111 protein-coding genes and 1 tRNA gene (2 of these 112 cut by a window edge) are annotated in these 115,343 nt (G+C 50.2%); 68 read left to right on the plus strand and 44 right to left on the minus strand.

What is annotated here, in order from left to right:
* Positions 1-25, minus strand: the beginning of a protein-coding gene (locus tag NEV57_RS05585) for a YceI family protein (RefSeq protein ID WP_257657313.1). Its footprint begins 659 nt before the window's first position; the window shows 25 of its 684 coding nt (coding positions 1-25); it begins with the start codon at positions 23-25; the stop codon falls past the left edge of the window.
* 140 nt (positions 26-165) lie between these two features.
* Here NEV57_RS05585 and NEV57_RS05590 point away from each other — a divergent pair, with 140 nt between their 5' ends.
* Entirely contained in the window at positions 166-483 is a 318-nt protein-coding gene (locus NEV57_RS05590; RefSeq protein WP_257657314.1) for a hypothetical protein, read from the plus strand.
* 26 nt (positions 484-509) lie between these two features.
* Here NEV57_RS05590 and NEV57_RS05595 read toward each other — a convergent pair whose 3' ends face one another.
* On the minus strand, positions 510-1,079 hold the full coding sequence (locus NEV57_RS05595; RefSeq protein ID WP_257657315.1) for a PhnA domain-containing protein: 570 nt from the start codon (positions 1,077-1,079) through the stop codon (positions 510-512).
* Between the two features lie 324 nt (positions 1,080-1,403).
* On the opposite strand from NEV57_RS05595, the gene NEV57_RS05600 reads away from it, so the two are divergent.
* Both NEV57_RS05600 and NEV57_RS05605 read left to right on the plus strand, forming a co-directional pair.
* Positions 1,404-3,803 carry an ABC transporter permease gene (locus NEV57_RS05600; protein ID WP_257657316.1) on the plus strand — a complete coding sequence of 800 codons (2,400 nt, stop codon included), beginning with the start codon at positions 1,404-1,406 and terminating at the stop codon, positions 3,801-3,803.
* Positions 3,804-3,898: 95 nt separating this feature from the next.
* Positions 3,899-4,564, plus strand: coding sequence for an ABC transporter ATP-binding protein (locus NEV57_RS05605; RefSeq protein ID WP_257657317.1), 666 nt, complete (start codon positions 3,899-3,901; stop codon positions 4,562-4,564).
* Here the strand turns inward: NEV57_RS05605 and NEV57_RS05610 are convergent.
* Positions 4,557-5,639: an NHL repeat-containing protein gene (locus NEV57_RS05610; RefSeq protein ID WP_257657318.1), complete on the minus strand. Its 1,083-nt coding sequence runs from the start codon at positions 5,637-5,639 to the stop codon at positions 4,557-4,559. The genes NEV57_RS05605 and NEV57_RS05610 overlap by 8 nt on opposite strands.
* Positions 5,640-5,862: 223 nt before the next feature.
* Between NEV57_RS05610 and NEV57_RS05615 the strand changes: the two genes are divergently transcribed.
* From NEV57_RS05615 to NEV57_RS05660, 10 genes are all read left to right on the plus strand, one after another.
* Entirely contained in the window at positions 5,863-6,519 is a 657-nt protein-coding gene (locus NEV57_RS05615; RefSeq protein ID WP_257657319.1) for an epoxyqueuosine reductase QueH, read from the plus strand.
* A 180-nt stretch (positions 6,520-6,699) separates the two neighbouring features.
* The gene (locus NEV57_RS05620) at positions 6,700-7,242 is read left to right on the plus strand and encodes a YceD family protein (RefSeq protein WP_257657320.1); all 543 of its coding nucleotides are present in this window, start codon (positions 6,700-6,702) and stop codon (positions 7,240-7,242) included.
* Between the two features lie 13 nt (positions 7,243-7,255).
* A complete protein-coding gene (rpmF, locus tag NEV57_RS05625; RefSeq protein WP_257657321.1) occupies positions 7,256-7,447 on the plus strand; it encodes a 50S ribosomal protein L32 in 192 nt (63 codons plus the stop codon).
* A 102-nt stretch (positions 7,448-7,549) separates the two neighbouring features.
* The gene (plsX, locus tag NEV57_RS05630; protein WP_257657322.1) at positions 7,550-8,488 is read left to right on the plus strand and encodes a phosphate acyltransferase PlsX; all 939 of its coding nucleotides are present in this window, start codon (positions 7,550-7,552) and stop codon (positions 8,486-8,488) included.
* Positions 8,489-8,492: 4 nt separating this feature from the next.
* On the plus strand, positions 8,493-9,488 hold the full coding sequence (locus NEV57_RS05635; RefSeq protein WP_257657323.1) for a beta-ketoacyl-ACP synthase III: 996 nt from the start codon (positions 8,493-8,495) through the stop codon (positions 9,486-9,488).
* A gap of 126 nt (positions 9,489-9,614) precedes the next feature.
* Positions 9,615-10,091 carry an acetyl-CoA carboxylase biotin carboxyl carrier protein gene (gene accB, locus NEV57_RS05640; RefSeq protein WP_257657324.1) on the plus strand — a complete coding sequence of 159 codons (477 nt, stop codon included), beginning with the start codon at positions 9,615-9,617 and terminating at the stop codon, positions 10,089-10,091.
* Positions 10,092-10,162: 71 nt separating this feature from the next.
* Entirely contained in the window at positions 10,163-11,503 is a 1,341-nt protein-coding gene (gene accC / locus NEV57_RS05645) for an acetyl-CoA carboxylase biotin carboxylase subunit (protein ID WP_257657325.1), read from the plus strand.
* Between the two features lie 40 nt (positions 11,504-11,543).
* A complete protein-coding gene (gene tatC, locus NEV57_RS05650) occupies positions 11,544-12,428 on the plus strand; it encodes a twin-arginine translocase subunit TatC (protein WP_257657326.1) in 885 nt (294 codons plus the stop codon).
* A gap of 10 nt (positions 12,429-12,438) precedes the next feature.
* On the plus strand, positions 12,439-12,879 hold the full coding sequence (gene rpiB / locus NEV57_RS05655) for a ribose 5-phosphate isomerase B (RefSeq protein WP_307876395.1): 441 nt from the start codon (positions 12,439-12,441) through the stop codon (positions 12,877-12,879).
* Between the two features lie 36 nt (positions 12,880-12,915).
* Positions 12,916-14,484 (plus strand): M28 family peptidase, encoded by a 1,569-nt coding sequence (locus NEV57_RS05660; protein WP_257657327.1) that lies wholly within the window; start codon positions 12,916-12,918, stop codon positions 14,482-14,484.
* 1 nt (position 14,485) lies between these two features.
* Here NEV57_RS05660 and NEV57_RS05665 read toward each other — a convergent pair whose 3' ends face one another.
* A complete protein-coding gene (locus NEV57_RS05665; RefSeq protein WP_257657328.1) occupies positions 14,486-15,733 on the minus strand; it encodes a DUF819 family protein in 1,248 nt (415 codons plus the stop codon).
* A gap of 110 nt (positions 15,734-15,843) precedes the next feature.
* On the opposite strand from NEV57_RS05665, the gene NEV57_RS05670 reads away from it, so the two are divergent.
* The 3 genes from NEV57_RS05670 to NEV57_RS05680 all read left to right on the plus strand — a co-directional run bounded on the left by NEV57_RS05670 (position 15,844) and on the right by NEV57_RS05680 (position 18,612).
* The gene (locus NEV57_RS05670) at positions 15,844-17,073 is read left to right on the plus strand and encodes an FG-GAP repeat domain-containing protein (RefSeq protein ID WP_257657329.1); all 1,230 of its coding nucleotides are present in this window, start codon (positions 15,844-15,846) and stop codon (positions 17,071-17,073) included.
* A 171-nt stretch (positions 17,074-17,244) separates the two neighbouring features.
* The gene (gene trhO / locus NEV57_RS05675) at positions 17,245-18,225 is read left to right on the plus strand and encodes an oxygen-dependent tRNA uridine(34) hydroxylase TrhO (RefSeq protein WP_257657330.1); all 981 of its coding nucleotides are present in this window, start codon (positions 17,245-17,247) and stop codon (positions 18,223-18,225) included.
* Positions 18,226-18,240: 15 nt separating this feature from the next.
* A complete protein-coding gene (locus tag NEV57_RS05680) occupies positions 18,241-18,612 on the plus strand; it encodes a DMT family protein (RefSeq protein ID WP_257657331.1) in 372 nt (123 codons plus the stop codon).
* Here NEV57_RS05680 and trmB read toward each other — a convergent pair.
* Positions 18,575-19,273 (minus strand): tRNA (guanosine(46)-N7)-methyltransferase TrmB, encoded by a 699-nt coding sequence (gene trmB, locus NEV57_RS05685; protein ID WP_257657332.1) that lies wholly within the window; start codon positions 19,271-19,273, stop codon positions 18,575-18,577. The genes NEV57_RS05680 and trmB overlap by 38 nt on opposite strands.
* A gap of 125 nt (positions 19,274-19,398) precedes the next feature.
* Here trmB and NEV57_RS05690 point away from each other — a divergent pair, with 125 nt between their 5' ends.
* Positions 19,399-20,334, plus strand: a complete 936-nt coding sequence (locus tag NEV57_RS05690) for a GDP-L-fucose synthase family protein (protein ID WP_257657333.1) — start codon at positions 19,399-19,401, stop codon at positions 20,332-20,334.
* Here NEV57_RS05690 and NEV57_RS05695 read toward each other — a convergent pair.
* The 3 genes from NEV57_RS05695 to NEV57_RS05705 form a co-directional block, all read right to left on the minus strand.
* Positions 20,328-20,795 carry a hypothetical protein gene (locus NEV57_RS05695; protein ID WP_257657334.1) on the minus strand — a complete coding sequence of 156 codons (468 nt, stop codon included), beginning with the start codon at positions 20,793-20,795 and terminating at the stop codon, positions 20,328-20,330. The genes NEV57_RS05690 and NEV57_RS05695 overlap by 7 nt on opposite strands.
* On the minus strand, positions 20,773-21,159 hold the full coding sequence (locus NEV57_RS05700; protein ID WP_257657335.1) for a phage holin family protein: 387 nt from the start codon (positions 21,157-21,159) through the stop codon (positions 20,773-20,775). Before NEV57_RS05700 ends, NEV57_RS05695 begins: the two co-directional genes overlap by 23 nt.
* 144 nt (positions 21,160-21,303) lie before the next feature.
* Positions 21,304-21,573, minus strand: coding sequence for a YtxH domain-containing protein (locus tag NEV57_RS05705; RefSeq protein ID WP_257657336.1), 270 nt, complete (start codon positions 21,571-21,573; stop codon positions 21,304-21,306).
* A gap of 352 nt (positions 21,574-21,925) precedes the next feature.
* On the opposite strand from NEV57_RS05705, the gene NEV57_RS05710 reads away from it, so the two are divergent.
* A complete protein-coding gene (locus NEV57_RS05710) occupies positions 21,926-23,113 on the plus strand; it encodes a glycosyltransferase family 4 protein (protein WP_257657337.1) in 1,188 nt (395 codons plus the stop codon).
* An 89-nt stretch (positions 23,114-23,202) separates the two neighbouring features.
* Entirely contained in the window at positions 23,203-24,741 is a 1,539-nt protein-coding gene (locus tag NEV57_RS05715) for a YifB family Mg chelatase-like AAA ATPase (RefSeq protein WP_257657338.1), read from the plus strand.
* A gap of 3 nt (positions 24,742-24,744) precedes the next feature.
* Here the strand turns inward: NEV57_RS05715 and NEV57_RS05720 are convergent, their stop codons facing one another.
* From NEV57_RS05720 to rsfS, 6 genes are all read right to left on the minus strand, one after another.
* Complete coding sequence (locus NEV57_RS05720; RefSeq protein ID WP_257657339.1) at positions 24,745-26,412, minus strand: sodium/sugar symporter; 1,668 nt, start codon at positions 26,410-26,412, stop codon at positions 24,745-24,747.
* Between the two features lie 148 nt (positions 26,413-26,560).
* Positions 26,561-27,184, minus strand: a complete 624-nt coding sequence (locus tag NEV57_RS05725) for a rhomboid family intramembrane serine protease (RefSeq protein ID WP_257657340.1) — start codon at positions 27,182-27,184, stop codon at positions 26,561-26,563.
* A gap of 43 nt (positions 27,185-27,227) precedes the next feature.
* Entirely contained in the window at positions 27,228-28,298 is a 1,071-nt protein-coding gene (locus tag NEV57_RS05730) for a PA0069 family radical SAM protein (RefSeq protein ID WP_257657341.1), read from the minus strand.
* 53 nt (positions 28,299-28,351) lie between these two features.
* The gene (locus tag NEV57_RS05735; RefSeq protein ID WP_372340060.1) at positions 28,352-28,999 is read right to left on the minus strand and encodes a LutC/YkgG family protein; all 648 of its coding nucleotides are present in this window, start codon (positions 28,997-28,999) and stop codon (positions 28,352-28,354) included.
* Between the two features lie 33 nt (positions 29,000-29,032).
* A complete protein-coding gene (gene ftsH / locus NEV57_RS05740) occupies positions 29,033-31,150 on the minus strand; it encodes an ATP-dependent zinc metalloprotease FtsH (RefSeq protein ID WP_372340061.1) in 2,118 nt (705 codons plus the stop codon).
* Between the two features lie 30 nt (positions 31,151-31,180).
* Positions 31,181-31,555, minus strand: coding sequence for a ribosome silencing factor (rsfS, locus tag NEV57_RS05745; protein ID WP_257657342.1), 375 nt, complete (start codon positions 31,553-31,555; stop codon positions 31,181-31,183).
* A gap of 66 nt (positions 31,556-31,621) precedes the next feature.
* Here rsfS and NEV57_RS05750 point away from each other — a divergent pair, with 66 nt between their 5' ends.
* From NEV57_RS05750 to pfkA, 4 genes are all read left to right on the plus strand, one after another.
* Complete coding sequence (locus NEV57_RS05750; protein ID WP_257657343.1) at positions 31,622-32,374, plus strand: biotin--[acetyl-CoA-carboxylase] ligase; 753 nt, start codon at positions 31,622-31,624, stop codon at positions 32,372-32,374.
* A gap of 123 nt (positions 32,375-32,497) precedes the next feature.
* The gene (locus tag NEV57_RS05755; RefSeq protein WP_257657344.1) at positions 32,498-32,947 is read left to right on the plus strand and encodes a protein-disulfide reductase DsbD N-terminal domain-containing protein; all 450 of its coding nucleotides are present in this window, start codon (positions 32,498-32,500) and stop codon (positions 32,945-32,947) included.
* 12 nt (positions 32,948-32,959) lie between these two features.
* A complete protein-coding gene (locus NEV57_RS05760) occupies positions 32,960-34,627 on the plus strand; it encodes a protein-disulfide reductase DsbD family protein (RefSeq protein WP_257657345.1) in 1,668 nt (555 codons plus the stop codon).
* A gap of 20 nt (positions 34,628-34,647) precedes the next feature.
* On the plus strand, positions 34,648-35,625 hold the full coding sequence (gene pfkA / locus NEV57_RS05765) for a 6-phosphofructokinase (RefSeq protein ID WP_257657346.1): 978 nt from the start codon (positions 34,648-34,650) through the stop codon (positions 35,623-35,625).
* Between the two features lie 15 nt (positions 35,626-35,640).
* Here the strand turns inward: pfkA and NEV57_RS05770 are convergent, their stop codons facing one another.
* The 4 genes from NEV57_RS05770 to NEV57_RS05785 form a co-directional block, all read right to left on the minus strand.
* The gene (locus NEV57_RS05770) at positions 35,641-36,756 is read right to left on the minus strand and encodes a TlpA disulfide reductase family protein (RefSeq protein ID WP_257657347.1); all 1,116 of its coding nucleotides are present in this window, start codon (positions 36,754-36,756) and stop codon (positions 35,641-35,643) included.
* A gap of 146 nt (positions 36,757-36,902) precedes the next feature.
* The gene (locus tag NEV57_RS05775) at positions 36,903-37,682 is read right to left on the minus strand and encodes a TPM domain-containing protein (protein ID WP_372340063.1); all 780 of its coding nucleotides are present in this window, start codon (positions 37,680-37,682) and stop codon (positions 36,903-36,905) included.
* Positions 37,683-37,710: 28 nt separating this feature from the next.
* Positions 37,711-38,160 (minus strand): TPM domain-containing protein, encoded by a 450-nt coding sequence (locus NEV57_RS05780; protein WP_257657349.1) that lies wholly within the window; start codon positions 38,158-38,160, stop codon positions 37,711-37,713.
* Between the two features lie 13 nt (positions 38,161-38,173).
* Positions 38,174-38,752 (minus strand): LemA family protein, encoded by a 579-nt coding sequence (locus NEV57_RS05785; RefSeq protein ID WP_257657350.1) that lies wholly within the window; start codon positions 38,750-38,752, stop codon positions 38,174-38,176.
* Positions 38,753-38,852: 100 nt separating this feature from the next.
* Here NEV57_RS05785 and NEV57_RS05790 point away from each other — a divergent pair, with 100 nt between their 5' ends.
* On the plus strand, positions 38,853-40,394 hold the full coding sequence (locus NEV57_RS05790; RefSeq protein WP_257657351.1) for an NAD(P)/FAD-dependent oxidoreductase: 1,542 nt from the start codon (positions 38,853-38,855) through the stop codon (positions 40,392-40,394).
* Between the two features lie 18 nt (positions 40,395-40,412).
* Here NEV57_RS05790 and sufD read toward each other — a convergent pair whose 3' ends face one another.
* The 3 genes from sufD to sufB form a co-directional block, all read right to left on the minus strand.
* The gene (gene sufD / locus NEV57_RS05795) at positions 40,413-41,711 is read right to left on the minus strand and encodes a Fe-S cluster assembly protein SufD (RefSeq protein WP_257657352.1); all 1,299 of its coding nucleotides are present in this window, start codon (positions 41,709-41,711) and stop codon (positions 40,413-40,415) included.
* Between the two features lie 43 nt (positions 41,712-41,754).
* Positions 41,755-42,519, minus strand: coding sequence for a Fe-S cluster assembly ATPase SufC (sufC, locus tag NEV57_RS05800; RefSeq protein ID WP_257657353.1), 765 nt, complete (start codon positions 42,517-42,519; stop codon positions 41,755-41,757).
* A 62-nt stretch (positions 42,520-42,581) separates the two neighbouring features.
* Positions 42,582-44,033, minus strand: coding sequence for a Fe-S cluster assembly protein SufB (gene sufB, locus NEV57_RS05805; RefSeq protein ID WP_257657354.1), 1,452 nt, complete (start codon positions 44,031-44,033; stop codon positions 42,582-42,584).
* Between the two features lie 319 nt (positions 44,034-44,352).
* On the opposite strand from sufB, the gene NEV57_RS05810 reads away from it, so the two are divergent.
* Positions 44,353-44,823, plus strand: coding sequence for an Lrp/AsnC family transcriptional regulator (locus tag NEV57_RS05810; RefSeq protein ID WP_257657355.1), 471 nt, complete (start codon positions 44,353-44,355; stop codon positions 44,821-44,823).
* Here NEV57_RS05810 and ung read toward each other — a convergent pair whose 3' ends face one another.
* Positions 44,824-45,495 carry a uracil-DNA glycosylase gene (gene ung / locus NEV57_RS05815; RefSeq protein ID WP_257657356.1) on the minus strand — a complete coding sequence of 224 codons (672 nt, stop codon included), beginning with the start codon at positions 45,493-45,495 and terminating at the stop codon, positions 44,824-44,826. It lies immediately after the preceding gene.
* Between the two features lie 165 nt (positions 45,496-45,660).
* On the opposite strand from ung, the gene NEV57_RS05820 reads away from it, so the two are divergent.
* Complete coding sequence (locus NEV57_RS05820; RefSeq protein WP_257657357.1) at positions 45,661-46,197, plus strand: DUF2892 domain-containing protein; 537 nt, start codon at positions 45,661-45,663, stop codon at positions 46,195-46,197.
* A 1-nt stretch (position 46,198) separates the two neighbouring features.
* Here NEV57_RS05820 and NEV57_RS05825 read toward each other — a convergent pair whose 3' ends face one another.
* Positions 46,199-46,681: a hypothetical protein gene (locus NEV57_RS05825; RefSeq protein ID WP_257657358.1), complete on the minus strand. Its 483-nt coding sequence runs from the start codon at positions 46,679-46,681 to the stop codon at positions 46,199-46,201.
* Positions 46,682-46,690: 9 nt separating this feature from the next.
* Positions 46,691-47,164 (minus strand): DUF4293 domain-containing protein, encoded by a 474-nt coding sequence (locus NEV57_RS05830; protein WP_257657359.1) that lies wholly within the window; start codon positions 47,162-47,164, stop codon positions 46,691-46,693.
* A 72-nt stretch (positions 47,165-47,236) separates the two neighbouring features.
* Here NEV57_RS05830 and truA point away from each other — a divergent pair, with 72 nt between their 5' ends.
* Entirely contained in the window at positions 47,237-48,004 is a 768-nt protein-coding gene (gene truA / locus NEV57_RS05835) for a tRNA pseudouridine(38-40) synthase TruA (protein ID WP_257657360.1), read from the plus strand.
* 121 nt (positions 48,005-48,125) lie between these two features.
* Complete coding sequence (locus tag NEV57_RS05840; RefSeq protein ID WP_372340064.1) at positions 48,126-49,832, plus strand: ABC transporter ATP-binding protein; 1,707 nt, start codon at positions 48,126-48,128, stop codon at positions 49,830-49,832.
* On the opposite strand, the gene NEV57_RS05845 is transcribed toward NEV57_RS05840, so the two are convergent.
* The gene (locus tag NEV57_RS05845) at positions 49,829-50,956 is read right to left on the minus strand and encodes a serine hydrolase domain-containing protein (RefSeq protein ID WP_257657362.1); all 1,128 of its coding nucleotides are present in this window, start codon (positions 50,954-50,956) and stop codon (positions 49,829-49,831) included. The genes NEV57_RS05840 and NEV57_RS05845 overlap by 4 nt on opposite strands.
* A gap of 349 nt (positions 50,957-51,305) precedes the next feature.
* Here NEV57_RS05845 and NEV57_RS05850 point away from each other — a divergent pair, with 349 nt between their 5' ends.
* Complete coding sequence (locus NEV57_RS05850; protein ID WP_257657363.1) at positions 51,306-52,394, plus strand: DUF4407 domain-containing protein; 1,089 nt, start codon at positions 51,306-51,308, stop codon at positions 52,392-52,394.
* Between the two features lie 10 nt (positions 52,395-52,404).
* Here NEV57_RS05850 and NEV57_RS05855 read toward each other — a convergent pair whose 3' ends face one another.
* The 6 genes from NEV57_RS05855 to porX form a co-directional block, all read right to left on the minus strand.
* Positions 52,405-53,457, minus strand: coding sequence for an ABC transporter ATP-binding protein (locus tag NEV57_RS05855; RefSeq protein ID WP_257657364.1), 1,053 nt, complete (start codon positions 53,455-53,457; stop codon positions 52,405-52,407).
* 101 nt (positions 53,458-53,558) lie between these two features.
* The gene (locus NEV57_RS05860) at positions 53,559-54,455 is read right to left on the minus strand and encodes an outer membrane beta-barrel protein (RefSeq protein ID WP_257657365.1); all 897 of its coding nucleotides are present in this window, start codon (positions 54,453-54,455) and stop codon (positions 53,559-53,561) included.
* A gap of 22 nt (positions 54,456-54,477) precedes the next feature.
* Positions 54,478-55,194, minus strand: coding sequence for a hypothetical protein (locus NEV57_RS05865; RefSeq protein WP_257657366.1), 717 nt, complete (start codon positions 55,192-55,194; stop codon positions 54,478-54,480).
* 31 nt (positions 55,195-55,225) lie between these two features.
* On the minus strand, positions 55,226-55,777 hold the full coding sequence (locus NEV57_RS05870; protein ID WP_257657367.1) for an RNA polymerase sigma factor: 552 nt from the start codon (positions 55,775-55,777) through the stop codon (positions 55,226-55,228).
* Positions 55,778-55,889: 112 nt separating this feature from the next.
* A complete protein-coding gene (tsaE, locus tag NEV57_RS05875; protein ID WP_257657368.1) occupies positions 55,890-56,306 on the minus strand; it encodes a tRNA (adenosine(37)-N6)-threonylcarbamoyltransferase complex ATPase subunit type 1 TsaE in 417 nt (138 codons plus the stop codon).
* Positions 56,307-56,327: 21 nt separating this feature from the next.
* The gene (gene porX, locus NEV57_RS05880) at positions 56,328-57,881 is read right to left on the minus strand and encodes a T9SS response regulator signal transducer PorX (RefSeq protein ID WP_257657369.1); all 1,554 of its coding nucleotides are present in this window, start codon (positions 57,879-57,881) and stop codon (positions 56,328-56,330) included.
* A 189-nt stretch (positions 57,882-58,070) separates the two neighbouring features.
* Here porX and NEV57_RS05885 point away from each other — a divergent pair, with 189 nt between their 5' ends.
* The 7 genes from NEV57_RS05885 (at position 58,071) to NEV57_RS05915 (ending at position 64,683) form a co-directional block, all read left to right on the plus strand.
* On the plus strand, positions 58,071-59,300 hold the full coding sequence (locus tag NEV57_RS05885) for an HD domain-containing protein (RefSeq protein WP_372340065.1): 1,230 nt from the start codon (positions 58,071-58,073) through the stop codon (positions 59,298-59,300).
* Positions 59,301-59,366: 66 nt separating this feature from the next.
* Positions 59,367-60,407: a UDP-3-O-(3-hydroxymyristoyl)glucosamine N-acyltransferase gene (gene lpxD, locus NEV57_RS05890; protein ID WP_257657371.1), complete on the plus strand. Its 1,041-nt coding sequence runs from the start codon at positions 59,367-59,369 to the stop codon at positions 60,405-60,407.
* 39 nt (positions 60,408-60,446) lie between these two features.
* Positions 60,447-61,856 (plus strand): bifunctional UDP-3-O-[3-hydroxymyristoyl] N-acetylglucosamine deacetylase/3-hydroxyacyl-ACP dehydratase, encoded by a 1,410-nt coding sequence (locus NEV57_RS05895; protein ID WP_257657372.1) that lies wholly within the window; start codon positions 60,447-60,449, stop codon positions 61,854-61,856.
* A complete protein-coding gene (gene lpxA, locus NEV57_RS05900) occupies positions 61,853-62,647 on the plus strand; it encodes an acyl-ACP--UDP-N-acetylglucosamine O-acyltransferase (RefSeq protein WP_257657373.1) in 795 nt (264 codons plus the stop codon). Before NEV57_RS05895 ends, lpxA begins: the two co-directional genes overlap by 4 nt.
* A 27-nt stretch (positions 62,648-62,674) precedes the next feature.
* Positions 62,675-63,298, plus strand: coding sequence for an ABC transporter ATP-binding protein (locus NEV57_RS05905; protein WP_257657374.1), 624 nt, complete (start codon positions 62,675-62,677; stop codon positions 63,296-63,298).
* Between the two features lie 99 nt (positions 63,299-63,397).
* Positions 63,398-63,958, plus strand: a complete 561-nt coding sequence (efp, locus tag NEV57_RS05910; RefSeq protein WP_257657375.1) for an elongation factor P — start codon at positions 63,398-63,400, stop codon at positions 63,956-63,958.
* Between the two features lie 113 nt (positions 63,959-64,071).
* On the plus strand, positions 64,072-64,683 hold the full coding sequence (locus NEV57_RS05915; protein WP_257657376.1) for a 5-formyltetrahydrofolate cyclo-ligase: 612 nt from the start codon (positions 64,072-64,074) through the stop codon (positions 64,681-64,683).
* Here NEV57_RS05915 and NEV57_RS05920 read toward each other — a convergent pair.
* Both NEV57_RS05920 and NEV57_RS05925 read right to left on the minus strand, forming a co-directional pair.
* Complete coding sequence (locus NEV57_RS05920) at positions 64,661-65,950, minus strand: HAD-IB family phosphatase (RefSeq protein WP_257657377.1); 1,290 nt, start codon at positions 65,948-65,950, stop codon at positions 64,661-64,663. The two genes, NEV57_RS05915 and NEV57_RS05920, sit on opposite strands and share 23 nt — an antisense overlap.
* Positions 65,951-65,966: 16 nt before the next feature.
* Positions 65,967-66,950, minus strand: coding sequence for an NAD-dependent epimerase/dehydratase family protein (locus tag NEV57_RS05925; RefSeq protein WP_257657378.1), 984 nt, complete (start codon positions 66,948-66,950; stop codon positions 65,967-65,969).
* Between the two features lie 119 nt (positions 66,951-67,069).
* On the opposite strand from NEV57_RS05925, the gene NEV57_RS05930 reads away from it, so the two are divergent.
* The 11 genes from NEV57_RS05930 (at position 67,070) to NEV57_RS05980 (ending at position 86,359) form a co-directional block, all read left to right on the plus strand.
* A complete protein-coding gene (locus tag NEV57_RS05930) occupies positions 67,070-68,254 on the plus strand; it encodes a formimidoylglutamase (RefSeq protein ID WP_257657379.1) in 1,185 nt (394 codons plus the stop codon).
* Positions 68,255-68,270: 16 nt separating this feature from the next.
* Entirely contained in the window at positions 68,271-69,632 is a 1,362-nt protein-coding gene (locus tag NEV57_RS05935) for a DNA recombination protein RmuC (protein WP_257657380.1), read from the plus strand.
* Between the two features lie 85 nt (positions 69,633-69,717).
* The gene (gene dacB / locus NEV57_RS05940) at positions 69,718-71,142 is read left to right on the plus strand and encodes a D-alanyl-D-alanine carboxypeptidase/D-alanyl-D-alanine endopeptidase (RefSeq protein ID WP_257657381.1); all 1,425 of its coding nucleotides are present in this window, start codon (positions 69,718-69,720) and stop codon (positions 71,140-71,142) included.
* A 120-nt stretch (positions 71,143-71,262) separates the two neighbouring features.
* Positions 71,263-73,542 carry an NADP-dependent malic enzyme gene (locus NEV57_RS05945; RefSeq protein ID WP_257657382.1) on the plus strand — a complete coding sequence of 760 codons (2,280 nt, stop codon included), beginning with the start codon at positions 71,263-71,265 and terminating at the stop codon, positions 73,540-73,542.
* A gap of 14 nt (positions 73,543-73,556) precedes the next feature.
* The gene (ruvA, locus tag NEV57_RS05950; protein ID WP_257657383.1) at positions 73,557-74,138 is read left to right on the plus strand and encodes a Holliday junction branch migration protein RuvA; all 582 of its coding nucleotides are present in this window, start codon (positions 73,557-73,559) and stop codon (positions 74,136-74,138) included.
* Positions 74,139-74,186: 48 nt separating this feature from the next.
* Positions 74,187-81,221 carry a T9SS outer membrane translocon Sov/SprA gene (gene sov / locus NEV57_RS05955; RefSeq protein WP_257657384.1) on the plus strand — a complete coding sequence of 2,345 codons (7,035 nt, stop codon included), beginning with the start codon at positions 74,187-74,189 and terminating at the stop codon, positions 81,219-81,221.
* 60 nt (positions 81,222-81,281) lie between these two features.
* Complete coding sequence (panD, locus tag NEV57_RS05960) at positions 81,282-81,629, plus strand: aspartate 1-decarboxylase (RefSeq protein ID WP_257657385.1); 348 nt, start codon at positions 81,282-81,284, stop codon at positions 81,627-81,629.
* Between the two features lie 128 nt (positions 81,630-81,757).
* Positions 81,758-84,154: a TonB-dependent receptor gene (locus NEV57_RS05965; protein ID WP_257657386.1), complete on the plus strand. Its 2,397-nt coding sequence runs from the start codon at positions 81,758-81,760 to the stop codon at positions 84,152-84,154.
* A gap of 93 nt (positions 84,155-84,247) precedes the next feature.
* A complete protein-coding gene (locus NEV57_RS05970) occupies positions 84,248-84,655 on the plus strand; it encodes a thioredoxin family protein (RefSeq protein WP_257657387.1) in 408 nt (135 codons plus the stop codon).
* Positions 84,656-84,816: 161 nt separating this feature from the next.
* Positions 84,817-85,398 (plus strand): FKBP-type peptidyl-prolyl cis-trans isomerase, encoded by a 582-nt coding sequence (locus tag NEV57_RS05975; protein WP_257657388.1) that lies wholly within the window; start codon positions 84,817-84,819, stop codon positions 85,396-85,398.
* Positions 85,399-85,438: 40 nt separating this feature from the next.
* Complete coding sequence (locus tag NEV57_RS05980; protein WP_257657389.1) at positions 85,439-86,359, plus strand: FKBP-type peptidyl-prolyl cis-trans isomerase; 921 nt, start codon at positions 85,439-85,441, stop codon at positions 86,357-86,359.
* A gap of 9 nt (positions 86,360-86,368) precedes the next feature.
* On the opposite strand, the gene gldB is transcribed toward NEV57_RS05980, so the two are convergent.
* A complete protein-coding gene (gldB, locus tag NEV57_RS05985) occupies positions 86,369-87,403 on the minus strand; it encodes a gliding motility lipoprotein GldB (protein WP_257657390.1) in 1,035 nt (344 codons plus the stop codon).
* A gap of 77 nt (positions 87,404-87,480) precedes the next feature.
* Here gldB and NEV57_RS05990 point away from each other — a divergent pair, with 77 nt between their 5' ends.
* The 6 genes from NEV57_RS05990 to frr all read left to right on the plus strand — a co-directional run bounded on the left by NEV57_RS05990 (position 87,481) and on the right by frr (position 93,195).
* Positions 87,481-88,140: an outer membrane beta-barrel protein gene (locus NEV57_RS05990; RefSeq protein ID WP_257657391.1), complete on the plus strand. Its 660-nt coding sequence runs from the start codon at positions 87,481-87,483 to the stop codon at positions 88,138-88,140.
* A gap of 19 nt (positions 88,141-88,159) precedes the next feature.
* The gene (locus NEV57_RS05995) at positions 88,160-89,803 is read left to right on the plus strand and encodes an NAD+ synthase (RefSeq protein WP_257657392.1); all 1,644 of its coding nucleotides are present in this window, start codon (positions 88,160-88,162) and stop codon (positions 89,801-89,803) included.
* A gap of 115 nt (positions 89,804-89,918) precedes the next feature.
* The gene (locus tag NEV57_RS06000; RefSeq protein ID WP_257657393.1) at positions 89,919-90,500 is read left to right on the plus strand and encodes a DUF4136 domain-containing protein; all 582 of its coding nucleotides are present in this window, start codon (positions 89,919-89,921) and stop codon (positions 90,498-90,500) included.
* A gap of 165 nt (positions 90,501-90,665) precedes the next feature.
* Entirely contained in the window at positions 90,666-91,802 is a 1,137-nt protein-coding gene (bshA, locus tag NEV57_RS06005; RefSeq protein WP_257657394.1) for an N-acetyl-alpha-D-glucosaminyl L-malate synthase BshA, read from the plus strand.
* 95 nt (positions 91,803-91,897) lie between these two features.
* Complete coding sequence (pyrH, locus tag NEV57_RS06010; RefSeq protein WP_257657395.1) at positions 91,898-92,605, plus strand: UMP kinase; 708 nt, start codon at positions 91,898-91,900, stop codon at positions 92,603-92,605.
* 26 nt (positions 92,606-92,631) lie between these two features.
* The gene (gene frr, locus NEV57_RS06015) at positions 92,632-93,195 is read left to right on the plus strand and encodes a ribosome recycling factor (protein ID WP_257657396.1); all 564 of its coding nucleotides are present in this window, start codon (positions 92,632-92,634) and stop codon (positions 93,193-93,195) included.
* Between the two features lie 7 nt (positions 93,196-93,202).
* On the opposite strand, the gene NEV57_RS06020 is transcribed toward frr, so the two are convergent.
* Complete coding sequence (locus NEV57_RS06020) at positions 93,203-94,414, minus strand: alanine dehydrogenase (protein WP_257657397.1); 1,212 nt, start codon at positions 94,412-94,414, stop codon at positions 93,203-93,205.
* Positions 94,415-94,608: 194 nt separating this feature from the next.
* Between NEV57_RS06020 and NEV57_RS06025 the strand changes: the two genes are divergently transcribed.
* The 5 genes from NEV57_RS06025 (at position 94,609) to ytxJ (ending at position 99,216) form a co-directional block, all read left to right on the plus strand.
* Positions 94,609-96,534 (plus strand): polysaccharide biosynthesis protein, encoded by a 1,926-nt coding sequence (locus NEV57_RS06025; RefSeq protein WP_257657398.1) that lies wholly within the window; start codon positions 94,609-94,611, stop codon positions 96,532-96,534.
* Between the two features lie 70 nt (positions 96,535-96,604).
* Positions 96,605-97,285, plus strand: a complete 681-nt coding sequence (locus NEV57_RS06030; RefSeq protein ID WP_257657399.1) for a tetratricopeptide repeat protein — start codon at positions 96,605-96,607, stop codon at positions 97,283-97,285.
* 59 nt (positions 97,286-97,344) lie between these two features.
* The gene (gene ribH, locus NEV57_RS06035) at positions 97,345-97,857 is read left to right on the plus strand and encodes a 6,7-dimethyl-8-ribityllumazine synthase (protein WP_257657400.1); all 513 of its coding nucleotides are present in this window, start codon (positions 97,345-97,347) and stop codon (positions 97,855-97,857) included.
* A gap of 269 nt (positions 97,858-98,126) precedes the next feature.
* A complete protein-coding gene (locus NEV57_RS06040; RefSeq protein WP_257657401.1) occupies positions 98,127-98,879 on the plus strand; it encodes a hypothetical protein in 753 nt (250 codons plus the stop codon).
* A 4-nt stretch (positions 98,880-98,883) separates the two neighbouring features.
* A complete protein-coding gene (ytxJ, locus tag NEV57_RS06045; RefSeq protein WP_257657402.1) occupies positions 98,884-99,216 on the plus strand; it encodes a bacillithiol system redox-active protein YtxJ in 333 nt (110 codons plus the stop codon).
* A gap of 1 nt (position 99,217) precedes the next feature.
* Here ytxJ and NEV57_RS06050 read toward each other — a convergent pair whose 3' ends face one another.
* The gene (locus NEV57_RS06050; protein ID WP_257657403.1) at positions 99,218-99,625 is read right to left on the minus strand and encodes an RNA-binding S4 domain-containing protein; all 408 of its coding nucleotides are present in this window, start codon (positions 99,623-99,625) and stop codon (positions 99,218-99,220) included.
* Between the two features lie 112 nt (positions 99,626-99,737).
* On the opposite strand from NEV57_RS06050, the gene NEV57_RS06055 reads away from it, so the two are divergent.
* From NEV57_RS06055 to folP, 3 genes are all read left to right on the plus strand, one after another.
* Positions 99,738-100,556: a 2,3,4,5-tetrahydropyridine-2,6-dicarboxylate N-succinyltransferase gene (locus NEV57_RS06055; RefSeq protein ID WP_257657404.1), complete on the plus strand. Its 819-nt coding sequence runs from the start codon at positions 99,738-99,740 to the stop codon at positions 100,554-100,556.
* 88 nt (positions 100,557-100,644) lie between these two features.
* The gene (locus NEV57_RS06060) at positions 100,645-101,223 is read left to right on the plus strand and encodes an L-threonylcarbamoyladenylate synthase (RefSeq protein WP_257657405.1); all 579 of its coding nucleotides are present in this window, start codon (positions 100,645-100,647) and stop codon (positions 101,221-101,223) included.
* 1 nt (position 101,224) lies between these two features.
* On the plus strand, positions 101,225-102,082 hold the full coding sequence (gene folP / locus NEV57_RS06065) for a dihydropteroate synthase (protein ID WP_257657406.1): 858 nt from the start codon (positions 101,225-101,227) through the stop codon (positions 102,080-102,082).
* On the opposite strand, the gene metG is transcribed toward folP, so the two are convergent.
* On the minus strand, positions 102,079-104,154 hold the full coding sequence (metG, locus tag NEV57_RS06070) for a methionine--tRNA ligase (RefSeq protein WP_257657407.1): 2,076 nt from the start codon (positions 104,152-104,154) through the stop codon (positions 102,079-102,081). The genes folP and metG overlap by 4 nt on opposite strands.
* Positions 104,155-104,286: 132 nt before the next feature.
* Between metG and NEV57_RS06075 the strand changes: the two genes are divergently transcribed.
* The 3 genes from NEV57_RS06075 (at position 104,287) to NEV57_RS06085 (ending at position 105,517) form a co-directional block, all read left to right on the plus strand.
* Complete coding sequence (locus NEV57_RS06075) at positions 104,287-104,694, plus strand: DoxX family protein (protein ID WP_257657408.1); 408 nt, start codon at positions 104,287-104,289, stop codon at positions 104,692-104,694.
* A gap of 10 nt (positions 104,695-104,704) precedes the next feature.
* Positions 104,705-105,367, plus strand: coding sequence for a class I SAM-dependent methyltransferase (locus NEV57_RS06080; RefSeq protein WP_257657409.1), 663 nt, complete (start codon positions 104,705-104,707; stop codon positions 105,365-105,367).
* A gap of 78 nt (positions 105,368-105,445) precedes the next feature.
* Positions 105,446-105,517: transfer RNA gene (locus NEV57_RS06085), tRNA-Glu, on the plus strand.
* Between the two features lie 266 nt (positions 105,518-105,783).
* Here the strand turns inward: NEV57_RS06085 and NEV57_RS06090 are convergent.
* A complete protein-coding gene (locus tag NEV57_RS06090) occupies positions 105,784-106,230 on the minus strand; it encodes a hypothetical protein (RefSeq protein WP_257657410.1) in 447 nt (148 codons plus the stop codon).
* Between the two features lie 315 nt (positions 106,231-106,545).
* Between NEV57_RS06090 and NEV57_RS06095 the strand changes: the two genes are divergently transcribed.
* The 4 genes from NEV57_RS06095 to NEV57_RS06110 are packed head-to-tail and all read left to right on the plus strand — an operon-like array spanning position 106,546 to position 108,313.
* Positions 106,546-106,869, plus strand: a complete 324-nt coding sequence (locus NEV57_RS06095) for an ArsR/SmtB family transcription factor (protein ID WP_257657411.1) — start codon at positions 106,546-106,548, stop codon at positions 106,867-106,869.
* A 2-nt stretch (positions 106,870-106,871) separates the two neighbouring features.
* Entirely contained in the window at positions 106,872-107,339 is a 468-nt protein-coding gene (locus tag NEV57_RS06100) for an SRPBCC family protein (protein ID WP_257657412.1), read from the plus strand.
* Between the two features lie 19 nt (positions 107,340-107,358).
* Positions 107,359-107,736, plus strand: a complete 378-nt coding sequence (locus NEV57_RS06105) for a DoxX family protein (protein WP_257657413.1) — start codon at positions 107,359-107,361, stop codon at positions 107,734-107,736.
* 13 nt (positions 107,737-107,749) lie between these two features.
* Positions 107,750-108,313: a DUF4256 domain-containing protein gene (locus NEV57_RS06110; protein WP_257657414.1), complete on the plus strand. Its 564-nt coding sequence runs from the start codon at positions 107,750-107,752 to the stop codon at positions 108,311-108,313.
* A gap of 128 nt (positions 108,314-108,441) precedes the next feature.
* Here the strand turns inward: NEV57_RS06110 and NEV57_RS06115 are convergent, their stop codons facing one another.
* The 6 genes from NEV57_RS06115 to NEV57_RS06140 form a co-directional block, all read right to left on the minus strand.
* Positions 108,442-108,768, minus strand: a complete 327-nt coding sequence (locus tag NEV57_RS06115) for a YegP family protein (protein ID WP_257657415.1) — start codon at positions 108,766-108,768, stop codon at positions 108,442-108,444.
* An 87-nt stretch (positions 108,769-108,855) separates the two neighbouring features.
* Positions 108,856-109,581: a 6-phosphogluconolactonase gene (gene pgl, locus NEV57_RS06120; protein WP_257657416.1), complete on the minus strand. Its 726-nt coding sequence runs from the start codon at positions 109,579-109,581 to the stop codon at positions 108,856-108,858.
* An 11-nt stretch (positions 109,582-109,592) separates the two neighbouring features.
* Positions 109,593-111,095, minus strand: a complete 1,503-nt coding sequence (zwf, locus tag NEV57_RS06125) for a glucose-6-phosphate dehydrogenase (RefSeq protein WP_257657417.1) — start codon at positions 111,093-111,095, stop codon at positions 109,593-109,595.
* A gap of 35 nt (positions 111,096-111,130) precedes the next feature.
* A complete protein-coding gene (gene gnd / locus NEV57_RS06130) occupies positions 111,131-112,543 on the minus strand; it encodes an NADP-dependent phosphogluconate dehydrogenase (protein WP_257657418.1) in 1,413 nt (470 codons plus the stop codon).
* Between the two features lie 38 nt (positions 112,544-112,581).
* Entirely contained in the window at positions 112,582-113,028 is a 447-nt protein-coding gene (locus NEV57_RS06135) for an RpiB/LacA/LacB family sugar-phosphate isomerase (protein ID WP_257657419.1), read from the minus strand.
* A 226-nt stretch (positions 113,029-113,254) separates the two neighbouring features.
* Positions 113,255-115,343 carry the 3' portion of an outer membrane protein assembly factor BamB family protein gene (locus tag NEV57_RS06140; protein ID WP_257657420.1) on the minus strand. It continues 95 nt past the right edge of the window, so only the last 2,089 of its 2,184 coding nucleotides appear in the window; its start codon lies off the right edge, out of view; its stop codon occupies positions 113,255-113,257.

Below are 115,343 nucleotides of genomic sequence, written 5' to 3' on the forward strand. Positions count from 1 at the left end.
AAAGTAATGTGTTAAAATGCTTCATTGTGTTTTCTGATGATTAAAATTTCTGCAAAAATCGGCAATTCAATTTAATTGTTTAAACATCTTTTTGTAATTTTATTAGTCATTTCCACTCACGGTTCTGTTTCATGCCCCCCGGGAAATGTCATCCAGCATATCAGAATGGGAAAATACAAACGTCAGAACCGGCAGACTAAAGGTCACCAGCCTGCCCTTCGGGCAGCCATTGGAAGTCTTTCGGGTAATGTTCGGGAGTTCTTCGAGTCGGCTTCGAGGCGTGTTCGACTGTTGTTCGACCTTGCTTCGGGACTTGTTCGACACGGCTTCGACTCCGCTTCGACCGCGCTTCGGGGCTCTTCGCAGTGCAATCCGTTGCGTTCCGAAGACCTTCGGAAGATTCCCGAAGAGGTCCCGAATAAATCCCGAAGCAGGGTCGAAGCCGTATCGAAGCCTGCTGCACCGGTACCCGAACAGCGTTGAACCGCTATCCTTTTGCGATGCCGCGGTTAATTCTGCCTTTTAAGGTATTTCGTCAAGATCACGATCAGCTGCCCTTCCACCCGTCCTTCCACCTGCTCGGGATTGTCTTCTACCAAACGGATGTTTTTGACTACGGTGCCCAGCTTAGCATTAATGGAGCTGCCTTTCACATCCAGGGTTTTGGTAATCACCACGGAATCGCCGTTTTGCAGCACATTGCCATGGCTGTCTTTATGCACAACTGCTCCGGGCTGCTCGTCGGGATCTCCCCCGGCCTTTGCCCAGGCCAGCGTTTCATCGTCAAGGTAAAGCATATCCAGGTTATCGGCTGCCCAGCTTTCATTGCGTAACCGGTTAAGCATGCGCCATGCCAGTACCTGTATGGCCGGTACTTCGCTCCACATGGTTTCCGACAAAAAATGCCAGTAATGGTCTACCATCGGGGTATTGTTGTCGATCTGCATTCGACACGACTGGCAAATGGCTACTTCATTATCGGAATAACGGTCGGGAAGCACATGATAGGTCGCAATGTCCGCGGCCGACCCGCATAATTCGCATTTCCCACCACTTCTCTCGTTTAATTTCGCATTCATGATACAGGTTCATTTATTTGAGGCGCAAACTTAGATAAATTCGCTTTAAGCAGCAAGACAGGTCGCGTGAGGGTCATGGACACTGTTCCCCAACGGACAACGGGTGTTCGAAAATGAACGCTTATTTTTCACTATAAAAATAAAATACACTCATTATAAGTTATTTATATTTTTGGTGCAGTTCATGTAATCCACTTTCGGTCGATGCAACGGTGCGAATCCGGTGTCGTCTTTTGAAGTGGTTGGCAAAAAAACGGGCTGACTTTACGGGAAGGGCATCACCGAACGGGGCTGACGGCAGGGCTAACATTAAGGGTTTAAAACATGATCAAAACCTATTTCAAAATTGCCTGGAGGAACCTGGCAAAAAACAAAAAGTCGGCTATCATCAATATCGTCGGACTGGCGCTTGGCATGGCGGTCTTCATCCTTATTGCCCTGTGGGTGTGGGATGAATTATCCTTTGACAAATACCACGAAAACTACGACCGCATTGGTCAGGTAGTGCAAACGCAGACGTTCAGCGGTGAGCAGTATCGAAATGTTGCCGTACCGTTTCCTTTGGGTGAAGAACTGAAAACCCAATACGGGGATTATTTCCAATACGTAACCATGGCTTCCTGGCCCGGCGAACATGTGCTCTCACAGGCAGACAAGCTTATTTCGGAACATGGCATTTTCATGGATGCCGAAGCACCCCGGATGCTTTCCTTAGCAATTGTCGAGGGGAGCATCGATGGCCTGGCAAATCCCAACAGCATCATGCTGGCCGAGTCGACTGCTAAAGCGATATTCGGCGATGAAAATCCATTGGAAAAGGTGCTGAAAATCAACCAGCAGCTCAGTGTTACGGTAACAGCTGTTTACCAAGATTTACCTGATAACACTTCATTCGCCAACATCAGGTTTATCGCGCCTTGGGCATTATACGTTACGTCTGAAAGCTGGATTCTTAATCAGCGGTCAAACTGGGATAACAATTCATTCCAGCTCTTTGTCCAATTAAGGAATGGGGTAACCCTCGAAACCGTAAACCGCAGCATCGTCGACGTTAAACGCAATCGTGTTGATGAGGAGCGGAAGAAACTCAATCCCCTGATTGCCATTCAACCGATGAAAGACTGGCATTTGAAAAGCGAAGGGATTATGCGGTATCCCGGTGAGCGGGGCGGCTCCATCAAATACGTCCGGCTATTCAGCGTCATTGGTGTATTTGTGCTGTTGCTGGCCTGCATCAATTTCATGAACCTGAGCACCGCCCGTTCCGAGAAACGGGCAAAAGAGGTGGGTATCCGGAAAACCGTCGGATCGCCCCGGCAGCAATTGATCCTCCAATTTTTAAGTGAATCGGTGTTAACTGCCTGCATGGCTTTTCTATTTGCTATTTTGCTTGTATTCGTGCTACTCCCCTGGTTTAACGGGGTGGCTGGGAAAAAGCTGGAAATTCTCTGGACGAATGGATGGTTCTGGGTGGCCGGCATCGTGTTTTCGCTGTTTACGGGAATCATTGCCGGGAGCTATCCCGCCTTTTATCTCTCGTCGTTTAACCCGCTGACGGTACTCAAGGGCACCTTCCGTATCGGTTGGATGGCGGGGCTACCCCGCAAAATACTGGTAGTGGTTCAGTTTTCGGTGTCCGTGGCCCTCATCATTGGCACCATTGTGGTTTTCCGGCAAATCCAGCACACCAAAGACCGGCCGGTGGGATATAACCGTGACCGGTTGATGATGGTCGAAATGAAAACATCGGATTTCTATGGAAAATTCGATGTCTTACGCAGCCAGCTTAAAGAAAAGGGGGCCATTGAGGAACTGTCGGAATCTTCCAGCCCGATGACTGCCGTCTGGTCTAATCAAGGCGGGTTCACCTGGCCGGGGAAAGATCCGGCACTGCAAACCGATGTTGCAACGATCTGGGTGACACATGAATTCGGGAAAACTGTAGACTGGCAGATCAGGGAAGGACGCGACTTTTCCAGGGAATTCGGCACGGATTCCACAGCCGTGATTATCAACGAGGCTGCAGCAAAATACATGGGTGTTGCAGACCCCGTAGGCATGACCATCACAGCTGGTGATCTGGGCGGTGGGGACTATCATATCATCGGGGTCGTCAATGACCTGATCATGGACTCCCCCTTCCAACCGGTGAAGCAAACCTTCTATTTCATGAATTACGGCATGGTAAATTGGATAAACCTGAAACTCAATGCGCGGAAAAGTACAGCCGAATGCCTCGCACTGATCGAGCAGACGTTCAGGGAAGTAATCCCCAATGCGCCGTTTGAGTACCAGTTTGTGGATGAAGGCTATGCGGCCAAATTCGCACAGGAGGAGCGCATTGGCAAGCTGGCCACGTTCTTTGCCACATTAGCTATCGTGATCAGCTGCCTGGGTATTTTCGGGCTCGCCTCTTTCGTAGCGGAGCAGCGCACCAAGGAAATCGGGATACGGAAGGTCGTAGGGGCCAGTATCTTCCAATTGTGGCGGTTGCTTTCCACAAATTTCGTTATACTCGTACTGATTTCTTGTCTCGTTGCAAGTCCGGTAGCTTATTATTTCCTGGAGGACTGGCTGCAGAATTACGAATACCGGGCGACCATTCCCTGGTGGGTATTTGCCGTCGCCATGGGTGGCGCACTGCTGATCACGATGCTGATTGTCAGCCTGCAGACGATACGCGCAGCGAGAATGAATCCGGTCGAGTCTTTACGCGACGAATAAGCGAATAATGAGATCCTTTACGTGATGAGTAATCTGGGATGGATGACAGACTTCCGATTATCGGATTAAAAATAGCCGATACCAAATAAAACAACATGATCGAATTAAAAAACATCTTCAAATGGTACAAGGTTGGGGGAAACCGGGCCTTCGTACTCAAAGACATTAACCTGCGCATCGCCGCAGGCGAGTTTGTATCTATTATGGGCCCATCGGGTTCTGGCAAATCCACCTTGCTTCACATCCTGGGGCTACTTGACGAGCCCGATGAAGGCGAATATATCTTCCTGGACGAAAATGTGCTCGGCCTAAAGGAAAAGCAGCGATCCGCGCTATATAAACAACACATTGGCTTCGTGTTTCAGGCTTATCACCTCATTGACGAACTCACCGTATACGAAAATATTGAAACGCCATTGATCTATAAAAACTTCAAAAGCAGTGAACGAAAAGCCATCGTGGCTGAAATGCTCGACCGTTTTGGCATCGTGGGTAAAAAGGACCTGTTCCCGACCCAGCTGTCCGGCGGCCAGCAGCAGCTGGTGGGCATTGCCCGGGCACTGGCCATCAAGCCCAAATTACTGCTCGCAGATGAGCCTACCGGCAACCTCAACTCCAAGCAGGGTGAAAGCATTATGGAGCTGTTTAAGCAGCTTAATGAAGAAGACGGGGTAACCATCATTCAGGTGACGCACTCCGAAAAGAATGCCGAATACGGCAACCGGATCATTGAATTACTGGATGGGCAGCTGGTTAGTTAGTTCCGTCAGCTGATCCGTTGGCGGCAGCGCCCTGACCACGGGCATCCAGAAACAGCCCTGCGGGTGTGCGGTTTTGGGAGAATCCGTCGACCACCGCATTGGGTGCCACGTTGCCGCTGTCGTCCAAGTTGAAACGCAGCACGGCCCCATTCCCGCCGGCATCGGCAACATAGATCGATTGTTTACCTTCCCGTGGATCGATGGCCACGTCAACAGGAGAGATCAACCCGGTGCGGGTTCCCCTGAGCACCCGGGTGGGTGTCACTGTTGCCGAAGGTTCTGATAGCAGTGCCTTGGCGTTTTCAATCACATAAATTCCGCCGTCCGTGCCCGATGCACCGTAATCCGCCAAGACCAGCAGGTCAAGTTCCTCGGAAAATGCAATACCCCGGATACTGGCAGAACCTTCCACCGTCAGCGTGGAAAGCGGTGAAAAATCCGCTACGAGGGAGTCTGTCTTCGAAAGATTGCCATACATGGACACGCCTCCGTTCTGGCCGGTGCGGGCTACCAGCAGGCTGTCTTTCCACATGGCAAGGCCCCACGGGCGCATGTCCCCCAGCCGGAATACTTTGCTGGGCCTGGCGTAGCCGTTCCGGTTCAGCGGCTGGAAAAAGGCATAAATCGAGGTCGGATTCACGTTGTTGACAACGTACAGGTACTGCGAGGTGTTATGGTACCAAAGGCCGCGCATGGCCGTCAGCTCCCGAAAGCCGATATTACCCGACCCCTGCGGGATACCTAAGTCGCTCACCGTCATGATGCGAATGATGGTATCCTGCGCCGACGCCTGGAAAACCCGTCCGGCAAAGGGGTTAAAATGCACGCCCCTGCCACCCTTTACACTGGCATCGTAATCGATCGACACCTCCATTTCCGTTGTATCCGCCGGGTCTATGATACTCAGGTTCTTAAACGGCTCCAGCGTTTCGTCGGGTTGGTAATTCTCAAAGGACACATACAGGCGGGATATTGGCCGCTGCGGCAGCACCGGCTCGTCATCGTTGCGCATACATCCGCCGAAAATCGCCAGCACGGTAAGCATCACCAGCAGAAAACCAATCGATTTCTTCATGCAAAGGTATTTTTGCAAACTTAGCCAAACCTCCTTTGATATGCAAGTACCCAAAAACCGCAAATGGGATGATCGGGCGCCATCGTGCAGGGTACAATTTCTCTGTGTTGCCCAAGATGCCGCATGGGAGGCGAAAAGCCTCCTGTACGAATTCACCAAACCCGGAGATTCTACGTTGCAATATTTTCAGTAATATTGCAGGGTGAAACAAGGAAAGATCAAGATGACTGATACCGCATTTACCCGAGAAAAACTGGAGCTGCCCAACGGCGAGAAAAAACTGTTGCTCCACTCCTGCTGTGCCCCCTGTTCCGGCGAAGTAATGGAGGCGCTGATTGCATCGGAAATTGATTTTACCATTTATTTTTACAACCCGAACATCCACCCCCGCAAGGAATACGACCTGCGCAAGGAAGAAAATATCCGGTTTGCCGAAAAATACAACATCCCGTTTGTGGATGCGGACTACGATGCGGATAACTGGTACGCCCGCGCCAAGGGGATGGAACATGAACCTGAACGTGGTGTCCGTTGCACGATGTGCTTTGACATGCGCTTTGAGCGTACGGCACTTTACGCCCATGAAAACGGCTTTCCGGTGATCACCAGTTCGCTTGGGATTTCCCGCTGGAAAAATTTCGACCAGATTAACGATTGCGGATTACGGGCTGCTGCGCATTATCCGGGCATCAGTTACTGGACCTACAACTGGCGCAAAAAGGGAGGTTCCTCACGGATGCTTGACATCAGCAAGCGCGAGAAATTTTACATGCAGGAATATTGCGGATGCGCCTATTCGCTGCGCGACACCAACCATTGGCGGCTCGAAAACGGCCGGGAGCGCATTGAGCTTGGCAAACAATATTACGGGGAAGAATAAAATCCCCGCGGCGTAATAACCGGTTTTGCTTTACGCCGCCGTGCGACAGGGCGTTTATGCACCTGTCGGTGATTCCAACCGGACGAACCGGCTGTCCTTTTACGCAGCGATATACATGCTTTAAAAAAAGTTTTATATCTCCTATTTTATATTTACCTTTGCAGGCTCAATTGTGGGATAGTGAAGTACCTGAAAAAATATCGGATCCCCTTTTCGGGGCTGGCGTTGGGCTCACACGATTTTGAGTTTGACATTGACCGCGCGTTCTTTGATTGTTATGAATACTCGATCGTAAAAGACGGTAATCTCCGGGTACAGGTTAACCTACTCAAACAGGAGAACATGATGGTCCTGCAGTTTCACATCACCGGGACGGTTTCCCTGCAATGTGATGTGTGCCTGGCTGATTTTCCGGCGAAGACCGATATTCAGGAGCGGGTTATCGTTAAATTTACGGACGAGGACCTGTCGGAAAACACGGATGAGATCATCGTGCTTTCCAAACATGAGCATGAACTGGATATTGCGGGGCTGCTGTACGAATTCATCAACGTATCCGTACCGCACTACAGCAAGTGCAGCGAGCAGGGCGACAACATAACATGTGACCCCGAGGCGCTGGCCAAATTGGACGGCCTGGCAACAAATCAAAACCAGGAAGAAGAAACTAGTAAACAAACAGACCCCCGTTGGGAGGCATTGAAGCATATAAAATACAATTAAATAACAATACGAGATGGCACATCCAAAACGTAAGACATCCAAATCACGGAGAGACAAAAGAAGAACACATTATAAAGCGGAACGTCCCAGCTTGACCACTTGTAAGGAGACCGGTGCAGTGCACCTTCCCCATCGTGCATATTTGGTAGATGGTAACCTGTATTACAACGGCAAACTGATTATCGAAAACACCACCAGCGCCTAAGTTGATCTTTCAAAAAATTGAACATCCCATAACGTGTAACTAATTTTTTATGCGTTACTTTGGGGTGTTTTTGCGTATTATTGGATTGAAAAACAATAACGGATGAAGATCGGTTTAGATATATTGGGTGGTGACTTTGCGCCGGAAGCAACAATACAGGGAGCCATCCTGGCATCAAAACAATTAGCCGACGGACAACAGCTCGTGCTCATCGGCGACGAGCAGATTGCTAAACAACACATCGAACAAGCAGGGGGAAATCCTGCTTTTTTTGAATACGTTCATGCGCCCGACCAGATCGGGATGAATGAACACCCTACCAAAGCCATCGCCCAAAAACCAAATTCAAGCATCAGCGTGGGATTCCAGCTGCTCAAAGAGGGTGCGATTGACTCCTTTGCTTCCGCCGGAAATACCGGCGCCATGCTGGTAGGTGCTGTGTTCAGTGTCAAAACCATTCCCGGCGTTCTCCGGCCGGCCATTGCCACGAATGTCCCCAAGATTAAACAGGGGTTCGGTATCCTGCTGGATGTTGGGGCTAATGCCGACTGTAAGCCTGAAATGCTTCCGCAGTTCGGACTGCTGGGCAGCTTGTTTGCCGAGCATGTGTATGGTATCCAGTCGCCTGCCGTAGGATTGCTCAACATCGGCGAAGAAGAGGAAAAGGGGAATATGCTTACACTGGGGGCGTACCCCCTGATGAAAGACAATAAACGCATCAATTTTATTGGTAATGTAGAAAGCCGCGAACTGTTCAGCGATAAAGCCGACGTGGTGGTCTGCGACGGATTTGCGGGCAACGTGGTGCTTAAGCTGGCGGAATCGTTTTATATGCTGACCCGGAAAAAAGGATTCAGTGATTCTTTTTTCGATCGGTTCAATTATGAACAATACGGCGGAAGCCCGGTACTGGGGGTAAATGCTCCTGTTATCATCGGACACGGGATTTCCAGTCCGGAAGCTATCAAAAACATGGTTTTGCTCTCCAAAAACATGATTGAGTCCGAGATTATTGAAAAAATCAAATCCGCTTTCAACTAAAACTATGTCAAAAATTCACGCTGCCATTACGGCTGTAAACGGGTATGTGCCTGACTATATCCTCACCAACCAGGAACTGGAAACCATGGTCGACACCAACGACGAATGGATTACAACCCGTACCGGCATCAAAGAACGCCGGATACTGAAAGGTGAGGGCAAGGCTACATCCGACATGGCGGTACCCGCAGTAAAGGGGTTGCTGGAAAAAAGGGGCATCGGTGCCGAAGAAATTGACCTGATCGTTTTCTGCACCTGTACGCCGGACATGCCCTTTCCTTCGACGGCCAATATCCTGGCTGATAAAATAGGCGCCGTTAATGCCTGGGGATTTGATCTGCAGGCCGCGTGCTCGGGGTTTATTTACGGATTAACCACCGGTGCCCAGTTCATTGAATCGGGCATGCACAAAAAAGTACTCGTGGTGGGTGGCGACAAAATGTCGTCTATCATCAACTATAAGGACCGTACAACCTGCATCATCTTCGGTGACGGGTGCGGTGCAGTGCTGCTGGAACCGAACACCGAAGAACTCGGCGTAATGGACTCCATCCTTAAGAGCGATGGATCGGGCTGCCCCTACCTTAACATCAAAGCCGGCGGGTCTCTCCATCCCGCGTCGCATGAAACGGTCGACGCCGGTATGCACTACGCTTACCAGGAAGGCCGCACGGTATTTAAGTTCGCCGTAACCAACATGGCTGATGTGGCCGCGGAAATCATGGAACGCAACCGCCTTACCGCCGATGACGTCACCTGGCTGGTGCCGCACCAGGCCAATAAGCGCATCATCGATGCAACAGCCGAACGCATGGGACTGGATGAAGACAAAGTGATGGTCAATATCCAGCGTTATGGCAATACCACGGCAGGCACTATACCACTCTGCCTGTGGGAATGGGAAAATCAGCTTAAAAAGGGGGATACCCTCATCCTGGCCGCATTCGGCGGGGGGTTCACCTGGGGAGCGGTTTACCTGAAATGGGCCTACGGAGCCTGACCAGGGTAAACGGGGAGGACCCAATACCTCCCGCAAAGCCCATTGCAATGGAAAATAAATCCGGTATTTATTGTTGAATAACGGATTAGATTAATATTTTTGAGTTATTATCAAACCTGCTGAATAATGAGTATGGACATCAAACAGATTCAAGATCTGATCAAATTTGTCGCCAAGTCAGGCGTCAATGAAGTAGCTATCGAAGAGAAGGATTTCAAGATTACAATAAAAACAAACAAAGAGCCGACGTATGTGACGGCTACCATCCCCACTGCTGCTGCCCTGCCGCAGCAGGTTGCTGCCCCCGTTTCGGAGCCGGCAGCACAGGCAGACAATACCCCGGTAAAGGAAGATCTGTCCAATTACGTTACCATCAAATCACCGATGATCGGCACATTTTACCGTGCAGCCGGACCGGATAAACCGACATTTGCCAATGTTGGCGATGACATCAGCGTAGGTAAAGTCGTTTGCATTATCGAAGCCATGAAGCTCTTCAATGAAATTGAATCGGAAGTTTCCGGAAGAATTGTGAAGGTGCTGGTTGACGACGCCCAGCCGGTGGAATACGATCAGCCGCTGTTTTTGGTTGAACCGAAATAAGGTTACACTTGCTAAAACCATTTTCATAGGACAGGCGCCAAATGGGTCTGTACTGATTTATCGCTAAATACATGTTCAAAAAGATACTAATAGCCAACAGGGGTGAAATTGCATTGCGCATTATCCGCACTTGCCGCGAAATGGGTATCAAAAGCGTAGCCGTATATTCCACGGCCGACCGTGATAGCCTGCATGTGCGCTTCGCCGACGAGGCCGTCTGCATCGGCCCGCCGCCAAGCAAAGACTCTTACCTCAACATACCCAATATTATTTCGGCAGCTGAGCTGACCAATGCCGACGCCATCCACCCGGGCTACGGATTCCTTTCGGAAAATGCCCGTTTCTCATCCATCTGCAACCAATACGGGATCAAATTTATCGGTGCAACTGCCGAACAGATTGAACAGATGGGCGATAAGGCCTCCGCTAAGGAGACCATGAAAAAAGCCGGTGTACCGACCATTCCGGGTTCGGATGGCCTGGTAAAGGATATTGCTGCAGGCATCGCCATCGCTAACGAGATCGGCTACCCCGTGATATTAAAAGCCACGGCAGGCGGCGGCGGACGTGGCATGCGCATCGTGTGGAAAGATGAGGAGTTTGAACCGGCCTGGGATTCTGCCCGGCAGGAAGCGGGCGCCGCTTTCGGCAACGACGGAATTTACCTGGAAAAATTCGTTGAAGACCCCCGGCATATCGAAATACAGGTGGTGGGCGACCAGTACGGAACCGTATGTCACCTGTCGGAACGCGACTGCTCCATCCAGCGGCGACACCAGAAACTGATTGAAGAGGCGCCTTCGCCCTTTATCACACCTGAACTGCGCAAAGCGATGGGCGAAGCCGCTATTAAAGGGGCTAAGGCCGTCAATTACGAAGGTGCGGGCACGATCGAATTTCTGGTAGACAAACACCGCAATTTCTATTTCATGGAAATGAATACCCGTATCCAGGTGGAACACCCGGTTACGGAGGAGGTAATTAATTTCGACCTGATTAAGGAACAGATCAAGGTGGCGGCGGGCATTCCCATCTCGGGTACCAACTACGAGCCCACCATGCACGCCATCGAATGCCGCATCAACGCCGAGGATCCGTTTAACAATTTCCGGCCATCGCCCGGAAAAATCACCAACTTCCATTCGCCCGGCGGTCATGGTGTACGCCTGGATACCCACGCGTATTCCGGATACGTGATTCCGCCTAATTACGATTCCATGATTGCCAAACTGATCTGTGTGGCACAAACCCGCGAGGAGGCGATAAGCACGATGGAACGGGCACTGAGCGAATTTATCATCGAAGGGGTGGAAACCACGATTCCGCTGCACCTGCGGTTGATGCGCGACCCGAATTTCAGAGCCGGCAATTTCACCACCAAATTTATGGAGACCTTTGATTTAAGTGAATAATACCGGATGTATCCGGAAAAAGGCGGGCTAATACGTTATCATGAGTAAATTGTCTGGAAAAAACCTGATCGATACCATTAAGCAGAAGGGCAAGAACCTGGAAGCTGAAATGTCTTTTTTTGACCACCTGGAAGTATTGCGCTGGCACCTGGTCCGCTCGGCCATCGCTGTCATGGTCTTCATGATCCTCGCTTTTGCATTTTATGATTTTATCTTCGACGATATCATCATGGGACCGAAAAGCGGTGATTTCTGGACGTACCGGATGATGTGTAAAATTGCCGAGGTGTTTAATACGCCCGGATTTTGCGTTACGGAAGTGCCGGGCACGATCATCAATACCCAGATGGCCGGACAGTTTATCATGCAGATCAACTCCTCGCTGATTATAGCGCTGGTACTTGGTTTTCCCTACCTGCTGTATGAGGTATGGCTGTTTGTGAAACCTGCCCTCACCGACGTTGAACGCAAGTCTGCCAGTGGTTTCGTGTTTTACGCAACCCTGCTGTTTGTCATCGGTGTACTGTTCGGGTATTATGTCGTTGTACCGCTGGCGGTTAATTTCCTCGCCAACTTCTCCATCAGCGATGACATTTCCAACACCATTACGATTGACAATTACCTGTCGTTTGTGGCTACATTGACACTGGGCTGTGGCATTGTGTTCGAATTGCCGATCATCGTCTTTATCCTGTCGAAAATTGGTATACTTACTCCGCAGTTCATGCGCGCATCCCGGCGGTATGCCGTGGTACTTATCCTGCTGATTGCCGCAATGATTACCCCTACCCCGGATATTATCACCATGCTGACCGTGAGTTTCCCGATGTTTTTACTCTATGAACTGAGTATTGTTGTGGCGACCCGCGTGCATAAACGTAAAATGAAACAAGACCTCGATTTTTACCGGGGTGAAGACAATTAATCCTTCAACGATGACAAAAGTGAAAACCGTGGCTATCGGTGGCGACCATGCGGGTTTTGATTACAAGGCCCAATTGGTACAGCACTTGGAAAAAGCCGGATATACAGTCAGGGATTTTGGTACAGCCAGTGCGGATTCGGTAGATTATCCCGACTTTGCCCACCCGGTGGCAACCGCGGTGGAAACCGGGGCGTCCGAACTGGGTGTGCTGATTTGCGGCAGCGCAAATGGTGTGGCCATTACGGCCAATAAACACCAGGGCATCCGGGCGGCAATCTGCTGGCAGGAAGAGCTCGCTGCACTGGCACGCCAGCACAACGATGCCAATATCGTATGTATTCCGGCCCGGTTTATCGACATCGAATTGGCAAAAGCCATCGTTGACCTGTTTCTGAGCACCGATTTTGAAGGTGGCCGGCATAACAACCGCGTCCGGAAAATATCGTGCTGAGCATAAACGCGATACCCAACAAAATACTGTCAATACATGAAAAGCTTACTGCCTTTACTTTTCCTCATTCCTGCGTGTTACGGATGCATTATGGCGCAGGATCCGGTACAGCAATACGCTGCCGAGATTACCCCGGAAACAGCGAAAGCACACCTTACCACGCTCGCTTCGGCCGCTTTTGAAGGCCGCGGTACAGGCGAGGAGGGTGGCGAGAAAGCGGCCGCTTACCTAGCGGAAGAATTCCGTAAACTCGGACTCACCGGACCGGTATCCGGCTCGTACTACCAGCCTGTTGAGTTAACCAGGAATGTGGCTAAGGGCGAATTACGGATCAACGGAACCGAATTTACCAATGGTAAGGATTTTTACCTGATTGCGCCCGGACCTGAAACGACTGTCAACACCCGGGAGATTGTATTTATTGGCTACGGCATCAGCGATGCGAAGTATGACGACCTTAACGGCGTGGATATTGCAGGTAAGGTGGTGCTGGTCATCAATGACGGCGAACCGATGGATGCGCGTGGCCGTTCCCTCATCACGGGTACTGACGCACCTTCCGAATGGGCTACCTCCCGTACCAAAAGACTCCAGAACGTGCTCTCGAAGCAACCTAAACTGGTATTGGCGGTATCCAATGGGCTCGCCGAGGCGTTGGCGCGTATGGGGGGACAGACCACCCGGCCGCGCATTACGCTGGCAGAAGACCGCACGCAGCAAAACGCGGCCACAACTGCGGTGGCCAACATCAGCCCGGAAATGGCGGATGCTTTATTGCAGCAGGCCCGTACCACCCTGGGTACGTTAACCAAAAAAATTACACGCAGGAAAAAAAGCCAGTCTGCCACCTTCGCGGTAACTGATTTCAGTGCCACGTTCGGGTCGTCCTCCGAACCTTTCACATCTAATAATGTATTGGGCTACCTCGAAGGGACGGACCTGAAGAATGAGTTACTGGTGATCTCCGCGCATTACGACCACGAGGGCAACCAGGACGGCGAGATCTTTTTTGGTGCCGACGACAATGCATCAGGCACGACGGGCGTATTGGAAGTGGCCCGCGCTTTTGCCAAGGCAAAAGCGGAAGGACACGGACCGCGCCGCAGCATCCTCTTTATTGGGTTTACCGCCGAAGAAAAAGGGCTGCTCGGATCCAATTACTACGGACAGCACCCGGTTTTCCCATTGGAAAATACAGTCGTTAACCTCAACATGGACATGATCGGCCGCATAGACGATAAACACCTTCAGGGGAATCATAACTATGTTCATGTTATCGGGGCCGACAAGCTGAGCTCCGAGCTTCATGCCATCAATGAAAAGGCCAATGCGACTTACACGCAAATGGAGCTGGATTACATGTACAACGATCCCCGGGATCCCATGCGGATCTACTATCGCTCGGATCAGTATAATTTTGCCAAGTACGGCATTCCGGTGATTTTCTATTTCAGCGGACTGCATCCCGATTATCATACACCGGCGGATACACCTGATAAGATCAATTTCGAGATGCTGACGAAACGGGCGAAATTAGCCTTCTACACGGCCTGGGAAGTAGCCAACCGCAACAACCGGCTGGTGGTGGATTCCAATAAGCAGTAAATTACGGGGCAATCCATTGCATAAGAATGGCCGACAGGTAACCGCCGTATGTTCCAACGGCATACCCCAGCACGGCCATCAGTACACCTATGGGTACCAGTGCCGGATGAAATGCCCCCGCGGCAACAGATGCCGAAGCAACACCCCCGATATTGCTCATGCTGCCTACCGCAAAGAAAAAGAACGGTGCACGGATAAGCTTTGCCACGACTACCATGATGGCCACATGGAACAGCAGCCAGGTGACACCGACCAAGAAGAGCCCCGGATTGTCCAATACAGCGAAAATGTTGATCTGCATGCCGATCGTGGCAACCAACACGTAGAGAAAGACGGTAGCCAAACGGGAGGCCCCGACCTGCTCCAGCCGGCGGGCTTTGGTAAATGAAAGCCCAATACCCATTAGTGTTGCAAGAAAAATAAGCCAGAAAAAACTGGACGTTAGGCTGAACCGGTCGAGTTGCGGTGCATTTTCAGCAATGTAACTCGCGATCGGTCCCGACAACAGGTGCGAAATCCCTGTCACACCAAAGGCCACCCCCAGCATGATAATGTAATCCTTGACCTCGGGAGTTTTGTCTTCCGTCCCCCGCAGGGTTTCCATTCGCGCGGTCAGCTCTTCTACTTCATTGCCTTCTACTTTAAAATAACGATCGAGCTGTTTATGTTTATCGGCGCCGTAGAGTATCAGCGCCATCCATCCGTACGCCACAAATACATCCACCGCCACGACGGCTGCAAAAATTTCAGGAGGCGGTTCAAAAATACGGAACAGGGCGGCCTGGTTGGCCCCGCCCCCGATCCACGAGCCGGCCAGGGTAGCCAAACCTTTCCATACTTCGCCACCTACAACCTGGGGGGCAAACAGCGAAAAGATCCAGACAGCAAGCGGACCACCCAGGATAATGCCGATCATACCGGCGAAAAAAAGCAGGCCCATTTTTTTGCGGAGCTTCCAGATTTCCCGGAAATTCATATTCAGTGTAAACAATACGAGACATGCCGGCAGTAGGTAGTTCGAGCTCATGTCATATAGCTGCGAATCGCTACCGGATATCACCCCGAACGAGTTGAACAGACCGGGGACAAAATAGCAAAGCAACAGGGGGGGCAGGATCGAATAAAACTTTTTTAACCCCGGGTGGTTACTGTTAGCGGTATAAAAGATAATGGCAAGTATCACCATTAATAATCCAAATATGCCGCCATCCTGTTGAATCCAGGCGGTGTTCGTTACGGTTTCATCCATGGTTTATCAGCTAAATGCATTTGGGTTTATATACCAAAGGTAATAAAAAGGGATAAGTATAAAATTATTTACTTTTGCGTAATAACGGAAACGCACCAATCTCAACAACCATGAAGACAATTCATCTCCGCCAGACAACCGCAAAATGCATGTTTATCATTGCCGCCGCCACGACCTCCCTCTACGGTTGCGCCGTTGCACAGTCCGATGAAACCGCTTACTTCCGCGACGTAACCGCTACCCATGTGCCTGCCGATCCGGACGCCCATGCATTGGATGCTGCATTGGCCGACGTGGATAACGATGGCGACCTGGACGTAATACTGGCATTGGAGGCCGCACCCAACCGCCTGTATATAAACGACGGAAATGGGGTGCTGACTTGGAAAAAGGGAGCTTTCACCGAGGTGTCTCACGATATGGAGCATATCCGGATCGCGGACATGGATAACGACGGTATCCTCGATTGCATCTTCGTTGCGGAGGATGACCAGAACCACGAATACTACCTGGGTAATAGCGACGGCACCTTCCGGGATGTAAGCGACAGGTTGCCTGCCAAAAGCGAAGGAAATGGACTGGATGTGGGCGATGTGGATGGTGATGGCCTGCCCGATATTGTTGTTGGGAATTCAGGGGCGGCTGCCCAGAATTTCCTCTGGATCAACGATCCGGACCGGCCGGGTTATTTCATTGACCGGACGAAAACGCACCTTCCTGCGGTGGAAGACCAGACCCAAAGCATTAAACTGGCCGACCTGGACGGTGACGGCGACCTGGATATGGTGATCGGCAATGAAGTGCCTCCCAACCGGCTGCTGCTCAACGATGGCCAGGGCCGTTTCACCGAGCATGCGGATCAGCTGGACTTACCCACACCTCTGCACACCCGTGAGGTGCTCGTTTTTGATGTCGATAATGATGGCGACCTGGATATTGTATTTGCCAACCTGACCAGCAATGGCGGAGAACGGGACAAGGATCCGCGTACACGGTTGCTCCTTAATGACGGCAATGCCCGTTTCACTGATGTAACCGAATCGCAGCTGCCCAATAATACCTTTTCCACTTACGCGGCTGCACCTTTTGATATTGACCGGGACGGACATCCAGACCTGTTGCTGAGTGCGATGAAAATTCCACCGTTCGAAGCCATGCAGGTACACGCCTACCGTAACGACGGCAAGGGAAATTTCACCGATGTAACCGGCGAAGTAATCCCCGAAACTACCGTGGGAAGAAGCTGGGGGATTGCCGTCGGCGATCTGAATGGTGATGGGCTGCCGGATGTCTTTATAGGCGGCTGGGGCTCCCAGGCCAGGTTGCTGTTGGCTAGGTAATCGCGCTGTACGGCCGTGAAAAACAGTCGGAATTCCCCGGACTGCACTGCCATTGGCCGGACGGAAGCACTTTCGATCCGGATTTTAGTTGATTGTGTATTTTTCTTGATATTCCGTATTTTTGTACCCGATTAAACATTAAACGCCGTTTGCAGCGGTATCAATGAACTGATGAAAAAATACCAGACCCTGCTGTACTATTGCTACAGCCCGATTACCCACGCGGAACAGTTTGCCGCGGATCACCTTTTATTCTGTCAGTCCCTCAATCTGGTCGGCCGGATTATCGTTGCCGATGAAGGACTAAATGGTACGGTCTCCGGTACTCCGGAAGCGTGCCGGACTTACATGGATGCGCTACATGCCGACGAGCGGTTCGCACATACAGACTTCAAGATTGACGAGGTTGACCAGCCGTCATTCATCAAAATGCACTGTCGTTACAAACCGGAGATTGTGCATTCCGGACTACGCGACCCGAAAGTCATTGACCCGAATACGGAAACAGGCAAACACCTGGAGCCTGCCGAATTTATGGAGATGAAAGACCGTGATGACGTGATTGTGCTGGATGTACGCTCCAACTATGAACACCAGGTCGGCCGGTTTAAGAATGCCGTAACACTCGATATCGAAAACTTCCGTGAATTCCCCCAAAAGATCAATGAGCTTGCGCAGTACCGGGATAAAAAAATCCTGACCTACTGCACCGGCGGAATCAAATGTGAAAAGGCCTCCGCACTGCTCCTGAAGGAGGGGTTTAAGGACGTGTACCAGCTGCATGGCGGCATTATCAAATATGGCAAGGAAGCCGGCGGGAAAGACTTTGACGGTAAATGCTATGTTTTTGATAACCGGGTAACCGTGGACGTGAACCACGTTAACCCAAAGGTTATTTCACAATGCCTGAACTGCGGCGCGCAGACCGACCGGATGATTAACTGCGCCAACCCGGAATGCAACGAGCACTTCACCCAATGCGAAGCCTGCGGGTGGAGCATGGAAGGCTGCTGTTCAGATACCTGTACAACGCATCCCAGAAAGCGCCCTTATGATGGTACGGGATATTATGTAAAACTGCCGCAGCCGGTCAATACGGAGAAGCTCAGCAAGCGCAAACAACAGCAGGCAATGCCGTCTTCATCGCTTTAACCACCACGACATACAATGCGCGCGCTCACGGTCATTCTGATGCTATGTGCATCAAACGTGTTTATGACATTGGCCTGGTATGGCCACCTGCGTTTTAAGGACATGGAGTGGGGTAAAAGCCTTGGGCTCTTCGCGATTATTCTCATCAGCTGGGCCATTGCGCTGGTGGAATATTCTTTTCAGGTGCCTGCCAACCGACTGGGCTTCCGCGGAAACGGCGGGCCATTTAGTCTCATGCAGCTCAAAATCGTGCAGGAGGCGCTTTCCATTGGGATTTTTCTGCTATTTGCCCTGCTGTTATTCAAAACGGAACGGATCGCATGGAACCATGCGGTCGCCTTTGCGCTTATTATACTGGCTGTGTTTTTTGCGTTTCTGAAGAAGTGACTTCGTTGCCACCAGCAAAACGCCATTTCAGGTAATTGATGTTTTTGTCGCTGACGAGGTATTTCCTTTCATAATAGGTTTTGATGGCAAGCACCTCATCCACGAAATCGGAACGGTAAAGGTCCGTCGTTTGCACCAGTGGCTCCAGTCCGAGCTCCGTTAATTTTTCCAGCGTATATGCATGCAACCCATCATTGTCTGTTTTAAGGTGCATGTTTGCGCCTGGACGGAGTACCTGCTGGTACCGGGCCAGAAAAGACGGGGCCGTTAGTCGCTTTTTTTCCCTGCTTTGCTGCGGCTGTGGATCGGGGAACGTGATCCAGATTTCGTGCACCTCCCCGCGATCGAAATAGTCGAGCAGTGTTTCGATCTGAATACGGAGAAACGCGACATTGGGAATGTGTTCTTCCAGCGCCGTTTTCGCACCACGCCAGATACGGTTGCCTTTGTAATCAACGCCGATGAAGTTTTTCTCCGGGAACAGCTTTGCCATATTCACCGTATACTCGCCCTTGCCACAGGCCAGTTCGAGTACCAGGGGGTTTGCATTGCCAAAATAACCGGATGCCCACCGGCCCTTTAATTCCCTGCCTTCGTCCAGCTGAAAGACATTGCTAAACGAATTAATTTCTGCAAACTTGCGTAATTTGTCCTTTCCCATAAATATGGCGCAAAAATAGGCTTATATTCCGGCTAAAAAAAGTTTTCCCGCCGACGTCGCCGTGCGCGCTTTTTCGGGTCGTGTATACCGAACAAATTGGCTATTTTTGTATCAAAAGGGTATTTGTGGAAAAAGAGGCTAAAATATACATCGCGGGCCATCGGGGTATGGTGGGCTCGGCTATCCACCGGAAGTTAAGCGGAATGGGGTTCCGCAATTTCGTACTGCGCACCTCTGCGGAACTGGATTTACGCGATCAGCAGGCAGTGGCCGGGTTCTTTGCCACGGAAAAACCGGATTACGTATTCCTTGCAGCGGCCAAAGTGGGTGGCATATGGGCAAATAATACCTACCGGGCTGATTTCCTCTATGAAAACCTGGCAATTCAGAATAATGTCATCCATGAATCGTATGTCCATGGTGTCAAAAAATTACTGTTTCTGGGTTCCAGCTGTATCTATCCCAAGTTCGCTCCCCAGCCAATCCGGGAAGAGTACCTGTTGACCGGGTTACTGGAGCCCACCAATGAGCCGTATGCCATTGCCAAAATTGCCGGCATTAAGCTCTGCCAGGCCTACCACGATCAGTATGGCTGTAATTTTATATCGGTGATGCCTACAAACCTGTATGGCTATCAGGATAATTACCATCCCGAAAACGCGCATGTGCTACCCGCACTGATCCGGCGCTTCCACGAAGCTAAGCGCAGCCATCAACCCAGCGTGACCATCTGGGGTACCGGAACGCCAAAACGGGAATTCCTGTTTTCGGACGACCTGGCAGATGCTTGTGTGTTTTTGATGGAACGTTATGATAGTCCGGAATTGATCAATATCGGGACAGGTGCCGACATCAGTATCCGGGAACTGGCACATATGATACAGGACATTGTAGGGTATTCGGGCGACCTGCTGTTTGACACGTCCAAGCCGGACGGGACGCCCCGCAAATTAATGGATGTGAGTAAATTGCACGAACTCGGATGGTATCATACGGTTGACCTGAAAGCCGGCATCGAGCTGGCTTACGGTGATTTCCTGAAACGGTTTGATGCTCAGTAGGTCTCGCTGTCGGGTGGAATTCCGTAATCAGAGTGCCTGGCCTTACCTTTTTTTCGTTTCGCCGGTTGGATAAAATGCGTTACCTTGTCGATTACCCCCGCCAGCGTATCCCGGTTTAACACACTTGCCGCCTGCTGGGAAAGCAGCGTAACCAATGCCCGTTTAATGAATCCTGCCCTGCGCAGGAAAAAGCGGTTAAGGACTACCGGGAAACCAATCCGGAGCACCCTGGTAATCCAGTCTTCGTCGCCCTTGCGTTTCGCAAAGACACTTTTGGCCAGATCAACCCCCGGTACCCAGGAGATGGCCGACTTAACAAACCGGACAGGGGCTTCAATCTTCTCGTTGAATAGTATGTATTGATCGTTCAGATAGCTTTCCTGCTCCCGGGTTAGTACTTTAAGCCGGTCGATTTCCAGCCGCAGATCCGCCAGGTCCTTAATTTTGCTTTCCTTGCTCATCGTCTTCGGTTATTTCATCATTCCATTTCTGCAGAAAACGCTTAATGGAGAGGTTCATAAATAAGCGCTCCAAGCGGTTTTCAACGAGTGAGACCAATATAATGAGCAGTACGAAAATACCACCGGTGGCCAAAAATCCCAATGAGGAGCTGCCCAGCAGCTCACTCAGGTAGAAACCAAGCGCCAAACTCAGAAAGAAAATGACGAAGATGGCAAAAACTGCTTTAATACCGTCGACGAGTAAGCTGGCGATAAGCCGCGAAGAACGCTCCACCAGCCGAAGCTTGGCCAGCTTAAACCGCGTATCAATGTATTCCTTGCTCTTTTGAAATACACCCTTAATCGAAAACTTTTTATCCTCCATTTGCTTGGGTCAAGGTATTACTGATTCAGATGATGTGAGTTGCTATGCGTTACTTAACCCGCATAGCACACCCATGGAACAGTCCCGAAGGAAACCATCGCTGCCTGCGCCACTCGTGGCATAGGGCCGAGCCCTTTTCTATATTCAGGCGTGCTCTTCCAGCGCTTCCTCAACGGTATGCGCATTTTTGCTCAACTTGGTTTTCACCATCGCCAGCATCTTTTCTTTAAAATCATTCAGGTGATCCATTTGTTCCGCACTGCGTTCCTTCAATGCATCACCGAGATCTTTTAATGAATCATTCAGCTTGTCACGTGTTTCAGATCCCTTGTCAGGTGCAAACAAAATCCCTAGCGCTGCTCCTGCAGCTAATCCGGCCAGCAATGCTGCTACTACTTTCGTGTTATCACTCATAACTTTATTGTGTTTTGAATTGAATACAAGTCGTTTTTTTATGTTTGATCCAGCATGTCCCTTTACCTAAGCACCGCGTCGGTTAACACCTGGCTAGCTGACGGACGGCGTATGGCTTTTAAGACAGCTCCTTGCTAAATATACAAACAAATAAGCAAATCGTTTGCCAAAAAACGAAAAACATCGGCCCGTATCCGCATTTGCCTATGTGCCTGATGCATTTATCATTCGTGGCATAAATATTGCGTACTGACAATATTACAGAAGAGAAATAATTTAAAAGTCCAAAGATGCGGGCATTGTTATTTACCTTATCTTTGTGGCGTAAAACCGTACGATTACACCCTTTTATATGATAGACATTTACTTGGTCATTTTTTCTTTTTTGTTTTCGTGCGTGATCACGTTGTATGCAGTTCCTTCGATGATCAAACTGGCGTATCAGAAGCGCCTGTTTGATGATCCGGCACTTGAGGAGCGAAAAATACACAAGTATCGTACGCCAAATCTGGGAGGAATTGCCGTATTGACGTCTTTCGCTTTTACCGCCTGCCTATGCATCTCCGGCAACCTCTTACCTTATGCCAATTACATTTTTGCATCGGGTCTGCTCATTTTTTTGGTGGGCTTGAAAGACGACCTTGCTGCATTGAATCCCTATAAAAAATTCCTTGCCCAATCCATTACCGCGCTGATTGTTGTCTATTTTGCCGATATCCGGCTGACAAGCTTCTACGGGGTATTTGGCATCCAGGATATTCATCCCGTAATCAGTTACCTGTTTTCCAGTCTGCTCATCGTATTTATCATTAATGCATTTAACCTCATCGATGGTATCAATGGGTTGCTGGGCAGCGTAAGCGTGATTGTGAGCCTGACGTTCGGTTACGTTTTTTTCCGGATGGAAGAGCACGGCCTGGCGCTGCTTGCGATAAGCATGGCAGGTTCTATTTTAGGGTTTTTACGCTACAACGCTGGCCGGGCCCGTATTTTTATGGGGGATGCCGGTGCCTATACCATTGGGTTTATCATCTCTGTGTTGGCGATTCAGTTTATTGAGCTGAACAAAGCGCAGGATGCCGGGCTGACCGGTTCATTTGTACAGTCGGTGCCGGCGGTAGCCATCGCTATCCTCATCATTCCGATATTTGACACCTTGCGGGTGGTCGTGATCCGTCTGTCCCAGGGTAAGTCGCCGTTTATAGCCGACCGCAATCACCTGCATCACCGGCTGCTGGACACCGGCATGAATCATACGCAGGCCACACTGGTACTTTCGGGTTTCAATCTGCTGATTATCGGCTTTGCATTATCTTTCCAGCATATTGGTACCATTGAGTTGCTGTTGTTTATTGGGCTCATGGCACTACTCCTGAATACCATGCTCTGGTTATATGATGTACGGCAGGCCATTATGCAGTCCCAGGCGCAGGCAGCTGACGAAGTAGATAACGAAAAAATCTATCAGTTGCGTGACCACGCGCGTGAAATGACAGAAGGACCCCTGCAGCAATACGAAGAGAAACAGCACCAAAACTAAGCTAGGCGGCGTACAGCCCCGTTTCATTTTCCCCGTCTTTTTCTTTTAGTCTTTTTTCCTTAGCTTTAGGGAAAATATCAGCTAAACCTATGCTTATCAAAACTTATGGGAGTGCCGTACAGGGCATTGAGGCCACTACGGTTTCCGTGGAAGTCCATATTTCCGCGGGAATTAAATATTATATCGTCGGACTACCCGACAACGCCGTTAAGGAAAGTCTACGCAGGATTGAAAGTGCGTTAACTGCATCCGGGTTCCGGATGCCAAGGCAAAAGATTGTCATTAACCTCGCCCCTGCCGATATCCGCAAGGAAGGATCTGCGTACGACCTAGCCATTGCCATCGGTATACTGGCTGCTTCCGGCCAGCTTGTTTCCGATACATTGGCGTCATTCCTCATATTGGGTGAGCTGTCGCTTGACGGCACCATACAACCAATAAGGGGGGCGTTACCCATTGCTATTCAGGCCCGGCAGGACGGGTTCAAGGGTATACTGCTACCGGAGGCTAATGCCCGTGAAGCCGCCGTCGTCAGCGGCTTGGAGGTGTATGGCATGAAAAATATAAAAGCAGTAGCCGACTTCATCGCCGGTGCCAGCCGGCCCGGCCCGCTATCCGTGGATAACGACTCCCTTTTTCTGGAAAAAGCAGATCATTACGACAATGACTTTGCCGATGTCCGAGGCCAGGAGCACATCAAACGGGCATTGGAAATTGCCGCTGCCGGTGGGCATAATGCCGTGCTGATTGGTCCACCCGGATCAGGAAAAACAATGCTTGCCAAACGACTGCCCACTATATTACCCCCGTTAAGTTTTGAAGAAGCGCTGGAGACCACGAAAATACATTCGGTCTCGGGTAAACTTACCAACACTGCAGCGCTGATGACCGTTAGGCCATTCCGTTCGCCGCATCACACCATCAGTGACGTTGCGCTGGTAGGCGGCGGTGCCAATCCGCAGCCTGGGGAAATTTCGTTATCGCACAACGGCGTGCTTTTTCTGGATGAATTACCCGAATTCAGACGGGCCGTACTGGAGGTGCTGCGCCAGCCGCTGGAGTCGCGTCAGATCACGATATCCCGCGCCCGCTTTGCGGTAGTGTATCCGGCAAGTTTCATGTTGATCGCGGCGATGAATCCCTGTCCCTGCGGATTTCATAACCACCCCGAAAAAACGTGCGTATGCCATCCCGGGATAGTGCAGAAATACCTGGGCCGGATATCCGGCCCTTTAATGGACCGTATTGATCTCCATATTGAAGTAACCCCAGTTGATTTCAATGCATTGACCACGCCGCAAAAGACGGAAAAAAGCGCAACGATACGCGAGCGGGTTGTATGTGCACGGAAAATACAGACACGGCGGTTCAGTGCCTATCCCCATATCCATTGCAATGCCCAGATGGGCCCGCGGCTGGTACGTGACATCTGCTCGATTGACAAGGCCGGGCAGGCGTTACTGAAAACAGCTATGGAACGGCTGGGGCTGTCGGCGAGAGCATACGATCGCATACTGAAAGTATCACGCACCATTGCCGACATGGCCGGAAGTGATGGAATAGCGACCGAACACCTGGCTGAAGCCATCCAGCTGCGCAGCCTCGACCGGGAGAACTGGGCAAATTAACAATTACCAGAAAATGGTATAAATGGCAACCAGCAATCCGGCGATGATCAATGAACCGGCGAGAAAGGCCGGGTGTACCTTAAACATACTCCGGTCTACCTGAAGTCCATTCGGCACAACACCCCGTCTGTTTTCCCACACACTGATCAGGTACATACCAATCACGCAGAACACAAAGACAATCCCCATCCGGTCAATAAACGGAATTTCATAAACACCGGACCCGTTGGGTACCGCAAAACCATAAGGATACAAGAAGTCCAGGTTTACCCAGTCCGGGATAAACTTCAGGACCACCGATAGGGCAAAGCCACCTATCGTAGCAAAAAGTGCCGCATTGGAGGTTGTCTTCCGCCAGAAGAACCCAAGAATAAACATGGCAAAGATACCGGGCGATACAAAACCCGTATATTCCTGGATATACTGAAATCCACCCTTTTCAATACCGAGATGCGGGGCAATGATCACAGCCAGCACCATGGTAAATACAATGGTAATCTTTCCAATGTTGACGAGTTTTCGCTCGTCCGCTTCTTTATCAAACAATTTCTTGTAAATATCCAATGAGAAAATCGTGGCTATGCTATTGGATTTTCCGGCCAATGAAGCGACAACCGCAGCAGTAAGTGCTGCAAACGCCAGTCCCTTAAGACCCACAGGGAGCAGGTTGAGTAATACGGGATAAGCTTTGTCGGCGCGGACGACGCCGTTTACCAGCATATCTGCCTGGAAGAACCCTTCGTTGTACAGCACCCATGCCGCGATACCGGGCAACACCACAATAACCGGCATCAGCATCTTCAGAAACGCGGCAAAGAGAATACCGTTCCGCGCCGTCTTCAGGTCGGCACCCAACGCACGCTGGGTAATGTATTGATTACATCCCCAGTAGTTCAGGTTGACAATCCACATACCTCCTATTAATACGGACAGTCCCGGCAAACTGATATAGTGTTCCTGATCTTTGGTGAAAATCATGTCAAAATGTGACGGGGCTTTTTCATACAGCAGGCCCAGCCCTTTCCATATACCCGCCGTTTGATAATGGTCGGCCACCATATCCAAGGCAAGGTAAGTAGTGGCCAGTCCACCAAGGATCAGCACCAGCACCTGTAAGACATCTGTATAACCAATTACCTTCATCCCCCCCAGGGTAATGAATATTGCAAAAATGGCAATCCCGTACATGCATACGTTGAAGTTGATCGCTGAAATGGAAGAAACGGCCAGCGCACCCAGGTAAAGAATGGAAGTCAGGTTAACAACGATATACAAAAGCAGCCAAAACACGGCCATAATGGTACTCACCGTTCCGTTATACCGCTGAGCGAGAAACTGCGGCATGGTATAGATCTTGTTTTTGAGGTAAACAGGGATAAAGAACACGGCCACGATGAGCAGGGTCGCCGCCGCCAGCCACTCATAGGCCGCGATGGCCAGCCCCAGCTTAAACCCGTCGCCACTCATGCCGATAAACTGTTCAGCGGAAATGTTGGACGCGATCAGCGATGCGCCGATGGCCCACCAAGTGAGCGACCCTTCAGCCAGAAAGTAATCTTTTGTATTCAGCGCTTTGGCCTTCTTACGGTAGTAAATCCATAAGCCATATCCTGAAACAACAATAAAATAGGTCAAAAAAACCAGGTAATCTGAAAACGCTAACGTATGCATTGGCAGGCCTTTAAATTGGTTATAACGGACTACTAATGTAACTATTAATTACAAGATTCCAATAGGATGTGGTATGATTTTCCGGCAAATACGGGATCTGACACAGCCGGTCAGGACAGGGAACAAGCGTTAAGCAAACACGATGCGGTTACGCAAATTGTTCGATAAAATGCTGGATAACCCAGGGATAAAAAAGTATGGTAAGTACAATGCCAAAAACAGCACCGTAAAAGTGAGCATCGTGATTGATGCCGTCCCGTGCATTCTTTGAAGCCCAGACACAATAGCCCAGGAACAGGATCCCGAATAACCAGGCAGGCATGGGAATAATCAGGAATACCCCAAGCATCATCTTCGGATCGAACAGGATGAAGCTGAACAGCACCGCGCATATTGCGCCGGAGGCACCCAGGCTGTAGTAGGAAGGGTTATTCCGTTCTTTATACACCGTACCCACGTCGCTCAGCACCAATCCAAGTACATAGATGATCGCAAACTGCAAATGCCCCCAGCTGCTCAGGTTTGCCAATAGGGCCTCCAGTGAAAAACCGAAAAAATAAAAGGTCAGCATATTGAACAGCAGGTGTCCCCAATCGCGGTGAATCAGTCCGCTGGTCAGCAAGGTATGTAACTGTTTCCCCTTGCTTACCGTGTAGGGATGCAGCATAAACCGTTCGTAAAACTGATGATTTGAAAATGTGTAAATGCTGGTGGCGATGGTAAAGGCAAAAATAATGCTGGCCACCGGGGTTCCGATCAGGTATTGTTCCATTAAAACTGCTTAAGCTGTCGAAAATAACAAAAAAATCCGGCTATTAAAAAAGTTCCAGCTGTCGCCCAGTACGGGGCGTAAACAGATCCAGCCGGAGCGGCGGCAAACCCGCATCGGGCATGTAACGGCTCAGGCCAAGCCGGAACAGCTGGTTGATGCTATCGGCTTCCTTGCCTTCACCACGCATCCGGATACCCCACCGGCTGTCGTTGAGCTTTCCGCCGTGACAGGCCGCGATACCGTGAAGCACCTTTTCTGCGCGTTCAGGATAAGCCTTGTGCACCCAGTCCACGAACAGTTCGCCAATCGCACCGTTCAGCCGGACAATGGTATAAGAGGCGGCCCGGGCACCGTGAGCAGCCGCTGCCTCAATAACCGCCGGCATTTCGTTGCTGTTGAGGCCGGGGACGATGGGCGCACACATGAGCATGACCGGTATCCCGGCGTCGCTTAGCTTCCGCATTACAGTAAGCCGTCCCTTGGCAGTGACCGTCCGGGGTTCCATTTTCATCCGCAGTTCTTCATCCAGTGAGTTGAGGGTCACGGCCACCTGAACAAGCTGTAGCCGGGCCAATTCGGCCAACAGGTCGATGTCACGCAACACGAGGCTATTCTTGCTGATGATGGAAACTGGGTGCCTGTAATCCAGCATCACCTCCAGAATGGACCGGGTAATTTTCAGTTTGCGTTCAACCGGCTGGTAACAGTCGGTATTCCCGGAAAGCATGATCACCGACGGCTTGTATCCCTTGGCGTTGAACTGCTTTTCCAACAGGGCCGCGGCGTTCCGCTTGACGATGATCTTCCGCTCGAAATCCAGTCCGGCACTATACCCCCAATATTCATGCGCGTTGCGGGCGTAGCAATAAATACACCCGTGTTCACATCCCTGGTAGGGATTAACGGAATAAGCCATATGCAGGTCCGGACTGTCACTGACGCTGATGATCTTCTTTGGATGTTCCTCGATAAGCTGCGTATCTGAATGCTCCAGGAATTCCTCGTCCAGTCCCTCCATGTGCTCGGCCACATAGCGATTAGCCGCGAATTTGTTATGGGTGTTAATCTGTGCACCCCGGCCTTTAAAATAAGTAGTATTCTGTATGGTGTCCATCACACAAATATACTAATATTTTTAGTATTACAGCATAATGTATCCGCAGCGGATTATCCTTCCAATAGAAACAGGTAGAGGTTTTTTGGGCCGTGTGCCCCCATAACGAGCGTTTTTTCGATATCCGCTGTTCGGCTGGGACCGGTAATCAAGTTGATCATGGAGGGAAGTCGGTCGCCGTATCGTTGCGTTACAAGTGCCAGGCCATCTTTGATGTCCCATACCAGCTGCGAAGTAAACGCAATGACGATATGTATGTGGGGATAGATGCCCAATCGCCGTCCGGCGGCATTTCCGTTACTCACCAGTATACTGCCCGAACGGGCAACGAGTGCTTCGCAGGCCGTGATGCCGGCCTCCGCATCGGCGAAATCCTGGTCGGTAACATAAACAGGGAAATCATAACGGGCAAGCAGTTCCTGGATATGCGGTTCCCAGGCGTACATCTTGCGCAGCTTTTCCTTTTCGGCCAGCAGCACCAGATTCTCAATCAGCTGCAGCTCGTCTTCACAGTACACAAACTGCCCGGCAACCGCTGTAAACTGCCGCGCAAACCGGATATCGATAGACTCTTCATCTTCCGGATACAGGGGTGTTTCCTCAAAGCTGGGGTACGGATGCTCCCGCTTCTGAAGCAACGCCTGCCGGACCTTCTTCAGCATCAGCTCCTTCGATGTGGTATGCTTGGTATTTTTCTGCAAAGCGGTGCTGTTTAAACAACCGTACCGGCAAGACTACTCCACCTTACGGTTGATTTCTTCGTCTTCAGGACTGGTATCGGGCTGCCCGTTTTCGAACGTATCCGAATGATCTTCCACGCCTTCATGGATCATACCCTCGGCAGCCTTGCTCTGGTCAGCTTCGTCGTGGTTTCCATTCACAAACTCATCATACGTCGTACGGTGGTCAAATGGGCGCTTGCCTAGGATTTCCTCCAGATCGGACTGGAAAAGAATTTCCTTTTCCAACAGTTTCTCCGCGAGGGTGATGAGGCCGGCTTGGTTTTCGAGCAACAGTTTTTTGGTCTTTTCGTAAATGTCCGATATAAGTTGCCGCACTTCGTCGTCGATCAGCTGCGCTGTCTTCTCCGAATACGGTTTGTGGAACTGCGTTTCCTGGTTATCGTTGAACGATACGTTCCCTACCCGATGATTCATGCCGTATACGGCAACCATCGCGTAAGCCAGCTTGGTAATCCGTTCCAGGTCGTTCTGCGCTCCGGTGGATATTTTGCCAAATGTAATGTCTTCAGCAACCCGTCCGCCCATGGTCATGCACATTCCATCCACCAGCTGTTCAGTAGTATACAGGAACTGCTCTTTAGGCAGGTATTGTGCATAGCCCAGCGCAGCAACACCACGGGGAACAATGGATACCTTCACCAATGGATCCGCATGTTCAAGGAACCATCCGGCAATCGCATGTCCCGCTTCGTGATAGGCAACGATGCGTTTTTCTTCAGGTGAAATAATCTTATTTTTCTTCTCCAGTCCACCGATTACCCGGTCAATGGCATCCTGGAAGTCCTGCATATCAATTGCCGGCTTATTCCGCCGTGCCGCAATCAGCGCCGCCTCGTTACAGACGTTGGCAATTTCAGCACCTGCAAAACCCGGTGTCTGGGCTGACAGTTTCTTGGCATCCACCTCCGCGGCCAATTTCAGCGGCTTAAGGTGTACCTTAAAGATCTGCTCCCGACCAACAAGATCCGGCTTATCGATGGATATCTGCCGATCGAAACGTCCAGGGCGCAGCAGGGCGGAATCCAGTACATCCGGCCGGTTGGTGGCCGCCATAATGATGATTCCGGAATCCGTACCAAAACCGTCCATTTCCACCAGCAACTGGTTCAGTGTATTTTCCCGTTCATCGTTTCCGCCCATGACACTGTTTTTTCCACGTGCCCGGCCAATTGCATCGATCTCGTCAATAAAAATGATACAGGGTGCCTTGTCCTTTGCCTGACGGAAAAGGTCGCGCACCCGGGATGCGCCAACGCCGACAAACATCTCCACGAAATCCGAACCCGACAGCGAGAAAAATGGCACCTGTGCTTCGCCGGCCACAGCCTTTGCCAGTAACGTTTTCCCGGTACCCGGTGAGCCGACCAGCAGCACGCCTTTGGGTATCTTTCCTCCGAGATTGGTGTATTTTTTCGGATTTTTAAGAAAGTCCACCACTTCCATGACTTCCTGCTTGGCTTCTTCCAGCCCGGCAACGTCGTTGAAGGTAATGGCCACCTGCGATTCCTTGTCAAACAAGGTGGCTTTTGATTTTCCTATATTGAAAATCTGGCCACCGGGACCGCCACCGCCGCCGCCCATACGCCGCATAATAAAAACCCAGAACACAATAATCAGCAATAGGGGAAGCATGATGGAAAAAATCCATCCGGTCCATGCATTTGTCCGGTCCTCCAGTTTAAGGGATACCCGGTCGCTTGGATCCAGGCTCTCCTGTGCGGTACTGAGCTTCCGCTCCAATGCATCATAGGAACCATCGGTAAAATAGTAATTCGGTCCCGAGCTGGGTGCAAGGAGCAAGGAGTTGGGATTAGGCCGTACATCTTCGTATTTGGCATCGGCAAGCCGATCCTTTTTGATGTACACCTCAACAAATACCAGGTCGTTCTGCTTATAAGCCACCAGCCGGTCTACATCGCCCGACTGCAGCATATTCTTCTCAAATTCCTGATAAGTAATTTGCTTGGCCTGTTCGTCACTAAATATATATTGAAGGGCAAAAAAGCCCAAAATCATTGCAATCCACAGCCACATGATATTAAATTTCGGTGGCTTTGGCGTAACCTTCTTCGTGGGTACTCGCTTCATTCTATCAGCTCCGTTCGACATTTCTTTCCTTATCGTTTTCGTTTACTTAGCTTATGCACTTTGATAATACTCCGTTTCAGCATCGCCCCATAGGTCTTCGATGCCGAAGTGTTTGCGTTTTTCAGTTTTGAATATATGGACCACCACGTCTACAAAATCCAGCAGAATCCACTCTCCATGTTCCAACCCTTCTTTTCGCCAGGGTTCCTGTTTTAATACTTTATATACTTCCTCTTCGACGCTCCTCGCCAAAGCATGCACCTGAACAGCAGAATCTGCGTGGCAGATAACGAAATAATCAGCAAGAGAACTATGGATATTCCTCAAATCAAGCCGCGCAATTTCATTTCCCTTCTTTTCCTGCATTCCGTGTATAACAACCTCGGATAAATGGGTAGACAGGCCTGATTTTTTATTTTTTACCATTAAAAATTGTTATAGTTTTGAGCAAAATTACCCACTATATTAACCGTATTGCAAAGTAACACAATTTTGGGATTATTTGTTGGACAAAATGTTATTACCTTACCCTCCGTGGATTCGACAAACGAATACCTCAAGGCTGAACTGTCAAAATCCACGCCAGTTGTCGAAGGGACTGTAATAATGGCAGTCGAGCAGGTTGCGGGCCGCGGGCAGAAAGGGGCTACCTGGCATAGCGAGGCGGGGAAAAACCTGACTTTTAGTGTGCTGTTCAATCCGGTGTTCCTGCATCCCAGCAACCAGTTCCGTTTAACGGTAGCCATTAGCCTGGCACTCGCCCATTGGCTGGAATCTGTATTGCAATACCCTGTTAGCATAAAATGGCCGAACGACAGTTATGTCGACGGACGAAAAATTGCCGGCATTTTAGTGGAAAATATGCTCAAAGGCCAGACATGGAAGTCGGCTATCGTCGGTATCGGCATCAACGTTAACCAAACGGATTTTCCCGTCGGGGCTGCCCGTCGCCCCTGTTCCATCAAACAATTTTTACATAGGGATAGCAATATCCCTGAATTATTGTCCGATCTTTGCAACTACCTGGAACAGGAGTACCTGGCACTAAAAAACGGGGGGCATGAGGCCCAGCTGGCGCAATACAAGCAACGGCTGTACCGGTTGGGGGAGCCCCATCCCTTTCTGATTGACGGCGTACAGGTAACGGGTATGTTGTGCGGCGTAACCGAGACAGGCAAGCTCATGATCGATTTTAACGGCCATGTAGCGGCCTTTGACATTAAAGAGGTGGAATTCGTATTTTAATCTTTAATTCGTAATTTTGCAGCTCCAGTATCGGTTGCCCGGCAATATCAGCCTTGATGCACAGCGCTGCATCCCAAACGTTATGTTCCATTAGTTTGCAAACGATTAATATTGTCCCATATCATGAAAAAATTCCTTTTTGCTTCCGTTATTCTATTATTTGCAGTAAGCGGTGCCACGGCTCAGCTACTGAAACCCGTTAAATGGCAGTTCGGTGCAAAAAAAATAAGCGATACTGAAGCAGTTGTCTTTATGAAGGCCACGATGAATAAGGGCTGGTACATTTATTCACAGCACCTGGGAGATGGTGGCCCTATACCGACATCCTTTGCGTTCACGCCGTCCGGTGCTTATTCACTGATCGGCCAGCCCGCTGAACCTAAGCCTAAGACCAAGCACGAACAGGTGTTTGATATGGATGTGGCTTATTTTGAAAATGAAGTTGTTTTCCAGCAAAAAGTAAAATTGACGAAAGGGGCCACCGCTGTAAAAGGAACCGTGGAGTTTATGGCCTGCAATGCCACGCAGTGTCTGCCGCCGGATGAAGTTGAATTTACAATCGCAGTAAAATAACAGGCTCCCGGCATGAAACGCTTATTCAACCTCCTTATACTGTTAAGCATTGCCATGTCCGTACTGGCCGCGCCGGCAGCATTCGGACAGGCCGACACATTACTCAGTTTCGATGATGTCGAGTTTACGGACGGACAGGATACTGCACCCGCACCGGACACGGCGGTAGCACCGGCAACTGGCATATCGCCTGCGGTAACATCGCCGGCAGTACCGGCAGATGGCGCACCCGATACGCTCTGGGGCATTTTCATCGCAGGGATTATCGGCGGTTTTGCGGCCTTTCTGATGCCCTGTATCTATCCGATGGTACCGCTCACGGTGTCCTTTTTTACCAAACGGAGCGGTTCAAGGTCCAGGGGCATCATCAACGCCCTGTTATATGGGGTCTTTATCATTGTCATTTATGTCGCGCTCGGCATGCTGGTGACACTGTTTTTCGGCGCATCCGCGCTCAACGAGGCGGCCAGCAGCGCCTGGTTCAACCTGATATTCTTTGTCATTATTGTCATTTTCGCGGTTTCTTTCCTGGGTGCATTTGAGATCACCCTGCCTTCGCGCTTTGTCAACAAAATGGACGAGAAATCCAATCGGGGCGGCTTATTGGGTTTATTCTTCATGGCATTCACGCTGGCCCTGGTATCCTTTTCCTGCACCGGCCCTATCATCGGTTATTTATTGGTTGAGGCCGTATCCAAGGGCGCGCTGATGGGCCCGGCGATCGGCATGCTTGGCTTCTCGATCGCATTAGCCATCCCCTTTATGCTATTTGCCTTTTTCCCTTCGTGGCTCAAGGAAATGCCTAAATCAGGCGGATGGCTCAATACCGTGAAAGTGTCACTGGGCTTCCTGGAATTGGCATTGGCTTTTAAATTCCTGTCCAATGTCGACCTCGCCTATCATTGGGGGATACTGGACCGCGAAGTATTCCTGGCCATATGGATCGTGATCTTCGGCTTATTTGGGCTTTACTTGCTGGGTAAATTGCGGTTTTCGCATGACAGCGATATGCCCTTTCTATCCGTTCCGCGTCTTTTTATTGCCATCGCCGTGCTTTCATTTACTGTTTACATGATCCCGGGAATGTGGGGAGCACCGCTCAAGGCGTTAAGTGCCTGGCTGCCGCCGTCGCCTACGCAGGATTTCAATCTCCATCAGGCGATGTATACCACCGGCGGAACCCAGGCGGGCAGTGGCGTTGCCAAAAAATACGCTAACCTGTTCCACGCACCCCACGGTATCGATGCCTTTTACGACTACGACCAGGCATTGGCCCATTCACAACAGGTGAATAAGCCCCTACTGCTCGACTTTACCGGTTGGAGCTGCGTGAATTGCCGGAAAATGGAAGAGTCGGTGTGGCCCGATCCCCGGGTACTGAAACGCCTGAAGGAAGATTTCATATTGGTATCATTATACGTCGATGACCGCACGGAGCTGGCCCCCGAAGAGCAGTATACCTCCGAGTTCAGCGGAAAAAAAATCCGGCGGGTCGGCCAGAAATGGTCGGACTTTCAGGCTGCACGTTTCGGCGCCAACGCACAGCCTTACTATGTGATCGTGGATGGGGAAGGGAATCAATTGGTTCCTGCCCAGGCCTATAATGAAGACATCGAAAATTACATTAATTTTCTGGATAGTGGCCTGGCAGCCTTCCATGGCACCGCCGGGGCAAATTAAACGCTATAACAACGATTGGCATGAGCAACATCAAGAACATCGCAGTATTTACCTCCGGCGGGGATGCCCCCGGCATGAATGCCGCCATACGGGCCGTGGTGCGGGCGGGACTGTATTACAACCTGAACATGTTCGGCATCGGCCGCGGGTACGATGGCATGGTGCATAACGATATCTTTCCGATGGACGCCAAATCGGTGGCCAACATCATCCAACGCGGGGGAACCATCTTAAAAACGGCCAGGAGTGAGGAATTCCGGACGACAGCAGGCCGGAAACAGGCGTATGATAACCTCCGCGCCCGTGGCATTGACGCCCTTGTGGCTATCGGGGGCGACGGCACATTTACCGGTGCCGCTAAATTCATTGAAGAGTTTGACATCCCGGTCATCGGTTTGCCTGGCACCATTGACAACGATCTTGCAGGCACTGATTTTACCATCGGGTACGATACGGCAATCAACACCGTCATCGAAGCGGTCGATAAGATCCGGGACACCGCCGAATCGCACGACCGGGTATTTGTTGTGGAAGTGATGGGCCGCGATTCCGGCTTAATTGCGCTGCGGTCGGGTATCAGCGTTGGTGCGGAGTGCGTGCTTATTCCGGAAATCAAGGTGGATTATGAGGCCATGATGGCCCGACTCGACCGGACCCGTAAAAATAAGGCTTCACGTATTATTATCGTAGCTGAAGGCGATGACGCCGGCGGTGGTTTTGCCGTGGCCGAACGGGTTAAGGCCCGTTTCCCCCACTACGATCTCCGTGTATCCATACTGGGCCATATCCAGCGCGGTGGCAGCCCTACCTGTATGGACCGTGTACTGGCCAGCCGTCTCGGCGTGGCTGCCGTAGAGGGTTTGTTAAACGGCCGTAAAGGAGAAATGGCCGGGCTGATTCACGGACAGGTCGAATTTACCCCGTTCAGCAAGGCCATTAAGCACATCAGTAACATCAACGAAAACCTGATCCGGATTGTGGATATCCTGTCGATTTAATGCGGCAGCCAGCGGTTAGTTTAGCAGCTCCTCCAGTTTTGCATGCAACGCTTCGCCACGTAAGTCTTTGGCAATAATCTTCCCCTCGGGATCCAGCAGGAAATTCGCGGGAATGCCTTTGATGGCATATTGCTGCACGACGTTGGTTTGCCACCATTTCAATTCCGATACATGGGCCCAGTCCTGAAGACCGTCGGTATGGATAGCCTTTAACCAGGCTTCCTTTGCGCCCGGGCGATCCAGCGATACGCCGAATACCGTAAAATTCCGGTCCTTGAACCGCTGGTAGGCAGCCACCACATTCGGGTTTTCGTGCCGGCAGGGCAGGCACCAGCTGGCCCAGAAATCAACCAGTACATATTTGCCCCTGAAGGAGGAAAGTGCAATTTCATTCCCTGCCGTATCGGGTTGGGCAAATTCCGGTGCTACTGCTCCCACACCGACCCGTTCCATACTAGCAACCAATTCCTTGATAACCTGTCCTTTTTCCGTACGTTTAAGCTTAGCCGAAAGCCGTTTAAAACTAGGCACCACCAGTTCATGACCGCCCGGTTTCTCTACATAAACATACAGCAGGTCAAGGCTCAAAGGACTTTTGGGATGCTTCTTGATAAATTGAAAATCAATCGCCTCCTGCTCTTCCATAATCGCCATCATCTGGGCAGAAAGCGCAGCCTGGAATGCGGAATCCTGTTGCTGTTCTCCGGAAGCCGAATTATACTGTCTTCTGACTTCCGTAACCTTCGCTATCAGTGCTGCCAATTGCGCCTGGTAGGTCGTAAAATCCCGGTTTACCCGTCCCCCCTTCACCGTTGCATGGGTCAGTGAGTCAGCCGACGTGATCCGGATGATGCCCCGTTCCAGGTAAATTTCCTTACGGTCCGGCATCGATTCCTCCGTTTCGGGAAGGCTTACCACCAGCGCGCGCGACGGTGCATCCACACTCCCCCGGAATTCGAACAAACCCTCGGGTGATACCGTCGTCGAATCCAGCGCCATACCGGTTGCCGTTTGGTAACTTAAGTACACTTTTTCCGGCCGTGTTCCGATTTTTCCGGTCACCGTAAATTCGTCCTGCGCCATCACACCCAGCGGAACACACGCCAGCGCAATCCATACCCCTTTTTTCATCTGTACAATTTGTTTCTTATCGGTAATGAAGCGTGCCCAAGCTGTTTTACTCCGGTCTTTTCGAGCGACAGGTCGCTGCAGGTTTCATCCATATCCTATTAATTTCTTTCTGCTTTTGGGCGTTCATGTGTGTTACGTCCCTGCCATTACCACCTTCCGCTGGCTCCGCCACCACCAAAACCTCCTCCACCAAAGCCGCCGAAACCACCTCCACCGCCGCCGAAGCCGCCACCACCACCAAAGCCACCGCCGCCGCCACCACGACCCAAGCCGCTCAGCAATGTCCACCACAGCAGGTCCGACGTACCACGGCGATCCATTACGCCGCCACCGCCGCCACCGCGTCCACGGCCTACCAGCGCCATAATAACCACAACTACGATCACCAAAAAAAGCAAGCCGCCGAAGCCACTGCCTTCGGCTGATTTTTTCGGACCCGCTCTGTATTCACCCTTGGTATAGGATATCAGGGCGTCCGTACCGCGGTCGATGCCGGTAAAGTAGTCGCCCTGCCGGAAAGCCGGCTTAATTTCGTTCTCAATAATACGATAGGCAATCGCATCGGGCACAGCGCCTTCTACGCCATACCCCGTCTGGATGGTCATCGCCCGGTCTCCCAGTGCCACCAACAGCAGAATTCCATTATCGTGTTCCCTGCCGCCAATGCCCCATTGTTGTGCCAAACGCACACCATAATCGGCAATATCATACTGGCCGGTCGACTGCATCACCACGACCGCAATCTGGGTCGACGTACTGTCGTCAAAGGCGACCAGTTTCCGTTCCAGCTGCTCGACCTGTGCTGCATTCAGCGTATTGGTGTAGTCGTTGACAAGCCGGTTGGGCTGCGGGGGGAAATCCTGCCCGGACACGGTACCGTATAGGCCCGTAACCAAGATCAGGAAAAGAATAAAATATCGGTACATGTTTCGCTGTCTGCCCATAATCACCTGCCTATTTGCCGTCATAATCATCACCTTTACCGAAAACGACGTCATTGGGCAGTTCGTTAATGTCGTCTTCCATACGCGGGAAAAATTGCTGCAGTTGTTTGCCGGCATGCTTGATGCCATCGATCAGTCCCCGTACCAGATCGTCCTTCCGGAATGCCTGCAACATCAGGTCCCGGGTTTCTTCCCAGAAATCCGCTGGCACTTTCTTATCGATTCCATGGTCACCGATAATCGCAAACTGATGGTCGTCCACCGACATGTAAATCAGCACCCCGTTATGGAGGGCCGTACGGTCCATGCCCAGCCGGCGAAAATACCACACCGCGCGATCCAGCACCTCACCCTTGCAGCGCGGCTCTATCGCCAGGCGGATTTCCCCCGACGTGTGATTCTCCGCCACACTGATGGCATGCACAATCTTTTCCTGCTGCTCTGCTGTAAACAACTCCATTTCAGGTCAACAATTAAAATTGTACCTCGGGGGCCTGTTCCGCTCCCGCTTCCGCGGCAAAATATCCCTTCTGCTTGAAACCAAATAAGCCTGCGGTAATGTTATTCGGAAACCGCCTTACAGAGGAGTTATATTCCTGCGTAGCTTCGTTGAAGGCCCTACGCTCCGTGCTGATCCGGTTTTCCGTGCCTTCCAGCTGTGCCTGTAATTCCATGAAGTTCTGGTTGGCCTTCAGCTCGGGATAGCGCTCAACCGTAACCAGCAGGCGCCCCAGAGATTGCGACAGCGCATCCTGCGACTGCTGAAACTGCTGGATCGCTTCCGGTGTCAGGTTTTCCGGATCAACCGTAACCGATGAAGCCTTTGCCCGGGCTTCAATTACCTGGGTAAGGGTTTCCTGTTCAAAATTAGCAGCTCCCTTAACCGTGTTTACCAGGTTCGGGATCAGGTCTGCCCGCCGTTGGTAGGCATTTTCCACCTGGGCCCATTTGCCCTTTACATTTTCTTCCAGGTTAACGAGTGAGTTGTACCCGCAGGAGCTGAACGACAATGCGGTAAGCACCCCCGCCATCAGGATAAATAATCTTTTCATATTGATTTGATTTAGCATATGTTAATCATACGAATGTACTACTTTGACGGCAAAATCCATACCTTTGTTACGCTTTGGGATAAAAACCTGACACACCAGCATGCAAAAAGAAATCGAACTCGGCATTTCGCCGGATAAAATTGCGGACGAAAGTTACCTTATCCAACAGGCCGCCGCTGTCCTTCAACTTCCCGTTTCCGACATTACTGCCATAAAAATACGCAAACGGTCGATCGATGCCCGTGCGAAGCAGGTGGTCTACCGGATCCGGGTGGTCGTTTTCATTGGCGAACAGCCCGTCCCTGACAGGTTCCATTTTTCATATGCCAATGTTGCAGCTGCCCCGCCGGTGATTATTATCGGTGCGGGTCCGGCCGGCCTTTTTGCTGCACTGCGCTGCATCGCACATGGGTTGCGGCCCATCGTGTTGGAACGCGGCAAAGCAGTGCAGGAGCGCCGCCGGGACCTGGCGCTGCTGAACAAAGAGGGCATCGTAAATCCCAATTCCAACTACTGTTTCGGGGAAGGCGGAGCCGGCACCTATTCCGATGGAAAGCTTTATACCCGGTCGAACAAACGGGGCGATGTGCAGCAGGTGCTGCAGTTCCTGGTTGCCCACGGCGCCCCGTCGGACATCCTGGTGGATGCGCGTCCGCACATTGGAACCAATAAACTGCCCCACATCATCCAGGCCATCCGCCAAACTATTTTGGCGTACGGCGGTGAAATCCGGTTCGACAGCGAGGTCTGCGACATACTGGAACAGGCGGGGCAGGTAGCCGGCGTGGAACTGGTATCCGGCGACCGCTTCGCGGCGCGTCACGTCATCGTCGCCACGGGACACTCCGCCCGGGATATATTCGCGTTGTTCCGCCGGAAAAACTGGCTGGTGGAGGCCAAACCATTTGCGTTGGGTGTGCGCATCGAACATCCGCAGGAAATAATCGACCAGGCGCAGTACCATTGCGACGTACGCGGACCGCACCTTCCGCCAGCTTATTACAATGTAGTGGAACAGGTGGGTTCACGCGGTGTATTCTCCTTCTGCATGTGCCCCGGAGGCATCATCGCGCCATGCGCTACGGGCGCCGGTGAGGTGGTCGTCAACGGCTGGTCACCCTCCCGGCGCAATAACCCGCATGCCAACTCAGGCACCGTGGTGCAGGTTGATTTCGGGGATGTTCCCGATGCCGCGACTAATCCTTTCGCGCTCCTTGAGTTTCAGCAGGCCGTTGAACAACGTGCTTTCCAGGCAGGCGGTGGCAATCTCGTGGCACCTGCCCAGCGGATGGTTGATTTTGTAGCGGGGAAGTTGTCAGCTACATTACCGGAAAACTCCTATAAACCCGGTACGAAAAGCGCACCGCTGGCCGAAGTGCTGCCCGCTTTCGTACACGACGCGCTGCGGAAGGCACTTCCGCTGTTCGGCAAAAAAATGAAGGGTTATTATACCAATGAGGCTTTATTAGTAGGTGTAGAGTCGCGTACATCCTCTCCGGTCCGTATCCCCCGGGATAAGGAAACCCTGCAGCATCCACAGGTAAAAGGACTGTATCCCTGTGGTGAAGGGGCCGGATATGCCGGCGGAATTGTCTCCGCCGCCATTGACGGCATGAATTGTGCCGACCGGATTGCAGGGTAGTTGCCTGACGCCGCGCGGTTAAAGTCCCTCTTCCACGAGGTGCTCCACATACTTTCGCACCATATCGTTGGCAAAGCGGCTCGTCACGTCAAAAGCAAAGGCATGCACCAGTAACACCCGGGCCTGTGCTTCGCTGATTCCCCTCGCCCTCAGGTAAAAAAGTGCTTCGGGGTCAAACTGGCCGATGGTGCAGCCGTGGCTGCATTTTACGTCGTCAGCAAAAATCTCCAGCTGCGGCTTGGTATAAACCGCCGACTGCTCACCGATCAGCATATTGTTGTTTTGCTGGAAGGCATTGGTTTTCTGCGCATCCTCGCGGACAAATATCTTGCCGTTGAATACAGCCGTGGACGTATCCTGCGTAATGTTTTTATACCATTCGTAGCTTTCGCAATGGGGCTTGAGGTGGTCTACGATGGTATGGTTATCCACAAACTGGTTGCCCGCCGTCAATGCAATGCCATAAAGGTGGCTCTCCACTTCACTGGCATCCAGCCGGACATTGATGTTATTCCGGACGAAGGATGCCCCCGGGAAACTGCAGTTATAATTATTATACAGGCTGTGTTTTTCCTGGTATACTTCCGTGTGGTTGAGGTAATTGCCGGATTCACCCGCTACCTGCAGGGCATAGTGCTGCAGTTTGCCGCCCTCGTGTACCACAATTTCACTTACGTGGTTGTTCAGGTACTGCGCTGCACCATCTTCCGTAACCAACGATTCAATGATTTCCATTTCTCCATGCCGGCCAACCACGTACAGGTTGCGTACCTGGGTGAACAACGGGGTCTCCGCTGCAGCCACATGGATGATATGCACCGGTTTATCCAGTACCGCGTTCGGCGCCAGTGAAATAAAGACCCCGGATTTAAACAGCGCCGTATTCAGCGCAACGAAAGGGTTATCCGTCTTATCGGCATATTCCGCAAAATGCTTGGTGAAAGCCAATTCATCCGCCGCTTTTTCCATGGGCAGTACCGTTAGCCCCGCCACCGGTACCGAATCAGACAGCGCTTCACTAAAAACACCGTCTACCAATACAATCCGATAGGCATCCAGCCCCGGAATGGCCGCCAATGCCAGGTCCGCATGCAATGGCTGGTCTGCGCCGGCCAGTGTATATGGCTGATTAAGGAGCGGTTGTGTATTGGTATATTTCCAGTCTTCCCATTTCACCGTAGGGAAACCGGTTTGTTTAAACCGCTCAAAGGCAAGCTTACGCAGTTCACCGAGCGGATGCGGTGCCTGCACCGCGCAGTCCTCCTCATATGCGCGGGTGAGTTGGTTATATAGGGATTCCGTTACTTGTGTAATCATTATTTCTTTCGCTAGTGGCGTTCGATAATACCGTCTTATTTTATTAAACAGCGTTTTCCGCCCCAACAGTTTCTTTAATCCAGTCGTATCCTTTTTCTTCCAGCTCCAATGCCAGTTCCTTGGTGCCGGAACGCACAATACGTCCTTTATACAGCACGTGTACGAAATCCGGAACGATGTATTCCAGCAGCCGCTGGTAGTGGGTAATCACGATGAAGGCATTATCCTTTGAACGCAGGTGATTTACTCCGCTGGCCACGATGCGCAGGGCATCGATATCCAGTCCCGAATCGGTTTCATCAAGAATGGCCAGCTTCGGTTCCAGCATAGCCAGCTGGAAAATTTCATTGCGTTTCTTTTCACCACCCGAGAACCCTTCGTTCAACGACCGGTTAGCCAGCTTGGCATCAAACTCAACCAGCTGCTGTTTTTCCTTTACCATCTTCAGGAAATCCCGGGCTTCCAGCGGCGGTAATCCTTTGTATGCGCGGATTTCGCTCAGCGCGGTCTTCAGAAAGTTGATATTGGATACTCCGGGGATCTCCACCGGATATTGGAAGGCCAGGAATACGCCTTCGCGCGCCCGGTCTTCGGGCGAGAGCTCCAGCAAATCCTTACCGTCCAGCAACACCTCGCCAGCAGTCACTTCGTAGGACTCCCGTCCGGCAAGCACATTCCCGAGCGTACTCTTGCCCGAACCGTTGGGTCCCATAATGGCATGTACCTCTCCCGCCTTTACCTCCAGATTTAAGCCCTTCAGGATTTCCTGACTTTCGACTGCAGCGTGTAAATTATTGATTGTTAACATTCTATTTTGCGTACTATAAATTATTTGCGTTTAATTTCATTCAAATGGAGCCGTCCGGACGCTTATCCGACGCTGCCTTCCAGGGAAATTGCAAGCAGTTTCTGTGCTTCAACAGCAAATTCCATTGGGAGCTGATTAAGCACCTCCTTGGCATACCCGTTGACAATCAGGCCTACAGCTTTCTCCGGATCGATTCCCCGCTGGGTAAGGTAGAACAGCTGGTCCTCCCCGATCTTGGAAGTAGTTGCTTCGTGTTCGAGCGTAGCGGTTCTATTCCGGTTTTCGATATAGGGAAATGTATGTGCACCGCAGCGGTCGCCGATCAGCAGCGAATCACATTGCGTAAAATTACGGGAACCTTCCGCACCGGGACCAATCTTCACCAGTCCGCGGTAGCTGTTGTGGCTGGTACCTGCCGATATGCCCTTTGACACAATCTTGCTGCGGGTATGCTTACCCAGGTGAATCATTTTCGTACCTGTATCCGCAAGTTGCTTGTTACGCGTCAGGGCGACGGAATAAAACTCGCCGACCGAATGATCGCCTTTCAGGATTACGCCCGGATATTTCCAGGTAATCGCCGATCCGGTTTCTACCTGGGTCCAGGAGATCTTGCTGTTATCGCCTTTGCATATGCCGCGCTTGGTCACGAAATTATAAATTCCGCCTTTGCCATCCTTATCGCCCGGATACCAGTTCTGCACGGTCGAATATTTGATTTCGGCATCCTTCAGCGCAATCAGTTCCACGACTGCCGCATGCAGCTGGTTTTCATCCCGCATCGGGGCCGTACACCCCTCCAGGTAGCTGACGTAGGCTCCCTCGTCGGCAATGATCAAAGTCCGCTCAAACTGGCCGGTATTTTCGGCATTAATTCGGAAATAGGTGGAAAGCTCCATCGGGCAGCGCACCCCCTTAGGGATATATACAAACGAGCCATCGGAAAATACGGCCGAGTTCAATGCCGCATAAACATTGTCCGTCTGCGGCACCACGCTGCCAAGGTATTGTTTCACCAGCTCAGGATGCTCCTGTACTGCTTCGCCAAAGGAACAGAAGATAACACCCTGTTCTTTCAGTTTTTCACGGAATGTGGTTTTCACCGACACACTGTCAAACACCGCATCCACGGCAACCACGCCGGCCAGTACTTTCTGTTCATCAAGCGGAATCCCCAGCTTTTCAAAGGTAGAAAGCAATTCGGGGTCTACTTCATCCAGGCTGTTCAGTTTGGGTTTTGCTTTGGGAGCCGCGTAATAGGAAATATCCTGGAAGTCTATTTCCGGGAGCGTGAAATTCTGCCAGGCAGGCATATCCATCTTCATGAAATGGCGCAATGCCTTAAGCCGCCACTCCAGCAACCATTCCGGTTCATTTTTCTTAGCCGAGATTAACCGCACCGTATCTTCACTAAGCCCCTTCGGGGCAATATCCATCTCGATATCGGTTGTAAACCCGTATTTATACTCTTCGAGCGCGAGCTCTTTTAACATTTCATCGTCTTTTGTACTCATAATGCTCCTTCACAAAATGTAAACATCATAACGGCTGGCGGCATCTCCGCTTTAGCCCTGCAAAGTTACGGTTTTGGCCGCAATAAACCTTATCCATGCACTGTTCTTTTCATGTAAAATAGCGAAAATCAAGCAGATTTGCAGTTTCCATCCCGCCGATCCGGTATTTTTACAAATCGGTGATAATGAAAAATTCGCCTGTCGTCCGACGCCGTAGGATCGGGCTACATGACTGCGCAGCAATTCTTCAAAAATTAATTGTATTATTGCCAAATATAATTTGGTATATTGCCCTGTTTAGCATATTAAAAACACAGTTATGCCTTTCCAACCCGATAAAACCGATTTCAAAATCCTGAAATTGCTGCAGGAAAACGGCCGGATCACCAACCTGCAGCTGGCTTCGAGCATCGGCCTCTCGCCTGCTCCCACGCTGGAACGGGTACGCAAACTCGAAAACTCGGGATACATCAAAAGCTATCACGCATTTGTCGACGAAGAGAAGCTCGGACTGGGCATCAAATCATTTATCCAGGTTTCCCTCGACTTCCATACGCATAACGCCATTCCGGAGTTTGTCGCCGCCGTGCAGCACATCAAGGAGGTGACCGAATGCCACCACGTAACGGGTCAGTGCGATTTCATCCTGAAGGTATACGTAAAGGACATCAAGGCTTACGAGGCCGTCATCATGGAAAAAATAAGCAAGATCCCCTACGTGAAAACATTCCAGACGATGATGATCATGTCGACCAGTAAGAAAGAACCCATCGTGCCCATGGAATACTGATCAGACCTGCCAGTCGATCGGCTTCAGTCCATGCGCTTCCAGAAACTGGTTGGCCCTGGAAAAATGCCCGCATCCAAAAAAGCCGTTGTGGGCCGATAACGGCGAGGGGTGTGCGGCGGTCAGGATATGGTGCTTCCGGTAGTCGATTAAGGCCGCCTTATCCTTGGCATACCTCCCCCACAGCAGAAAAACCAATCCTTCGCGACGCGCCGACAATTCGGCAATAGCCTTATCGGTAAACGTTTCCCATCCCTTCCGCTGATGCGATCCGGCGGTATGTGCACGTACCGTCAACGTTGCGTTGAGCAGCAGTACCCCCTGATCGGCCCAGGCCGTCAGGTCGCCATGGTCCGGAATCCGGAAACCCGGAATATCCGTCTGCAGTTCCTTATACATATTCCGCAGGGACGGCGGGATTTCAATGCCGCGGGGCACCGAAAAGGATAGTCCCATGGCCTGCCCGACGTTGTGGTACGGGTCCTGCCCCAGGATCACCACCTTTACCCGATCGAACGGGGTGTGTTCAAATGCGTTAAAAATAAGCCGGTTCGGCGGAAAGACGGCATGCTGCTGCAATTCGGATTTCAAAAACCCTTTAAGTGCCTGCATGTAGGGTTTTTCAAATTCCGGCTCCAGTACGGCCTTCCAGCTGCTTTCTAAGTGAATGCTCATATGCGTTGGCAATATATTCTTTATTTGGCAATACCCGGTTGAAAACAGCCGGTACAAATAAATAAATTTTACAAAATGTAAAGAAAACAGGTTGTAGAAGCGCCCAAATAAACGGATATTTGCCTAATTTTTATTTTGTTGGGTTTACGCAAAGAAATAGATTACATGTCAAATATTGTTCGAATTATCCTCTCTTCACTCCTGCTACTGGGTACCGTGGCCTTATTCATTTATGGCGAGTGGGGCTGGGGAATATTGGGTATCTTCCTTACCCTTATCGCGTTCGTCACCGTTTTTTTCAACGAGAACATGCTTATTGCGCAATTTTACCTGCGCAAAGAAAATATGCCAAAAGCCGCTAAGTGGCTGGGAAACATTACCCAGTATGAAAAACAGCTCATCCGCGCACAGCATGGTTATTACCACCTGCTGCTTGGCCTGCTCGAATCCCAGAAAGCGCCGCTCCAGTCGGAAAAATATTTCAAACGGGCACTGACGCTGGGCCTGCACATGGGACACAACGTTGCCCTGGCGAAATTAAGTCTGGCTGGTATTGCCATGGCCAAACGCAATAAAAGGGAAGCCACCAAATACCTGCAGGAAGCCAAAAAAGCAGACAAGAATAAACTGCTGGCCGACCAGATCAAACTGATGAAAGACCAGATGGGGCTGATGGATAAGCAGCAGATCCGGTACCGGTAGGTCAGTTGCCCAGGTAAACATCCAAAAACCGGCCCACTTCCGCCCGGTCTTCAAATACCACTTTCGTTACCGCTATCCGCTTGGCATCCGGCGCAATGCGTTCCACCGTGACGGTTAACGGAACCGCTGTACGGGGCTGCAGTACGTAGTGCAGGTAATTCTGCCGGTCGGTGAACCGCATGAGTACCTGTCCCAGAGCCATGGTGGAAAAGTAATATGCATTCCGCTGATCGTCGACCAGCTGGGTACCATAAACGTTGATTTTCAGTTCGCGCGGATCGGCTTTAAGGTTGGTCAGTGTAATCTCCACGGTCGCGGTGTGCGTAGCTGAGTCGATCCGGAAGTCCACCACATCGAACTGCACGCTGTCCACCACCACTGTAGTAGAATCCACCGGGTCGGTCGCAGCGTTCCCCGACTGTGCCGCCGCCAGAACGGGCGCCATGCAAAGGATCAGCAGGTATAGTTTGGAGTGCAATTTCATTCCATGGTGTTACCGGAGCCGGTCGGCCGACTTGATTAGTTTTTCGTCCTTACGTACCCCGCCCATGGCCATCAACAGAAAGATCATCGCGATGGGCAGCAGGAAAAAGCCGACGCCGATGTTCCGGGCTGAAAGGAACTGCCGGGCTTCGGTCAACGCCGTACTTGCCGACGAATACAGCCAAAAGCCGAACAGGAGAATCAGCACCAGCTCAAGCACAATCAGCTGCAGCTGCAGCTTGCGCTGTTTATACTGAAAGACAATGTACAAAGGAAAGATACCCAGTACTACGGTGGCTATGGTCTGCAGCAGAAACCATTCCTCACGGATGGCCTGTCCTTCGAATCCACGGTATTTTCCCGTCACCTTCAGCGCCTGGCCCATGCCGGCAAGATCTGCATATTGCAGGTAGGGAAAAAGGAATAACGCAAAAATGGTGGCAGAAGCCAGAAACAACCAAATAGTTTGTATGCGCTGTATCATAAGGACGTAACCTGATTATTGATTAGATAAGGCAAACTTAGAAAAATTGTTTTAAATCCTACCTTTGTTCCTGTGAAAACCTTGCAAACACGGTATTTTATTGAAATTGCTTTTGACGGAGGCGCTTACCATGGCTGGCAGGCGCAGCCCAATGCCCGCACCGTGCAGGAACTGCTTGACGCCGCACTTGGCGTGGTGGTGCGCCAGCCGATCGCAACCACCGGATGTGGCCGTACCGATGCGGGGGTGCATGCCCGCCAGCTGTATGCGCACTTCGACCTGGCTGCAGGTAACGACATACCTGACCCGCAGCGGATGCTGCATAGCCTGAATTCGCTGCTGCCCCCGGATATCGCGGCCAAAAGGCTGATTGCCGTACCGTCGGATGCCCATGCCCGGTTCGACGCGGTAAAACGATCTTATGAATATCACCTTCACTTCGACAAGAACCCCTTTTTACAGGGCCGGTCCTGGCAGGTGCACGGAATTCCCGACGTGGACGCCATGAACAAGGCGGCCGGCTACCTGTTGGATTACCGCGATTTCGCCTGTTTCAGCAAATCCAATACCCAGGTGGCTACCTTTACCTGCAAACTCACCCGCGCCGAATGGCAATGGACACCGGACGGAAGGCTCATTTTTTATATTTCGGCCGACCGGTTCCTCCGCAACATGGTGCGCGCCATAGTGGGCACCCTCCTGGAAATCGGCCGGAAGGAAAAACCCCCTGAACATATGCATACCGTGGTTGCCAGCCGCAACCGCAGCGCAGCGGGCACCTCCGTACCGGCTCACGGCCTGTACCTCACCGAAGTCGTATATCCCTACATCCCCGAATAAGATACGTGAAAAAAATCCGTACTTTTGCACCCTGTCCTTTTGCTGACAGCCAAGAACAAGTAAATTGAGCGAGTCCCAGGTTACCGGTAAAACATACGATGCGCACCTCCTCCGGCGGGTCATGCGCTATGTAAAACCCTATCGGGGTATTTTTATCGGTTCCATCGTGCTCACCCTCGTTATGGCGGCCGTGGCGCCGGCGCTGCCCATGCTGATTGAATATACGCTGGACCGGTTTATCCTTCAGAACGACACCGATGGGCTGCGCATGATGCTGATACTGATGCTGGGACTGCTGCTGCTCCAGACGGTCATCCGCTATTTTCACACGCTGATGACCAATACACTAGGGCAATCGGTCATCCGCGACCTGCGGATTGATGTATTTAACCACATTACCGGGCTCCGGCTCAAATATTTTGACCGCACACCGATCGGGCGGCTGATTACCCGTACAATCTCCGACCTGGAAACCATTGCCAATATCTTTTCAGAAGGACTGCTCCAGATTATCGGCGACGTGCTGCAACTGGTCGTTATCCTCGGCGTGATGTTTTACAGCGACTGGAAACTTACACTTATCGTGTTGATTCCCATGCCGTTGATGATTGGCGCCACATACGTTTTCAAAGAGGCCATGAAATCGGCTTTCCAGGACGTGCGTCAGTGGATTTCCAACTTAAATACCTTTCTCCAGGAACACATTTCCGGCATCAGTATCATTCAGTATTTTGCCCGTGAGGAACAGGAAATGCGGAAATTCAAGGCAACCAATGCCGAACACCGCAATGCACATATCCGGGCCAACTGGTATTTCTCGATTTTCTTCCCGGTCATCGAAATCATCATGGCCATTGCCCTGGGGCTCTTGGTCTGGTACGGTTCAAGGGAAGTGCTGGCCGACCGGCTGTCGCCGGGCGTCATCGTAGCATTCATCATGTATATTAACATGATTTTTCGCCCCATCCGGGAACTCGTCGATAAATTCAATACGCTGCAGATGGGCATGGTCAGTGCCGAGCGCATCTTTGCCGTACTCGACACCGATGAAAAATCAGCCAATGACGGCCGGCAGCAACCCGCCCACGTCCGTGGCGAAATCACGTTCAATAAGGTATGGTTCGCCTACGACGAGCAAAAGTGGGTGCTTAAAGACCTGAATTTCCATATCCGGCCGGGAGAAACACTGGCACTTGTTGGTGCCACCGGTGCCGGAAAATCATCCACCATCAATATACTGAGCCGTTTTTACGAGGTGAATCAGGGTGCTATTCTGCTCGACAACATGGATATCCGCGAATATGAGCTTAATTTCCTGCGCCGCACCATCGCCACCGTTTTGCAGGATGTTTTTCTGTTTGCCGATTCCATTGCGAATAACATCAGCCTGAACAATCCCGACATTACCCGCGAACAGATCATTCAGGCATCCCGCCAGGTGGGTGCACATGATTTTATCCAGCGGCTGCCCGGTGGATACGATTACCAGGTCCAGGAACGCGGGGCTACCCTGTCTTCGGGGCAGGCCCAGCTCATCTCCTTTATCCGGGCGCTGGTGCACGATCCGAAAATCCTGGTGCTCGACGAGGCCACATCAGCGGTAGATACCGAAACCGAAATCCTGATCCAGCAGGCCATCGACACATTGATGAAAGGGCGTACTTCCATTGTGATTGCCCACCGCCTTTCGACCATTCAGAAAGCCGACAAAATTATCGTGCTGGACAAAGGGGAAATGAAAGAAATGGGATCACACCAGGAATTACTCCGCATCGATGGCTATTACAAACGCCTGTACGACCTGCAATTTAATTCCGCGGGAATCTAATAGACTTCATTCAGCCAGCGGAAAAGCGACACGGGCTCGTCGGTCGCCGCCACCTGGGGGTTGATTCCCATAAGCTGTGCCACCCGCTCAAAAATCCCGGCTATTTCCATGTCGTCACGGTTGGTGAATAACGCGATCGTCAATCCGCGGCGCGGGTTCAGGTATACGATGTTGTGGAAGCCGGTACTCTCCCCTGAATGGAACAGGCAGGTAGTCCCATCTTTTTCGCGGCCAATGAACCAACCCATGCTATAGTACACGTTCCCTTTGACAGGTGCTTTTTCGGCTTCCAGTAAATCCTGATAGGCGGATGACGGGAAACTGTCGACCAGCAATGCTTCGGCCCAGCGCAGGTATTCCTGTGCCGACAGGTACACGCCCCCATCGCCCTGGGCAGCACTGGTGAGGCTCTGGTCGGCAAATACAAAACGGTCCCCATCCGGGTGATAACCGTATGCCCGACTGGCGATTTCCACCTGTGGTTCATACACCAGTGCTTCCTCCATGCCCAGTGGCAAAAAGATATGCTGCCTTACAAAATCGGCATAGCGCTGGCCGCTTACTTTCGCAACGATGAGTGACAGCAGGCAGTAACCGGTGTTACTGTACCGGAAGCGGGTACCGGGTGCAAAGTAAGTCTGCTCCTGCCTCCTGATCAGCTGCAGCACATCGGCATCCAGTACCTGTACGGTCTGTGAATCGGGAATTAATGCCTCATAATCCCAGATACCCGACGTGTGGTTCAGCAGCTGCCGGACGGTGATCGCACCCACGCTATCGGAAAGGCCTTCAAAAAATTGCGCCAGCGGAGCTTCCATGGTGAGTTTCCCTGCTTCAGTCAACAGGTAAACGGCCATCGCGGTAAACTGTTTGCTCACCGAGGCCATACGGAAATGCGTATCGGCTTTTATGGCGGTACCCGTTTCCAGGTCGGCCGAGCCGTACCCCCGGCTGAAGACCGGCTCTTCTCCCTCTTTGATCACCAGCACACCTCCGGGTAACCGGTCCGATGGATAATGCTGCCGCATCACGGCATCCAGCTGTTCAGGAAGGGACTGTGCCGCGGCAGACGGCAGCAAAAGGCCCAATGTCACGGCAAGGAATAATAAATGGCGTATCATCATGTATCACACGGTTTATCCAAAGTTACTAATATCCGATAGAAACCAAGTCAATGAACGGCACGGCGATCAGGTATAGGAAAGGGTGAAGACTTCTGGCACATTTCTTCGGAGTGAGTCCATAGTGAGTCCAGGGTGAGTCCGGAATGAGTCCAGAGTGAGTCCAGTTTTTTACGTAAATAGCTGGACCCACCCCGGACTGCTGGCGGGTTCAGCGCGAAGCAGCTACGGCAACGTGGTAAACCTGTCTGTACCGCCGTGGGAACAGCACGTAAACCCAGCCGCTTTATGGCGGCGGATCAACGTAACAATATCGCAGCCGTGCGGTCTAACCGATCAAACCCCTGATGCGATGAAACAGGTAACCCTCTTCTTCTGGTGGTGCAGCGGCGCGCACCGGGAAACGCTGGAACATTATCCCGCCGAACGGCATAAATACGTCGGTATCGGAGCCACCATATTTTTCACCGGCCTTTTTGCGGCATTATCGGGTGGATATGCCCTGTATTTCGTATTCAGTGGCAGCGGGCCTGCGGGCTTATATGCGCTGTTTTTCGGACTGCTGTGGGGGCTGGCCATTTTTAACATGGACCGCTACATCGTTGCCAGCATTAATAAAAATGCTCCGGGAGGCAAGCAGCTGCTGCAGGCTACCCCACGGATACTGCTCGCCATCCTGATTGGCATCGTCATTTCACGGCCGCTCGAACTCAAAATATTCGATAAGGAAATCCGCCAGCAGCTGGCCACCAATTACCTGGACCAGCAACGGGCTACGCTGGATACGCTGAACCTCGCGTTTGACCGCAAATACACCCTGGAACTGGAGCGGCTGGCCGCCCTGCGCAGCGAACGGGATACGCTGGAGGCCGCCATCAAGGCCGGGCACGTGAAGCTGTACCAGGAGACGTTCGGCGATAAAACGCCGGAGACTTCGGGAATTACCGGTTATGGACCATATGCCAAAAGACGGCAGGCCGACCTGGATAAACAGGAACAGTACCTGGACTCGTTACGCACGCGCATCCAACACCAGGAAACATTTATCCGGGAACAAAAACAAGCGGAAGGCCTATCGGATGAGCGGCTGCTTACGGGCGCGCGACTGGACAGCGTGGTCCAGCATGCCGGCTTTGCCGATCGGAATGCGGCGTTAGGCGACCTGAAATACCGTGCCGACGGCAGCGTGAATACCGCCAATTATGCGGCGATCACCTTTATCATGTTACTCTTTGTCTTTTTTGAGTGTCTGCCCGTGCTGGTCAAGCTGATGAGCACACGGGATGCGTATGATGTGTCGCTGCGCGACCGGCAGGCGGTGGACTTTCACCGGTCGGCAAAAAACAGGGATGCCGAAACAGCCGTTATTGACGGGGTTCACGACCTCCGGATAAAAACGGAGATCGAAAAGCAGGCACGGGTACTGTTGGATACGGATTGAATTTTGCCGGTTATCCCAGCGGCTGATACCGCTCGACCCGGAGGTTAACACGCATGCCGGTCCGGTACGTACCGATGTCCCGGTGTATTGCCTGAAGCGTCACGCCATTCCGGCCGAGCGTCAGCTCCTCGTAAAACCCTTTGAAGCGCACTTCCAGCAGTTCAAACGCTCCGGCGGGGTCGGGAGCCGGGATGAGCCACTCCGGATGGATGGCCACCGACGTTCCGGTACGGATGTCCAGCTCCAGGGCTTCGATCGGGTTCAGCACGTTGCTCCGCGCCAGCAAACGGGCGGTGTAGGCATCCGGGGGCTGTTGGTAAAGTGTTAATGGGTTGCCCGCCGCCACCAGTCGCCCGCCACGCAGGATGATCAACTCATCGGCCATGGAAAGTACTTCGGCCGGATCGTGTGACACCAGGATCACCGTAAGGCCGGTATCTGCCACAATGGAACGGATATCGCGTTGCAGGGAGTCCCGGAAGGAGGCGTCCACCTGGTTGAACGGCTCGTCCATCAGCAATACTTCCGGCTCATTAACCAGTGCCCGGGCGATAGCCACCCGCTGCTTTTCTCCGCCACTGAGGTCGGCAACGCGCTGTTTATCCAGGTGCGCGATGCGCAGCTGCCGTAAAATACGTTCGGTTTTTGCCTGTTTTGCGTCCAGATCCGTATTCGGCAGCTGTGAGGCGATATTGTCCCACACATTGGCATAGGTATTCAGGTCGTCAAAGCCCTGCGAGACCATCCGCATGGCCTCATGCCCGGGAATCAGCTTTTCCTGCGGGCCGGGCACTTTCCTTCCCCGGTAGCGGATTTCGCCCTCCTGAAGTTCCAAGAGGCCATAAATCAGTCGCAGCAAGGTACTCTTTCCGCTCCCGCTTTCACCAACAATTGCCGTAATTTTCCCCTCCCCGATTTGAAAAGACAGTCCGCTTACCGCAATAACCGGTTGTTTACCCGAAAACGAGCGGCCGACGTTTTCACCATGGATGAAAGCCAGGCCTTCGCGCGGCACATCAGCAGGAAGGGAACAGGAAGGGGAATTTGTAGCGGGTACAGCCATAAAAAAGCCGCCCCGGCAGGTACCGGGACGGCACAAAATTACGAAAAATGTACCGGATTGCCAGCGACGGTAATTATCAGTCCCTGCCGGCGGGCGCATTGTCAGAACCCAAACATCAACCCGAATGCGAAATTGCGCAGCCCTTCCTGCTGCGGACTGTTTTCAAAGCTATCGTTAATGTAATACTTGGCATAGATGCCGAAAGGGCCTACGCCAACCCGGGCAAATGCGCCGTAGCGGAATTGCGCTAAGTTATAGTCATCCTTAAATTTTTGCTTTCCAAATTCGTCACTTTTAAAGCGTTGGGTGCCCTTCAGCAGGAAACCGCCCTCTGGTCCGACAGCAAATTTCAGTCGGCCCAACCCGTCATAATGACGGCTGCGCCACTCGAACGTGAGCGGCAGCCGGAGGTAGGTGGCTGTCAGCCGGTTCTTCGTATAATTGATTTCGTTACGGTCGACGATATCCCAGGCCAGCGGGGTGGTGTTTTCCCGCAGATCGATGTTCTCACGGAACCGGATATAGGTCCAGTCAAATCCACCGGATAAAAAGATACGGAAGTGGTCGTTGAAGCGGTAACCCACCTGCAACAGGTCGAACCCGAAATTAACCGTCTTTCCGGGCCGGTACCGGAAGTCCCGGTTATTATCGGACAACGTAAAGCTTCCGTTATCCACTAACCTGACCAGCCCGAGATCAATCCGCGACAGGGTAATACCATAAATGGGGCGCGCGTTCCGGGTATCATGAGCTGTTTCCTCCGGTTCATCCGTCTGGAGCCGATATGTCTTTTCCTCGCTTCCAACACGGATTATGCCTTCGTCTTCACCGGGAACCAGAATCCGTACCTTGCGTTTCTCTCCGGTATCCACGTCTTCCACAATGACCGTATCGGCCGAAATCGCACGCTGGCGCTGGCGCTCTGCACGCTGGCCTTCCTGGGCAACGGATGCCAGGGCGATGGTGCATAAAAATAATGTAAGGCTGGTGTATTTCATGTCTGACTGATTTAGTAACGTATTATTTCCTGCTTCGGTTTCGTGCCAGGTTAAATTCGATTTTTATGGAGCCTTCGCTATCGCTGGAAAAGAGCACCGCTTTTTCTTCCCGTCGGTCTACCGTTCCCACTACGAAATTCAGCAGCTGGCTTACGCCGAACGGATTGGAGCGCGGTGCGGATGCCAGCATTTCCGCTGCCGTGTCGTCCAGCACCACCGGGGGCTGCAGGTCGGGCACTTCGGCAATGTCCGATCCGGAACTACCCGTCTCCGGAGTGGCACGGAGCGATGGCGGGGTTGCGGCGGGTGGTAGCTGCACGGCTGGTGTTTGTTTTACGGCCGGTTCGGAAGGGAGCACTTCCTGTATCGGTGCGGTTGCCGCCGGTATTGGCTCCGACCGTACTTTTCGCGGTAATGCCCGTGCTGTCCGGGTACGTCCGGGCATTACCGATGCAGTTTCCCCGGCCGGACGGCTGGCCGCGACGGGACCGGCGGGCTGTGCATGCGTTTCCGCCATTGGTGCCGCTGTTTTCCCCTGCAGGTAAATAACCGGTACCGGACGGCTGGCCCAGTAGGACAGCACGCCCACCAGCAGCACTGCGGCGGCGGCCCACCGCCAGGCAACGGACACGGTACGGCGCCGGACAGGCATCGCAGCCTCATCCGGCGTTTTACGCGCCAGGCCGGCCTCAATCTTATCCCACAGGCCGGCAGAGACGTCCGGGGTAAAATTTTTCATCTTATCCCGGATATGGCGATCAAATGGATTATCATCTGGATTCATATGCTTTTATTTGCTTGATTCGTTCTTTAAGCCAGTTTCTGGCCCTTGATAACTGCGATTTGGACGCCCCCTCGCTGATCTCCAGCAGTTCGGCAATCTCCTTATGCGAATATCCCTCAATGGCATACAGGTTAAATACGGCCCGGTAGCCATCCGGTAACAGCCGGATCATAGCCAGCAGGTCTTCACATGCCAGTGCATCGATCACCGCTGCTTCCTGCGGCGCGTCCGTTACCTCCGACAGCTCCATCACCTGCACAGACCGGCCGTTTTTCCGGTACGTTTCAATTGCGGTGTTAATCATTACCCGGCGGATCCAACCTTCAAATGACCCCTCACCGCGAAAGCTCTCAATCTGGGTAAACACCTTAATAAACCCGGCCTGCAGCACATCTTCGGCCTCGGCAGTGGTTCTCACGTAACGCATACACACACCCAGCATGCCGGAGGCCAACTTGCGATACAGCATTTCCTGGGCTCGGGGGTCGTTTGCTTTACAACCTTCATACAAATGATCTAATGCAACGGTTTGCTCCAATGCTGATGTGTTTATTGCTAAGATGCAATTAATTGGGAAAAGGTTGCATGGAAAGGATATTTTTTAGGCCCGGGCCGCCGCCAGTGGGTCGGTATGGGCTGGGCCGGGTAGTTTAACCCAGGGAAACCGTGCAGGTACGTTTGCCATCCGCGTCCGCATCAATCCGCACAGAAACGGCATCGGGCGGCAACAGGCCAGCTATTTTTTCGGGCCACTCTACAAAACAATAGTTGCCGGAATAAAAATACTCCTCGTAGCCCAGATCGAATGCCTCTTGTTCGGATTTTATGCGGTAAAAATCAAAGTGGTAAACCGGCCCGCGGGGGGTTGTGTATTCATTGACAATGGAGAAGGTAGGACTTGCCGTGGCGTCGGTTACCCCCAGCTGTCCGCAAATGGCTTTAATCAAGGTCGTTTTACCTGTGCCCATCGGACCGTAGAATAGCAATACACGCCGCGTACCGGCTGCGTCCAGCAGCTTCGCAGCCGCATCGGAAAGGGCGCCCAAATGCGCGATTTCGATAACCATGCGACAAAAATACGGTTTTTGCTATTTGGTGGTGTACGTAATGTAGGGAATTATGACCTCTTCGAGCGATATGCCGCCGTGCTGGAATGTCTCATTGAAATAATTGACAAAATGGTTGTAATTATTCGGGTAGACAAAATAGGTATCCTCTTTTGCAAAAATGAAGCTGGAGCTTACGTGCAGTTTAGGCAGCATGGCGTCATGCGGATTCTTGATGTGGAAGACATCCTTAGCAATATAATTCAGGTTTTTCCCCTGTTTATAACGCAGGTTGGTGTTGGTGTTCCGGTCGCCGATTACCTTGCTGGCATGCTTGACCCGGATGGTGCCGTGATCCGTGGTAATGATGACCCGAACCTGTTTCTGTGACAGCCATTTCAGGGCATCCAGCAAAGGTGAATGCTCAAACCACGACAGGGTCAGTGAACGATAGGCTGCTTCATCATTGGCTAATTCGCGGATCATGGCCATGTCCGTGCGGGCATGCGAAAGCATATCCACGAAATTATACACCAGCACATTCAGATCATTTCCCATCAGGTTGCTCAGGTTTTCGGCGAGGTCGCGCCCCTGATCAAGCGTAAGTATCTTATGGTACGCGTGCTTGCACTCCCTGCGGTACAGCCGTTTAATCTGATCGGCCAGAAACTTATCCTCATGCAGGTTTTTGCCTCCCTCATCCTCATCATTCTGCCAGAGGTCCGGAAACCGCTTTTCCATCTCCAGCGGCATCAATCCGCTGAATATGGCATTACGGGCATACTGGGTAGCCGTTGGCAGGATGCTGTAATAGCTATCCTCTTCTTCCAGACGGAAATAATTGGTGATGACTTCGTTAATCACCCGCCATTGATCATACCGCAGGTTGTCTATCAGGAAAAAGAACGTGGGCCTATCCTCCTGAAGACCCGGAAAGACCTTTTTACGGAACAGCTGATCCGACATGACCGGACCGTTTTCGGGTGATGCAATCCACCGGAGGTAGTTCTTTTCCATAAACTTGGAAAACTGCATGTTGGCCTCTGCTTTTTGCAGCGTAAGTACTTCATGCATCCCTGCGTCTTCCAGTTTTTCCAGGGAAAGCTCCCAGTAAACCAATTTTTTATATACGTCTTCCCATTGCCGGAAATCCAGGTTGTCATTGAGGATCATGCCCAGGTTACGGAAATCCTGCTGGTAGGCCATGGAGGTTTTTTCGCTCACCAGCCGTTTGTTTTCCGTCAGTTTCTTGATAGTAAGCAGGATCTGCTTCGGGTTTACCGGCTTAATCAGGTAATCATCTATCTTAAACCCGATCGCCTCCTCCATCAGGTGTTCTTCCTCATTTTTAGTAACCAGTACCATGGGTACGGCCGGATTGATGTTCTTCAGCTCAAACAGCGTTTCCAGGCCGGTGAGGCCGGGCATGTTCTCATCCAGGAAAACCAGGTCGTAAAACCCCTTTTTGAATGCGTCTACGGCATCGTTTCCGTTCGTTACGGTTTTCACGCTGTAGCCTTTTTCATTGAGCAGCATGATGTGCGGCTTCAACAAATCAATCTCATCATCTGCCCAGAGTATATTCGTTTCCTGCATCGTTTTCAGTATCCTTCGCTAATTTTTACTGTTCGTTCGGCAAGCAGTTACTGCTTACCCCTGTCTATTTTCCACGAACATAACGAAAAGTTGACTGATCCAGCGATTTTTAACATTAATTAACAGGCAGGTCTTGTATCTTTGCAGGCAGGTGAAGCCATCAGGGCTATCCTGCAATTGGAACGCGCATTGAATAAGAAAAAAATAATAAACGACCCGGTATATGGATTCATTTCCATTCCCTCTGCTTTTATTTTTGATCTGATCCAACACCCGTATTTTCAGCGGCTGCGTTACATCAAGCAGGTCAGCATGACCCACCTGGTTTATCCGGGCGCTTTACATACCCGGTTCCAGCATGCGCTGGGCGCCATGCACCTGATGGGCCTGGCAATTGAAACGCTGCGAAACAAAGATATCGCGATTACCCCGGAGGAGGAGGAGGCTGTACTGGCCGCCATTTTACTGCACGACATCGGCCATGGCCCTTTTTCCCACTCGCTGGAACATACGCTGGTGGAAGGGGTTTCCCATGAAATGCTGTCGATGCTCATGATGAATGAACTGAACCAGACCTTTGGGGGGCGGCTCGATCTGGCGATCACGATTTTCAACAACAGTTATCCCAAAAAATTTCTTTACCAGTTGGTATCCGGACAGCTTGATATCGACCGGATGGACTACCTGAACCGCGACAGCTTCTTCACGGGTGTTTATGAAGGGGTGATCAGTTTTGACCGGATCATCAAAATGCTGAATGTTGCCGGCAATGAATTGGTGCTCGAACAAAAGGGAATTTATTCAGCCGAAAAATTCCTGATCGCGCGGCGGCTGATGTATTGGCAGGTATACCTGCATAAGACCGTGTTAAGTGCCGAGCAGATGCTCCTTAAAATTCTCCAACGGGCCAAGGAACTGTGTGGAATGGGCATTACCTTATTTGCCTCGCCATCCTTGGAACATTTTTTGTGCAACAGGATTACCCGGGAAAATTTCACTGGGGATGTGTCACATTTGGTACATTTTTCGCGTCTTGATGACACTGATATTTTGTCGGCAATCAAGACGTGGGCATATCACGCAGACGATGTATTGAGCATGCTGTGTACCCGGTTGATCACGAGGGAGCTTTACCATACGGAACTGCATACGACTGCTCCGGCGCGGGAGCAGCTTGCGGATCTGAAACAAAAGGCCGTAACATTTTTTGGAATCGATCCGTCAAAGGCGGATTATTACGTTTGGGTGCAGCCCATTGAGAACAGCGCCTACGAACTGAATGACAGTAATATAAAAATTTTAATGAAGGACGGCAGCATATTGGATATCGCCGAAGCTTCAGATTTAGCTAACCTGGAAACATTATCAAAGAAAGTCCAAAAATTTGCTGTTTCTTTTCCCAAGGAATTATTGCGGTGATTTCCATACAATGGACTGACAACCAGCAATAGTTTGTTTATAGTATTTAAACTTATAAATTTGCAGATGCAATTTTCCGCACATCAAATCGCAACACTCGTAGGCGGGTCCCTGGAAGGAGACCCTAATGTGATGGTGGGACAATTGGCCAAGATTGAGGAGGCGTCAAGTGGCTCTTTATCCTTTTTATCCAATCCGAAATACGAACCCTATCTTTATACCACACAGGCATCGGTCGTGATTGTCAATGCCGACCAGAAACTGGACAGGCCGGTGCAGAGTACGATTATCCGGACCAAGAACGCATATTCCGCGTTTTCCACCCTGCTGGAGGTATACAACAAGATGCGCCTGGAAAAAACAGGAGTGGAGCAGCCTTCTTATATTCATCCCAGCGCGAAAATCGGGAAGAACGTTTACATCGGTGCTTTTGCTTATATTGACAAGGATGCAGTTATCGGCGATAACTGTAAAATATATCCCCACGTTTATGTGGGCGACCATGTGCAGATCGGGAACGACACAACCCTGTTCCCCCGTGTATGCGTTTATTACGACTGTGTCATCGGTGCGCACGTGACTGTACACTCGGGTACGGTGATCGGGAGTGATGGCTTCGGATTTGCCCCGAAAGAAGACGGCACCTATCAGAAAATCAACCAGATTGGCAATGTGCTGATCGAGGATCACGTGGAGGTGGGCGCCAATACGGTAATCGACCGGGCCACCATGGGGTCGACTGTGATTCGCCAGGGTGTAAAACTGGACAACCTGATTCAGATTGCCCACAATGTGGAGGTGGGTAAAAACACGGTCATTGCGGCCCAGTCAGGTATTTCCGGCAGTACAAAGATTGGGGAACGTGCTGTAATCGGCGGACAGGTAGGCGTTGTAGGCCACATCAACATCGCTAACGGGAGCCAGATACAGGCCCAGTCCGGCGTCAACCGGGCTATTGTGGAAGAAGGGAAAAAATGGTCGGGAAGTCCCGCCACACCTTATAACGCACAGATGCGCTCACAGGTAATTTATACCCGCCTGCCGGAATTGGAGCGGCGGCTGGAAGAACTGGAACAATTACTATTAACTAAAGAAGAATCGAAATAAATCTACCTTAATCCCGTTCGGGGATCAGTCATAATGACTATGAATGTAAAACAAAGAACAATTAAGTCTGAAATTACCGTCTCAGGTGTCGGTTTACATACCGGGAAGCCGGTAACCATGACACTGAAACCTGCTCCGGAGCATCACTGGTATAAATTCAGACGCATCGACCTGGAAAACCAACCCACTGTCTTAGTTGACGCTGATCATGTTTCGGACACTTCCCGGGGGACAACGATTTCCCAGAACGGCGCCAGTGTCAGTACCATCGAGCATTTAATGGCTGCGCTGGTGGGGCTGCAGATCGACAACGTGCTGATCGATATCGACGGACCGGAAGTACCGATCATGGACGGCAGCTCGGCTCCATTTGTAAAAGTGCTGGAACAGGCGGGCTACACCGATCAGAATGCCGACCGCGATTATTACGAAATTCCACATAATATCCATCATACCGAATCCGACCGCAAGGTGGAGATGGTTGCCATGCCGCTTGACGGCTACCGTTTTACCTGCATGATTGATTTTAACTCGCCGGTACTGGGGAGCCAGCATGCATCCATCAGTAACATCGACGAGTTTTCTAAGGATATCGCGCTATCCCGCACCTTCTGTTTCCTGCATGAACTGGAAATGCTGTTGAAAAATAACCTGATCAAGGGAGGCGACCTGAATAATGCCATTGTTGTGGTAGACAAAGAGGTAAGCAAGGAAGAACTGCGGAACCTGGCCAAGCTGTTCAACCGTGAGGACATCGACGTGGCGAAAGAAGGCATCCTGGACAACATTGAGCTGCGCTACCAGAATGAGCCGGCCCGACATAAGCTGCTGGATATGATTGGCGACCTTGCCCTGGTGGGGCGGCCGATCAAAGGCCACATCATGGCAGCGAGACCGGGGCACGCGGCGAACGTAGCGTTTGCCAAAAAGATAAAAGCACAGATAAAAAAGGAGAAAGGCCGGAAATATGCGAAGGTCTATAATCCCAATGTACCGCCGTTGTATGACACGATACAGATCATGAAGATCCTGCCGCACAGGCAGCCATTCCTGATGGTGGATAAAATTCTGGAGCTGACAAAGACTCATGTGGTGGGATTAAAGAATGTAACCATGAATGAAGACCTGTTCATGGGACATTTCCCTGGGGCACCCGTTTTTCCGGGCGTGCTGCAAATCGAGGCCATGGCGCAGACCGGCGGGATACTGGTATTGAGCACGGTACCTGATCCGGAGAATTACCTGACGCTGTTTCTCAAAATTGAGAACGCCCGTTTTAAAGCACAGGTCAATCCCGGTGACACCATTATTTTCCGGTGTGACCTGCTGGAGCCCATCCGCCGGGGCATTGCCCAGATGAAGGGCATCGGCATGGTAGGGGAAAAGGTCGTTGTAGAAGCAGAGTTAATGGCACAAATCGTAAAAGTAAAGGATAACCAGGCATCATGATACAGCCACTTGCATATATACACCCACAGGCCAAGATTGCCGGTAATGTGGTTATTGAACCCTTTGTTACGATACATAAGGATGTCGTCATCGAAGACGGCACATGGATCGGCTCCAACGTGACGATCATGGATGGTGCTCGGATCGGAAAGAACTGCCGCATATTTCCCGGAGCAGTCATCTCGGGAATCCCACAGGACCTGAAGTTCGATGGCGAGGACACGACGGTTGAAATCGGAGACAATACCACCATCCGGGAGTGCGTCACGATAAACCGGGGCACGAAGGACAAATGGAAGACTGTCATCGGAAAAAACTGCCTCATCCAGGCATACAGCCATATTGCACACGACTGTATTATTGGCGATAACTGTATTTTCTCAAACAGCAGCACACTGGCCGGACACATCACCGTGGGCGATTATGTGGTACTGGCTGGCCTGGTAGCGGTTCATCAGTTCTGCCACATCGGGTCACACGCGTTCATCGCAGGAGGTTCATTGGTGCGGAAAGATGTGCCGCCGTTTGTTAAGGCTGCGCGGGAGCCGCTTTCCTATGTGGGCATCAACTCCGTTGGCCTCCGGAGACGGGGATTTTCCTCCAGCCAGATCAATGAAATACAGGATATTTACCGGATTCTTTTCGTTAAGAATAACAACCTGACGAAGGCCCTGGATATCATCGAAGCGGAATATAAACCCACAGAGGTCCGCGATGAAATACTGGATTTCATCCGGAATTCCAACCGCGGCGTAATGAAGGGATTCGGTCAGAGCAAGGGTATGCTTTAAGGGATAAGGACTACTAATGCCGGCCACGTGGAGATAGTGCTCGAAGATATGGGTAGACGGTTTAACCGGGAATGGATTTTCCGGCACCTGGACTACCGATTTTCAGCCGGGCAAAGCTATGCCGTACTGGGGCCGAACGGCTCCGGTAAATCTACACTGCTACAGGTCATTGCATCCAGCCTTACCCCTTCTACGGGCCATATCCGGTACGCACTGGACGGATCGGCCATAGCTATCGACCAGGTGTACCGACTCATTGCCATCGCAGCGCCCTACATGGAACTGATTGAAGAGTTTACGCTCGCCGAACTGGTTGCGTTCCATTTTTCATTTAAAAAATACCTTCCGGGATACGACCTCCAGGCAATCATTGAACTGACGGGACTGCAGGCAGCCCGCGATAAAGCGCTGCGCCACTTTTCTTCGGGTATGCGGCAACGGGTAAAACTGGCGCTGGCCTGCTGCTCGGATGTGCCTGTCCTGTTACTGGACGAACCCACATCCAACCTGGACCGTGCAGGGATCGACTGGTACCTGGAGCTGGTCAGGGCAACACAGGAAAACCGGTTGCTGATCGTATGCTCGAACCAGGAACACGAATACCGTTTCTGCACGGAAACCCTTCGGATTACCGATTACAAACAGGCATAACCGACTGTCCGTGGCAGACGTGTTTTTTTGTGATGCATTTGTATCTGGGGACCGAATTCTGTATTTTTGGACAGTTAAGAATTACGAATAGCAATACGTATGGCTAAAGCTTCAGAAGTAAAGACAGGTAATATTTTACGTTTCAATGGTGCACTGGTAAACGTAGAGGAATTTATTCACCGCACGCCCGGCAACCTGCGGGCGTTTTATCAGGCGCGGATGCGCAATGTAAAAACCGGCAAACTCGTTGAATACCGTTTCCGTACGGATGAGGAAGTTGAAATCGCGCGGGTAGAAACCAGCGATTACCAGTATCTGTATGAGGAGGGCGAGACATTTGTGGTGATGGACAATAATACGTTTGAACAATTTAATGTTCCGAAGCATCTTTTCGGTGATTCGGCACGGTTTTTGAAAGAAGGTATGCAGGTGATTGTGGCGCTTGAGAGCGATGAACCGATCATGGCTCAGGCACCCACAACCGTAGAATTGGAAATTACCTATACGGAACCGGCAGTTAAAGGCGACACATCTACCAATGCCTTAAAAAGTGCGACAGTGGAAACGGGAGTGGAGATTAAGGTACCTCTTTTTGTAAATCAGGGAGACAAAGTAAAAGTAGATACACGTACGGGAGATTATATCGAACGGGTGAAATAAAGATATCAAATTTTTAGGTTTAGGTTGATTATTCGGTCTTGGGGCTCCCCGCTCCAAGGCCGATGTTTTTTAGGGGTACTTTATTCGGTATATTCGCACCGGACAACGGGAATATGGACCAGACCAAACATGCTTTACGTCAAGCCTACCGGGAAAAGCGGATCCGGCTTTCTGCCGATGAACTCAACCGGTTAAACGAATCGCTCCTGGAGCAGGTTAAGCAATTCGACATGGTGGGTATCCGCACGATACACCTATTTTTACCCATTAAGGGGAATCACGAACCCGACACATTTGCCATTGCGGATTGGCTGCTGGAACGGTATCCGGGCATCCGGCTGGCCACTACGCAGCACGGGAAGGATATGCAGGCGATGACGCCGGTCATCTGGGATCGCCGGGCGCCGCTAAAGGAGAACCGCTGGAAAATTCCCGAGCCGGAACAGGGGGTGTCCATTCCTGCGGACACTATTGATGCGTTGTTTATACCCCTGCTCGCTTTTGACAAAAATGGAAACCGGGTGGGTTATGGAAAGGGGTTTTACGATCGTTTCCTGGATACCTGCCGGCCGGATGCGCTCCGCATCGGATTATCACTGTTCGACCCGGTGGATGCGATCAGTGACCTGCATACCCACGACATTCCGCTCTCCCATTGCATTACCCCCACCGGACGGTGGGCATTCAGCGGACCGGACACTGCTAATACAGTATCCGGAACTTGATGGTGTGGTCAATCTGCCGCAGCTGTTTAAGTAACTTCCGGTCGTATGCCGTGTCGACATCGGTTACCGCATAACCGATATCGCCCTTGGTCATCAGAAACTGGGCGATGATATTAATCTGATTTTCCGCAAACAGCTGATTGATCTGCGCCATGACGCCGGGTACATTCTGATGAATGTGAAGCAAGCGGTGGGCTTTTTCCACTTTTGGCAGCTGCAGGTTTGGAAAATTACGGCTCATATAGGTATCTCCCCTATTGATAAAATCGGCCATGCGCCGGGGGATAAATTCACTGTTTCGTTTTTTCGCTTTTTTATCATCGAATAGCACAATCCCCTTTTCATTGCAGATTTCCCGGTTTACCTGATCTTTGCTATCGCCCAGGTAGCCCAGTGTTTTCAGCTTATCCGCGCGTGTCAACTGGTCGTCGCTCAGTTTCACGTTACTTCCCAATAGCAGCATCCCGACGTCTTTCACATATTTTTCTTCAAATGTTTCCTTGACACGGATAGAGAAGCCATCCCGTTTGAGGATGTGAGCCGCAATTTCGGGGACATTCCCCACAATCAGGCACAGAATCCGGTTCTTGGGATAAGAAATCGCCCTGGGCAGGTCATTGACATACAGGAATTCGTCAAAACTTGGTGTAATGTGGTCGGCCTTTTCCGACACGCTTTTACGCTCGATATTTTCGGTAAATGCAAAGAAACGTTCAATTAATCCGGATTCCTTTAGCTGAAAGTCCGAATAACCATCACCGATACCGTAAATTTTACCGGGCAGCTGCAGCTGTTTCAATAGCTTCACCTTGCCGCCCTCTTCCGAAAGCGGATTGTTTTCGTCGTAGCCGGTGATGTTTCCCTCCTCGTCAAATGTAAAGGTATTGGCATATACATTTTCCTGCTGGATATGGTACGGCGATACGACGGGAATAATAAACTCCTTAAAGCCGCCGGACACGATGAGTGCGCTTTCGCTGTGTTTTTTAAAGAACTCGCGGTTGCGGAGAAACGACGGAGACACCTTTTTCTTCAATACCGACACCAGTTTCTTAAGGTGGTCGCGGTTGGCCTCCAGTAACCTGATCCTGCCGGCGAGGCTGTCGCGGAAAGACAGCTGGCCATTCATGGCGAGATTTGTCAACCGCTCTATTTCCTCATAGATCAGTTCCCTGGCCGGGTGTTTAGCCAATGAAATCCGGGCCAATTCGTCTAACGCTTCCACCTGTGTAAAGGTGCTATCGAAATCGATGATGTAATAGTTCATCCGTTATTTATGTATGTTATTGTTTTGTTGATAATGCGGTACAGATTTCGCGCAGGGTATCGTCGATGGGACGGAACGTAATGCCGGTCGCCCGACGAACCTTTTCATTGGAAAACTGCCGGATCCGGCTGGCCGACCGGGCAACCTCGCGGGTGAGCGATGGCCGTTTGCCGGTAAACCAGGCCAACCCATGCGCCATCCGCCAGGCCAGGCTCAGCACAAACGGGGTCGCCTTAAAGCGCGGGGCCGGCCGGCCAAGGTAGGTGCTGCACCTTGCCAGCAGTTCCCTGTTGGACATGTTGACGTTGCTTAACAAAAAACGCTCACCGCGGATGGCCCTGTTTTCCATCAGGAGGATCATTGCCTTCGCCACATCCTGAACGTCAATAAGTCCGACATTACCCGTCGCATAAAAATTCAGGCCGTTTTGCAGGTTGGCGAAAAGTGTCCCGGTTGTTCCGTTCCCGCCCGCCCGGGCGGTGGCGCCAATAATCAGTGCGGGATTGACAATGACGGCATCCAGCCCTTCCGCAATGCCCCGCCAGACTTCCTGCTCTGCTTCATATTTCGCGATGGAATAGCCCGATTTACCGTTGTTGTATTCCCAAAGGTCTTTTTCCGTAACCGCCGCACCGGATTTGGACTTGCCCAATGCAGCCACCGAACTTACGTGCAACAGCCGTGCGCCGTGTTCGAGTGCAAGTGTCACGACATGGGCTGTCCCCTCGACATTGATTTTTCGCAGCCGATGGCGATCCGCCGGATGAAAGGAAATAAAAGCCGCGCAGTGATAAACCTCGGTAATCCCTTCAAATGCTTCTTCCAACGCAAAAAAATCATTGATATCAGCCGTAACCCATTGCAGCTGCGGTTGATTTTCCAGGGATACTGGAATTTGGGAAGAATCGCGTTTTGTCGCGCGCACATGAACCCCCGAGTCGATGAGCTGCTGAATTAATGCCGAACCGAGAAAGCCTGTTCCTCCTGTTACTAAAACCACTGTCGATAAACCCTTGGTAAAATAATGCTTCCAAAAGTAAGGTAATAAATGGATATTTGTGGAATATCAGGCCATGATTCTAATTTTTTTGGCGTTTTGACCTACAACACGGAAATACGATGTCCTTATCTGATTTTTTTGCTCCCGTTTCACCCGATAACCTGGCTCCCGAAAACGGCTATTTGAATTCGCAAATCGGAAAAATAATCCGCGCCTATGACCGCGAATTTCCCGACCTTACCGAAGACAAGCCGGACCTCGCACTATTTGGGGTGCTGGACGACCGGATGGCGATCGGCAACGATGGCTGTGCACAGGCTCCGGACGCTGTACGGGAGCACCTTTATCAGCTGTACCAGGGCGATTATAAGCTCCGGATGGCCGACCTGGGGAATATTTTGGCAGGAGAAACGGTAACGGACACCTATGCGGCCGTAAAGACCGTCTGTGCCGAGCTGATCAAATCGAATATCATTCCGGTGATCATCGGCGGCGGACAGGACATTACTTATGCGCAATACCTCGCTTATGAAAAACTGGAGCAGAAGGTGGAAGTTGCGCTGGTGGATTCACGATTCGATCTGGATCAGGAAAATACCGAAAACGCGCCGCTGAATTCGCTGACTTACCTGAACCACATCATCCTGCACCAGCCGGATTACTTGTTTAATTTGAGTAACCTGGCCTATCAGACGTATTTTGTGAGCCAGGAGTCCATAGCCATGTACGACAAGCTGTACTTTAATGCGATGCGGCTCGGCCTCATTGCAGGCAAAGCCGACCAGGTGGAACCCATTGTCCGGGCAGCGGATATGCTGAGTTTTGACATCGGGGCCGTACGGTTTTCGGATGCACCGGGCAATGCCCGGGCAACGGTTAACGGCCTGTTCGGCGATGAGGCCTGTCAGATCTGCCGGTACGCTGGCATGAGCGACAAGCTCACATCCATTGGCTTCTACGAGTGCAATCCGCGACTCGACCGGAGCAGGCAGACCGGAATGCTGGTTTCGCAGATGATCTGGTATTTTATCGACGGATTCTATCACCGGAAGCACGATGTGCCACTGGTACCGAAATCCGCTTACATCACCTACCGTACCACCCTGGATGACGACGCCAGCTATGAACTGGTATTTGTGAAGAGCAAGAAGTCAGACCGGTGGTGGATGCAGGTGCCCTATTCGGGAGTCAAATCCGTTAACGAACGGTACCACCTGGTGCCCTGCCGCTATGAAGACTATCAGTTAGCCGTTGGCGGCGAAATGCCTGACCTTTGGTGGAAGACCCACCAAAAATTAATTTGACGAATAGTTATTTACCATGGAGATTTACCTGATTGCCGTTGCCCTCATTATCCTGATCGTTGCCGTTGTGTTACTGATCAAACGCCCCCGGTATACCGGGGCGTCGGAATTGACGGCATTGCAACAGGAAAAAGAGGTGCTGGTGGTTCAGCTGGCCCGTGCGGAACAACAGGCGGAAAGCCTGGCTGCCGAAAAAGAGCGGATCACGGTCCTGCTCCGGGAAGAGCAGCAACGGCTCATCAATGAGCTGCAGCAGGAACGCGCGCGGTTGGCCGACGCAGAAAAAGCGCTTGAAAACGCCCGGGCGTACTATACCTCGCAACAGGAGAAGCTAAAAGAGCAGAAAGCCGAAATTGAAACCATTAAACAGCAATTCAACACCGAGTTTCAGGTTATTGCCAGTAAAATCCTGGAAGAGAAGACGCAAAAATTTACGGAGACCAACAGCAAGTCCCTTGACCAGATCCTGAATCCGCTCAAGGAAAAAATAAAGACGTTTGAAGAGAAAGTAGAAAAAACCTATCAAACCGAGGCCAGCGAACGGAATACCCTGAAAGGCGTGGTGCAGCAATTGATGGAACAAAGCCTGCGTATTAAGGATGAGGCCAATAACCTGACGCGTGCGCTCCGGGGCGACAGCAAAAAACAGGGCAATTGGGGGGAAGTGATCCTGGAACGGGTACTGGAGCGTTCGGGGTTAGTCAAAGACCGGGAATACCGCCTGCAGGCGTCGCTGATCGATGAAGAGGGCAAGCGCCTGCAACCCGACGCCATCATTGACCTACCTGACGAGAAGCACCTGGTGGTCGATTCCAAAGTGTCGCTAGTTGCCTATGAGCGTTGGGTGAACGCCGACACCGACGAAGACCGGGAGGCATTTGCCAAGCAACACATCCTGTCGATAGAAAATCACGTGAAGGGCCTTTCGGCAAAAAATTATCACGACCTGTACCAGATCAACTCACCGGATTTTGTATTGCTTTTTATGCCCATCGAATCGGCATTCAGCATGTCCATTACGTATAAAGCGGATCTTTTCAGTGACGCGTGGGACCGGAGGGTGGTAATTGTAAGCCCATCTACCCTGTTGGCCACCCTGCGGACGATCGCCAGCATGTGGAAACAGGAGCGGCAAACACGCAACGTGCTGGAGATTGCAAAAGAAGCCGGTGCGCTTTACGATAAGTTCGTGGGCTTTCTGCAGGATATGGATCGCGTGGGAGAGCAATTGAACCGGGCGGTGCGTTCACACGAAGATGCTACCAAGAAATTAGGCAGCGGGCCCGGGAACGTCATTAAAAAGGTAGAAAAGCTAAAGAAGCTGGGAGCCCGCGCAAGCAAGCAGATTGACAGCAACCTGATTGACGACGAGGAATAACATTGTCCTTCCGTTCTTATTTTTTTTGGCTAACTTAGCTGATACAAAACCAGAATATTTCATTAGCTACGTATTTACCAACGCGATGTTCCAAATAAGACAGTTACTACTTGCCAGTATTGCCGTATGTTTCACATCCATTACCCTTGCCCAGTCCCTATCGCAGAAAATCACCACTGCTTTCCACCAATTTGCATCGCATGAAAGCCTGGCATACGGCACCGCTTCGCTGACGGTGATCAACGCCAAGACAAACCAAGTGGTGTTTTCGGCCAATGAAAAGGTTGGCCTCGCCCCGGCTTCCACGCTAAAAACGCTTACCTCGGCCGCTGCGTATTACCTGCTCGGCACCGATTATACCTATGAAACCACACTGGCTTACAGCGGCGAAATTGACCCGCAGGGAAACCTAAAGGGGGATATTATTATCCGCGGCAGCGGCGACCCGTCGCTGGGCAGCGACCGGTTCCCTCAGACTTCGGACCAAACCGTGCTTTCGGGCTGGGTAAAGGCAATACAGCAGGCGGGAATCAGGCACATTGAGGGCGCGGTAATTGTAGACGACTCCCGCTATAACGGCCACACGGCACCGGGCGGATGGACCTGGCAGGACATGGGCAATTACTACGGTGCGGGCGTATCGGCCCTGAACTGGCGGGAGAATGCGGTGGGCGTTAATTTCCGCGCAGGCGGCACCGTGAATGCACCTACCTCCATCGTGAGTACGACAGCTGATATCTCTTACCTGCAGCTGGTTAATGAAACGACCACCGGCGATCGTGGTACAGGCGATCGTGTATATGCTTTTTCCGCACCCTATGCCTCGCGCATTTACCTTCGGGGAACCTATGGCATCGATCTCCGGAAAACCGTCTATCTGTCGTTGCCGGACGGGGCTTATGACGCCGCGTACCAGCTGCACACGGCATTGGCTAACGCAGGGATTGACCAGACCAGTGCACCCACAACGTTTCACCTGCTGAAACTGGCGGGCAGTGAGATCCCGCAGCCGGGTAAGGTGCTGGAAAATTACCGTTCGCCCGCATTACGCGAATTGATTTACTGGTTTAACCAAAAAAGCATTAACCTGTATGGCGAGGCTTTCCTGAAAACCATGGTATACCAGGAAGAAGGCAAGACCGACACCCGTGACGGGGCGGAGATGCTCCGGGATTTCTGGACCAATAAACTAGCTATTGCTCCGGGTGAACTGAAGCTTATGGATGGTAGCGGGCTTTCACCGGAGAACCGGATTACCACACATGCGATGGCACGTATTCTCACCTCGATCCGCACCGCACCCTGGTTCGGGAGTTTTTACGAAAGCTTGCCAACATATAATGGAATGAAGATGAAAAGCGGTACCATAGGCGGTGTACTGGGCTATACCGGTTATCAGACTGCGCCTGACGGCACGCCGCTGGTATTTTCCCTGCTGGTAAACAATTATCAGGGGCCTGCGCAGCCGATGCGTCAGCGCATGTTCCAATTGCTAAATACGTTGAAATGACCCATTTTAGTCGGGGAAAAGGGACCTCGATGGAGACACATGACAATACCAAACAGCTGTTTACCAATCAGAAAAGAATCATAACTTTGCAATGATTTGCTATTAGCCAACACAGTTACCATGAACAAAACAAATCGTAAGCAGGATGCGCTGAATTATCACGCAATGGGCAGACCCGGGAAAATTGCGGTGATACCAACCAAACCGACCCAGTCGCAACGTGACCTTTCCCTGGCTTACTCCCCCGGGGTAGCCGAACCCTGCCTAAAGATAGCCGAGAATAAAGACGACGTATATAAGTACACGGCCAAGGGCAACCTGGTTGCCGTGATCAGCAACGGCACGGCGGTGCTTGGGCTCGGGGATATCGGCCCCGAAGCCGGGAAACCGGTTATGGAAGGCAAAGGACTGCTCTTTAAGATCTTTGCCGACATCGACGTGTTTGACATTGAACTAAACACCAAAGATGTCGACGAATTCGTGCGCACCGTGAAATGCCTGGAGCCCACCTTCGGAGGCATTAACCTGGAAGACATCAAAGCCCCGGAATGTTTCGAAATTGAGCGGAGGTTGAAGGAGGAAATCAACATCCCGGTTATGCACGACGACCAGCATGGGACTGCCATCATTTCAGGGGCCGCCCTGATCAATGCCTGTGCCATGCAGAAAAAGAAGATCGAAAAGGTAAAGATCGTGGTAAACGGCGCCGGTGCAGCCGCCATTTCCTGTACACGCATGTATATTGCGCTTGGTGCACAGAAAGAAAACATCATCATGCTCGACAGTAAGGGGTGCATCCGGAAAAGCCGCACCGACCTGAATAATACGAAAGCGGAATTTGCTACCGACCAATCGGTTGACACGCTGGAAGAAGCGTTAAAAGGTGCGGATGTCTTTATCGGCCTCTCCGTTGCTGACGTCGTTTCTTCCGAAATGCTGAAAAGCATGGCCAAAAATCCGATTGTTTTTGCCATGGCAAACCCCGACCCGGAAATTTCCTATCCCCTGGCGGTAAAGACCCGTAAGGATGTAATCATGGCTACCGGGCGCTCCGATTACCCTAACCAGGTAAACAATGTGCTGGGGTTCCCCTATATTTTCCGCGGTGCGCTTGACGTCCGGGCTACGGCTATTAATGAAGAAATGAAAATCGCGGCGGTAAAGGCCATTGCCGCATTGGCTAAACAACCGGTACCCGAATCCGTAAACCAGGCGTATAACACCAATAACCTGAAATTCGGCCCGGAATACATCATTCCCAAGCCCACGGATCCCCGGTTGATTACGGAAGTTGCTCCCGCTGTGGCAAAAGCGGCGATCGCATCAGGTGTCGCGCGGACGACCATTACTGACTGGGATAAATACACCGAGGAACTGCGCCAGCGGCTCGGGCTGGACGACCGCTTAATGCGCAACCTCAGCGATGCCGCCAAGCGAAACCCCAAACGGGTTGTGTTTGCGGAGGCTGATAATTACAAGACCCTACGTGCCGCGCAGATTGTTAAAGAGGATGGCATTGCCATTCCCATCCTGCTGGGAAACAAACAGAAAATCGGGCGGCTGATCGCAGACAACCTGCTGGACCTGGATGATGTACAGATTATTGATCCATTGGAGGAAGTGACAACCGAACGGTTCCAGCAATACGTGGATTACCTGTACGCCAAGCGGCAGCGCCGTGGCGTTTCTTTATTGGACGCCCGTAAACTAATGCTCGACCGGAATTATTTCGGGGCCTGTATGGTTCAGTTTGACGAGGCAGACACGCTGATCTCCGGCCTGACGAAGAATTACGCGACGACCATCCGGCCGGCGCTGCACGTCATCGGTACACGGCCGGGCAGTAAACTGGCGGGGATGTACATGATGCTCACGCCAAAAGGGCCGGTATTTTTCGGCGACACAACCATCAATGCAAATCCAACAGCCGAGGAGCTGGTAGACATCACCTTGTTGTTGAATGAGGCGGTCAAAAAAATGAATATTGCACCCCGTATCGCCTTACTCTCCTATTCGAACTTCGGTTCCAATGACGGGGAAGTTCCTTTTAAAGTCCGTGATGCAGCAAAAATACTCCGGGAAAAACATCCGGATATTTTAGTGGACGGAGAGATGCAGGCTAACTTTGCTGTGAATGCCGACCTGCTTGCTGCCAATTTTCCATTCAGCACACTGAACGGAAGCCCGGCGAATACGCTTGTATTCCCTAACCTGGAATCGGGTAACATCGCCTATAAACTCCTTCAGGAAATTGGCAACGCAGAGGCTGTAGGACCGATTCTGCTCGGCATGAATAAACCGGTGCATGTATTGCAGCTCGACAGTTCAGTTCGTGAAATTGTAAACATGGTGACCATTGCCGTAGTGGATGTACAATCAAGAGAAACTAATTCACGTTAACGACCCGGGCTGCCATGTATGAATACCTAAGTGGAAAACTGGCTTTTAAAGCACCAACCTACGTAGTCCTGGATGTTGGTGGCGTCGGCTACCATATACACATATCACTGCATACCTTTGCACAGATCAAGGATGCCGAACAATGCAAGCTGTATATCAGCTTCCAGGTCCGCGAAGATGCACATACCCTTTACGGGTTTGCCGAAGAAGGCGAACGCCGCCTGTTTGAACACCTGATTTCCGTATCCGGGATCGGGCCGGGTACCGGAAGGATGATCCTTTCCTCCATCACGCCGGATGAGATCCAATCAGCGATCATTAACGGGAATGTGCCCCTAATTCAACGAATCAAGGGCATCGGACCAAAAACAGCCCAGCGGATGGTGCTTGAATTACAGGACAAACTGAAGAAACAGGGCGGGGATACGCTGATTGCTGTCCATAGACCCCAAAGTATTCCTGAAGAAGCATTAAGTGCGCTGGTTATGCTTGGGTTTGCCCGGCCACAGGCGGAGAAGACACTCGCCGGCATTGTGCAGCAACAGCCTACGTTAACGGTGGAAGCGCTTATTAAAGAGGCCTTGAAGAAATTATGATAGAATGGAACACTAACTGATACCAATTTTACATCTACCTTGTACCAATTGAAAAGAAAACTGCCGTTCCGCGGCCTGCTGTTATTGCTGTCATTGCTGGCTATTGCTGTGCATAGCTCGGGCCAAACTGTTGTGGACTCTACCAGCCGGGACAGTATTAAACTAAAGTATCCATTTGACGACCTCCCCTTTCTGAACCTTTATCCAAAGCGGGGCGGCTTCCGCCTGGGCAATCCCTCAAATATTGACCGGGAAGTTGTTTTTGACCCGATTACCCGGCAATACATTATCCGCGAAAAATTAGGGAGCCGGCTGTATCGGCCGCCGCAGTATCTTACCATTGACGAGTATCAGGAATACGAGCAGCGACTGCTTAAACAGAATTACTGGCGTGAATTATCGGACCGGCAACTTACCACTGCACGGCAGGAACGGCTGATTCCTACCATTTATGTACAAAGTGAGGCATTTGAACGGATTTTCGGCGGAAACACCATCGATATCATCCCCCGGGGCAGCGCGGACATCAGTATTATGGCACAGCGTAACAAGAACGCGAACCCGATGTTCAACGAGCGTCAGCGCAGGCAATGGGGTTTCGATTTCGATCAGCGTATCCAGATGAACCTGACCGGCCAGATCGGCGACCGGCTGAAGATTACCACCAATTACAATACCGAGGCGCAGTTTGATTTTGAAAACCAGATCCGGTTGGACTATACGGGCAAAGATGACGACATCATTCAACGCATCGAACTGGGGAATGTCAGCATGCCCCTTAACACCACATTAATCAGTGGTACGCAGGCATTATTCGGCCTCAAAACCCAATTGCAGTTCGGGCGGTTGAACGTAACCGGAATTTTCTCGCAGCAACGTTCGCAACAACGGGAAATTACAATTAAAAATGGCGCTCAGGAGAGTGAGTTTGCATTGAAGGCTGATGAGTACGAAGATAATCAGCACTACTTTCTATCCCAGTATTTTCGCGACAATTTCAACCGTGCCATGGCGTTGGCACCGCTGATCACGACCGACATCAACATTACGCAGATTGAAGTGTGGATCAGCAACCGCAGCAATTCGGTTAATGATTCACGGGACGTGCTGGCGTTAATGGACCTGGGTGAATACACGCCATACAATTCGCTAATCAGCCGCGGCAGTTCCCGATACCCGTCGACAGGTATACCGGGCGAACTGGCCACGCAGGTATCCAACAACCTGCTGACGCTGCTCCCCCCGGATGCACGTTATACGCAATCCAACGGTGTACAGGCCTTTTTCCAGGGCACGGGCGGCAATGACAACTATGCCAAGCTGACTTATGCGCGCAAGCTGAACGAAGGGACGGAATATACGGTGAACCGACGCTTGGGTTTTATTTCGTTGAACATGCCCCTGAACGGCGACCAGATACTGGCAGTAGCTTATCGCTACACCGCCAATGGACGGGAGTACCAGGTGGGGGAATTCTCCACGGATATTCCAGTGACTCCCTCGCAACCGCAGATGCTGTATGCCAAGCTGCTGAAAAATGAAATCCTGAAAACCAATTTACCCACCTGGGACCTGATGATGAAGAACATCTACTCGATCGGAGCCTATGGGGTAGGACAGCTTAACTTTAAGTTCAATATTTTCCGGATTGAAGATGAGAGCGGTGTGGAGCGCCCGGCCATGTATGAGGGACAAAACACGCAGAATAAACTCTGGATACAGTTAACGGGACTCGACCGGCTCAATCCGCAAAATGCACAGCAGCCCGATGGGTTCTTTGACTTTCTGCCGGGGTTGACCATTGATCCGGAACGGGGGCGCGTCATGTTCCCCGTTGTCGAACCGTTCGGCAGTGACCTGGCCAGGCAGTTTGTGCCCGGGGCCGAACAGGCGTTAATTGACAAATATGCTTACCAGGCGTTGTACGACTCAACCAAAGTGATCGCACAGCAGTTGTTTCCCAATAAGAATCGATACCTTATTAAAGGCACTTATGAATCGGAAGTAGGCACCGAGTTCCAGCTGGGTGCGATTAACGTTCCACGGGGCTCAGTACAGGTATTCGCCGGCCCGGCACCGCTCCAGGAAGGCGTCGATTTCATGGTCGATTACGATATCGGCCGTGTACGGATTCTCAACCAGGCACTGCTGCAATCCGGACAACCCATCCGCATAAAAATGGAGAACAATGAGTTATTCGGACTGCAGCAACGCACCATGTTGGGCGGGCGGCTCGACTACCTGGTAAATGATAAATTACAGCTGGGCGGTACCATCATGAACCTGACAGAACGGCCACTAACGCAAAAGGTAAACATCGGAGAGGAACCCATATCAAATACGATGTGGGGACTGGACATGACGTATAATTCACCATCGCGGTGGTTAACGAGGCTTGTCGATAAAATCCCCTTTATTGACACCCGGGAGGAATCATCAATCTCCTTTTATGGTGAGTTTGCCCAGCTGCTGCCCGGTCATCCGCGGGCGCTGAACTTTGCCGGCACGCGGAGCGGGATAACCTATGTCGATGATTTCGAAAATAGCCGCTCGTTTATCGATCTTAAAGGAGCATATAACTGGCAGTTGTCGGGTACACCACAATTATTCCCAGAATCTCAGCTGATCGACTCGCTGCCTTACGGATTCAATCGGGCACGGTTGGCCTTTTATAATATTGATCCGATATTTTACCGAAACATCAACCTTACGCCAAGTAACATCAACCATACGGAATTATCCAGTCACCGGGTTCGTGAAGTACTGGAGCAGGAAGTATTCCCATACCGTGAGTCCACTACCGGATTGCCGTTGTTCCTGTCGACGCTTGACCTGGCGTTTTACCCGACCATCCGCGGACCGTATAACTACACCACAACCGGTGTTAATCCCGACGGGACACTTACCAATCCCCGCCGCAGGTGGGGCGGTATGTTCCGGAAAATCGATGCCCCTGATTTCGAAGCGCAGAACATAGAATTCATCGAACTGTGGATGATGGATCCATTTGCCACTAACCCCGGCTCACCGGGCGGGGACCTGTACTTCAATCTGGGTAATATCTCCGAAGACATCCTGAAGGATGGTCGGAAGGCAATGGAAAACGGCATGTCACCCTCCGGCGACCTCTCGCAGATTGATGAAACGAACTGGGGAAGGGTACCCCGGCAGCAGCCCGTAATCCAGGCATTTGATAACGACCCGGCAGCACGGGCACGGCAGGATATTGGACTGGACGGGTTAAACGACAGCGACGAACGGGGTTTTCACGCCAGTTTCCTCACCCAGACACAGGCCCTGCTCAACTCCAATGCTGCCCAGGAGCTGATGGATGACCCCTCGGGTGACAACTTCCGTTATTTCCGCGGGCCGGACCTGGACAACCAGAATGCAGGTATCCTGAAACGGTACGAACGTTTCAATGGTCCGGAAGGTAATGCACGCACCCCCGAACAATCGCAGAACGAGTTCGGCGTGGAGACATCGGCTTCCACCCTCCTTCCGGATGGGGAAGACATCAACCGGGATAATAACATGAACGAGGCGGAAGAATACTACCAGTATAAAGTGTCGCTCCGGCCGCAGGACATGGTAGTTGGTGAAAACTATATCTCCGATATGCACGTTGCGGAAGTTTCACTGCCCAATGGCACAAAGGAACAGGTCAAATGGTACCAGTTCCGTATTCCGCTCGCACAGTATAAAGAGCGCATCGGTGATATCCGCGATTTTAAGTCCATCCGTTTCATCCGGATGTTTATGACTGATTTTGCCGATACGGCCGTTGTCCGGCTGGCACAGGTACAGCTCGCCCGTGGCGAATGGCGCCGGTACAATGCGGAAAATAATACCGCCAAGGTGATCGTTGATCCCAGCATGGGCAACGTGAGCCTGGATCAGTCCACCATTGAAGTGGCGGCGGTCAATATTGAGCAGAATGGCAACCGTCAGCCGATACCATACGTGGTTCCGCCGGGTATTGAGCGCCAAATGGACTGGGGGAACCTGAACACCAATGTGAGGCTCAATGAGCAATCCCTGTCGTTGGATGTAAAAAACCTACGCGACGGGTACGGACGCGCCGCATACCGCACGGCAACCAACGATTTCAGGGCCTATGGCCGCCTGGAAATGTTTATCCATGCTGAAGGGATGTACTTAAAGGATGGGGATTTCCGTGCGTTCATAAGGGTAGGTACCGATGATCAGTATAACTACTACCAGTATGACATGCCCCTGAAAATCACACAGCCCGGCACGGCAGACCCGGAAACCATATGGCCCCAGGAAAACCGGATGAATGTCCGTATCCGTATTTTCCAGGAAGCTAAGGAGGCACGGAATAAAGCGACGCTTAATGGGCAGCCCTGGCCGATTGATGAACCCTTTACCTATTTTGATGGCCAGAATCGGGTAATCGTGATGGGGCAGCCCGATATCAGCAAGGTGCGGTTTTACATGCTTGGCGTAATGAATCCCCTTCGCGGCAGCGAGGTAAGTATTCCCGGCGACGACGGCCTGGATAAATCCGGCGTCTTTTGGTTTAACGAATTGCGCCTGAGCGATTTCGATGACAAAGGTGGCTGGGCAGTTACGGCAAGGATGAATGCGAAGCTAGCCGACTTTGCGAACATTACCGTTTCGGGCAGCAAAAGCACCATCGGCTTTGGCTCGATAGACCAGCGTATCGGCGAGCGCAGCCGCAGCGAGGACCGCTATTTCGATATTGTGACCAACGCGGAGCTGGGCAAATTCTTTCCGACGGATTATGGCCTGCGTATTCCGTTGTTCTTTAGCTACACGAATCAGGTGAGCACACCTGAATACAATCCGCTGATGCCGGATATTGAGATGAACAGTGCGCTGGCCAATTTATCACGCAACAGCCGCGATTCGCTCCTGCGGGTAACCCAGGATTACACCACCCGCAAAAGTTTTAACCTCACCAATGTCCGCAAAATCCGTACGGATATTGAGAAGCCGGTCCGCCCCTGGGATATTGAGAACTTCAGTGCCACGTACGCCTATTCGCAGTATTATCACCGCGATTATTTAACCGAAATTGCGTTGCAGAAAAATTACCGTGCAGCACTGGATTACACATTCAGTGCCAGCGGCGAACACTTTATTGAACCTTTAAAAAACAGCTTTAAGAAAAATTACCTGAGCTTGCTGCGGGATTTTAATTTCAATCTGATGCCCTCGTTGCTCAATTTCCGCATTGATGTAAACCGGATATACAACGAAAATACGCTCCGCGACAACTCGCCCGACAATTTCCTGCCAAGCATGGGAACGCTGTATAATAAGAATTTTACGATGAATCGGCTATACGGCATCAGCTGGAACCTGACGAAGTCGTTAAGGCTTGATTTTAACGCCACAAATTACGCCATTGTAGATGAACCCGACGGGCGGCTGTATGGCCTGAAACGGGATACACTGTGGGAAAATTTCTGGCGGCTGGGCCGCACGACGGACTACAACCACATGCTGAATATTACCTATTCACTGCCAATCAGCAAAATCCCCGGCTTAGACTGGATCAATGTGGATGCCCGATACGGCGCTCAATTCGCCTGGCAGACCGAACCGCTGTTATCCATTAACAGCGCCGAAATCAACATGGGAAACAGCATCCAGAATTCACGCACTATTCAGGTAAATCCGACATTAAACATGGCGGGTTTGTATAATAAATTTGGCTTCATCCGCAATAATACCGGACTGGACGCGTCGGGTGCAGGAGCATTTTTTACCGGTTTGCTCACCAGTATCAAAAATATTAACGCGGCCTATACACGGGTACAGAACACCTTTTTACCCGGTTATCTGCCAAAGACAAATATGCTGGGGTACGACTTTGACCGGAATGCGCCCGGATGGGGATTCCTGTTTGGCAGTCAGCGTGACATCCGCATGCGTGCAGCGGCCAATGGGTGGATTACTACCGACACGTTGCAGACGCAGCTTTATATGAATTCGCTAACGGAGGATTTCTCACTGCGCGCCATGATGGAGCCTTTCCGCGACCTTAATATTGAGCTTACCGCGGTAAAATTAAATAACCGGAATTATACTTCATCTTTCCAGTATACCGGCGAAACGGACAATTACCGGAATCTTACCCCGGTGACTACCGGGAACTACAGTATTTCCTATCTCTCCATCGGTACGGCATTTAAAGACCACGAACAGCTGTTCCGTACATTTGAACGGAACAGACAGGCCGTTTCCCAGCGGTTGGGACAGCGTAATCCCAATTCAACCGGCTCGGAAGACGGGTTTGCAGATGGTTACGACCGCACCTCCCAGGATGTAGTGGTCAACGCTTTTTTGGCGGCTTATCGCGGCAAGGATGCACGCCGGAGTAAATTAACCAGTTTTCCGAATATCCCATTTCCGAATTGGAATGTTACTTATAATGGCCTGAGTAAAATACCCCTGCTTAGTGAATTCGTTACCTCACTGACCTTGCGTCATGGTTACAATAGTCGGTACTCCATTAATGGATACAATTCGGTGATCCGCTATTCGGAGGTAAACGGATTTCCGTTTGAGCGGGATATCAATGGTAATTTCCTGCCGGAATATCAGTTTCAGCAAATCTCGATCTTCGAACAGTTTACACCGCTATTGGGTCTGGATGCGCGTTTTAAAAATGACCTGACTGCCAATGTGGAATACCGGAGGGGCCGTACGTTGAATCTAAGTCTGCAAAATAGCCAGCTGGCGCTGCTCAACGACGAATCTTTTGTACTGGGCATGGGTTATCGCGCGACCGGCTTCCGTATGCCGTTTGGGTGGTTCAGCAATTTCAAGATGAGCAACGACCTTAACTTCCGGCTGGATGTGTCTATCAACGATCTGAAAACACTGGTATATCGCTCGGATATTAACGAATCAGAAGTGTCCGCGGGGAATAAAAGCATTTCCTACCGCCCGTCCATTGACTATGTCATAAACCAGCGGTTTAATATCCGGCTATTTTTTGACAGCAATTCCGTACGTCCATATACCTCACAGACTTTTGCCACTTCCTATGCGAATTTCGGCTTTAATCTGCGCGTGATGTTCCAGTAAGGGAGACGGTGCTTTTTATTGGGCGTCAGTGAATAGTTAGATTTTCCGTATCTTTGTACCATGATCATAGAGGTATTGAAATCCAAGATTCATCGGGTGCGGGTCACACAGGCAGAATTGAACTATGTGGGAAGTATCACGATTGATGAGGATTTGCTGGATGCGGCGAATATGCTTGCGAACGAAAAGGTGCAGGTCGTAAACAACAACAACGGAGCCCGCTTTGAAACGTATGTAATTAAGGGGGAACGGGGCTCGGGTACGATCTGCCTGAACGGGGCCGCAGCCCGGCTTGCACAGGTAGGTGATGTAATCATCATTATTTCATACGCACAAATGGAATTTGAAGCTGCAAAAACGCATCAGCCGATATTGGTCTTTCCTGATGAAAACAACAAGTTGATTTAGGATACAACAACAACTAACACTAATTTTAGATTATCCTAATTAAAATGTTAGGCTAATCAAACTTTATGACTACCTTTGCAGGAGTTATTCTTGTATTGGTTATGGTTAAACAGTAAAATTAGTTGTTAATGAAGCTATTCTTTCTCTCCCGCATCAAGCCTGTCCCCTTTCCGGCACTGTTAAAACATCTTTTTTTGGTTGGTTTGTTAAATTTGCTCTCCGGCCATCTTCATGCACAGGACACCGGTATATTGACCGGAAAGGTTACCTCTACTGATTCCCTCCCGCTTGACAAAGCATCCGTTACCATTGAACGCACCGATTTAGGTACCACAACCGCCGCAGATGGAAAATTTGAATTCCATCTCCCTCCCGGTGAATACCGCGCATGGATACGCATTGTGGGTTACCAGCCCCACCGGAAGTCTATTGTGATTTCATCCGGCAAAGTCACCCATATTGACGTGATATTACAGGAAGATCGCCTCAACTTAAATGAAGTTGTCGTCAGTGCCACCCGTTACGGCGTTGACCGTCGGGAAGCCCCGGTCATTGTAAATGTGATCAGCCCGAAAATATTCAATGCAACACAATCTGTCGCCATGTCCGAAACACTGAATTACCAACCGGGTGTACGCGTAGAGACCAACTGTCAGAATTGCGGATTTACGCAGGTAAGACTCAATGGGCTGGGCGGTGCATATTCCCAGATTCTGATTAATAGCCGCCCCGTGTTCAGCGCCCTTAGTAGTGTATATGGTCTTGATCAGATCCCCACCAGCATGGTCGACCGCATTGAGGTAGTACGGAGTGGCGGATCAGCGCTATTCGGATCGAATGCCATTGCCGGAACCATCAACGTGATTACCAAGGACCCGGTGGAAAACACCTGGCAGATCGGTTCCACCAATGCACTGGTCGATGGTTCCAAATGGGACAACACCGTCGATTTCAATGCCTCAATTATCTCGGAAGACCTGGCCACGGGTGTAACATTCTATGGTATGAACCGTAATCGGCAAGCATTTGATGCCAATGGGGACGGATTTACGGAAATGACCAAGCTGAAAAACACAACATTTGGTGGAAAGGCGTTTTATATGCCGTCCGATGTTAACCGGATAACACTGGATTTCAGTGTGATCAACGAATTTCGGCGTGGCGGGGACCGTCTCGACCTGGCCCCGCACTTTACTGACATTACGGAACAGCTGGATTACAGCACGTTTTTGGGTGGACTTACATTTGATCATTACAGCACGGATTACAGAAATAAATTTTCGGTTTACACTTCGGCACAGAAGGGAAAAAGGAATAGTTTCTACGGCGGTCTGGGAGGAAACAGGACACCTGCGGACAGCTTACTGGCGAGCAACGCCTATGGCCATACCGATGACCTGGCGTGGGTAGGCGGGCTACAGTTCACGCACAACTTTGCGAATGATGTGCTGACCGCCGGTGCCGAACATCAGCTTAACGATACCCAGGATGAAATCGCCGGATATGCACGTTTGGTTGACCAGACCTCCAACAGCACCGGGCTTTACGCACAATACGAATGGAAACCGGTGAGTGCATTTACAGCGCTCGTGGGTGCGCGCTATGACTATGTGACCATCAATGGCCGCTATACGCTCCGTGACATCAACCGGATCGGCGACGTCCGTACCGGTGTGCTCAGTCCGCGGCTTACGTTGCTGTACAACATTACGGACGACCTACAGTTCCGGGGTGGTTATGCCCGTGGCTTCCGGGCGCCGCAGGCATTCAATGAAGATATGCACGTATCGTCCGTTGGAGGCCAGCAGGTGTTTGTCCTGATTTCCGACAACCTGAAAACCGAGTATTCCAATGCCTACACGGCCTCGCTGAACTTGATGAAAAATGTTGGAAACACGCAGTTCAGTGCATTGGTTGAAGGCTTTTACACCGATCTGCGCAACCCGTTCACAAATGTGTTGTCCACGGAGCTGGCAGGTGTACTGCTTGAGGAAATGCGGAATGGCGCAGGAGCTTATGTGACCGGCACCAATATCGAGCTGAGTATGGCACCATCTGCCCGCTATAGCCTGCAGGCCGGGGGCACCGTACAGCGCTCGCGCTACCGTGAGGCCCAGGTACTCTTTGATGGTACTGCGGAACTGCCGGCAGTAACTACGGATGAATTTGTAAAATCGCCTAATGTATACGGCTATATCAGCAGTAACTGGAAAGCAACCGAGCAGCTCAGTGTCGACGTAACCGGTACATATACGGGGTCTATGATTGCTCCGCACGTGGTAAATGACAATGCTTTCATCCTGTTAAAAAATACCCCGGAGTTTTTTGAACTTAACATGCGTCTAGGTTATGTATTTAAGATTAAAACGGACTTTAGCATAGAGTTAAGCGGAGGGGTGCAAAACCTGTTGAATAGCTATCAAAAAGATTTTGATATGGGTCCGGCAAGGGACTCGGACTATATTTACGGCCCGGCGAGGCCACGCACTTATTTCCTCGGGTTAAAAATCGGACACTTCCATTGAAATACTTTTATTGATATGAACCGGCGGACGTTTATTTCCCATTGTTGCCTCACGGCTTGCGTCGTTCTCCCAGGGCCTACCATAGTCAGGGCAGTGCAGAAGCAGCAGATTAACTGGCTGACATTTGAGCAGCTGTCCGACTCCCTGGTCCATAGCCCTAAAAAAGTGCTAATCAGCTTCTATACCGATTGGTGTGTTTATTGTCACAAAATGCACCGGGAGGTTTTCACCAATCCCGAAGTAGTACGCCGGGTAAATGCCGCCTATTATGCGGTAAAGTTTGATGCCGAGTCGACCGATGCTATTCATTTTGACGGGCAGCTGTTTCTAAACCGGCGGGCAACCAAACGCAGAAAAGGTTTTCACGATATCGCATTACTGCTGGGTTCGCGGAACGGCCAATTTAACGTACCTGTAACGCTTTTGTTGGATCCGGATTTCCGGATGATTCACCGCAGCTTCCAATACCTGGACAGCAAAAAGCTTTTAGAGTTGTTGTAATTTCGCTTTTGGGTGTAGCAATCTGGAACAACCCAACGTTATAAAACGCATAGTACCACCGGCAATCGCATTTGCCCGGTGGTTTGTTAAATTGTGTTAATTGGTCTATTAATCGGATTATTTAAATAACTTTGCGATTGCAAGGTACTAACATGAACAACATGAAAAAAGTAAATTTACTTGTATTGGGCCTGGTTGTCACGATGGGTTTTTCTTCCTGTCTGAAAGAGGATTCGTTTGATGAAAGTGCGCAGTTTGAGCTCGAGAAACCCCTGTTGGAAAAATATGCAACAGAAAATTTCGACAACCCACAGCTAAATGAAACGCTGGGCATATGGTATGAAGTGCTTGAGGAGGGTGATCCTGATTCTTATGAATATAAAATCATCCAAAATGCACAGAATCCAAATGAACCGTATGTGGAAGCGCCCGAGGTCTTAGTGAAGTATACCTTGAAGTTACTTGACAATACGGTGGTTGAAGAAAAATCAGCTGGTGTAGAGATGTCACTGGGCAGAACCATCTATGCTTGGCAGTATGCTTTTTTACCACGACAGATTGAAGGGCGATCGCTTTCTGGGCTAACCGAAAATGGTTTGAAGAAGGGTTCTCGAATCCGAATTGCAACACCCTCACGCTGGGCATACCGGAATGGCGGTAGTAATGGCATTGCACCCAACACACCACTGGTCTTTGATATCGAGGTACTCGACATCCATTCGCCCGATGATGATGCGGAGTAACGGCTGTAACTATTAGTAAATAAAGTATTTCACATAAAAAATGACCAAATCGACTTCTTATTTTGCTGCTGCCGGACTGGCAATGATTATATCACTGGCAGGTTGTGAGAAAAAGGAATATCAATCGGTTGAGGAGATGGATAGTATCAATATCCAGGACTACATCCGGAAGAACAACCTGAATGTGCAGCGGTATAAAGAAACCGATCTTTTTTACGAGGTACTGGAGGAAGGCACCGGAAGGCCGATCAGTTATGATCAGGTTTACCCGATTGTGTATACCGTCAAAAGTCACGACGGGGTATACAACGCCAATGATACCCTAGACAGGAATAACCGATATGGCGAATATTTCGGTTATTTCCCGTTTGGATCATCCCTCGCCGGCCTGCCAAACTCACCGGTTGAGCAAACCGGCGACTTTAAAGAAGTTATCCGGGAAGCATTACAGCGTACCAACGGCAAGATCCGCATCATCGTTCCCTCCCGTCTGATGTATGGGCGCAAAGGTAATACGGCGCTCGGCGTTCCCCCCAATGCGTCGATGGATTACGAGGTAATCGTGCATGATAATTTTGAAGATTATGAAGACGGCGTGATTCGTAACGCAATTGCCAAAGCAGGATTGGATATCGCTGATTTTACCAAACGGGAAGATAATATTTACTACCATATCATTACGCCGGGTGATGGCGATGTGATAACTACGGATTCCACGGTAACAGTGGATTATACCCTGCGGAACCCCGCGGGTGTTACTATCGATTCAGGAACGGATGCAGAATTCAGTTTAGGCGGCGGTACCATTGAGGCGTGGCCTAAGATCATCCCCTTGATTAAGAAAGGTGGAAAAATCAGGTTCTTCACGCCAAGTGCCCATGCCTATGGCCTTACCGGAAGCTCTACGGGTAGCATTGGCCCATTCCTGACGTTGGACTTTGAAGTAGAGGTTAAGAAATAAAATAAGCCCTTATCGGCCTCCCCGGTACCTGGATTCGTCCAGTATCTGCTGGGCATCTTTATTAGCAAGCAGCGCCGGAAGCGAAACCTCCGGGTGTCGGTCCATATAATTCCGTACAATTTTCCATCCGATAAAAACACCTAATTTGGGTGCCGATTCATTCCCTTCCCCTAACTCAGGTGTAAAGGGCGCCTCGCCGAGGTATTTCTGAATGCGGTAATAATTGGCATCGTATAACAATTCTTCCTGTAAAAACCAGGCCCATATATCCCGCTCATAGTTCGCTGCCCATTCCTGCTGCTGTCCGGTATATCCGATTTTAAGGCTATCCGCCACATCCGGCAGTACCTGATCCATCATATAAAGGATTTTCCCCTGATATACCATATGCTGAAGGAGGTTGACATCGAGGTCGTTCTGCGGCAGTAACTCCTGGCGTATATAGGTCTCCACCACACGGGGAACGATATTTTCAGGGGTGAACCGGCGTGACAGGTAATGCGGAATGCTCTCGCGCAGCGCCGGATAAAATTCGGAATCCTCCCCCAGGAACATATCCAGTCCAATGCCAATGTAGCCCTGTCCGACAGGAACCTGCATGGCAAATCCCGAAAAAAAGGCAATGAATCGCGGAACAGTCATTTCCGGAAAATAGTATTTCAATCGCTTAAATGCATCGGTTAGTCCCACCTCCTGCGCTACCATATCCGGATAGGTAGTGTAAACACTGCTTTTCAACGCCTTAAAATCATCCGTTTCAATTACCTGTTTCAAAACTGCTGCAATGCGCAGGCTATCCAGTGGATTACCGGCCTCCAGCATATGCTGCATGTAATCGGCATAGAAATAATCATACCGGTTAAGCCACTCCCGGTTCTTCTGAAGGATATTATCCCGATGGAGGCTGTCCAATGCCTTATCGAATCGCTCGATATGAACAACCACATCAATGTGGCTGACGTCGATGCGCTCCCTCCCTCCGCAGGAAGCCAGGACGATAATCAAAAAAAAGCCATAAATTAGCGGCGTTCGAATTTCAAGCATTATTTTTGTTTCGTTGTTGGCAACGAAGTTAATGAAAAGTTGGTATTCAGACAGCCCACAGGTATAACGCAACCCATATGTTACGACGCATCACCCCATTTTTACTTTTAGTTATCTTACTTACCCTGAGTGGCCGCACCTCGGCACAGGACTACTACAGTTCTACTTATCAATACAAACCCATATCGCTGGGTATCACGTTTTCACCCAATATGGGATGGATGCGGTATGGCGATTCAGACCAATACCAGGGAGCGGCAAAATTGGGGTATGCCTATGGCTTATTGGCGGATTTCGCCTTTTCGGAGAACTATTATTTTGCTTCAGGATTATTAATCAACACATTGAACACAAAAAGCACTGGACCCGCCGCGGATGTGGCCGGCGCAACGATAGACCGGGAATACCGGATTCAGTATGCGGAAATACCCATTGCGCTAAAATTGAAAAGTACCCAGCGGTACTTCCGCAGTTACTACGGGCTATTCGGATTCACCGCTGGTTTTAAATTGAATGCGAAAGAAAAACAACAAGGTGCCGATACCCGTACTTCCCTGGGCAAGGAGGCAGATTTACTGCGTCTGGCATTGCAGATTGGGGGTGGCGTTGAATGGCAACTGGATCACAACCTGGTGATGATGACCGGGCTGACGTTCAACAACGGATTTACGCAGGCTATCAGAGCCGGCGAACCACGGAACTCGTATGCCGCATTCAACTTCGCTATTTTTTTCTAACCAGGCTTAATAAACGTACATGATCATCGCGCTGGCACAGCTCAACTACCACATTGGTAATTTTGAGCAAAATACTGCTAAAATAATCCGGGCCATTCATTCAGCCCGGGATCAGGGGGCCGACCTTATTGTGTTTGCCGAACTGGCGATTGGCGGTTACCCGGCAAAGGATTTATTACGGTCCGACGCTTTTCTGGCGGCCTGCCAGCAGTCGCTGCTTCAGATCGCCGAACAAAGTCTTGGCATTGCCTGCATTATTGGCGTGCCTTTGTCCAACACGACAGGCAGGGGTAAAGCGCTGTTCAACTCGGCAGTCTTTTTAGCTGAAGGCAAAGTACAGCAAATCGTCAACAAAGGATTGTTGCCCGATTATGACATATTTGATGAATACCGTTATTTCCAACCGGCCGATACGTATCAATGCATATCTTATCAGGGACACCGGATTGCACTGACTATCTGTGAGGACCTCTGGAATGCTGCGGAGCCTAAATTATACGCGGGGAGTCCGATGGACAAGCTACGTGAAGAACAGCCGGACATTATAATCAACATTGCCGCATCGCCATTTTCATACAGCCACCAGCAAGAGCGCATTGCTGTATTGCAGACAGAAGCGAAACGGTCGAAACTGCCGCTGCTGTACCTGAACCAGGTGGGGGCACATGCTGATATCATTTTTGATGGCCGGTCCATTATCCTTTCAGACGAAGGTGAGCTGGTGGATACGATGGCACCTTTCGAAGAGGATATTTGTTATTACCGGCTTGAAAACAACAAGATTGCACCGCTGCAAAAGCACAGCGATCTGCAGCAACCGGATGAAATTGTCCTGATTTATCAGGCATTGTTACTTGGCATTCGGGATTATTTCAAAAAATCGGGATTTACGCGAGCGGTAGTGGGATTATCAGGAGGAATCGATTCCGCGGTCGTTGCGGCACTTGCATGTGAGGCGTTGGGACCAGAGAATGTGATGGCCGTCCTTATGCCTTCCGTGTATTCAAGCGATCATTCTGTCAGCGATGCGCTTGATCTGGTACACTACACCGGATGCCTGCATGAAATCATTCCTATACAACCCATCGCCGAAGCGTTCAACCAACAGTTAACGACTGCTTTTAAAGGGCTACCGCCGGATATCACCGAGGAAAATATCCAGGCCCGCGTTCGCGGCACCCTGTTGATGGCGGTGGCAAATAAACACGGTTACATTCTTCTGAACACATCCAATAAAAGCGAAGCTGCCGTTGGCTACGGCACCCTGTACGGGGATATGGCAGGCGCATTGGGCGTAATCGGCGACGTGTACAAGACGCAGGTATATCAATTGGCGCACTACATTAACCGCGACCGGATACTCATACCCCACAACACGTTGATAAAGCCACCTTCCGCGGAATTACGGCCAGACCAGCAGGACAGCGATTCACTGCCGGAATACGAGCTGTTGGATGCGGTACTCTTTCAATATATCGAACATGAAAAAAGCGCAGAGCAACTTGTTGGTCTGGGCTTCGACCCCGCATTGGTAAACCGCATCCTGAAACTGGTCAACCAGGCAGAATTCAAACGTTTCCAAAGTCCGCCTATACTACGAATAAGTAATAAGGCATTTGGTGGCGGACGGGTGATGCCGCTGGTAGCCAAATACCCCCTTTAACCCTTCAGTCCAGCTGATTACTATTAAAATCCGTTAAACCTTTTTCGGGATTAATCGTCTAATGAATGACTGATCACCACGTAGGCGATTGTCTATACCGAAAGGAGGCTGACAAATGAAAAAGCTGATTATATATATGCTGCCACTGGTCATGGTGGCACTTTCCTGTTCTTCATACCGGTATCATACGACCAAAATGACCGGAAGAGACTTTTCGCAGTTCCATACCTATGGCTGGTTACCACCGGTAGATTCGCTTTCCAAGTCGTATTTTGATAACGATATTGCACAAAACAATATTATGGAAACGGCGAACCGGGAATTGGAGGCCCGTGGACTGACCTATACCAAAGACAACCCCGATCTACTATTCCGGTATATTGCCATTGTAAACAATAAAAGCAAGCCGTTATATGCTCCTGCTTATGGTTTTTATCCATGGGGAATGTGGGGGTACAACCCTTGGATGTGGGGGGGATGGCATATGGGCTGGAATCAACCGGCAGGGAAAACATTGTACCGTGCAGGACACATTATCATTGAAGCCCGGGAACGAAAGACGGACGCCGTGATCTGGCAGGCAAGGGGTACGGGTGAGGTACGGACCCCCGAAGACGCGATCAATAAGCTGCCCGAAGTAGTTGCCCAGGTGATGGCACAGTACCCTGTTCCGCCACAGACGGCCAGCGGCCGCTAACCCAGCGACTATGTGTACAACAATAACAAGGCGCTCAATCCCGCAATCTTTTTACGTTCAGATGAGCTAACCATCGAGAAAAATACCCGTATTTTGTGATAGGTAAAAGTACAGGCTCCCTATGTGGACGCCTGCGGCAGTTTATATTACAAATAACATATTCAAATGAAAATAGGCATTGTATGCTATCCTACCTTCGGCGGAAGTGGTGTAGTAGCAACGGAATTGGGGAAAGCGTTAGCTGCCCATGGGCACCAGATCCATTTCATCACGTACAGCCAGCCGGCACGACTTGATTTTTTTTCTGAAAACCTGTTTTATCACGAAGTTACCATTTCCAAATATCCGCTTTTTGATTTCCCCCCTTATGAATTAGCGCTTGCCAGTAAATTGGTCGATGTGGTCCGCTTTGAACAACTGGATATCCTACATGTTCATTACGCAATTCCCCACGCCTCTGCCGCTTTTATGGCCAAACAGATACTGGCAACTTATAACATCAAAATTCCGGTGGTAACTACGCTGCATGGCACAGACATTACGCTGGTTGGCAAAGACGCAAGTTATAGCCCGGTCGTTACCTTTTCCATTAACCAATCGGACGGGGTTACCGCCGTTTCGCAGAACCTGAAAGCAGAAACATTGAACCACTTTGATATTCATCGTGAAATCCGCGTCATACCCAATTTCATCGATCTCGCCCGGTTTAGCCTCAAACCGCGGCAGCATTTTAAGCAGGCCATTGCCCCTGGTGATGAACGGATATTGGTGCATACGTCTAACTTCAGGAAAGTAAAGCGCACAACCGATGTAATCCGGATATTCAAAAAAGTAAAGGAAAGAATACCGAGTAAACTGCTGATGGTAGGTGACGGACCGGAGCGCACGCATGCCGAACAATTGTCACGTGAACTCGGTGTCGCTGATGATGTCCGGTTTCTCGGCAAGCAGGATGCCATTGAAGAAATCCTGTCTGTATCTGATCTATTCCTGATTCCATCGGGTTCGGAAAGTTTTGGGCTTGCGGCATTGGAGGCTATGGCCTGTAAAGTACCCATTATTTCATCCAATACCGGTGGACTACCGGAGCTAAATCACAATGGGGTTACCGGTTACCTCAGCGAGATAGGTGATGTCGATGATATGGCGGCCAATGCCATTCATATCCTGGAGGATAATGACCGGCTTGAGCAGTTTAAGGAAGCTGCCCTGAACCGGGCAAAAGATTTTCAGCTGGCCAATATTATGCCGCTTTATGAGCAGTATTATCAGGAAGTCATTGCAGAAGTTGCTTCAGCGTAGCCCAGGTATAACCGATTTCTTGCGATTGACGGGCCGACGGTACAAAAAAACTTTTATCTTTGGCGGTTGAAAAGTCTTTCCCAAGGCAATAATATATGAAATATAAACGCATCCTTCTGAAACTCAGCGGTGAAGCGCTGATGGGTGATCAGAGCTACGGCATCGACATTAACCGGGTCCTTCAATACGCCAAAGATATCAAAGAAATCCACGGTAAGGGAATGGAAATAGCCATCGTAATCGGTGGCGGTAACATCTACCGTGGGCTTAGTGCCGAACAGGCCGGAATGGATCGTGTGCAGGCAGATTACATGGGCATGCTGGCTACCGTTATCAACAGCATGGCACTGCAGGATGCTTTGGAAAAGCTACAGATCAAAACCCGGCTGCTCACTGCAATTAAAATGGAGCAGATCTGTGAGCCGTTCATCAGACGGCGTGCCGTCCGGCACCTTGAAAAGGGAAGGGTTGTTATTTTTGGTGCAGGTACCGGAAACCCTTATTTTACTACCGACACAGCCGCTTCGTTACGTGCTATCGAAATCAATGCAGATGTCGTACTCAAAGGAACCCGCGTAGATGGCATTTATACAGCAGATCCGCTGAAAGATCCGAAAGCCACACGGTTTGACGAGATCACTTTTCAAGACGTTTACAACCGCGGACTGAATGTGATGGACATGACCGCTTTCACATTATGCCAGGAGAACAAATTACCCATTATTGTCTTCGACATGAACAAACCAGGGAATCTGGCACGGCTTGCCAATGGCGAATCCATTGGGACGTTAGTGAAAGAATAGTTGTTTTTATCAAATAAATAAATGACATGGACGAACTTATAGCGCTACAATTAGAAGACAGTGCCGCCGAAATGGGTAAGGCAGTGGCTCATACCGAATCTGAACTGACCAAAATCCGCGCCGGAAAGGCCATGCCTTCCATGCTTGACGGCATATATGTGGATTATTACGGCACTGCCACACCCTTAGCGCAGATCAGCAATATCAATACCCCCGATGCTCGTACACTGATGATACAGCCTTGGGAAAAAAACATGCTATCGGCCATTGAAAAAGCTATTCTGGATGCAAATATTGGTTTAACACCCCAAAATGACGGTAATGTCATCCGGCTGATTATCCCTCCCCTTACCGAAGAACGCAGACGGGATCTTGTAAAAAAGGTAAAAGAAGAAGCCGAAAAAGGCCGCGTAACCGTAAGGAACTTACGCAAAGATGCCAATGACGGGATCAAAAAGCTTAAAAACGACGGTGTTTCCGAAGACGAGATCAAAGCTGGGGAAGCTGAAGTACAGAAGCTGACAGACAAGTATATTGTCGCAGTGGACCGGCTTGCCGAAGCCAAGGAAAAAGATATTATGACGGTATAATACCGGTTTAATGGTTAGAGATAACCAGTAAATCCAGGTCTTTTGGTGTCATCCCAAACTTATTGGCCATATCTTTATTTGTAAGGTGTCCCTGAAAAAGGTATATCGCATTGCGGATACCGGGCCTTGACCAAATCAGATTCATTACACTCCCCATTTCTCCGACATCCAGCAGGATTGGCGTAAGGATATTGGTTAGTGCGTAGGTTGCAGTACGGGCGACCCGCGATGCGATATTGGGAACACAGTAATGGATAACGTCATATTTCCGGAACACGGGCTCCGCATGATTCGTTATCTGAGAAGTTTCAAAACATCCACCCTGATCGATACTTACATCGATCAGTACCGAATTCGGCTTCATTTTAGCGACAGTTTCTTCGCTGATGACACAGGGGCTCCGGCCATTGGTCGCACGGATGGCGCCGATCACCACATCACAGGAAATCACCGCCTTGCGCAAAACGATTGGCTGAATAACCGAAGTAAACACCCGGCTTCCCACATTATTCTGCAACCGCCTGAGTCGGTAAACAGAGGAATCAAATACCTTAACCTGTGCACCCAGTGAAATGGCTGTCCGTGCAGCAAACTCCCCTACCGTGCCCGCTCCAATGATAACCATTTCCGTCGGGGGAACACCGGTAATTCCACCAAGCATCAATCCTTTTCCATCAAAAACATTGCTGAGATATTCTGCCGCTATTAGCACTGAAGTAGCGCCGACAATTTCACTCATCGCCCGCACGACAGTAAGCGTGCCCCCCTCGTCGCGCAGGTATTCATACGATAAAGCCGTTATCTTCTTTTTCATCAACGCCTGCAGCAGCTCCAGACTCATCAGCGACGGCTGTTGAGAGGAAAGCAACATCTGTCCGCTCCGCATCAGCTCTACTTCTTCTAGTGTGGGCGGGGCAATCTTGATGACTATATTAGCTTTATAAACTTCTTCTTTGTTGTGTACAATACGTGCTCCCTGTTCGCTGTAATGATGGTCTAAAAAATTGGCGGCGTTTCCGGCACCACTTTCCAACACTACTTCATGGCCGTTTTCAATGAGCAGCGCCACGGAAAGAGGTGTTAAGGGAACACGGTTCTCCTGAAAGCTGATTTCTTTAGGTATTCCAATGAAGAGGCTGTCTTTCTTTTTCCGGTTTTCCAATACAGCTTCTTGGGGCTGTAGTAACGCCTGACGCGCCAATTTAGATAGCTCACTCATAGGGTTCACATTCGCAAAATTGTTAATACGCGAAAATAATCAAAGTTATTAACAATAACGATAGACAACGGGCTTTGCCTGCATTAAAATTTCCGGTAAATGGCTAAAAAAGCAAATGAGCCGCTGAATCTTTTTTTCTATCGGAAAATAGTATATTTGAAAACTATCAATTGTCACCCTATACAATAAACTAAATGTTTGATCGGTTTAGCATCGTACCCCGCTGGGTGATTTTTATGCTGGATTTGTGCTGCAGCGCTGTAGCATTGTTCTTTGCGTCATTATTATTAAATGGTTTCAATTATCAGGCAATCCATTCGACGACATTCAGCCGGAACCTGCTGATTCTCTTAGGTGTTAATATGATGGTATTTTACCGGCTGCAAATGTATGCCGGTATCGTGCGGTATACAAGTGCATTGGATTCCGTACGTATCCTATCATCCATATCACTAACGGTTGTCATCCTCTTTCTCTTGAACAATATACTGATCGCATTCAACCGTGCGCCGATATTAACCAACAGCCTGTTAATTGCTTATGGATTAATGAGCTTTCTGTTTCTCATTACCTATCGGTCTGCGGTTAAGCTTTTCTTTTTATACATTAAAAACATGAAGGTCAACCGGCGGCAGACAATTATATATGGTGCCGGCGATGTAGGTATTGCCACTAAACGGACCCTGGATCACGATCATAACACCAACAACGTCGTTGTTGGTTTCATTGACGACAACGCACAGAAAATCGGTAAGGTCATTGATGGTGTACGGATTTATGATACGGAATATTTCGAGCAGCTCATCCTATTGGGAAAAGTAGACGAGTTGATCATTTCCACGCATAATATCCCGGTTGAGAAGAAGACCAGAATCGTCGATTTGTGCCTGGAAAAAAACGTAAAGGTGCTTACCATGCCACCGGTTCACCGCCTCATCAACGGCGAAGTTAATGCAAGCCATATCCAGAAGATGCGGATTGAGGACCTGCTCGAACGCGAGGCCATTAAAATCAACAATCAATCCATCAGTCGGCAGCTGAAAGGCAAACGGATTTTAGTAACCGGTGCTGCCGGATCCATCGGCAGTGAAATTGCACGGCAGTTGGGACATTATGCACCCCAGATGGTCATCCTGAATGACCAAGCTGAAACACCCTTGCACGAATTGCACCTGGAATTGCTGGAAAGCCAAAAAGGTCAGGTATACCACGCTTATATTGGTGATATCCGTGATGAAGAGCGTATGGAGTCGTTGTTCCGCACATTCAAGCCACATTACGTATATCATGCCGCGGCATATAAACATGTGCCGATGATGGAAAACCATCCCGTGGAAGCCGTCCGGACGAATATCATGGGTACCCGTCTGCTTGCCCGTTTGGCCGTACAGTATGGTGTCGAAAAATTTGTTATGATCTCTACAGATAAAGCGGTAAATCCCACGAACGTAATGGGTGCATCCAAACGCATTGCGGAGATCTACGTACAAACTTATTTCAACCACCTATTGCAAAAAAACACATTGCTGGAGGGCAATAATGGCCAAGCGCACACACTTTTTATTACCACCCGATTCGGGAATGTACTAGGATCCAACGGCTCTGTAATACCTAGATTTCAGGCACAGATAGAAAAAGGCGGTCCACTAACGGTAACCCATCCTGAAATCACCCGTTTTTTCATGACCATTCCCGAAGCCTGCCAACTGGTACTGGAGGCAGGCTCCATGGGAAAAGGCGGAGAGATTTATGTATTTGACATGGGTGAATCGGTAAAAATTGTGGAACTGGCAAACAAAATGATCAAATTATCCGGCCTTGTACCCAACAAAGATATTACGATTGAATATTCAGGGCTTCGCCCCGGCGAAAAATTATACGAAGAGTTGTTGAACGATTTAGAAAACACCTTACCTACACACCATCACAAGATCATGATCGCCAAAGTAAGAGATTATGATTTTGAAGCCGTCAATAAACAAATTGACAACCTAGTTGCAAGCGCCAGACATCAAAATGAACGGGAGATCGTATTCAAAATGAAGGAAATGGTTCCCGAGTTCAAGAGTAATAATTCCATCTACGAAGAATTGGATAGACGGAAAAATATGGATGCATAGTATTTCGGAGACAAAACTTGCATATCATTTGTAAAAGTGTATTTTTGCAGTCCGAATTTTAAACACAGAAATGTCAAGTAATCAAAAACATAAAGCTACGGTGACTGCTCCGGTTAAAAAGGGAAGCGGTAGCTTCATCCTTGAAAATCAAAAAAGTCTGGTCTTCATCCTTGGTGCAATCGTCGTATTGATTCTGTTATACATCGGTTATCAGCGGTTTTATTTGGCGCCACGGGCGGAGACAGCTGCGAACCAACTCTACAAAGCAGAGACATACGCGACTATCGACTCATTGCAGCAAAGAGCAATTGAGGGAGATGGATCCTATCCCGGATTTAAAGAAATTGCGGATGAATACGAAAATACAAAGTCTGCTAATATTGCGAACGCCTATTTGGGCGGTTTGTATTTACGCCAAGGCAAATACCAAGAGGCCATAAATGCATTGGAAAAATATAGCAATACGGGTAGTACCATTCTTGATCCGCTGGTTATCGGGTTGCTTGGCGATGCACACAGTGAACTTAAAGACTATAAAAAAGCGGCTTCCTATTATAAAAAGGCTGCCGAAAAAAACCAGAATATGTTTACGTCTCCTCTTTTGCTGAAGAAATTAGGACTTGTGTATGAAGCACAGAATGATTTTAAACAGGCAATAGCGGTTTACAAACAGATCCAGGCAGATTATCCGGAGAGCCATGAGGCCTCCACAGTAGAAAGCTACATAGCCCGTGCGGAAGCACAGTTGTAGCCTACCTAATATATTAGCAACGGCGGCACTCACCTGCCCCACACATTTCTGTATTTGCTATGGCCAGCAATCTCAAAAGTTTATCGGACTTTTCCCATCTCCATGTGGCTTCAGCCGCACCTTACCGATTTGGCATTGTGGTTTCCCAGTGGAACGCTCAGGTAACCGAAAGCTTATTGAACGGTGCATTACAGGCACTGAAAAAACATGGCGCACACGATGAAAACATTCAGCTTGCCGAGGTACCCGGCAGTTACGAATTAACTACCGGGGCTGATATTTTGCTTCGTGACCCGTCTTTGGATGCTGTCATCTGTTTAGGCTGTGTAATACAGGGGGAAACCCGCCATTTTGACTACATCTGCAGTGCCGTCGCGCATGGTGTTACCCAGGTGGCAATAAAATACAATAAGCCGGTTATTTTTGGCGTTTTGACTACAGATAACCTGCAACAAGCGCTGGATCGGTCGGGAGGCATACATGGCAATAAAGGGGAAGAGGCCGCTATTACAGCAATCCAGATGGCGGCATTAAGCAATCGGCATGTTCCTCCGGTTGCAGGCATGGATTAGTACGGGTTATACAAGTTTTAACAAAATAGTTATCTTTGTAAACGAAATCCGCTGACATGAAAAAGACGATCACGATTGGTTTGATTTTTATATTGCTTGGATGCTTAGCATTGCAATCCTGCTCAAGGAAAACGTGCGCGGCCTATAATACCTATCCGAAAACAAAACGCATTCGATAATTGTTAACTTCACTTAGACAATGCAGTCGCCGCCTGGACACTTAAACGTTTGGGTTATCTGCGAACTGGTTATTGACAGAGACTTGAGGGATGATGGATAATCACGTAAAAATCTATCTAAGCATATTATTATCCTTATTTAGTTATTGTGCTACTTCTTATGGCCAGACGGCAGATACCGCCCTGGAAGCCAAGATCTGGAAAGGTGTCGGCGGAAAAGAAAACTGGCAGAAAGCAAGGTATTTTATGTTTAGCTGTCTCGGCGGAAAGGGCCAGCATTTCGTGCAGGGCGAACGCCGGTATTTATGGGATAAACAGACGGGTGATTGCAGATTTGAAGGGATTACTGCCGATGAGGATACGTTGGTAGTATTATTCAATTTAAAGACGTCATCAGGTGCAGCATATGTGAATGAGGAACGGCAGGAAGACCAGCAGGCGACAACGCTCGTTGAGGAAGCACTTTCGGCATTCGAAATGGATGCTAATTTATTGTTTCTTCCAACGTCGCTGGAAGGAAAAGATGTTTCCTATATTGTAGAGGAAGAAAAGCTAATAGGCGCTAAACGATTCAAAGTAATCAAGCTTCAAAATCATAAAACCAGTTTCGAAACTTCTGTGAAGGGCCTGTTATATATCAATGAGCAGACGGGCCACATCCAGCATTGGCTACCCAGTCAGACCGATCAGCCGGTTTATTACGCAATAAGCGGGTTTAAAGATATTGGGGGAGGACTGGTATTACCTACCCGTTTCAGTGGAGATGACAGCACCACAACCATAACCTATCCGCTGGCTGCAGCGCTTGTCAATATAGAAGCACATAAATTTAACAGACCTTAAACGAATGAACTGGATAACATTGCGTTCAATAGATCAATTGGAGGCTATCAGGAACAATCCCGAACAAACTTATATTATTTTTAAACACAGTACACGCTGTCCCGTAAGCGGTATGGCAAAACGTAACATCGAATACACCAGCCCCCCTGTCCCGGATGATATTACGCTGTACTTCCTAGACCTTATTGCATTTCGCGAAATCTCCAATGCGATTGCGGAATGGTGGGGTATTAAGCATGAATCGCCCCAGTTATTATTAATTAAAGGAGATCAATGTATATATCACGCATCGCATAGTGATATTGATATGGAAGTGCTTTTACAGCAATTAGCTTAACTCATTCCTCCTTCTCCCACCAGTCACTTTGCAATTCATCGATCTCCCGGCGGTCTTTCTTTGTCGGACGGCCTGTACCCCGGTCTCTTTTAAGCGTGGAAGCGTGAATCAGTGATTTGTAACCCCATGTTTCCTCTACGGGGGTAAGGTCCTCGTAAAAATTCACTGCCGTTTTCGCGTCCACCCGCTTGTCCAATAAACCAGTGACACGCAACACTTTTTTTTCTACCCCCTTCTGCACATGATAGTTATCGTCGATTTTTACAATATGGGATGGTTTTACCGCTTGCTGTCCTCCCCACTTAACCCGCCCCGCTCTGCAAGCATCCGTGGCCAGGCTACGGGTTTTGAATAAGCGAATAGCCCATAAGTATTTATCGATCCGTAATTTCTCTGATGCACTTGCCATGATCACAAAATTAGCGATTAATCCCCAAATCTCATGATTTATCAATGTTGGCACGAAGATATCATCGGAATTTACTTACTTTGTTCTTCAGATTACAACATATTACCTTGCTATGATTTTTGAATTAAAGAAACGGATTGAAGCTGCCTGGGACGACCGGCAATTGTTGGAATATAAAGAATACAACGAAGCTGTTGAAGCCATTATACAGCGGCTGGATCGCGGTGAATTGCGTGTGGCAGAACCCGTTGGCAGTCGCTGGCATGTAAACGATTGGATAAAAAAGGCCGTCATCCTTTATTTTCCAATCCGGAAAATGGAAGAGGAACAGGTGGGACCTTTTGTCTTCCATGACAAGATGAAATTGAAAACAAATTACAAAGAACTCGGTGTCCGTGTAGTGCCCCATGGCATCGCCCGCTATGGCGCATACCTGGCCAAAGGTGTAATTATGATGCCCTCCTATGTCAATATCGGAGCGTATGTTGATGAAGGTACCATGGTAGATACCTGGGCTACTGTAGGGTCATGCGCCCAAATCGGCAAACACGTGCACTTGAGCGGCGGGGTAGGCATTGGCGGCGTACTGGAACCTATACAGGCATCGCCGGTCATTATTGAAGACAACGTATTTGTTGGGTCGCGAGCCATTGTCGTAGAAGGCGTACATGTAGAATCCGAGGCTGTGTTAGGGGCAAATGTTGTACTTACCGCATCGACTAAAATTATCGACGTAACCGGTCCGGAGCCCGTGGAATACAAGGGCGTAGTGCCTGCGCGGTCCGTGGTAATCCCCGGGTCTTATTCCAAGAAATTTCCGGCTGGCGAGTATCAGGTACCCTGTGCACTGATCATCGGCAAACGGAAAGAGTCCACGGATAAAAAAACATCACTCAACGATGCGCTACGCGAACATCATGTTGCGGTGTAATCCGGTTATGCATCTGGTAGCGATCGATTATCGGAAATAAGGATATACTGGCGTCGGCTTCACCACCCTGCGCTATGGAAAAGATATCATGATTAACACCGTACAGCCGTTGGATATCCAACAAGCTCTGGATACGCTTCGTACAGGTGGGCTCCTGCTCTACCCTACTGATACCATTTGGGGGATCGGCTGCGATGCAACGGACCCGGCCGCTGTTGAAAAAGTGTATCAACTGAAGGGACGCCAGTCAGACAAAAGTTTTATCACACTGCTGCATCACGAAAACCAATTGGAAAGCTATGTCGCGGATGTTCCTGAAATCGCCTATCAGCTTATTGAATATACTGAGCGGCCGCTTACCATCGTATATTCTTCAGCAAAGAATCTCGCCTCAAATGTGCTGGCTACTGACGGCAGCATCGGGATCCGTATTGTTAAACATCCCTTTTGTGAGCGTCTGCTTCAGCGCTTCCGCAAACCGATCCTCTCCACTTCCGCCAATATCAGTGGTCAACCCGCACCTGGAAATTACGCGGATATTTCAGAAGAAATACGCCGCGGTGTAGACTATATTGCGGAATACGGCCGGGAAGATTCAGCGGTCGGCAAACCATCCGTGGTTATCAAGTTGGAAGCTGGGGGCAGGTTCACCTTTATCCGGAAATAATATGCGATATAGCGCGACACGCTTAACCATTAATGCAGGTGGCCGCTTATTGGACCTGTCTGCTCCCAAAATCATGGGTATCCTCAATGTTACCCCGGATTCGTTTTTTGATGGCGGACGTTATAACACAGTACAGACAGCACTGGCACAGGCGGAAAAGTTAATTACCGAAGGTGCGGACCTGTTGGACATTGGTGCTTTTTCCACACGCCCAAATGCCGAACACATCTCAATAGAGGAAGAGATCAGCCGCCTAATCCCGGTTGTAATAGCACTTCGTACAGCATTTGGAGACACTGTACCCCTGTCGGTCGATACCTTCCGGTCTGAAGTAGCCCGGAGGGCGGTGGAAGCCGGGGCGCACATCATCAACGATATATCAGGCGGTACGTTTGACGAGGCGATGTTTGCCACCGTCGCCGAGCTTAATGTACCTTATATCCTCATGCATGTCCGTGGAACACATAAAACCATGCATCAAAAGACCGATGACATTGATATTGTTCGGGAAGTGTCCTTGTATTTTGGCCGACGGGTCGCCAGTCTACAGGCTCTCGGTGTAAAGGATATTATCCTGGATCCCGGACCCGGTTTTGGAAAGACGATGCCCCAAAATTTTGAGCTATTGAACCGCATGGGTGAATTCCATGTTTTTGGATGCCCGTTGCTTGGCGCAGTCTCCCGCAAATCACTTATCTACAAGACACTCGGAATTACTGCTGAAGAGGCATTGAACGGCACAACCGCACTCCATGCGTTATTATTAAACAGCGGAGTTCAGCTTTTGCGCGTACACGACGTGAAGGCAGCCAAAGAGGTTATCACGCTGCTTCGCCAAACCATCAAACAAAAAAGTTAACGGATAATGCTTCCGGGCGCCGTGGCTGTTTGCGGTGCCACAAAATCCAACCGCCCATCAGCATCCTCAGCCATCAAGATCATCCCCTGCGATCGAATTCCCTTTATTTCGCGTGGTTCCAGGTTAGCCAGCAAAGACACCTGCTTACCGATAATAGCTTCAGGATCAAAAAATTCCGCAATACCGGATACTACAATGCGTTGGTCAGCACCTGTATCCAGCGTAAGCTTAAGGAGTTTTTTGGTCTTCGCCACTTTTTCTGCCGCTGTAATGATTGCCGTACGGATATCCAATTTAATAAAGTCCTCAAATGCAACATTATCTTTAAGCGGCTGGATTGTCTTCGCTACAGTTTCCGCCGTTTGCCGGGCGCGGGCAAGCTTTTCGAGCTGATGATCTACCTGTTCGTCAGTAATTTTTTCAAAAAGAAGCTGTGCCTGTCCCAGTTGATGGCCGGCTGGCAGAAGTGTATCCCCGCCTGCGGTTTTCCAATCTCTGGCTTCCAGATTAAGCATGGTAAACAGCTTATCTGCTGTATGCGGCAGGAAAGGCTGCGCCAGTACGGCGAGGTTTGCGGCAATTTGCAAACTCACATTTAACACCGTCTTCACCCTCGACTCATCAGTTTTGATTAATTTCCATGGCTCAGCATCGGCCAGGTATTTATTTCCCAGTCGGGCCACATTCATTACCTGGGCCAGCGCTTCGCGAAAGCGATATTGCGAAAGTGAGGCAGCAATATGCTGCGGGTATCGTTCCAATTCGGAGAAGATGAACCGATCGGTCTCGGTCAGTCCTTCCGCAGGCATTACCTTCCCGTCAAAGTACTTATGCGAAAGCACCAGCACGCGATTGACAAAATTACCCAAAATAGCAACCAGTTCGTTATTCACGCGGGCCTGGAAGTCTTTCCAGGTAAATTCACTATCCGATGTTTCCGGCAATATGGATGTCAGGACATATCGCAGTTCGTCCTGCTTATCCGGAAACTCTTCCAGGTATTCATGTAGCCACACCGCATGGTTGCGGGATGTAGACAACTTCTCTCCCTCCAAGTTAAGGAATTCGTTAGCCGGAATATTTTCAGGCAATACGTATTCACCATGTGCGTGAAGAATACTGGGAAAGGTAATACAGTGGAACACGATATTGTCCTTACCGATGAAATGGATCAGACAGGTATTGTCAGCCGGATCGGGCTGTTGCTTCCAATATTTCTCCCAGTCGTTTCCAGTATCCAGCGCCCACTGTTTTGTTGCCGAAATATAGCCAATTGGCGCATCGAGCCATACGTATAGTTTTTTGCCTGTCGCTTCTTCCAGTGGCACGTCCACACCCCAGTCGAGATCCCGCGTCATCGAACGCGGCTGCAATCCGGACTTAAGCCAGGAACGGCACTGTCCGTATACATTAGGTTTCAGTACATCTTTCTTTCCTTCGAGCAGCCATTTTTCCAGCCAGGGCTGGTATTTATCCAGCGGAAGATACCAATGTTTAGTTTCACGGAGCACCGGCGGTTTGCCGCTGAGTGTGGAAATAGGATTGATTAGGTCCGTTGGATTGAGTGACGTGCCGCATTTTTCGCATTGATCACCATACGCGCCCTCGCTTTTGCAATTGGGGCATGTACCGGTAATGTAACGGTCGGCCAAAAACTGATGATATTCCTCATCGTAATATTGTTCGGTTACCTGTTCAATAAACTCCCCTTTTTCATACAAATTGAGAAAAAATTCCTGGGACAACTCGTGATGCAACTGTTCGGAAGTACGATGATAAATATCAAATGAAATTCCGAACTGCGCAAAGCTATCTTTAATTTGAGCATGGTATTTATCAATAATGGCCTGAGGTGTTGTGCCTTCTTTCTTGGCCTTGATGGTGATGGCGGCACCGTGTTCATCCGAACCGCACACATATACCACATCTTTACCGTGCAGCCGTAGAAAGCGAACATAGATATCCGCAGGGATATATGCCCCAGCCAGATGCCCAATATGTAACGGACCATTCGCATATGGCAATGCGGATGTGATGGTATAGCGTTTAAATGGTAAAGCGATATTACTCAATGTCGTTCAGCTAATTAGTGGGTAATGAAATCAATTTTACAGAAAGATGAGTGCTGCAATTTGCATCTTTGCGCAAAGATAAGTCAATTTGCGTGGAATAAAATAACACAGTAGATAAAATCAACAATCAGTATGGCAGCATTATCATCATGGGGCAGATTCAGGAACAGTGGATTATTGCTCATCCGCTTGGGACTGGGTATCATGTTTATCGTACATGGTTACCCAAAACTTATAGGTGGCCCGGCATATTGGGAAGGTGTGGGCCAGGCAATGCGGCATATCGGTATTCATTTCCTTCCCGTCGTTTGGGGGTTACTTGCGGCTATCGTAGAAACCGCAGGTGGAGTATGCCTGATCATTGGTTTTTTCTTCCGTCCTGCAGCAATTTTGCTGGCTTTTACCATGCTGATGGCTACTTTGCATCATTTGAAGTCGGGTGATGGGTTAATGACCGCATCCCATGCCATCGAAATGGGTATTGTATTCCTGGGACTGGCTTTTGTAGGACCGGGCAAATACAGTGTAGATAAACGTTAACACAGCTGCAATGGACGAACCAATAGACTACAAAGCAGTAGCCACCCAGTTAGCCAAACCAACAGGAGATACCGGGATCGGGGTAGCCGAGCGTATGAACAGCAGCAACGGCGATATGACCCGGCATGCTATTGACCTGCTGAATTGTGCCAACGGCGATCGTATATTGGAAATCGGACCCGGAAACGGACGGTTTGCCGGATATGTATTATCCAAAGGCAGCAACATCCATTATACGGGAGTGGACATCTCCGAAACAATGGTCGAGGCGGCCCGGAAAATCAACGAACAGCACGTCGATGCGGGACAGGCGACCTTCGAGTGGACCGATGGCACGCATTTTCCTTTTTCTGATCATACATTCGACAGGATATTTACAGTGAATACATTGTATTTCTGGCAAAATCCAGCAACGCAACTTGCTGAAATCAGAAGGATTCTGAAGCCAAATGGTGTTTTCTGCCTTGCGATTGCCAGCCGGGAATTCATGGAACAGCTCCCTTTTACAGCTTATGGCTTTATCCTTTACACGCCGGAAGAAGCGGCGGCATTATTACGCAATAGTGGTTTCTTGCTAACGGATATCGTTACCCGGAACCACCCGACGGTCAGTGCCGCCAAGCAGGAAGTGATCCGCGAAGAAATATTTATCACCGCAACATCACTGTCATAACAGCTAACAGATAGAAAAAAATTATCGAAACCTTTGGAGGGAATGGAATTACTTCTATCTTTGCAGACCGAAAAACTCGGCCCGTTCGTCTAGGGGTTAGGACGCAAGATTTTCATTCTTGAAACAGGGGTTCGATTCCCCTACGGGCTACATCTAGAAAACACAAAAAAAGCTTGCAGGTTTGCAGGCTTTTTATTTTTTTCAGCATGCAAGACTTACGATGATTCCCGAGAAAAGTAAGTCATCAATTTTTCTTTTCCTTCCTTTTTTATTCGTAAGCACAAAGGCAGCGTAAGTACACGAAACGATCAAAGGTTAGCGCCGTGCACGTGATCGTAAACAATGCGCTTGTCGGCCACGTGAGGCTTATTAACTGATATTATTTTTGCTTCGTAACTGGTTAAAATGAGTTGTTCCTATTTTCGTTTCAGCTGGGCTATGATTCTCAGCAATGGCGCCCTATTCTTGGCTTCATGATAGAAGCGGGGGAGTTTTTCCAGCAAAGTGAAATGCGAACGGTCTTTGTGTTCCCTCAACCGGGCAGCAATGTACCGCTCTAGATATTCCAAATGAGCCAAGTTATAGGCCCAGAACACCTCATTTTTAAAGGGATATTGCAGCCAAAGCGTTCCATCAAAGTACGCGTGGGCTGGCATAATCCATTTTCCGTTTATGCCTAAAAACGATATTTCATCCGAACTTTCACGATTATAGCTGCAGCTTAAGCACACCAATCTCGCCCGGTGTGATTCGTGGTCGACTTTTGCAACTGCCTTTAGGGCACACTGCGGACAGCATACCCAAACTTCTTCGTAGAAATCGGAAAGACGCTTTTTTTGGTCCTGAAAACGATTGGCATCCATGCTAAATAAACGAATGTAAACTTGTAAATAGCTAAAATAAGGGGATACCGTAAGGAAAAAAATACCCGAAAGCGGGTATTTTACCGGTTGTATTCCCGTTCTGTTTTATCAGCCTGCGACTCCCTCCAATAACTTGCCGGGCTGTATGATTCCGGTTTGACCAGAATCGGGACCCGTTCGGATCGCAGCACAGAAGCAATATTCGTTAAAAAAGACTGATATCTCCGTACTGCAACTTGTCGATTGTAAAAAAATTACAAAAAAACTTGCGCAGCTATTTGACTGCATATATATTTGCAGTCAAATAGCTGCATAATGGAATTAAGAAGAGATGTATTTCAGGCCATAGCTGACCCTACCCGAAGGGCAATAATTACCTTGGTAGCGCTCCAGGCCATGACACCCAGTGCAATAGCAGAAAATTTCGGGTCATCGAGGCAAACAATCTCAAAACATATACAAATCCTCACAGCCTGTGAAATCCTGGAGCAGGAGTACAATGGCAGGGAGATCTATTATCACCTCAATCCGAAAAAACTCAAAGATATAGCCGACTTTATCGAACCTTTCCGCAACATGTGGGATGACCGGTTCAACAAATTGGAAACCATCATGAAAGAATACCAATCCAAACACTGATCATGGAAAGAAAAACAAGAGTACATGCCGAAGAAGGCAAACAGGAATTACACATTACAAGGGAGTTTGATCTGCCCGTTGAATTGCTTTTTAAAGCATATGTAGACCCAGAGATCGTTTCGCAATGGATGGGAACAAAAGTATTGAAACTGGAAAGCAGACAACACGGCGGCTGGCGATTTGAGACTAGTGATCCTCACGGTAATATCGTTTTTCAGTCCAACGGGGTCATCCATGAATTTATTCCAAACCAAAAAATTACCCGGACATTCGAAATGGAGAACACACCATTTGCCGTTCAGCTTGAATTCCTGGATTTTGAAAAACTCACGGACGACACCAGCAGGCTCCAGATGCATATTGTGTTTAAGTCGGTTGCATACCGGGACCAACTGTTGCAGCTGCCTTTTGTGCAGGGTATCAATATGGCACATAATCGATTGCAGGAAATTGTAATTCAACTAAAATAACCCTTTAAACAAAGACATTATGACAAAGCGAAACAAAATCATCTACTGGATTGCTACTTGCTGGTTGGCACTGGGAATGTTTTCAACCGGAATCGTGCAATTGATCAAAATGAAAGAGGAAACAGATGCAATGACGCTTTTGGGTTATCCGGCTTATTTACTTAGCATACTGGGTACTTGGAAGCTACTAGGCGTTATTGCCATACTTATCCCTAAATTTGCTTTACTTAAAGAATGGGCTTATGCCGGTTTCTTTTTTGCAATGACCGGAGCAATCGTCTCACACTTGGTCATTGGAAACGGCGCAAAAGAACTTTTTGGACCGACATTGTTACTTGTCCTTACCATCGTTTCCTGGCTTTTTAGGCCCGAAAGCAGAAAATTGCAGTTTAATTAACAGTATAAAGACAATGAAAAACACGAAAGAACTGGCACCAACCGTTCGGGAAGACTTGTTGCATGTATTGAAACTCCGTTTCGAGAAAAATATGAACCGGCATAAAGGCATGAATTGGGAGAAGGTACAAACTAGGCTGGAGGCCAATACCGAAAAATTATGGTCGCTCCATAACATGGAGAACACTGGCGGCGAGCCCGATGTGGTTGAACACGACAGGGACACCGGTGAATATATTTTTTACGATTGTTCAGCAGAAAGCCCAAAAGGCCGCAGAAGTCTCTGTTACGACCGTGAAGCACTTGATGCCAGAAAAGCACATAAACCCGAAAACAGCGCGAAAGACATGGCCGCCGAAATGGGCATCACCCTGTTGACCGAACAACAATACCAGCTCCTGCAGCAATTGGGGAAGTTCGACACAAAAACATCAAGCTGGGTAGAAACCCCGTCAAATGTCAGGGAACTTGGCGGCGCCATTTTCGGTGATTGGCGTTTTGGTCGCGTCTTCATTTATCACAATGGTGCCGACTCCTATTATGGCGCCAGGGGATTCCGGGGGCTGTTACGGGTGTAATAGATTCTTTAGCATAGCACATCCGGCTATCCTACCCGTAAAAGAGATACGTAAGTAACAATAAGAAACAGCAAGCCATCCCGTACCCCTTGCTACGGGGGGTTATGCTGCGTAATGTGTTTGTCTCGTTAAGCCTCTTCTATTCCGGCTTCCGGTGCATTTTTTTTGACGGAGGAGATACCGTTGTCTCTTCCCGAAGCACTTTCGTACATTTCACTGTTTCCGATGACCTGATGGTTACCGGCCTTTAAGACAAAATAGTGCTTACCGTTTGTCGACGTTTTCTTCTCATAACGTTCATCCTTGGATGCATTCTCCTTAACCGATTTAATGCCGTTCTTTAGCGACGCTTTGGAGTTATACATTTCGCTGCTTAAAATGGTTTCACCATTTCCTGCTTTCAGGGCAAAATGAAATTGCCCATTCTTTGCGGTTTTTACAACAAATTTTCCCATAACGATTTAGTTTTATGTCAAAAATAAAAAATTATTTGAGCGGGGCAAGGAACCGTGAGATTTTTATTGCGCCGTGTAAGGGAGACATCAACGGGTTAGCCTGGACGCGGCCGCCTGGTCAACAAACCAGGTGACATCATCGGAGTCAATAAGCTGGGCTGGATATACCTGTGGATTGGCTGTCCCTTCCAATACCTGATGCAGGGCTTCCGCTTTATTAGCGCCGTAGGCAACTACGGCAATTTGTTTCGCATGATTAACCAATGATACCGTCAATGTAATGCGATACATTTCCTGTGATTGTAAATAATAGGCGTCTACCCATTTTGCACGTTCATCCAGCACAGCCGTTCCCGGAAACCAGGATGCGGTGTGTCCATCTGCTCCCATGCCCAGCAGGATCAGGTCAAACACGCCGTCGTCTCCCAGGTACCGTTTCAGCAGTCGCTCATACTCAACTGCAAAATCAAGGGCATTCAACTCGTCTGACCACATCGGAAAAACCTGCTCATCAGGTACCGGCACATGGTTAAGCAGTGTTTCAAATGACATTTTCGCATTGCTGCGACCATCAGTCAGCGGCACCCATCGCTCATCCCCCCAGAAAACATACACCTGTTCCCAGGCAATCTGTTCCCGGTAAGGAGATGTTGCCAGTAACTCATATAATCCGACCGGCGAGGAGCCACCTGTAAGCGCTACGGTAAAATGTCCCTTTTCGGCGATTGCCTGTGTCGCTGCCTGTACAAACAATGCAGCTAGATCGATATTCAACTCCGGTATCGTTGAAAATTGCTTAATCCGGTTTGCCATAACTTTCTGCTTTAGGTATGCATATTTAATGCCCAGACATGACCCTGCCGGGCAATTAACGCCTCTGCGCTTTCCGGACCCCAGGTGCCGGCAGCGTAATTAGGAAAATCAAGCGAGTCTCTGCTTTCCCAGGCTTCCAATATCGGCGTTATTACGTCCCAGGCCTCTTCTACCTGGTCAGAGCGCATAAACAACGTGGCGTCGCCCCGCATGGCATCCAATAATAACGTTTCGTATGCTTCGGGAGTCTGCGTAGAACACTTGTCGTAGTCAAACACCATTTCCGCTGGATTAAGACTCATTTCCAATCCGGTTTTCTTGGTTGTAAAACGCAAACGGATATCCATCTGCGGCTGTATATTAATGGTTAACCGGTTGGGCATGAGGTTGCCTGCCTGTGCCGGCGAAAAGGTAGAATGGGGTACCGGACGGAATTGAATCGTAATGGAAGAGGTCTTTTCCTGCATCCGCTTCCCTGTCCGTAAATAAAACGGCACCCCCTGCCACCGCCAATTGTCAATGTATAATTGCATAGCGACAAAAGTTTCCGTATTGGAAGAAGGGTTCACGCCGCTTTCCTGCCTGTATGACGGCACCTTTTTGCCGGCTAGCCAGCCACTATTGTATTGTCCTCTTATTGCATATTGATGTATTTCCTCCGGCTTAAACCGGCGGACTGCACGCAGCACGTCCACTTTGCGGTTACGTATTTCTTCGGCTGCTAATGAAATGGGTGCTTCCATGGCCACCATACATAACACCTGCAACAAGTGGTTCTGGATCATGTCACGAAGCGCGCCGGACTGTTCGTAATAGCCACCGCGGTCCTCCACACCCACCTGTTCGGCAACCGTAATCTGGATATAATCGATATAATTTCTGTTCCACAACGGTTCAAACAGCGCATTGGCAAAACGGAAAGCCAGGATATTCTGTACGGTTTCCTTGCCCAGGTAATGGTCAATACGGTAAATCTGTTCTTCCTGAAAGGTATTTCCAAATAATTGATTTAAGGCTACGGCCGTCTGTTTATTGTATCCAAAAGGTTTTTCAATCACGATACGGTCCTGGGTAGCCTCGTTCGCCAATGCATATTTACCGATGTTCGTTGCGGCCATATCGATAAACTGTGGTGCAATCGATAAATAAAACAGCCGGTTTGCACGCAGTTTCCATTCGCTGTCCAGTTTGGCAAGGTCCGATCCGAGTTGCTGATACGCTTCCGGATCGTTAATGTCTGATTTAAGGTAGGAAACCGACGCACTGAACTGTTTCCATTTTTCCTTGTCAGGTACGCCGCTTCTAGAAAACTGCAACAAGCCTTCATGCAGGTGTTCGTGATACGTCTTGTCCGTTAACGGCGTCCGCCCCAGTCCAATAATCGCAAATTTATCAGGCATCCACCCTTCCAGGTAGAGATTGTAAAATGCGGGAATCAGCTTTCTTTTGGCAAGGTCTCCGGTACCGCCAAAAATGATAATGATGGTTGGGGTTATTTTTTTGCCTGCTTTCATGTTCATCACTTTCCAAATAAAACGCTATCTATTAATCATCCATTCCACTGGGTATGGAATACCCCTTCACGGTCAATCCGCTCATACTGATGCGCACCAAAATAGTCCCGCTGCGCCTGGATCAGGTTAGTCGGCAACGTTTCGCTGCGGTAGGCGTCAAAGTAAGCAAGCGCAGACATGAAGGCCGGTACAGGGATCCCCCTGTTGACGGCTTCAGTGACGACGGTACGGAGATGTTGCTGCATATTGACGACCCGACGGCCGATTTCGTCATCCAGCAACAGGTTGGGGAGTGCCGGATCCCGTTGGTAAGCCGCCCTGAAGTCTTCCAGGCAAGCCGCACGGATGATGCATCCGCCACGCCAGATCCGGATGATTTCATCCAGTTGCAGCCCATACTGGTAAGCCTCAGATGCAATCCGCAACTGAGTCATACCCTGTGCATAAATCGTTGTCATCGCAACGTAGTATGCATTTTTCACTTGCGCTATAAACTGATCTTCGAGCAATGATTCATGTACTACCGGCGACCAGCGTAACCGCTTTGCCGCTTCCGTACGTTCAGTCTTGAGCTTGGATAGGTCACGCATAGTCACCGCGGCGTCGATGGTTGGTACAGGTGCCTGTAGGTCCATTGCATTTTGCGACGTCCATTTTCCCGTGCCTTTGGCTTTTGCCCAGTCGGAAATAACATTGACCAGCCGTTGCCCGGTTTCGGTATCAACCTCATTCAACACTTTGGCCGTTATCTCAATTAAAAAGGAATTAAGTTCCGTTTCATTCCAGGCTTCAAACGTCTGCTGCAGCCGGTCATCAGGTAAACCCAGCCCCCTCTTTAGCAGATCATATGTTTCCGCAATCAGCTGCATAATCGCATACTCAATACCGTTATGCACCATTTTTACATAGTTCCCCGCAGAACCGCTGCCCATGTAGGCCACACACGCATCTCCGTTTACCTTCGCGGCAACGGCTTCAAAAACGGGGCGCAGCCGTTCATACGCACGCCGGTCGCCGCCCGGCATCATGCTTGGCCCGAAACGGGCACCCTGTTCGCCGCCCGAGATACCCATCCCGAAAAAGTGAATCCCTTTAGCTGCAAGCTCCGTTACCCGGCGGTCTGTATCGGTAAAGTAGGTATTGCCACCATCCACAATGATGTCCCCGTTCTCCAGGTAAGGAAGCAGCGATGCTATGGCAGCATCGACAGGTCCTCCCGCCGGCACCAGCAGCATCAACGCTCTTGGGTGTTTAAGCGACCCGGCAAACTCCGCTACCGAGGTGGTGCCCATCACCTGTTGGTCACGGGCGGCTTCTTTCTCCAGCGAAGTAACTTTTGCCGCATCCAGATCCAGCCCTGCTACGGCAAAACCGTGGTCGGCCATATTCAAGAGTAAATTTCTTCCCATCACACCCAGCCCCACAATACCAAAATCGTATTGACTCATATTATCCTTCTTTAATTGTTTCCATTATGTGAATGTGATCATCGCCGATGTTCCAATGCAATGACTTTCTGCAGCCTACGCTCAAATCGGCCCGTGCCGATATACCGGGCCCGCAGGAAGGTATCGACCAGCTCCCGGATAAGCATCGGGCCGGTAACCCGACCGCCTATACATAAGAGGTTCATGTCATCATGTTCCACGCCCTGACGGGCAGAATACGTGTCTGTAATGAGGGCAGCACGTACGCCGGACATCTTATTGGCGGCAATGGATACACCCACCCCGCTTCCACAGATAGCAATACCCCGCTCAACCGCTTTGCTGGCAATCGCCTCTGCCAACGGCACCACAATATCAGGGTAATCGTCGTCAGGGTCGAATGTCTTTGCACCGAAATCAACCACTTCGTATTGCTTGCTTAACTCAGCTATCACAGCCTGTTTCTGTTCAAAACCGGCATGGTCAGCCGCTATGCCTATTTTCATGTTGCTAACAGTGGAGATTATCGATTCCTCTTATTTGTTTTCCCGACAAATAATACTTGAAGATAAGCAAAAAAGTTTTGCCTTGCTTCCATCCCGGATGCCGCCTTTCCCGTCATTCGGTTAATTGACATTATCCGGACGCAAATATAGCGACGTTAAATGACTGTGTCGCGGCTTCAGCTAAACGATTTATGGATATCCACGTTGTCAGTCCCCAAACGGGAGATCATTTAAGTGCAAATGCAATGTAATTTCCCCCCAGCTTCGCGCCCCTTGCCCCACCGGCGGCAATAACCACGTATTGCCGGCCATCCACTTCATAGGTAATTGGCGTAGCAAATCCGCCCGCCGGCAGCTGGTATTCCCACAAAACCTTCCCTGTTTTTTTATCAAATGCGCGGATCCGCTCATCCCGTGTACCGGCAATAAAAATCAGTCCGCTGGCCGTAACCACCGGTCCGCCGTAGTTTTCCGTACCTGTAATGGGAACACCCTTTGCCGTCAGTTCCGGATACTCGCCCAGCGGAACACGCCACACGTATTCACCGGTATTCAGGTCAATGGCATTCAGTGTTCCCCAGGGAGGTTTTACCCCGGGGTAACCGTCCTGGTCTGTCAGCCGTTCCCACACTTTTTTAACATAAAGCGGCTTAAAGCCGAATGGCTGCCGCTCCTCCGTCGCCGGCTCACCGCTTTCCACGCGCCTTCCGCCACCTGTACGCGGGCGGGCAGCATCGGGATTTAGCAGGTAATCCACAATCCGTTCACGGTCACCTTCGGGAAGGTGGCCGAACGAGGGCATTCGTCCCGTTCCCGCGGTAATAAGCGCCTTCAGTTGAGCCGTTGAAAGTTTACTGCCAATGCCCCGGAGCGAAGGAAATTCCAATCCGTTGCCCTGGCGGTCAGCCCCGTGGCATGAAGCGCAGTTTACCGCATAAAGCGCATGTCCTTCCGATAATTTAGCGGTCTGTGCGCTAAGCGTTGCTGTATCCACCATCTGGAGCAGCCAAGGATCATTATTCGAGTTGACATACAATATGCCCTCCGGGTCCGTGGCATTGCCACCCCATTCCGCTCCACCGCTGTAACCAAACAGAATCGTCCCCTCTACGCTGGGTGGGGTATACTTGTGGTCGGTCCGGTATTTCAGGTACCGCTCCCGGATATAGGCGTGCGATTCGGGGGAAATGTCGGTAATGTCATCCTCGGTAAATACCTGATGGGCAAAAGGGGCCGGCTTGAGCGGGAATTTCTGTGTGGGATAGGCCTGTTCGCCCGGCAGGCCGACGGTGGGCACCGGTCGTTCCTCAACCGGAAAAAGCGGCTCGCCGCTATCCCGGTCGAGCACATAAACCAGCCCGTCCTTGGTTGCCTGCGCCACCGCATCCACCAATTTTCCGTTATGTCTTACCGTTACCAGGTTCGGCTGACTCGGGATATCCCGGTCCCAAAGGTCGTGGCGGATGGTCTGGTAATACCATTTGAGCTTCCCCGTTTCCGCATCCAGCGCAACGATACTGTTGGAAAAGAGGTTGGCGCCGGGGCGGTCGCCGCCATAAAAATCCGAAGCGGGGGAGCCTGTACCAAAATACACCGTACCCCGCAACTCGTCCACCACCATTCCCGGCCAGCTGTTTACGCCGCCGATCCGCTGGTAAGCATCGGCGGGCCAGGTATCGTACCCTACCTCGCCGGGATGCGGCACGGTATGGAATACCCATAGCAGTTTGCCTGTTACCACATCGAAACCCCGCACATAACCCGGTGCCGCATTACCGTCCTCCGATACTGATGAGCCCATCACCAGCACGTCCTTATAGATCACACCGGGGCTTGTCGCATTGATGTTCAGTCCTGAAACCTCGCGGTCGAGTCCGTCATCCAGTCCCTGGTAAAGGCTTACCGCGCCACCCGTGCCGAAACCTTCAACCAGTACGCCACGGTCGGCGTCAACCGCATACAGATTAGGGCCAACAGTATACAAAATACGCCGGTCGTCTCCGCGCTCCCAGTACACCACACCGCGGTTTACATGTATCCTTTTTTCCGGCGGGTCGAATTTCCAGCGCAGTTCTCCTGTGGCGGCATCTACCGCAAACAGTTTCAGCCCCGGTGTCGTGCCGTACAGCACGCCCCGCACCACAATCGGCTGGGTCTGGATCTGCAGGGCACGGGGTTCCTTGCCGGGTTCCGGTGTTTCAGCTGCATCAAACATCCATGCAACCTCCAGCTGGCCTACGTTGTCCGGGGTAATCTGCGTTAACGGTGAATACCGGTTCCCGGCCTTGTTGCCACCGTAAACCGGCCAGTCTGTC

It is taken from the genome of Parapedobacter lycopersici, from assembly GCF_024643285.1.
Taxonomy (GTDB): Bacteria; Bacteroidota; Bacteroidia; order Sphingobacteriales; family Sphingobacteriaceae; genus Parapedobacter; species Parapedobacter lycopersici.

Bases quoted from the DNA above. Each gene is read 5' to 3' on its own strand.
- NEV57_RS05590 (WP_257657314.1), top strand. From the start codon at position 166: ATGGGAAAATACAAACGTCAGAACCGGCAGACTAAAGGTCACCAGCCT.
- NEV57_RS05595 (WP_257657315.1), bottom strand. From the start codon at position 1,079: ATGAATGCGAAATTAAACGAGAGAAGTGGTGGGAAATGCGAATTATGC.
- NEV57_RS05600 (WP_257657316.1), top strand. From the start codon at position 1,404: ATGATCAAAACCTATTTCAAAATTGCCTGGAGGAACCTGGCAAAAAAC.
- NEV57_RS05605 (WP_257657317.1), top strand. From the start codon at position 3,899: ATGATCGAATTAAAAAACATCTTCAAATGGTACAAGGTTGGGGGAAAC.
- NEV57_RS05610 (WP_257657318.1), bottom strand. From the start codon at position 5,639: ATGAAGAAATCGATTGGTTTTCTGCTGGTGATGCTTACCGTGCTGGCG.
- NEV57_RS05615 (WP_257657319.1), top strand. From the start codon at position 5,863: ATGACTGATACCGCATTTACCCGAGAAAAACTGGAGCTGCCCAACGGC.
- rpmF (WP_257657321.1), top strand. From the start codon at position 7,256: ATGGCACATCCAAAACGTAAGACATCCAAATCACGGAGAGACAAAAGA.
- plsX (WP_257657322.1), top strand. From the start codon at position 7,550: ATGAAGATCGGTTTAGATATATTGGGTGGTGACTTTGCGCCGGAAGCA.
- NEV57_RS05635 (WP_257657323.1), top strand. From the start codon at position 8,493: ATGTCAAAAATTCACGCTGCCATTACGGCTGTAAACGGGTATGTGCCT.
- accB (WP_257657324.1), top strand. From the start codon at position 9,615: ATGAGTATGGACATCAAACAGATTCAAGATCTGATCAAATTTGTCGCC.
- accC (WP_257657325.1), top strand. From the start codon at position 10,163: ATGTTCAAAAAGATACTAATAGCCAACAGGGGTGAAATTGCATTGCGC.
- tatC (WP_257657326.1), top strand. From the start codon at position 11,544: ATGAGTAAATTGTCTGGAAAAAACCTGATCGATACCATTAAGCAGAAG.
- rpiB (WP_307876395.1), top strand. From the start codon at position 12,439: ATGACAAAAGTGAAAACCGTGGCTATCGGTGGCGACCATGCGGGTTTT.
- NEV57_RS05660 (WP_257657327.1), top strand. From the start codon at position 12,916: ATGAAAAGCTTACTGCCTTTACTTTTCCTCATTCCTGCGTGTTACGGA.
- NEV57_RS05665 (WP_257657328.1), bottom strand. From the start codon at position 15,733: ATGGATGAAACCGTAACGAACACCGCCTGGATTCAACAGGATGGCGGC.
- NEV57_RS05670 (WP_257657329.1), top strand. From the start codon at position 15,844: ATGAAGACAATTCATCTCCGCCAGACAACCGCAAAATGCATGTTTATC.
- trhO (WP_257657330.1), top strand. From the start codon at position 17,245: ATGAAAAAATACCAGACCCTGCTGTACTATTGCTACAGCCCGATTACC.
- NEV57_RS05680 (WP_257657331.1), top strand. From the start codon at position 18,241: ATGCGCGCGCTCACGGTCATTCTGATGCTATGTGCATCAAACGTGTTT.
- trmB (WP_257657332.1), bottom strand. From the start codon at position 19,273: ATGGGAAAGGACAAATTACGCAAGTTTGCAGAAATTAATTCGTTTAGC.
- NEV57_RS05695 (WP_257657334.1), bottom strand. From the start codon at position 20,795: ATGAGCAAGGAAAGCAAAATTAAGGACCTGGCGGATCTGCGGCTGGAA.
- NEV57_RS05700 (WP_257657335.1), bottom strand. From the start codon at position 21,159: ATGGAGGATAAAAAGTTTTCGATTAAGGGTGTATTTCAAAAGAGCAAG.
- NEV57_RS05705 (WP_257657336.1), bottom strand. From the start codon at position 21,573: ATGAGTGATAACACGAAAGTAGTAGCAGCATTGCTGGCCGGATTAGCT.
- NEV57_RS05710 (WP_257657337.1), top strand. From the start codon at position 21,926: ATGATAGACATTTACTTGGTCATTTTTTCTTTTTTGTTTTCGTGCGTG.
- NEV57_RS05715 (WP_257657338.1), top strand. From the start codon at position 23,203: ATGCTTATCAAAACTTATGGGAGTGCCGTACAGGGCATTGAGGCCACT.
- NEV57_RS05720 (WP_257657339.1), bottom strand. From the start codon at position 26,412: ATGCATACGTTAGCGTTTTCAGATTACCTGGTTTTTTTGACCTATTTT.
- NEV57_RS05725 (WP_257657340.1), bottom strand. From the start codon at position 27,184: ATGGAACAATACCTGATCGGAACCCCGGTGGCCAGCATTATTTTTGCC.
- NEV57_RS05730 (WP_257657341.1), bottom strand. From the start codon at position 28,298: ATGGACACCATACAGAATACTACTTATTTTAAAGGCCGGGGTGCACAG.
- ftsH (WP_372340061.1), bottom strand. From the start codon at position 31,150: ATGTCGAACGGAGCTGATAGAATGAAGCGAGTACCCACGAAGAAGGTT.
- rsfS (WP_257657342.1), bottom strand. From the start codon at position 31,555: ATGGTAAAAAATAAAAAATCAGGCCTGTCTACCCATTTATCCGAGGTT.
- NEV57_RS05755 (WP_257657344.1), top strand. From the start codon at position 32,498: ATGAAAAAATTCCTTTTTGCTTCCGTTATTCTATTATTTGCAGTAAGC.
- NEV57_RS05760 (WP_257657345.1), top strand. From the start codon at position 32,960: ATGAAACGCTTATTCAACCTCCTTATACTGTTAAGCATTGCCATGTCC.
- pfkA (WP_257657346.1), top strand. From the start codon at position 34,648: ATGAGCAACATCAAGAACATCGCAGTATTTACCTCCGGCGGGGATGCC.
- NEV57_RS05770 (WP_257657347.1), bottom strand. From the start codon at position 36,756: ATGAAAAAAGGGGTATGGATTGCGCTGGCGTGTGTTCCGCTGGGTGTG.
- NEV57_RS05775 (WP_372340063.1), bottom strand. From the start codon at position 37,682: ATGTACCGATATTTTATTCTTTTCCTGATCTTGGTTACGGGCCTATAC.
- NEV57_RS05780 (WP_257657349.1), bottom strand. From the start codon at position 38,160: ATGGAGTTGTTTACAGCAGAGCAGCAGGAAAAGATTGTGCATGCCATC.
- NEV57_RS05785 (WP_257657350.1), bottom strand. From the start codon at position 38,752: ATGAAAAGATTATTTATCCTGATGGCGGGGGTGCTTACCGCATTGTCG.
- NEV57_RS05790 (WP_257657351.1), top strand. From the start codon at position 38,853: ATGCAAAAAGAAATCGAACTCGGCATTTCGCCGGATAAAATTGCGGAC.
- sufD (WP_257657352.1), bottom strand. From the start codon at position 41,711: ATGATTACACAAGTAACGGAATCCCTATATAACCAACTCACCCGCGCA.
- sufC (WP_257657353.1), bottom strand. From the start codon at position 42,519: ATGTTAACAATCAATAATTTACACGCTGCAGTCGAAAGTCAGGAAATC.
- sufB (WP_257657354.1), bottom strand. From the start codon at position 44,033: ATGAGTACAAAAGACGATGAAATGTTAAAAGAGCTCGCGCTCGAAGAG.
- NEV57_RS05810 (WP_257657355.1), top strand. From the start codon at position 44,353: ATGCCTTTCCAACCCGATAAAACCGATTTCAAAATCCTGAAATTGCTG.
- ung (WP_257657356.1), bottom strand. From the start codon at position 45,495: ATGAGCATTCACTTAGAAAGCAGCTGGAAGGCCGTACTGGAGCCGGAA.
- NEV57_RS05820 (WP_257657357.1), top strand. From the start codon at position 45,661: ATGTCAAATATTGTTCGAATTATCCTCTCTTCACTCCTGCTACTGGGT.
- NEV57_RS05825 (WP_257657358.1), bottom strand. From the start codon at position 46,681: ATGAAATTGCACTCCAAACTATACCTGCTGATCCTTTGCATGGCGCCC.
- NEV57_RS05830 (WP_257657359.1), bottom strand. From the start codon at position 47,164: ATGATACAGCGCATACAAACTATTTGGTTGTTTCTGGCTTCTGCCACC.
- NEV57_RS05840 (WP_372340064.1), top strand. From the start codon at position 48,126: ATGCGCTATGTAAAACCCTATCGGGGTATTTTTATCGGTTCCATCGTG.
- NEV57_RS05845 (WP_257657362.1), bottom strand. From the start codon at position 50,956: ATGATGATACGCCATTTATTATTCCTTGCCGTGACATTGGGCCTTTTG.
- NEV57_RS05850 (WP_257657363.1), top strand. From the start codon at position 51,306: ATGAAACAGGTAACCCTCTTCTTCTGGTGGTGCAGCGGCGCGCACCGG.
- NEV57_RS05855 (WP_257657364.1), bottom strand. From the start codon at position 53,457: ATGGCTGTACCCGCTACAAATTCCCCTTCCTGTTCCCTTCCTGCTGAT.
- NEV57_RS05860 (WP_257657365.1), bottom strand. From the start codon at position 54,455: ATGAAATACACCAGCCTTACATTATTTTTATGCACCATCGCCCTGGCA.
- NEV57_RS05865 (WP_257657366.1), bottom strand. From the start codon at position 55,194: ATGAAAAATTTTACCCCGGACGTCTCTGCCGGCCTGTGGGATAAGATT.
- tsaE (WP_257657368.1), bottom strand. From the start codon at position 56,306: ATGGTTATCGAAATCGCGCATTTGGGCGCCCTTTCCGATGCGGCTGCG.
- porX (WP_257657369.1), bottom strand. From the start codon at position 57,881: ATGCAGGAAACGAATATACTCTGGGCAGATGATGAGATTGATTTGTTG.
- lpxD (WP_257657371.1), top strand. From the start codon at position 59,367: ATGCAATTTTCCGCACATCAAATCGCAACACTCGTAGGCGGGTCCCTG.
- NEV57_RS05895 (WP_257657372.1), top strand. From the start codon at position 60,447: ATGAATGTAAAACAAAGAACAATTAAGTCTGAAATTACCGTCTCAGGT.
- lpxA (WP_257657373.1), top strand. From the start codon at position 61,853: ATGATACAGCCACTTGCATATATACACCCACAGGCCAAGATTGCCGGT.
- efp (WP_257657375.1), top strand. From the start codon at position 63,398: ATGGCTAAAGCTTCAGAAGTAAAGACAGGTAATATTTTACGTTTCAAT.
- NEV57_RS05915 (WP_257657376.1), top strand. From the start codon at position 64,072: ATGGACCAGACCAAACATGCTTTACGTCAAGCCTACCGGGAAAAGCGG.
- NEV57_RS05920 (WP_257657377.1), bottom strand. From the start codon at position 65,950: ATGAACTATTACATCATCGATTTCGATAGCACCTTTACACAGGTGGAA.
- NEV57_RS05930 (WP_257657379.1), top strand. From the start codon at position 67,070: ATGTCCTTATCTGATTTTTTTGCTCCCGTTTCACCCGATAACCTGGCT.
- NEV57_RS05935 (WP_257657380.1), top strand. From the start codon at position 68,271: ATGGAGATTTACCTGATTGCCGTTGCCCTCATTATCCTGATCGTTGCC.
- dacB (WP_257657381.1), top strand. From the start codon at position 69,718: ATGTTCCAAATAAGACAGTTACTACTTGCCAGTATTGCCGTATGTTTC.
- NEV57_RS05945 (WP_257657382.1), top strand. From the start codon at position 71,263: ATGAACAAAACAAATCGTAAGCAGGATGCGCTGAATTATCACGCAATG.
- ruvA (WP_257657383.1), top strand. From the start codon at position 73,557: ATGTATGAATACCTAAGTGGAAAACTGGCTTTTAAAGCACCAACCTAC.
- panD (WP_257657385.1), top strand. From the start codon at position 81,282: ATGATCATAGAGGTATTGAAATCCAAGATTCATCGGGTGCGGGTCACA.
- NEV57_RS05965 (WP_257657386.1), top strand. From the start codon at position 81,758: ATGAAGCTATTCTTTCTCTCCCGCATCAAGCCTGTCCCCTTTCCGGCA.
- NEV57_RS05975 (WP_257657388.1), top strand. From the start codon at position 84,817: ATGAAAAAAGTAAATTTACTTGTATTGGGCCTGGTTGTCACGATGGGT.
- NEV57_RS05980 (WP_257657389.1), top strand. From the start codon at position 85,439: ATGACCAAATCGACTTCTTATTTTGCTGCTGCCGGACTGGCAATGATT.
- gldB (WP_257657390.1), bottom strand. From the start codon at position 87,403: ATGCTTGAAATTCGAACGCCGCTAATTTATGGCTTTTTTTTGATTATC.
- NEV57_RS05990 (WP_257657391.1), top strand. From the start codon at position 87,481: ATGTTACGACGCATCACCCCATTTTTACTTTTAGTTATCTTACTTACC.
- NEV57_RS05995 (WP_257657392.1), top strand. From the start codon at position 88,160: ATGATCATCGCGCTGGCACAGCTCAACTACCACATTGGTAATTTTGAG.
- NEV57_RS06000 (WP_257657393.1), top strand. From the start codon at position 89,919: ATGAAAAAGCTGATTATATATATGCTGCCACTGGTCATGGTGGCACTT.
- bshA (WP_257657394.1), top strand. From the start codon at position 90,666: ATGAAAATAGGCATTGTATGCTATCCTACCTTCGGCGGAAGTGGTGTA.
- pyrH (WP_257657395.1), top strand. From the start codon at position 91,898: ATGAAATATAAACGCATCCTTCTGAAACTCAGCGGTGAAGCGCTGATG.
- frr (WP_257657396.1), top strand. From the start codon at position 92,632: ATGGACGAACTTATAGCGCTACAATTAGAAGACAGTGCCGCCGAAATG.
- NEV57_RS06020 (WP_257657397.1), bottom strand. From the start codon at position 94,414: ATGAGTGAGCTATCTAAATTGGCGCGTCAGGCGTTACTACAGCCCCAA.
- NEV57_RS06025 (WP_257657398.1), top strand. From the start codon at position 94,609: ATGTTTGATCGGTTTAGCATCGTACCCCGCTGGGTGATTTTTATGCTG.
- NEV57_RS06030 (WP_257657399.1), top strand. From the start codon at position 96,605: ATGTCAAGTAATCAAAAACATAAAGCTACGGTGACTGCTCCGGTTAAA.
- ribH (WP_257657400.1), top strand. From the start codon at position 97,345: ATGGCCAGCAATCTCAAAAGTTTATCGGACTTTTCCCATCTCCATGTG.
- NEV57_RS06040 (WP_257657401.1), top strand. From the start codon at position 98,127: ATGATGGATAATCACGTAAAAATCTATCTAAGCATATTATTATCCTTA.
- ytxJ (WP_257657402.1), top strand. From the start codon at position 98,884: ATGAACTGGATAACATTGCGTTCAATAGATCAATTGGAGGCTATCAGG.
- NEV57_RS06050 (WP_257657403.1), bottom strand. From the start codon at position 99,625: ATGGCAAGTGCATCAGAGAAATTACGGATCGATAAATACTTATGGGCT.
- NEV57_RS06055 (WP_257657404.1), top strand. From the start codon at position 99,738: ATGATTTTTGAATTAAAGAAACGGATTGAAGCTGCCTGGGACGACCGG.
- NEV57_RS06060 (WP_257657405.1), top strand. From the start codon at position 100,645: ATGATTAACACCGTACAGCCGTTGGATATCCAACAAGCTCTGGATACG.
- folP (WP_257657406.1), top strand. From the start codon at position 101,225: ATGCGATATAGCGCGACACGCTTAACCATTAATGCAGGTGGCCGCTTA.
- NEV57_RS06075 (WP_257657408.1), top strand. From the start codon at position 104,287: ATGGCAGCATTATCATCATGGGGCAGATTCAGGAACAGTGGATTATTG.
- NEV57_RS06080 (WP_257657409.1), top strand. From the start codon at position 104,705: ATGGACGAACCAATAGACTACAAAGCAGTAGCCACCCAGTTAGCCAAA.
- NEV57_RS06090 (WP_257657410.1), bottom strand. From the start codon at position 106,230: ATGGATGCCAATCGTTTTCAGGACCAAAAAAAGCGTCTTTCCGATTTC.
- NEV57_RS06095 (WP_257657411.1), top strand. From the start codon at position 106,546: ATGGAATTAAGAAGAGATGTATTTCAGGCCATAGCTGACCCTACCCGA.
- NEV57_RS06100 (WP_257657412.1), top strand. From the start codon at position 106,872: ATGGAAAGAAAAACAAGAGTACATGCCGAAGAAGGCAAACAGGAATTA.
- NEV57_RS06105 (WP_257657413.1), top strand. From the start codon at position 107,359: ATGACAAAGCGAAACAAAATCATCTACTGGATTGCTACTTGCTGGTTG.
- NEV57_RS06110 (WP_257657414.1), top strand. From the start codon at position 107,750: ATGAAAAACACGAAAGAACTGGCACCAACCGTTCGGGAAGACTTGTTG.
- NEV57_RS06115 (WP_257657415.1), bottom strand. From the start codon at position 108,768: ATGGGAAAATTTGTTGTAAAAACCGCAAAGAATGGGCAATTTCATTTT.
- pgl (WP_257657416.1), bottom strand. From the start codon at position 109,581: ATGGCAAACCGGATTAAGCAATTTTCAACGATACCGGAGTTGAATATC.
- zwf (WP_257657417.1), bottom strand. From the start codon at position 111,095: ATGAAAGCAGGCAAAAAAATAACCCCAACCATCATTATCATTTTTGGC.
- gnd (WP_257657418.1), bottom strand. From the start codon at position 112,543: ATGAGTCAATACGATTTTGGTATTGTGGGGCTGGGTGTGATGGGAAGA.
- NEV57_RS06135 (WP_257657419.1), bottom strand. From the start codon at position 113,028: ATGAAAATAGGCATAGCGGCTGACCATGCCGGTTTTGAACAGAAACAG.